Raw genomic sequence first — 115343 nt, forward strand, 5'->3', positions numbered from 1 at the left:
CGGGGGCGCTGCGCTTGCCCGGCCTACAAAACCCTGCACGATCCGTAGGCCGGGTAAGGCGAAGCCGCCACCCGGCTTTTTTATTACTTAAACCCAACTACCGGATGCTCTTTGTACGGCGTCTCCAGCTCGGCAATCTGCTCCGGCGTCAGAGTGATATCCACGGCGTTGATCAGCTCATCCAGCTGCTCTTCGCGCGAGGCGCCGATAATCGGAGCCGCAACCCCCCTTTTGCTCAGCACCCACGCCAGCGCCACCTGGGCGCGCGTCACCCCGAGATCTTCGGCAACTCCCGCTAAACGCTCGGCGATTTGCGCGTTGTTGGCTTCGGTTTCGTCATACAGCGTTTTGCCAAATTCGTCGGACACCGAGCGGGCCGTAGTTTCGCCCCATGGACGGGTCAAACGCCCGCGCGCCAGCGGACTCCACGGGATCACCGCTACGCCGTGCTGGTAGCACAGGGGCAGCATCTCGCGCTCTTCTTCGCGATAGATCAGATTGTAGTGATCCTGCATGGTGACAAACGGCGCCCAGCCGTGTTGTTCCTGCAGCGCCAGCGCTTCAGCAAACTGGGCGGCATGCATCGATGAGGCGCCGATATAGCGCGCTTTGCCTGCTCTGACGACGTCGTTCAGCGCTTCCAGAGTCTCTTCAATCGGGGTGTTGTAATCCCAGCGGTGGATCTGCAGCAGATCGACATAATCCATATTCAGGCGACGCAGGCTGTCGTCAATGGAGCGCAGGATCTGCGCCCGGGAGAGACCTTCCGGCAGATCCCCCGTCTGATGGTAAACCTTGGTGGCGACCACAACGTCCTCGCGGCGGGCAAAGTCGCGCAGCGCCCGGCCGACGATCTCTTCGCTGCTGCCGTCGGAATAGCTGTTAGCGGTATCAAAGAAGTTAATGCCGCCTTCAAGGGCGTGTTTGATAATCGGACGGCTGCTCTCTTCCGGCAGCGTCCAGGCGTGCTTACCCCGGTCCGGTTCGCCAAAGGTCATACAGCCCAGGCAAAGACGGGAAACCTTAAGATCGGTTCTTCCTAATGTATTGTATTGCATGGTTCCACTCCTGCTGATTACTTAAAACGTACCGTTAAGCATAGCAGGAGCGGAAAGGGGAGGGATTATGCCAGCCAGGCGGCGATGCGCGCTTCGATACCAGCAGCATCCAGGCCGATTTCGGCGCGGGCTTCGTCCTGGGTACCCTGCGGGATAAAGTGGTCCGGCAGGCCGAGGTTCAGCACCGGCACGACTTTGCGTTTCGCCATTAGCACTTCGTTCACGCCGCTGCCTGCGCCACCCATAATCGCATTCTCTTCGAGGGTGATCAGCGCTTCATGCTCTGATGCCATCTCCAGAATCAGCGCTTCATCGAGCGGTTTCACAAAACGCATATCCACCAGCGTCGCGTTCAGGGATTCCGCCACTTTTGCCGCTTCCGGCATCAGCGTACCGAAGTTGAGGATCGCCAGCTTTTCGCCGCGACGTTTGACCACGCCTTTGCCAATCGGCAGTTTCGTCAGCGGCTCGAGGGTAACACCCACGGCGTTACCGCGCGGATAACGTACGGCGGTCGGGCCATCCTGATAGTGGTAACCGGTGAACAGCATCTGACGGCATTCGTTTTCGTCGCTCGGGGTCATGACCACCATATCCGGGATACAGCGCAGATAAGAGAGATCGAACGCCCCCTGGTGCGTCTGGCCGTCGGCGCCGACAATGCCCGCACGGTCAATGGCGAACAGCACCGGCAGTTTCTGGATCGCGACGTCGTGGATCACCTGGTCGTAGGCGCGTTGCAGGAAGGTGGAGTAGATCGCCACCACCGGCTTGTAGCCGCCAATCGCCAGGCCCGCAGCAAAGGTCACCGCATGCTGTTCGGCGATAGCGACATCAAAATACTGGGTCGGATACTTTCTGGAAAACTCGACCATACCGGACCCTTCACGCATCGCCGGCGTTACGGCCATCAGCTTGCTGTCTTTGGCGGCGGTTTCACACAGCCAGTCGCCGAAGATTTTTGAGTAGCTCGGCATGCCGCCGCTGCTTTTCGGCAGACAGCCGCTGGTTGGGTCGAACTTCGGTACCGCGTGGAAGGTGATCGGATCTTTTTCTGCCGGTTCGTAGCCACGACCTTTTTTGGTCATGATGTGCAGGAACTGCGGGCCTTTCAGATCGCGCATGTTTTTCAGCGTGCTGACCAGGCCCAGAACGTCGTGGCCATCTACCGGGCCGATGTAGTTAAAGCCCAGCTCTTCAAACAGCGTGCCGGGAACCACCATGCCCTTGATGTGCTCTTCGGTGCGACGCAGCAGCTCTTTGATTGGCGGTACGCCGGAGAGCACTTTTTTGCCGCCTTCGCGCAGGCTGGAGTACAGCTTGCCGGAGAGCAGATTTGCCAGGTGATTGTTCAACGCCCCGACGTTTTCGGAAATCGACATTTCGTTGTCATTGAGGACCACCAGCATATCCGGCTTGATATCGCCCGCGTGGTTCATCGCCTCAAAGGCCATCCCGGCGGTGATTGCGCCATCGCCAATCACGCAGACGGTGCGGCGCTGTTTGCCCTCTTTGGCAGCCGCGACGGCTACCCCGATCCCGGCGGAAATCGAGGTGGAGGAGTGCCCAACGCTCAGCACGTCGTACTCGCTTTCGCCCCGCCACGGGAACGGATGCAGGCCGCCTTTCTGGCGAATCGTGCCAATTTTATCGCGACGACCGGTGAGAATTTTGTGTGGATAAGCCTGATGACCCACGTCCCAGATCAGCTGATCGAACGGGGTGTTGTAGACATAATGCAGCGCCACGGTGAGCTCCACCGTGCCAAGCCCGGAGGCGAAATGGCCGCTGGAGCGGCTTACGCTGTCGAGCAGATAGCGACGCAGTTCGTCGCACAGCTTCGGCAGGCTCTCTTTCGGCAACAGACGTAACTCCTGGGTGGAGTCAACCAACGCCAGTGTCGGGTATTTGGCAATATCAAAACTCATCAGAGACTCATCGTGGTGTTTTCGTTATTTATCACGCTGGATTATATAGTCCGCTAGCGCTTCCAGTGCCGAGGTGTCCAGTGACTGCGCGGCCAGTTGTTCGAGCGACTGGCGGGCTTCAGCAATCAGGTCCCGGGCTTTTTGTTGGGCTTGCTCAAGGCCCAGAAGGGCGGGATAGGTACTTTTGCCAAGCTGCTGATCGGCACCCTGACGTTTACCCAATGTTGCAGTATCGCCCACGACATCCAGAATGTCATCCTGAACCTGGAAGGCTAAACCGATACTTTCGGCATAACGATCCAGAACGGGCAGGGCTTTACGTCCTCGCTCACCTGCGCTCAGCGCCCCCAGACGAACGGCTGCGCGGATCAGCGCCCCGGTCTTGTGACGGTGAATACGCTCCAGCTGTTCCAGATTAACCTGACGACCTTCCGCCTCCAGATCCAGCGCCTGACCGCCGCACATGCCCGCGACGCCGCTGGCCATCGCCAGTTCGGAAACCATCGCCAGACGGTCGCGATCCGCCACTTCAACCATCGGTGCATCGCTCAGAATTGAAAACGCCAGGGTTTGCAGGGCGTCGCCTGCCAGAATAGCGTTCGCTTCACCAAACTTAATATGGCAGGTCGGCTGGCCGCGGCGCAGGTCGTCGTCGTCCATGGCCGGCAGATCGTCATGGATCAGCGAATAGGCGTGGATACATTCGACCGCAGCGGCCGGAGCATCCAGCGTATCGGCGCTGATACCGAACATCCCGCCGGTGGCATACACCAGAAAAGGACGCAGGCGTTTACCGCCTAACAGTGCGCCATAGTGCATGGCCTCAACCAGTGGAGTGTTCTGAAAAGGCTGGGGTTCTATAAAACGGCGCAGTGCGTCGTTAGCACGCTCGACGCACGCCTGAAGCTGGTTCGAAAAATCCATCTACTCGGCATCCGGGGTGAAGGGGGTTGTGGCAGCGTCTTCGTTATCGGAAAGCAGGATCTGCACGCGCTGTTCCGCCTGTTGCAGCTTAACCTGGCCCTGGCGCGCCAGCTGTACGCCGCGTTCGAATTCATTAAGCGCCTCTTCTAACGGCAGATCGCCGCTTTCCAGACGGGTAACGATTTGCTCCAGTTCACTCAGCGCAGTTTCGAAACTGGCAGGTGCATCGTTTTTCTTCGGCATAGTGAATATCTGACTCTCTGTTTTTTATCCCTGATATGGTATCGGACTCAGGGTAATTATCAAATAACGCGCAATGTGCACAGGAGGCGCATGATGGTGGTATACTTGCGCGCCTGGATGCAGCCGCGGATGTGGGCTGCTTACTTTTCCATTACAAGCTTAAATGCTTGCCAAAGAAACATTGCCGCCATGAAGTTTATCATTAAATTGTTCCCTGAAATCACCATCAAAAGCCAATCTGTGCGTTTGCGCTTTATTAAAATTTTAACCGGGAACATTCGTAACGTTCTGAAGCATTACGACGAGACCCTCGCCGTCGTGCGTCACTGGGATCACGTCGAAGTCCGCGCTAAAGATGAAAACAAGCGCCTGGACATTCGTGATGCTTTAACCCGAATCCCCGGGATCCATCATATTCTGGAAGTGGAAGATGTCCCGTTCACTTCCCTGCACGACATTTTTGAACAGGCGCTGGCCCAGTATCGCGACCAGATCGAGGGCAAAACCTTCTGCGTGCGCGCCAAGCGTCGCGGTAAACATGAGTTTAGCTCCATTGAAGTAGAACGTTACGTCGGCGGCGGGCTGAACCAGCACGTTGAGTCCGCGCGCGTGCGTCTGACCAACCCGGAAGTGACCGTTAATCTGGAGATCGAAAACGACCGTCTGCTGCTGGTGAAGGGCCGCTACGAAGGGATCGGTGGTTTCCCGATTGGCACCCAGGAAGACGTGCTGTCGCTCATTTCCGGCGGTTTCGACTCCGGCGTTTCCAGCTATATGCTGATGCGTCGCGGCTGCCGCGTGCATTACTGCTTCTTTAACCTCGGCGGCGCTGCGCATGAAATTGGCGTGCGTCAGGTTGCGCATTATCTCTGGAACCGCTTCGGCAGCTCCCACCGCGTGCGTTTTGTTGCCATTAACTTCGAACCGGTGGTTGGCGAAATCCTCGAAAAAGTGGACGACGGCCAGATGGGCGTGGTGCTGAAGCGCATGATGGTGCGCGCGGCGTCGAAAGTGGCTGAGCGTTATGGCGTACAGGCGCTGGTTACCGGCGAAGCGTTGGGCCAGGTATCCAGCCAGACCCTGACCAACCTGCGTCTTATCGACAACGTATCCGACACGCTGATCCTGCGTCCGCTGATCTCTCACGATAAAGAGCACATCATCGATCTGGCGCGTGAGATCGGCACCGAAGACTTTGCCCGCACCATGCCGGAATACTGCGGCGTGATCTCTAAAAGCCCGACGGTTAAAGCGGTGAAGGCGAAGATCGAAGCGGAAGAGGAGAACTTCGATTTCTCCATCCTGGATAAAGTGGTGGAGGAAGCCTCTAACATTGATATCCGCGAAATCGCCCAGCAGACCGAGCAGGAAGTGGTCGAAGTGGAGACCGTTAACGGTTTCGGCCCGAATGACGTGCTGCTGGATATTCGCTCCGTCGATGAGCAGGACGCGAAGCCGTTTGAGCCGGAGGGTGTGGAAGTGGCCTCGCTGCCGTTCTACAAGCTGAGCACCAAATTTGGCGATCTCGACAAGAGCAAAACCTATCTGCTGTGGTGTGAGCGCGGGGTGATGAGCCGCCTGCAGGCGCTCTATCTACGCGAGCAGGGCTTCACCAATGTGAAGGTGTATCGTCCGTAGTTGTTAAGCCGGGTGGCGGCTACGCCTTACCCGGCCTACATAAATCGCGTAGGCCCGGCAAGCGTAGCGCCGCCGGGCAATTCCTACGCTTCGTAATAGTTATAAATCCCCGCCGCCATCACCAGGGACGACGCGACTTCATACGCTTTTTCTCGCCCAACCAGCAGTTCGATAATCTTCAGCGCAAAATCAATCGACGTGCCCGGCCCCTGGCTGGTTAACAGGTTCACTCGCGGATCCCAGACCATACGTTTGTCCACCCACTGCTCTTCAGGGATTTTATCCTTGAGGGTCGGGAAACCGGTCATATTGCCGATAGGGAAGATGTTATGCGGCACCAGCACCGTGGCTGCTGCCGCACAGATTGCCGCAACGATTCGCCCGGAATGGTGGAACTGCCTGACCGTCTCGACCAGCAGCGGGCTGTCGCGGAAACACTCCGCGCCTTTCAGGCCACCCGGCAGGACGATCGCGTCGTAATCCCCGTCGGCGACCTCCACCAGCGGCGCATCTGCCACGATCTTCACCCCACGCGAGCAGGTAATAACCAGATTGCCATCGCTGGCGACGCTCGCCGTCGTGACGCTAATCCCGGCGCGAACCAGCAGATCGATGGTGGTAACCGCTTCGGTCTCTTCGCTACCAGGGGCGAGGCATACCAGTGCCGACGCGCTCATACTCACTCTCCTTACGTTTAACCTGTTCATACAGATGGACATTTTCCGGCACGCTAATACCGTGCGCCCGGGCGCGTTTTAGCAGGTAGCCGGTGATATAGTCAATTTCGGTATGGCGCAGCGCGCGGATGTCCTGCAGCATTGAGGAGATATTCTGCGCGGTGCTCTCAATGACCTCTTCAACGTAATAGCGGATATCCTCTTCCGACGTGTGAATGCCTTCCCGTTCTACCACCGCAGCCACTTCGGCGCACAGCGTCGCCACTTCCTCTGGATGATTTTTCAGCTCGCCGTTCGGGCAGTTCAGCAGGGCGGTGAGCGGGTTGATCACACAATTTACCGCCAGCTTGCGCCACATCTGCGGACGAATGTTATCGTGCCAGGCGACATCCGGCAGCACCTGCTGGAAGCGATCCGCCAGATAACTGTAGTCGCCCTCCTGGGCTCTGGCAGGGCCGATGTGGGTCATACCGCTGGCGACATGAACAATCACGTTGCCATCACGGCGGGCAGCGTGGGTGGTGATCGCCATCAGTAGCGGCTGGGGTATGTGTCTGAGCTCTTCAATGGTGCCCATGCCGTTGTGCAGTAACATAATCGGTGAGGTGCGGGGGAGGATGGTTGCCAGCGCCCGGACGGCATCGGAAACCTGCCAGGCTTTCAGGGTGACCAGCAGCAGATCGCTTTTCGCGAGAAAATCAGGATCGTTAGCGGTAAGAGATTCGTTAAAGATACTCCCGTCTTCTTCAATCAGGTTTACACTGCAATAGGGCTGTGGCACGCGCAGCCAGCCCTGTACTTCATGCCCATGTTTGCAAAGTGCGGTGAGCCAAAGTTGTCCCAATGCTCCGCATCCGAGCACGGTAATTTTCATCGTTCCTCCTCACCTGCAACTGCGCCAGGTGTTACAGCATTTAGTATAGCGTCGACAACTAAGCTTCTGTTGAGTTATGCCCCGTAGCGGGTATTATGCAACGCAACAAAAGTGAAGGGAGAAGAAAAGATGCCATCTTTCGATATTGTTTCCGAAGTTGATATCCAGGAAGTACGTAACGGCGTGGACAACGCCAGCCGCGAGGTTGAATCTCGCTTCGATTTTCGTGGCGTTGAGGCCTCATTTGAGCTGAACGACGCGAATAAGACCATTAAGGTACTGAGCGAGTCTGATTTCCAGGTAACGCAGCTGCTGGACATTCTGCGTGCCAAGCTGCTGAAGCGTGGTATCGAAGGGACCTCCCTTGACGTGCCGGAAACCTTCGTTCACAGCGGGAAAACCTGGTTTGTTGAAGCCAAACTGAAGCAGGGTATTGAGAGCGCGACGCAGAAGAAAATCGTTAAGCTCATCAAAGACAGCAAGCTGAAGGTACAGGCGCAAATCCAGGGCGAAGAGATCCGCGTTACCGGGAAATCCCGCGACGATCTGCAGGGCGTGATGGCGCTGGTGCGTGGCGGCAATCTCGGCCAGCCGTTCCAGTTCAAAAACTTCCGCGATTAAGAAAAAGCCCGGCAGAGCCGGGCTTTTTTTCAGGCTTTCAGCGCCTGCTCAACTTCGAAGCGGTTAGTTATTTTACTGTCGATTTTGACATACAAACTGCGCTCTTCCGGCACCAATAATACCTCACTGACACCCTCTTTTGCTTCAAGACGCTGTTTTAACCGATCGTCCACCTCAATGTCCTGCGGAATTTCCACCCGCAGACTGCTGACGTACCGCGGCTCTTTCATGGTACTGGCGACCAGTAACCAAAGCGTTGACAGCAGCGCACCCGCCAGGAAAACGGTCTGAGAATCAAACACTCCATCGACCCAGCCGCCCAGCGCTCCGCCGATAGCCACGCCGATAAACTGGCTGGTGGAGTAGATCCCCATTGCCGTGCCTTTATAGCCTGCCGGCGACTCTTTGCTGATCAGCGACGGCAGCAGGGCTTCCATCAGGTTGAAGGCCAGGAAGAAGAGTTGTACGCCGGCAACCAGCTCCCAGAAGTGCGGGCCTGAGCCCCACAATACGATTTCCGCAATCAACAACAGGGCGACGCAGGAAATGAAGACGCGCTTCATCCGGCGCTTCACTTCGGCATAGATAATAAATGGCACCACGGAGACAAACGAGATGAGCATGGTGACCAGGTAGATTTTCCAGTGCTCGGCCGCCGGGAAACCGGCCGCGGCGAGCTGGCCGGGCAGGGCGACAAAGGTGGACATCAGCAGAATATGCAGACACATGATGCCAAAGTTGAGCTTGAGCAGGCGCGGCTCAACCAGCACTTTGCTGAAGCAGCCTTTAACCATCCCCGACTCACGGTTCAGCACATGGTTTTTGCTGTCCGGCACCACCCAGATCGTCAGGGCGATACCGACGGTCGCCAGCACGGCGATCATCCAGAACAACGCATGGAGCCCAAGTGCATGGGTAACGATCGGCCCCAGAACCATCGCGATGGCAAAGGTCACGCCGAAGCTGACGCCAATAAAGGCCATCGCCTTGGTGCGGTTCTGTTCGCGGGTCAGATCGGAGAGCAGCGCCATCACGGCGGCGGCAATGGCGCCGGAGCCCTGCAACGCACGGCCGAGAATAATTCCCCAGATGGAGTGGGAGAGGGCGGCTATTACGCTACCGGCGACGAAGACCAGCAGCCCGCCGACGATTAACGGTTTGCGACCCACGCGATCGGAGAGCAGGCCGAAGGGGATCTGGAATATTGCCTGCGCCAGGCCGTAAATACCGATGGCAAGACCAATCAGCGCCTCGCTTGCTCCCTGTAACGCCATGCCGTATGTCGTCAGTACCGGCAGGACCATAAACATGCCGAGCATACGCAGCGAAAAAACCGTCCCCAAACCCCAGGTGGCACGAAGCTCGCCTGGCGTCATTTTATAATCGTTCATTACCACCTCTGTCTGAAAAGCGCGTCCAGTGTAGTCTGAGAGCGGTGTGGGGTAAACAGAGTGATGATAAACAATTATTTCTATAGTTAATGATTTGTGCGATTAAACATATAGTAGCGTTATGGTTGCTATCTAAGGCAGGTGAAAGTGCGGAATCTAATTATTCAGCAGAGATTTTATAATAGAAATTGGATATATGAGTGAGAATTAATAAAACTACCAGTAATTATATAAGCCATTTGCAGGGTCAGGATAATTATAGAACTATCCCGACCCTGAACTTATTACGGTTTACGCGCTAGCGCTGACAAGGAAACTATTCCAGTCTGATGCCGCGTTATTTACGAAAGATGACCAGCTGTTACCTGCCGTTTGAACAAAAGCGCCCCAGTTATTTGAACCGCTATCTACGAAGGTTTGCCAGTTAGATTCGCCTGCGACGAACTTACCAAACGAAACAGTGCTGTCAATCACGAAGTTAGCAAAAGCCTCGCCTGAAGTCAGGGCGAAGGAGCCAAAGCCAAAGCCGGAGTTAACGGTAAAATTCAGGAAACCGCTTGCGGCGCCGATCAGATTAAAACCACCGGAGATATAATGCATTTCATTCATTGATAATTCTTTCATTCATATTTCCTTATTAAATGAAAATGGGTAAGTGAGAAAATTACTCACGGCCCAAGGTTACCATTCTGAAATACAAACAAGACAGGGAAATTTACATTAAGTGGTTTACATGCTCTTTTTTTAACTTGATTAATATTTAATGGTTATTTTTGGTGGGATATTAATTTATTTTCAATATAAAATAAAAAAAACAGCCCGCGACCATAAGGTGGCGGGCTGTTGAGCCACTCAGTCTGACGATGTTACCAGACGTAAGTCAGCAGATTACCAGAGTCAGGCACCATAAAATCGACGGACATCATTACCGAGAGGGAAGTGATAGCGACAATCGAGAACACAAACAGTTTGCGCGCCCAGACTTTATCGTCTTCCACTTTATAACCCCGCAGCGCCATACCGAGCCACCAGACGCTCACCGCGGCAGCAACCACCAGATATTTATATCCAGCGTAACCGCCCAGCGACAGCATCAGGGTAGCAACCGCAAACGCAATGATGTAGAGCGTGATATGGTTCTTGGCGACTGAGATGCCTTTCACCACCGGCAGAACCGGAATGTTCGCTGCCTGATAATCCTTGAAGCGGAAAATCGCAATGGCGTAGGAGTGCGGCATCTGCCACAGGCTAAAGATAGCCAGCAGGATGAGCGCACCGCTGTCGAACTCGTTGGTGACCGCGCAGTAGCCAATCACCGGCGGCGCAGCGCCGGAGAGAGAACCAATCAGCGTACCGTAGACGGAGTGACGCTTCATATACAGGCTGTAGACGCCCACATACACCACGAAACCCATAACCCCCAGCCAGCAGGCCAGAGGGTTGGCGCCGAACCACAGCAGCATAAAGCCAGCAATACCCAGCAAGGTGGCGTACACCAGCGAGACGGCAGGGGACATCAGGCCTTTTACCAGCACCCGATTCTTGGTCCTTTCCATCTTCCTGTCGATATCCATGTCGATGTAGTTGTTAAATACACAACCGGACGCAACAACCAGTGACACCCCAATCAGCGTGTAGATAAAGAGGGTGTAGTCGATGCTGCCTTTAGAAGCCAGCAGGAACCCTCCGATCACCGAGATCAGGTTGCCAAAGATGATGCCTGGTTTTGTTACTTGCAGGTATTGCTTAAACATACTCGCCGCTCTTAGTGAACCATCATGTTGTAGTTGAGGTTCCACATAATCCAGATGGATCCGACTACCAGGATTGCGATGATAATCACGGTAAAGATGAATGCTGTCATATTCCAGCCTTCATCAGACTTGGTGTTCATGTGCAGGAAGCAAACCAGATGCACCAGAATCTGCACTACCGCAGTAACCAGGACAGTGCCCAGGATCGCCGCGTGAGAAGCAGTACCGCTCATCACCATCCAGAACGGGATGACCGTCAGGATGATCGACAGGATAAAACCTGTCATGTAGGTTTTTACGCTGCCGTGGGAAGCGCCATGATCGTTAGAATGACTCATTACATCGCCCCCATCAGATACACAACAGAGAACACACAGATCCAGACCACATCCAGGAAGTGCCAGAACAGGCTCAGGCACATGATACGGGTGCGGTTAGTGCTGGTCAGGCCGCGACGGGATACCTGGAACATCAGTACCGCCATCCAGATCAGACCGGACGTTACGTGCAGACCGTGAGTGCCTACCAGCGCGAAGAACGCGGACAGGAAGCCACTGCGATCCGGGCCGAAGCCTTCTGCGATCAGGTGATGGAATTCATAGATTTCCATCCCGATAAATCCAGCACCGAACAACCAGGTCAACGCCAGCCAGGAAACAACCTGGCTCTTGTTGTTTTTGTACATGGCGATAGCCGCCATGCCGTAGGTGATGGAGCTGAACAGCAGCAGTGCGGTTTCAACCAGAACGAACGGCAGCTCGAAAATGTCCTTGCCGGTCGGGCCGCCCGCTGTGCCGTTCACCAGAACGGCATAGGTCGCGAACAGACAGCAGAACAGGATGCAGTCGCTCATCAGGTAGATCCAGAAGCCGAAGACTTTCATCGGCCCTGTATCGTGGTGCCCGTGATCATGCGCATGGGCGGTCGCGTGGGTTAAAGTATCAGTTGCCATTTTTCAGCCCCGCTTTAGCAATCTCGTCGAAATGCTGTTTTTCCAGAATTTCAACTTCACGGACTGGTACGTAGTAGTCCACGTCCTCATCAAAGCTCTTCACAATCCAGCTGATTACGATGCCAGCAAAACCGACGATCGCAAGCCACCAGATGTGCCAGATCATTGCGAAACCAAATACCGTAGCGAAGGCGGCGATAACAATGCCCGCACCGCTGTTTTTCGGCATGTGGATCTCTTCGTAATGCGCAGGCTGCTTGTACGCTTCGCCTTTCTCTTTCATTTCCCAGAATGCATCACGCTCATGAATGTGCGGCACAACGGCAAAGTTATAGAACGGCGGTGGAGAAGAAGTTGCCCACTCCAGCGTACGGCCACCCCATGGGTCACCGGTCAGGTCACGGTTCTGATCGCGGTCGCGAATAGAGACGTAGAACTGAATCAGCTGAGACGCGATACCACAGGCAATCAGAACGGCGCCGCCCGCTGCAATCATCAGCATTGGGTGGAACTGCGGATCGATCTGCTGGCTCAGACGACGGGTCATACCCATGAAGCCCAGCACGTACAGCGGCATAAATGCCACGAAGAAGCCGATGATCCAGAACCAGAACGCGCGTTTACCCCAGGTTTCGTTCAGCGTGAAGCCGAACGCTTTTGGCCACCAGTAGGTTACGCCAGCGAAGCAGCCGAAGACGACGCCGCCGATGATAACGTTATGGAAGTGCGCAATCAGGAACAGGCTGTTGTGCAGAACGAAGTCAGCACCTGGAACAGCCAACAGTACGCCGGTCATCCCGCCTACGGAGAAGGTCACGATGAAGCCGATGGTCCACAGCATTGCTGAGTGGAACACAATACGGCCCTGGTACATGGTGAACAGCCAGTTGAAGATCTTAACCCCGGTCGGGATTGCGATAATCATGGTGGTGATACCGAAGAAGGCGTTTACGTTCGCGCCCGCACCCATGGTGAAGAAGTGGTGCAGCCAAACGATGAACGACAGGACGGTAATACACACGGTTGCCCACACCAGCGAGGTGTAACCAAACAGACGTTTACGCGAGAAGGTTGCTGCGATTTCGGAGAACACGCCGAAGACCGGCAGAACCAGGATGTACACTTCCGGGTGACCCCATGCCCAAATCAGGTTGATGTACATCATCATGTTGCCACCCATATCATTCGTGAAGAAATGGGTGCCCAGGTAACGATCCAGGGTCAGCAGCGCGATGGTGACGGTCAGAATTGGGAATGACGCGATAATCAGGATGTTGGCGCACAGAGATGCCCAGGTAAATACCGGCATCTTGAACATGGTCATGCCAGGGGCACGCATCTTGATAATGGTCACGAAGAAGTTAATACCGGTCAGGGTAGTACCGACACCGGAGAGCTGCAGCGCCCAAATCCAGTAATCAACACCTACGCCAGGACTGTATTCAATTCCAGAAAGCGGCGGATAGGCCAGCCAACCGGTCTGTGCGAACTCACCGACGCCCAGAGACAGGTTAACCAGAATCACACCGACAACCGTGAACCAGAAGCTCAGGTTGTTCAGGAACGGGAACGCAACGTCACGCGCGCCGATCTGCAGCGGCACAACAACGTTCATCAGACCGATAACCAGCGGCATCGCTACGAAGAAGATCATAATCACGCCGTGCGCGGTAAAGATCTGGTCGTAGTGGTGCGGCGGCAGGAAGCCTGCTTCGCCAGCGGAGGCAAGCGCCTGCTGGCTACGCATCATGATCGCATCCGCAAAGCCACGAATTAACATGACGATACCGACGATGCAGTACATGATACCGAGTTTTTTGTGGTCGACCGAAGTCAGCCACTCATTCCACAGGTAGCTCCACTTACCGAAGTAAGTGATCAGGCCAACTAAGGCCGCGCCACCAATGATAATTGCAGCAATCGTAACCATGATAATGGGTTCATGGTACGGCACTGAATCCAGTGTCAATTTTCCGAACATTTTCTTCCTCGGCCCCTTAGTGAGCGGTTTCCGCGTGGCTCATGTCCATGCCTTCCATACCTTCGTGCGCGCTGTGCTCGCCTTCAGGCTGGGTCACGTCCATGCTCATGCCATGTCCCATAAATTTGCCAATAACATCTTTGAACAAATTCGGTTTCACGTTAGAGAAGTACTCCACTTTGTTGTATTCGCTAGGCGTTGCCACTTTGTCGAACGCGGCCATGTCAGACATGGTGTTCGGGGACTGTTTCGCTTTAGCAACCCACTGGTCGAAAGCGGCACGGTCAGGCGTGGCAATGGCTTTGAACTTCATACCTGAGAAGCCCGGGCCACTGTAGCTGGCGGAGATACCGTCATAGGTGCCTGCTTCATTCGCGATCAGGTGCAGGTTAGTCTGCATACCGGCCATCGCGTAAATCTGGCTGCCCAGACGCGGGATAAAGAAGGAGTTCATCACGGAGTTAGAGGTGACTTTGAACTCTACCGGAGTGTTCGCCGGGAAGGCGATTTCATTCACGGTAGCAATGCCCTGTTCCGGATAGATGAAGAACCATTTCCAGTCCATGGAGACCACTTCGATGGTGATAGGTTTCTCATCGTGAACCAGCGGTTTGCTCGGCTCAAGCGCGTGAGTGGTTTTCCATGTCAGTACGGCCAGGAACAGGATGATCAGGATAGGCACCGTCCAGACCACAGCTTCCACTTTATTGGAGTGTGACCAGTTAGGGCTATACTTCGCATCTTTATTGCTCGCACGGTACTTCCACGCAAAACCAACAGCCATCAAAATGGCAGGAATAACGACGATCATCATCAGGCCGAAAGCCGTCAGAATCAGGGAACGTTGTTCCAGTCCAATCTGTCCTTTGGGGTCCAGAAGCGCAGAATCACAGCCACTGAGTAAAACAGTGCCTGCAATTAACGACAACCAGCCCAAACCTTTATTGTATTTCCTAAGTGTCATTTAACGACCTCAATTCCACGGGGACCTTGGTGGCGTTTAAAGTGTGGGGGCATTTTACGGGAAGGTTACATTACTGTAAACATGATTAGGCCTGTGTCAGGAACGTGTTACCGGGTTCTGCCGGATAAGTCACACATGTTGCAAAATATGACCATTTCCAGATGGGAGTCCCGTCGCACGCGGCTTATAACGAATCCAGCCCTGTCTGGGGGGCAAAAAGGGTAATTGGTATAACCATTGTGAAAAAGATACAAATAATTAACAATTAATTATCAATAAAAAGACAAACAAAAAACGGAAAATTAATCTTTCGTTTGCTGAATCGGTTAACGAAATTAGTGTTTATTACAGCTTCCAATAATTTCCGGAATTCTAAGACGCACAAAACAACAAATATTTTTTTAATAGGACAGGTTTATTTGCCGTTATAATTTCGCAGGGTGATTACAACGGCAAATAACGTTTTTTTATTTTAAGCCGCCTGGGTTTTTCGCATTGCCAGATAGTCGAGCAGTGCCCCGGTCACGATGCCGACCAGCGCCAGCAACGCCCCAACATCAAGCAGCAGCAGGGCAAAAGGCAGATCGAGTGCGGTGGTGGCATTGATAATCAGCACAACCAGCCACAGCGCCAGCATCAGACAGCCCGCCAGCAATACGCGTAAGGCGAAGCGATAGGCCGACGGGTAGAGCGTCCTTTCCATAAAGTGTTCGGTCTGCTGGGTATATTCCAGCGAACGCCGGCATATTAATAACAGGAGCAGCCCTGGAATAGCCGCAAACACAGAAAACAGATAGAACTCCGCCCAGCCATGCGCTTCAACAAACCAGCCCGCGATAGGGCCGACGTAGACCCGACCCACCGCAGAGAGCGCAGAGAGCAGGGCGAACTGCGTGGCAGAGAAGGATTTATTGCACAGGGTCATCAGCAGTGCGACAAAGGCGGCTGTCCCCATCCCGCCACACAGGTTTTCGAAGAACACCGCCGCCGCCATGCTGAGCATATGCTTATCGGTGATGGAGAGCAGCCAGTAACCTGCGTTGGATACTCCCTGAAGAATGCCGAATATCAGCAGGGCGCGGAACAGGCTTAAGCGCTGCATTAGTACGCCGCCGTACAGCGCGCCGATAATCGTGGCAATCAGCCCCAGGGTTTTGTTCACGACCCCCACCTCGCCGGCATCAAAGCCCACGCCGCGGATCAGGAAGGTCGTTGTCAGACTCATCGCAAACGCATCGCCAAGTTTATACAACACAATCAGCAGCAGAATGAGCCAGGCGTTGTTGCGGCCAAAGAAGTCGCGCAGCGGTTCAGCGACAGCCTGTTCCAGGGAGCGCGGAACGGGGATCACATCGCTCGGCTCCGGGGCAAGGAACGTGGCGATCATGCAGGGAATAAGCAGGGCGGCCATCAGCCAGTACATTCCCTGCCAGCCGAGGTATCTGTCTGCCAGCCACAGAGCCAGTCCGCCCGAGACCAGCATGCCCAGACGGTAGCCGAGCACGCTGATAGCGGCACCGGCTCCACGCTCTTCGGCTGAGAGCACGTCTGTTTTCCAGGCATCAAACACGATATCCTGCGATGCGGAACAGAAGGCGATTACCACCGCCAGCGCGGCCATCCAGCGAAGCTGTGACGCCGGTTCAAGGAAGCCCATGGCGGCAACCGCCAGCAGCAGCATCGCCTGGGTCATCAGCAGCCAGCCACGACGCCTGCCGAGGAAAGGCGGCGTGTAGCGGTCCATCATGGGTGACCACAGGAACTTAAACACATAGGCCTGGCCGACCAGAGAGAAAAAGCCGATGGTTTTAAGATCGATATTTTCGACGGTCATCCACGCCTGTAGCGTGCCGGAGGTCAGGGCAAGAGGTAAACCGGAGGCGAAACCAAGGATCAGCAGGATAGCTGATTTAGGCTGCTGGAAAATGCGTAAATATTGACTGGACATGGGTTAAAACTGACCCGACCGGGAGTCGGGTCAGCGGGCAGACTTAACGTGCGTTCTGCTTGATGAACTCGTGAATGCTGGTGTCCTGCGCCATGTCGGCGATGGTGTCGGTCAGCACGCTGTTAACCGCGTTAGCAATGTTCTGGTTGGAAGCCTGGAAGGCACCTTCAACGGAGTAACTTGCACGGTAGTTTTTGTTCATCTTATTGCCGTTCTTCGCGGTAGCGATGATGGCGATATCGGCTTTGGTGGCGATGTTATAGCGCACGTTGCCCTGAGAGACGTCTGCATACAGGTTGTTCACGATGATCTGCAGATCGACCGCGCCGCTTGGGCCAATCATATAACCGCGGGAGGTCATCTGCTTCTCAAGCACTTCCTGCAGCAGGAAACGCAGGTCGCGGGAAGCGGTCAGGGTGACCACCTGGTTGTCGCGGGTGACTTTCGCCAGCGCCTGATCGCGACGCTGATCCGCACCGTTGATGCTCACGGTCACGCCCATCAGGCTTGGATCCTGCTGCGGCAGAGTGATTTTTGGTGAAACATCAATGGTGGTTGGTGGAGTTGCGCAGCCCGCCAGCATAAACAGGGCGACTAAAGGGAAAAAGAGTTTTTTTAACATGTTCAGGCTCTCAAGGAATCGTAAGCATATATAGAAAAAAATTGCCGCCATCATAACATCGCCAACGGCAAGGGGAAGTGGTCAACGCATGTAAATTCATCGCCTTGTCTGAAAACTGACCACCTGAAACGCTTTTCCGTTATTCTGGCGACAAATCGACGCTTCCCTTATATGACTTCATACGGTTGAATGAGAAAATCAGACGAAAGCTAAATTTTTGTTGTCTTGTTGTTATGCAAGCGGTAAAAGCGGCTAACATTTAAAGGGATGGGTGACATCTCAGCGTTGTCGGAGGAGTAATTTCATGATGATACGTGAACAGATTGAAGATAAGTTAAGGGCGGCGTTTGAACCTGTGTTCCTTGAAGTCGTCGACGAAAGCTATCGTCATAACGTACCGGCAGGCTCTGAAAGCCACTTTAAGGTGGTGCTGGTCAGCGACCGTTTCGCTGGCGAGCGTTTTCTCAATCGTCACCGTATGATTTACGGCACCCTGACGGAGGAGCTCTCGACCACGGTCCACGCGCTGGCGTTACACACATATACGATCAAAGAGTGGAAGGGGTTACAGGATACGATTTTCGCGTCGCCGCCGTGCCGGGGAGCCGGGACGATCGCGTAATAAATCCTGTTTGCAACAACGGGAACTTTTCCAGTATGTTGCATAAAGAATACGTCAAAGCGGCCTGCGGGCCGTTTTGTTTTGTCCGGGTTTTGAGCCGGTGGCGCGATTTTAAGGCTAAAAATAGCCTTAAATTGTGAAAAAAGCCGCAGCAACATGCGCCAACCGTTCTCGACTCACTAAAGTGATGCCGCTATAATGCCGCGTCTTAATGAATGTCTTCGGGATGATTCTGGCGACAGGGAATGTGAATCTGCTACAAGAGAGCATCCCGGTATTGCGAGGCAAATTCAGAGTTGACCGAGCACTGTGATTTTTTTGAGGTAACAAGATGCAAGTTTCAGTTGAAACCACTCAAGGCCTTGGCCGCCGTGTAACGATTACAATCGCTGCTGACAGCATCGAAAACGCTGTAAAAAGCGAGCTGGTCAACGTAGCGAAGAAAGTCCGTATTGACGGCTTCCGCAAGGGCAAAGTACCGATGAATGTCGTTGCTCAGCGTTATGGCGCTTCTGTTCGCCAGGACGTGCTGGGTGACCTGATGAGCCGCAACTTCGTTGACGCGATCATCAAAGAAAAAATCAACCCAGCCGGTTCCCCGACCTATGTTCCGGGCGAATACAAACTGGGCGAAGACTTCACCTACTCCGTAGAGTTCGAAGTTTATCCAGAAGTTGAGCTGAAAGGTCTGGACGCGATTGAAGTTGAAAAACCAATCGTTGAAGTGACTGAAGCTGACGTTGACGGCATGCTGGACACCCTGCGTAAGCAGCAGGCAACCTGGAAAGACAAAGACGGCGCTGCTGATGCAGAAGACCGTGTCACCATCGACTTCTCCGGCTCTGTAGACGGTGAAGAGTTCGAAGGCGGCAAAGCGTCTGACTTCGTACTGGCAATGGGCCAGGGTCGTATGATCCCAGGCTTTGAAGACGGTATCAAAGGCCACAGCGCTGGCGAAGAGTTCACCATCGACGTGACCTTCCCGGAAGAGTACCACGCTGAAAACCTGAAAGGTAAAGCGGCTAAGTTCGCGATTACCCTGAAGAAAGTTGAAGACCGCGAACTGCCAGAACTGACTGCAGATTTCATCAAACGTTTCGGTGTTGAAGATGGTTCTGTTGAAGGTCTGCGTGCGGAAGTGCGTAAAAACATGGAACGCGAGCTGAAAGGCGCCGTGCGTAACCGCGTTAAGTCTCAGGCGATCGAAGGTCTGGTTAAAGCTAACGAAATCGAGATCCCGTCTGCCCTGATCGACAGCGAAATCGACGTTCTGCGCCGTCAGGCTGCACAGCGTTTCGGTGGCAACGAGAAACAAGCTCTGGAACTGCCACGTGAGCTGTTCGAAGAGCAGGCTAAACGCCGCGTAGTTGTTGGCCTGCTGCTGGGCGAAGTGATTCGTACCCACGAGCTGAAAGCTGACGAAGAGCGCGTTAAAGGTCTGATCGAAGAGATGGCTTCTGCCTACGAAGATCCGTCAGAAGTTGTTGCTTTCTACGGCAGCAACAAAGAGCTGATGGAAAACATGCGTAACGTCGCACTGGAAGAGCAGGCTGTTGAAGCCGTTCTGGCCAAAGCGAAAGTGTCCGAAAAAGCCACTTCCTTCAACGAACTGATGAACCAGCAGGCGTAATTCTGCCCGCTTCGTTTAAAGTTTGAGCGAAAAACCCGTTGCCGTCTGGCGACGGGTTTTTTTTATCACAGTTATAAATCACGAAGCGTGATAAAACGCTTTTTCAGTGTTAGCGTTACACCAAAAGATTGTTATGCTTGAAATAGGGCTGAGCCGCCCCCATTAGTGGGGAAGTAGTATTAAAGAGACTGGCTGATAATCCGTCCGCAAGGTTACAATCAGTACAGCAGGTATTTTCATTTTTTATCCAGGAGACGGAAATGTCATACAGTGGCGAACGAGATAACTTTGCACCCCATATGGCGCTGGTGCCAATGGTCATTGAACAGACCTCTCGCGGTGAACGTTCTTTTGATATCTACTCCCGTCTGCTTAAAGAACGCGTTATCTTCATGACCGGCCAGGTGGAAGACCACATGGCGAACCTGATCGTAGCGCAGATGCTGTTTCTGGAAGCGGAAAACCCGGAAAAAGACATTTACCTGTACATCAACTCCCCGGGTGGCGTGATCACCGCCGGGATGTCCATTTACGACACCATGCAGTTCATCAAGCCTGATGTGAGCACCATTTGTATGGGCCAGGCAGCATCGATGGGCGCATTCCTGCTGACTGCAGGGGCGAAAGGCAAGCGTTTCTGCCTGCCGAACTCGCGCGTAATGATTCACCAGCCGCTGGGCGGGTACCAGGGCCAGGCCACAGATATTGAAATTCATGCCCGTGAAATTCTGAAAGTAAAAGGGCGCATGAATGAACTTATGGCTCACCACACGGGTCAATCACTTGAGCAGATCGAGCGCGATACCGAGCGCGATCGCTTCCTGTCCGCACCAGAGGCAGTTGAGTACGGCTTAGTCGACTCCATTTTGACCCATCGTAATTGATGCCCACGACGCGGGTGTGCCGCTATACTATGGTAGGGCGGCACTTTGCTTACGAGCAGCTTGCGTCTGAGAATGGCATTTGCGTCGTCATGTGCGGCACAAAGAACTTAAAAAGAGGTTTTGACTCATGACAGATAAACGCAAAGATGGATCGGGCAAACTGCTTTACTGCTCTTTTTGCGGCAAAAGCCAGCATGAAGTGCGCAAACTGATTGCCGGGCCATCCGTGTATATCTGCGACGAATGTGTCGACTTATGTAACGACATCATCCGCGAAGAGATTAAAGAAGTTGCACCGCACCGCGAGCGCAGCGCGTTACCGACCCCGCACGAGATCCGTCATCACCTTGACGACTACGTCATCGGTCAGGAACAGGCGAAAAAAGTGCTGGCAGTGGCGGTGTACAACCACTACAAACGTCTGCGTAACGGGGATAACAGCAACGGCGTTGAGCTGGGCAAAAGTAACATTTTGCTGATCGGCCCAACCGGTTCCGGTAAAACCCTGCTGGCAGAAACGCTGGCACGCCTGCTGGATGTTCCCTTCACCATGGCTGATGCCACCACCCTGACCGAAGCCGGTTACGTGGGTGAAGATGTGGAAAACATCATCCAGAAACTGCTGCAGAAGTGTGATTACGATGTGCAGAAGGCACAGCGCGGTATCGTGTATATCGATGAGATCGATAAAATCTCGCGTAAATCCGATAACCCGTCGATCACCCGTGACGTTTCCGGTGAAGGTGTGCAGCAGGCATTGCTGAAGCTGATCGAAGGGACGGTTGCCGCTGTTCCGCCACAGGGTGGTCGTAAGCATCCTCAGCAGGAGTTCCTGCAGGTTGATACCTCCAAAATCCTGTTTATCTGTGGCGGCGCGTTTGCCGGTCTGGATAAAGTCATCGCTAACCGTGTTGAAACCGGCTCGGGTATTGGCTTTGGCGCTACGGTGAAAGCCAAGTCTGAAAAAGCAAAAGAAGGCGAACTGCTGATGCAGGTTGAGCCAGAAGATCTGATCAAGTTTGGTCTGATCCCTGAGTTCATCGGTCGTCTGCCGGTTGTGGCCACGCTGACTGAACTGAGCGAAGATGCGCTGATTCAGATCCTGAAAGAGCCGAAAAACGCCCTGACCAAACAGTACCAGGCGTTGTTCAATCTGGAAGGCGTGGAGCTGGAGTTCCGTGATGAAGCACTGGATGCGATTGCCAAGAAAGCAATGGCACGTAAAACCGGTGCGCGTGGCCTGCGTTCTATCGTTGAAGCAGCCCTGCTCGATACCATGTACGACCTTCCATCAATGGAAGAGGTCGAAAAAGTGGTTATCGATGAGTCCGTCATTGCCGGCCAAACCAAGCCGCTGCTGATTTACGGCACGCCGGAAGCGCAGCAGGCATCTGGCGAATAATTCACCAGACCATACAAGCAGTTAATCAAAAAGGGGGGATTTAATCCCCCCTTTTATTTTTCCGTAAACATGGCGTTGAATGTGTGGGAAACATCCCCATATACTGGATTACATGTTAATGGTTATGTGAAGCACAGTCTCATGACCAGCTTACCTGGCGGACACTAAACTAAGAGAGAGCTCTATGAATCCTGAGCGTTCTGAACGCATTGAAATCCCCGTATTGCCGTTGCGCGATGTGGTGGTTTATCCGCACATGGTCATACCCTTATTTGTAGGGCGGGAAAAATCTATCCGTTGCCTTGAAGCCGCCATGGATCATGATAAAAAAATCATGCTGGTTGCGCAGAAAGAAGCATCAACGGATGAGCCGGGTGTAAACGATCTTTTCACCGTCGGGACCGTGGCCTCTATTTTACAAATGCTGAAGCTGCCTGACGGCACCGTGAAGGTGCTGGTTGAGGGGCTGCAGCGTGCGCGTATTACCACGCTGTCGGATGATGGCGAACACTTTGCAGCAAAAGCGGAATACCTCGACTCACCTCAGCTTGATGAGCGTGAGCAGGAGGTGCTGGTACGCACCGCGATCAGTCAGTTTGAAGGCTACATCAAGCTGAACAAAAAATCCCACCAGAAGTGCTGACGTCGCTGAACAGCATCGACGATCCTGCGCGTCTGGCAGACACCATCGCAGCGCACATGCCGCTGAAGCTGGCTGACAAACAGTCCGTGCTGGAGATGTCCGACGTTAACGAGCGTCTGGAATATCTGATGGCGATGATGGAGTCTGAAATCGATCTGCTGCAGGTTGAGAAACGCATTCGCAACCGCGTTAAAAAGCAGATGGAAAAATCTCAGCGCGAGTACTATCTGAACGAGCAGATGAAGGCCATTCAGAAAGAGCTCGGCGAGATGGACGACGCGCCGGACGAAAACGAAGCGCTGAAGCGTAAGATCGACGCGGCAAAAATGCCGAAAGAGGCGAAAGAGAAAGCGGAAGCCGAGCTGCAGAAGCTGAAAATGATGTCTCCGATGTCGGCTGAAGCGACCGTCGTGCGCGGCTATATCGAGTGGATGGTTCAGGTTCCGTGGAACGCCCGCAGCAAGGTCAAAAAAGATCTGCGTCAGGCTCAGGAGATCCTGGATACCGACCACTACGGTCTGGAACGTGTGAAAGACCGCATCCTTGAGTATCTCGCGGTTCAGAGCCGTGTTAATAAGCTCAAGGGCCCAATTCTGTGCCTGGTAGGGCCGCCGGGGGTGGGTAAAACCTCTCTGGGGCAGTCCATTGCCAAAGCCACCGGACGTAAATATATCCGTATGGCGCTGGGCGGCGTGCGTGACGAAGCGGAAATCCGCGGTCACCGTCGGACCTACATCGGTTCAATGCCGGGCAAACTGATCCAGAAAATGGCGAAAGTGGGCGTTAAAAACCCGCTGTTCCTGCTGGATGAGATCGACAAAATGTCGTCCGATATGCGCGGCGATCCGGCTTCAGCCCTGCTTGAAGTGCTGGATCCAGAGCAGAACGTGGCGTTCAGCGATCACTACCTTGAAGTGGACTACGATCTGAGCGATGTGATGTTCGTGGCGACCTCTAACTCCATGAACATCCCGGCACCGCTGCTGGATCGTATGGAAGTGATCCGTCTTTCTGGCTATACCGAAGACGAAAAACTGAACATCGCCCGTCGTCACCTGCTGTCGAAGCAGATTGAACGTAACGCACTGAAAGAGAGCGAACTGACCGTCGATGACAGCGCGATTATCGGCATCATTCGTTACTACACCCGTGAAGCGGGCGTGCGTAGCCTGGAGCGTGAAATCTCCAAGCTGTGTCGTAAAGCGGTGAAACAGCTGCTGCTCGACAAGACGTTGAAGCATATTGTGATCAATGGCGACAACCTGCACGAGTACCTCGGTGTTCAGCGCTACGACTATGGTCGTGCGGACAGCGAAAACCGCGTAGGCCAGGTGACCGGTCTGGCGTGGACGGAAGTGGGCGGCGATCTGCTGACCATTGAAACCGCCTGCGTACCGGGTAAAGGCAAGCTGACCTACACCGGCTCGCTGGGTGAAGTGATGCAGGAGTCCATTCAGGCTGCGCTGACCGTGGTGCGCGCGCGTGCGGAAAAACTGGGTATTAATCCGGACTTTTACGAAAAACGCGACATTCACGTTCACGTGCCAGAAGGGGCGACGCCGAAAGATGGCCCAAGCGCGGGTATTGCGATGTGTACCGCCCTGGTGTCTTGCCTGACCGGTAACCCGGTGCGTGCAGATGTAGCCATGACCGGTGAAATCACCCTGCGTGGTCAGGTATTGCCGATTGGCGGCTTGAAAGAAAAACTGCTGGCAGCCCACCGCGGTGGCATTAAAACGGTCCTCATCCCGCATGAGAACAAGCGCGATCTGGAAGAGATTCCGGACAACGTTATCGCCGATCTGGAGATCCATCCGGTGAAACGTATTGAGGAAGTTCTGACACTTGCACTGCAGAATGAGCCTTCAGGAATGCAGGTTGTGACCGCAAAATAGTGACCTCGCGCAAAGAGCGTCAATAAAAACAAGGCTGGTGAGCTATTTCGGGCTTGCCAGCCTTTTTTTGTATAGCTAATTTAGATTGCTGATTGGGCCAGCCATCAACAACGGGTGTTGTAAGGTCATGGCAGGCCTGATATAACTGCTGCGCGGTCGCGTTGTGAAGGATTCAGACGCGATATAAATTATAAAGAGAGGAAGAGAAGAGTGAATAAATCTCAACTGATTGACAAAATTGCTGCGGGTGCTGATATCTCCAAAGCTGCGGCTGGACGTGCGTTAGATGCTTTGATTGCTTCTGTTACCGAATCTCTGCAGGCTGGGGACGACGTAGCGCTGGTAGGTTTTGGTACTTTTGCTGTTAAAGAGCGTGCTGCCCGTACTGGCCGCAACCCTCAGACCGGTAAAGAGATCACCATCGCTGCTGCTAAAGTTCCGGGCTTCCGTGCCGGCAAAGCGCTGAAAGACGCGGTAAACTGATCGCTTTCTTACTTCAGGGAAGTTGAAAAGTACAAGGGCGCATCATTTGATGTGCCTTTTTTGTTTGTCCAGACCTGATTTATGTGAGTTTATGCGAGTTGTGGGCTGACAATAGCCCCGGTTTCTTGTCACAATACGCCTTTACGCGCTGCGGTCAGGATTCCCGCCAGCGTCAGGTCACCAGTCACCTACAGCGGAGTGTGGTTACACCATGATGGACAGCTTACGCACGGCTGCTAACAGTCTCGTGCTCAAGATTATTTTCGGTATCATTATCGTGTCGTTCATTTTGACCGGCGTGAGCGGATACCTGATTGGCGGTAGTGCAAACTACGCCGCAAAAGTGAACGACCAGGAAATCAGCCGTGGGCAGTTTGAGAATGCATTTGCCGGTGAACGTAACCGCATGCAACAACAGCTGGGCGACCAGTTCTCTGAACTGGCGGCGAATGAAGGGTATATGAAGAACCTGCGTCAGCAGACGCTGAACCGTCTTATCGACGAGGCGCTGCTGGATCAGTATGCCCGTGAACTCGGTCTGAGCATCAGCGATGACCAGGTTAAGAAAGCGATTTTCGTCACCCCTGCTTTCCAGAATAACGGCAAATTCGATAACTCCCGTTATACCGCCATCGTTAATCAGATGGGGATGACGCCGGATCAATACGCTCAGGCGCTGCGCAATCAGCTCACCACTCAGCAGCTTATCAACGCTGTCGTGGGCACCGACTTCATGCTCAAAGGCGAAGCGGATGAGCTGGCGACGCTGGTTTCTCAGCAGCGCGTCGTGCGCGAAGCCACTTTCGACGTCAATGCTCTGGCTGCTAAACAGCTGGCGAGCGATGAAGAGGTCAAAAGCTACTACGAGCAGAACAAAAACAACTTCACCGCGCCGGAGCAGTTCCGCGTGAGCTACATCAAGCTGGATGCGGCTGCGATGCAGGAAAACGCCACCGATGCCGAGATCCAGTCTTACTACGATCAGCATCAGGATCAGTTCACTCAGCCACAGCGTAATCGTTACAGCGTGATTCAGACCAAAACCGAAGCCGACGCTAAAGCGGCGCTGGATGAGCTGAACAAAGGCACCGATTTCGCCACCGTCGCAAAAGAGAAATCCACGGATATCATCTCTGCGAAAAACGGCGGTGATATGGGCTGGCTGGAAGACGCGACCACCCCGGACGAGCTGAAAAATGCGGGTCTGAAAGAGAAAGGTCAGCTTTCTGGCGTCATCAAATCCTCCGTTGGCTTCCTGGTTGCGCGTCTGGATGATGTTACCCCTGCGACCACCAAACCGCTGGCGGATGTCCACGATGAGATCGCCGCGAAAGTGAAGCAGGAGAAAGCGCTGGATGGCTTCTATGCCTTACAGCAGAAAGTGAGCGACGCGGCCAGCAATGACAACGAATCGCTGGCGGGCGCAGAGCAGGCTGCAGGCGCGAAAGCGGTGACCACCGGTTGGTTTGGTCATGACAACCTGCCGGAAGAGCTGAACTTCAAGCCGGTAGCAGATGCCATCTTCAATGGCGGTCTGGTAGGCGAAAATGGCACCCCGGGCAGCAACTCCGATATCATCTCTGTTGACGGCGATCGCGCTTTCGTACTGCGCGTGAGCGAGCACAAGCCAGAAGCGATCAAGCCGCTGGACGAGGTGAAGGATCAGATTACGGCGCTGGTGAAACACAACAAAGCCGTGCAGCAGGCGAAGCTGGATGCTGAAAAGCTGCTGGCTGACCTGAAAGCCGGTAAAGGTGATGAGGCGCTGAAAGCGGCTGGCCTGAGCTTTGGTGAGGCGAAAACCCTGAGCCGTACCGGTCAGGATCCGATTAGCCAGGCGGCATTCGGCCTGAGCCAGCCGGCGAAAGACAAGCCGAGCTTCGGTATCGCCAACGATATGCAGGGCAACGTGGTCATTCTGGCGCTGGACGAAGTGAAAGCGGGCACCATGCCGGAAGCACAGAAGAAAGCGATGGTTCAGGGTATTACCCAGAACAATGCGCAAATTGCTTTCGAGGCGCTGATGAGCAACCTGCGCAAAGAAGCCAAAATTAAGCTGGGCGATATCATGACTCAGCAGTAATTACGGCGCTGCTCGCAAGTTTAAGCAACGTACTGCAATACCAAAAGGCCGCTTTCGCGGCCTTTTCCATTTCTGCAATCTGCTGTTTGTTCCTGAAATGCGGTCCGACTAAGGTGAGGGGGCTGTCAACAAACAAGGAGAAAACAGCATGAAACATGGAATCAAAGCCCTTTTCGTCACGCTTGCTATCGTCACGGCGGGGATGAGCCACAGCGCGCTGGCGGCGACACCGGCGGCCAAAACGCAGATGGCGCAGAGTAAGGCCGATGCGCCACCCGTAGCCACGCCCTCTCAGCAATCTAAGGTGGCGGAAAAGGATAAGACGCGGGTTAGCATCAATACCGCATCGGCGGAAGATCTGGCAAAGGTGATGAATGGCGTAGGAATGAAGAAAGCGCAGGCGATTGTTAGCTATCGCGAAGAGTACGGCCCGTTTAAAACGCTGGACGATCTCAGGCAGGTACCGGGTATGGGTGGGGCGCTGGTGGAGCGTAATCTTGCGCATCTGACGCTGTAATAACTTGCACAGTGGCAAAAATTTGCCAGGATAAAGAGGTCATACCAGTTATGACCTCTGAATCTTATAATTAACTACCCTGAAGGCTATTGCGCTATGCAGACCCAAATCAAAGTACGCGGCTACCATCTTGATGTTTACCAGCACGTGAATAACGCCCGCTACCTGGAGTTCCTCGAAGAGGCGCGCTGGGACGGTCTGGAAAACAGCGACAGTTTCCAGTGGATGACCGCACACCGCATCGCTTTTGTGGTGGCGAACATCAATATCAACTATCGCCGTCCCGCAGTGCTCAGCGATTTACTGACCGTGACCAGCCAGTTGCAGCAACTGAACGGTAAAAGTGGCGTGCTGAGTCAGGTGATAACCCTGGAGCCGGAAGGGCAGGTGGTGGCAGATGCGTTAATTACCTTTGTCTGCATCGATCTGAAAACGCAGAAAGCGTTGCCGCTGGAAGGGGAGTTACGTGAGAAACTGGAACTATTAATCAAATAACCCGCCGTGTGATGCCGGGCGAAGCAACGCTTTCACCCGGCAGACTGGCGCAGATTATTTCAGGCCGGTTTTCTTTTTCAGGGCCGCCATCACCCCGGCTTTATCCGCCAGATAGTGATTCAGGCCGTTGGCGCGCAGGTTACACGCCGCACACTGTCCACAGCCATCGCCTTTGATACCGTTGTAGCAGGTCAGGGTTTCGTTACGCACCAGATCCAGCTTGCCCCAGTAGTCGGCCAGGGCCCAGGTTTCGGCTTTATCCAGCCACATCAGCGGCGTTTCAAAGCGGATATCTTTAGCCATACCGAGGTTCACGGCGTGGTTGAGGGCTTTCACAAACTCATCGCGACAGTCAGGATAGCCCGAGAAGTCAGTTTCACACACGCCGGTGATCACCGCTTCGGCTTTCACCTGGTACGCGTAGATTGCCGTCAGGGTCAGGAACAGGATGTTACGCCCCGGCACGAAGGTATTGGGAATACCCTCTGCGTCCGGCTCATAGTCGGGTACCGGGATACTGTCGCGGGTAAGACTGCTCACCGCCAGTTCGTTAAGCAGGGTAACATCAAGAACTTTATGCGCCCGCGCGCCGAGCTTAACGGCCAGTTTCTGCGCCACCTCGATCTCTTCGCTATGGCGCTGGCCATAGTCAAAGGTGACACAATGGACTTCATCATATTGCTGCAGAGCCTGCACCAGACAGGTGGTGGAATCCTGGCCTCCACTGAACACGACAACAGCACGTTTCATAAGACTTCCCAACGTTGAAGATTAAAGACATATGGTAACGTCTGCCCGTGGTGGCGACCAGCTTCTTCACGTTTTCGGTGCGGGTAGCCAGGCCTCGGTAAAATCAAACCAGCCGCGCGGATTGAGCCGGATACCGTTTACCCCCGGCGGGGCGCTGATCTGGTACTGATAGTTGAACAGCGGGGTCAGCACGGCCTGCTCCATCAGGCGGGAATAAACCTCCTTCAGCGCCAGATGGCGGGCAGAGGCGTCTGGCTGCGTCTGCACCGCATCCAGAGTCGCCATCAGGTGGGCAAACTGCGGCGCGCTGAGCAACCAGGACCACAGCGTGTCGCAGCGCAACCACTGCTCAAGGGTGTACTCTGGCGCCTCGCCAATTAATCTGTCCCCCATCATGATATCGGCGTCCGCGAGCGCGGTGCAGCCATCCCAGGTTTTCGCGTCGTGAAAAATCACCCTGAGCTCGCACCCTTCCTGGGCCAGATAGCGTTTAAGCTGCTCCGCCATGGTATGCAGTTCCACCGGCAGGTGATAAAGCAGGGTAAGCGTCTTCGGCAGAACGGTTTCCTGTTCCCGGGTCCACTGGGGGATCGACCAGCCAGGCAGTAACTCCTGGGTCGGGGTGATGAGATTCTCGTCCAGCGGCAGGGTATGCAGAAGCGATGTGTGATGAATAATATCAATCACCCTGCGGGCCTGCGCTTCGCTTAGTCGGTCACTCTGCTTCAGGGTGAGGTAGCAAAAACCGAGGCTAATACTGTTACTGACCAGCCGCAGGCTGGCAAGCTCCTCCGGCTCGCCAATGGCGATCTGCACCGGATGACGACAGCTGGTGCCTAAATCCTGGTCAAAAAGCTGAGGGGTGATCCAGAATTCGATCGCTTTCAGCAGCGGATGGCCGAGATGATACTGCTCGTGGCTCTCCAGCCGGACAAGGTCGGGATCGAAGATCGCCAGGCGAAACGGTCCGCTGCCGATTAAAGGCTGTTCAGGATGGGCAAGATGGCTGCAATAGCTTGCCAGACGGTGCGCCAGCCAGTAGTCGGGGTGATGTAACACAATGGTCAGGCACTGGGGATGCGTGACCTCTATCTGCTTCACGCTGTTAAACAGTTTGCGCAGGGCGGGAAGGGTCAGCAGCTTCGCCAGCTGGCTCTGGAGCTGGGCGGCCTCGATTTTATCGCCGTTATGCCAGTGCAGGGTTGAGCGGAGGTAGAAGTGCCAGCGTAATCCGTCAGATGCGATCTCCCAGTGATGCGCCAGATCGCCCGCAGGCTCGCTGCGGGTGTCGTTGAAGCGCGTCAGACCGGAAAAGATCTGCCCCACCAGATGCTGTTCAGCGCGGCCCGGTAAAAAGCCCGGCCGGAGCGGATCGAGCGGGCGATAATATGGAATACGCAGCGTCGGGGTATCGTTCTGCCACTGTCCGCCCAAAAAAGGATGCAGCAGGGCACGCAGAGCCTGGGGGGCCAGCTGGGCCAGCGCGAGCGCGTTGTGCTGCTGTCCGCTCTTCAGCGCCTCTTCCATCATCGCGTTACGTAATGACTCCGGCGTGACGTGGAATCGCAGCTCGCCGCGTTTTCCGCGTCCGGATTGCGCGTGCCAGCTCAGCCAGCCAGCCTCCTGCGCCTGTCGCAGCAGCGTGCGCACATGCCGTTCACTGCAAAAACAGCGGCTGGCCAGTTCGGCCACGCTCACCTGCTGAGGCGCACCGGCAGAGGGCTGCCACAGGCGCTGGAACTGATTAAGTCGATTAAGCTGGCGCATCGTAAACCCGGAACAATAATTTCCATCTATTCAGTATTACTTCCGTATATAACAGGCAATACTGATGCACAAGTTAATCCCCTTCACATTTTCGGAGTTCCCATGGCGCGGCTGGCTGCATTTGATATGGACGGCACCTTATTAATGCCGGATCACCGTTTAGGTGACAAAACGCTGAGCGTCCTTAAGCGTCTGCACGAACGTGACGTTACGCTCACCTTCGCCACGGGCCGACATGTGCTGGAGATGCGCCATTTAATGGGCGCGCTCTCCCTCGACGCCTTTTTGATTACCGGCAACGGAACGCGTATTCACTCCGTGGAGGGTGATGTGCTTTATCGTCAGGATCTCGCTCCGGATGTGGCTGAACAAGTGCTGCACAGCACCTGGGATACCCAGGCCAGTATCCATGTTTTTAACGATACCGGGTGGCTGACAGGAAAAGACATCCCGGCGATGCTCGAAGCGCACGTCTACAGTGGCTTTCAGTATCAGCTGACCGACCTGCGCCGTATTCCGGCCCATGCGGTAACCAAAATTTGTTTCTGCGGCGATCATGACGATCTGTGCCGCCTGCGCATTCAGCTCAACGAGGCGCTGGGCAACCGCGCGCATCTCACCTTCTCGGCGATCGATTGCCTGGAGGTGCTGCCGGTCGGATGCAACAAAGGTTCCGCTCTGGCGGTACTGAGCGAGCATCTGGGGCTGAGCATGCAGGAGTGTATGGCGTTTGGCGATGCGATGAACGATCGCGAGATGCTGGGCAGCGTAGGGCGCGGCCTGATTATGGGCAATGCGATGCCGCAACTGATCGCCGAGCTCTCGCATTTACCCGTTATTGGACACTGCCGCAACGAGGCCGTGTCCCATTTCTTAACCCATTGGCTGGATACACCCGATCTTCCTTATTCCCCCGAATAGTGAGACCCTTCCAGCAAGCCAGACGAAAGTCTGGCTTTTTTTATTTCACCAGCCGGGCAATTTCTGCCAGCCACGGCGCCACATCGCCAATATTCGCTTTTACCCATTCGGCGTTGTAGTAGGTGTCCAGGTAGCGCTCGCCGCTGTCGCACAGCAGGGTGACGATAGAGCCGGTTTGTCCCGCGTCACGCATCCGCGCCGCCAGCTGCAGCGCGCCCCACATATTGGTCCCGGTGGAGGCACCCACCTTGCGACCGAGCTGGGTTTCCAGCCAGTGAGCGGTGGCAACGCTGGCGGCATCGGGCACGCGGAGCATCTCGTCCACTACATCCGGGATAAACGAAGGCTCGACGCGCGGGCGGCCAATCCCTTCAATTCTGCTGCCCACCGGGCTGCGCAGGGCCGGATCGCGCTGCTGCCAGTAATCGAGGAACACCGAGTTCTGTGGGTCCACTACCATCAGGCGAGTATCATAACCCTGGCAGCGAATATAGCGGCCAATGGTGGCCGAAGTGCCGCCGGTTCCGGCGCTCATCACGATATGCGTCGGCACCGGATGGGGTTCATTTTGCATCTGCCGGAAGATACTGTCGGCAATGTTGTTGTTACCGCGCCAGTCGGTTGCCCGCTCCGCGAAGGTAAACTGGTCCATATAATGACCGTTCAGCTCCCGGGCCAGCATCTCTGACGCGGCATAAATTTCACAGGCGCTTTCCACAAAGTGGCAGCGTCCGCCATAAAATTCGATCTGTTCGATTTTGCGTTTTGCCGTGCAGGAGGGCATAACGGCGATAAACGGCAGTCCAAGCAGGCGGGCAAAATAGGCCTCAGAGACGGCGGTTGAGCCGGAAGAGGATTCAATAATGGTGGTGCCCTCATTGATCCAGCCGTTACACAGCCCGTACAGGAACAGCGAGCGCGCCAGACGGTGCTTCAGGCTGCCGGTCGGGTGGGTGCTTTCGTCCTTCAGATAGAGCTGGATACCCGGAAAGCCGGGCAGGGCGAGGCGAATAAGGTGTGTATCCGCCGAGCGCTGATAATCGGCGTTAATTTCACTGATGGCGTTTTTAACCCAGGTGCTATTCATCGAAGTAATCCGTTTGTCATTTTGTGCCCAGCATAGCGAAAAGCACAGAAAAAATTGTTGCTATCTGGCCTTTAAAATAGAATGAGAAGAGAAAATTTTTCTCTGTGGGGGTGGGTATGCTAGATAAAATTGACCGTAAGCTGCTGTCCTTACTGCAAAGCGACTGCACCCTCTCTTTGCAGGCGCTGGCGGATGCCGTTAATCTGACCACCACGCCCTGCTGGAAACGCCTTAAGCGACTCGAAGACGAAGGCATTTTGCTGGGACGCGTGGCGCTGCTCGATCCTGAAAAACTGGGGCTTGGCCTGACCGCGTTTGTGCTGATAAAAACGCAGCACCACAGCAGCGACTGGTACTGCGGATTCGTCAGCGTGGTATCACAGATGCCGGAAGTGCTGGGCTTCTGGCGCATGGCGGGCGAATACGACTACCTGATGCGCGTTCAGGTGGCGGACATGAAGCGCTATGATGATTTCTATAAACGGCTGGTCAACAGCGTGCCAGGTCTGTCGAATGTCACCTCCAGCTTCGCGATGGAACAGATAAAATACACCACCGCCTTACCCATTGAATAACTTCCCGGCGCTGCCGGAATACGATCCTCAGGAAAAGACCGCGTGCGATTATTTGCTCAGTTAAGCTGGTACTTTCGCCGGGAGTGGCAACGCTATCTCGGTGCAGTGGCCCTGCTTATTATCATTGCCATTCTGCAGCTCATCCCGCCGAAAGTGGTGGGCTACGTCGTGGACGGCGTTACCCAACAGCATTACACCACCGCACGGGTGATGATGTGGATCGGCACGCTGGTGCTGACGGCGGTGGTGGTCTATCTGCTGCGCTATGTCTGGCGCGTGCTGCTGTTCGGCGCGTCATACCAGCTCGCCGTGGAGCTGCGGGAAGATTTTTACCGCCAGCTCAGCCGCCAGCATCCGGAATTTTACCTGCGTCACCGCACCGGGGACCTGATCGCCCGCGCCACTAACGATGTCGATCGCGTGGTCTTTGCCGCCGGGGAAGGGGTGCTGACCCTGGTCGACTCGCTGGTGATGGGGTGTGCGGTGCTGATCGTCATGTCAACGCAAATCAGCTGGCAGCTCACGCTGCTGGCGCTGCTGCCGATGCCGATTATGGCGCTGGCGATCAAGCGCTACGGCGACCAGCTGCACCAGCGCTTCAAGCTGGCGCAGGCGGCGTTTTCTACCCTTAACGACCGCACCCAGGAGAGCCTGACCAGCATCCGGATGATCAAAGCCTTCGGCCTGGAAGACCGCCAGTCGTCCCTGTTTGCCGCCGATGCGGCGGATACCGGGGCCAAAAACCTGCGCGTCGCCCGGATCGACGCCCGTTTTGATCCCACGATTTACATCGCCATTGGCACCGCTAACCTGCTGGCCATCGGCGGCGGAAGCTGGATGGTGATTAACGGCTCGCTGACGCTTGGGCAACTGACCAGCTTTGCCATGTATCTGGGGCTGATGATCTGGCCAATGCTGGCTCTCGCCTGGATGTTCAACATTGTCGAGCGCGGCAGTGCGGCCTACAGCCGGATCCGCGCCATGCTCGCCGAAGCGCCGGTGGTTAACGATGGCAGCGAGACAGTGCCGGATGGGCGCGGCGAGCTAAAATTCTCAGTACGGGCCTTTGCCTACCCGCATACGGAAAAAACGACGCTCGAAAATGTCCATTTCACGCTGCAGCCGGGGCAAATGCTGGGCATCTGCGGCCCGACCGGCGCCGGGAAAAGTACCGTGCTCTCGCTGATCCAGCGCCACTTCGATATTGACCAGGGCGAGATCCGCTTCCACGACATCCCGCTGACGCAACTGCAGCTGGATAGCTGGCGCAGCCGCCTGGCGGTCGTCAGCCAGACGCCGTTCCTCTTCTCCGACAGCGTCGCCAACAATATCGCCCTCGGTTGCCCGCATGCGACCCAGGAAGAGATTGAGCACGTCGCCCGCCTTGCCAGCGTCCATGACGACATCCTGCGCCTGCCGCAGGGGTACGAAACCGAAGTGGGCGAACGCGGCGTAATGCTCTCGGGAGGGCAAAAACAGCGCATTTCCATCGCCCGCGCGCTGCTGCTGAATGCCGAGGTTCTGATCCTCGACGATGCCCTTTCTGCCGTCGATGGCCGCACCGAACACCAGATCCTGCACAACCTGCGCCAGTGGGGAGAAGGGCGCACGGTGATCATCAGCGCCCATCGTCTGTCGGCTCTGACCGAGGCGAGCGAAATTCTGGTGATGCAGCACGGGCATATTGCCCAGCGCGGCCAGCATGAACAGCTGGCGGAACAGCCGGGCTGGTATCGCGATATGTATCGTTATCAACAACTGGAAGCGGCACTGGATGACGTGCCGGAAACCGACGAGGAGGCCGCCGATGCGTAGTTTTTCCCAGCTGTGGCCCACCCTTAAGCGCCTGCTGGCGTATGGTTCGCCGTGGCGCAAGCCGCTGTCGCTGGCTGTCGTGCTGCTGTGGATTGCGGCGATTGCCGAAGTAACCGGCCCGCTGCTGATCAGCTATTTCATCGACAACATGGTAGCAAAAAATTATCTCCCGCTCGGTTTAGTCACCGGGCTGGCGGTGGCCTACGTTGGCCTGCAGCTGCTGGCGGCCGGGCTGCACTATGCCCAGTCGCTGCTGTTTAACCAGGCCGCCGTCGGCGTGGTGCAGCAGCTGCGTACCGACGTGATGGATGCCGCCCTGCGCCAGCCCCTGAGTGCGTTTGATACCCAGCCAGTCGGGCAGATCATCTCCCGCGTCACCAACGATACGGAAGTTATCCGCGACCTGTATGTCACCGTGGTGGCTACGGTACTGCGCAGCGCCGCCCTGGTGGGCGCTATGCTGGTGGCGATGTTCAGCCTCGAATGGCGCATGGCGCTGGTGGCGATGGCGATTTTCCCGGCGGTAATGATTGTGATGATCATCTACCAGCGCTACAGCACGCCGATTGTGCGTCGCGTGCGGGCCTATCTGGCGGATATCAACGATGGCTTTAACGAGGTCATCAACGGCATGAGCGTTATCCAGCAGTTCCGCCAGCAGGCGCGTTTCGGCGAGCGGATGGGCGAAGCCAGCCGTTCCCACTATATGGCCCGCATGCAGACCCTGCGTCTGGACGGTTTCCTGCTGCGCCCGCTGTTAAGCCTGTTCTCGGCGCTGGTGCTGTGCGGGCTGCTGATGCAGTTTGGCTTTGCCGCCGGTGGCACCATCGAAGTCGGGGTGCTGTATGCCTTTATCAGCTATCTCGGGCGTCTTAACGAGCCGCTGATCGAGCTCACCACCCAGCAGTCGATGCTGCAACAGGCGGTGGTGGCCGGTGAGCGCGTCTTTGAGCTGATGGATCGCCCGCGCCAGGCGTATGGCGATGACGAGCGCGAACTGCAAAGCGGGGCGATTGATTTTGACAACGTCTCCTTTGCCTATCGCGACGATCGGTTGGTGCTGCAGGATATCAACCTGACGGTGCCGTCCCGCAGCTTTGTGGCGCTGGTGGGGCATACCGGCAGCGGTAAAAGCACCCTCGCCAGCCTGCTGATGGGCTACTACCCGCTCACCGAAGGGGAGATCCGCCTTGACGGACGTCCGCTGTCGAGCCTGAACCACAGCGTACTGCGTAAAGGGGTAGCGATGGTGCAGCAGGATCCGGTGGTGCTGGCCGATACCTTCTTCGCCAACGTGACGCTGGGCCGACCGTTCAGCGAGGAGCAGGTGTGGGACGTACTGGAGAAAGTGCAACTGGCGGAGCTGGCGCGCGGTCTGCACGACGGCATTCATACCCGGCTCGGCGAGCAGGGGAATAACCTGTCTGTCGGGCAAAAGCAGCTGCTGGCGCTGGCCCGGGTGCTGATTGATACCCCGCAGGTGTTGATTCTGGATGAAGCTACCGCCAGCATCGATTCCGGTACCGAGCAGGCTATCCAGCAGGCGCTGGCCGCGGTACGCGAACACACCACCCTGGTGGTGATTGCCCACCGTCTTTCGACCATCGTAGAGGCGGATACCATTCTGGTGCTTCATCGCGGTCAGGCGGTTGAACGCGGTACCCATAAGCAACTGCTTGAGGCAAAAGGGCGTTACTGGCAAATGTATCAGCTGCAGCTGGCCGGGGAAGAGCTGGCCGCCAGCGCCCGTGAGGAATCTCTCAGCGCCTGATGCACTAAAATTAAGCAACCAGCCAGCCGCTGAATCGGTTGGTGCAAAATGAAACGCACCCTGCACTGTCATGGTGCTGTTTTTTCGTCATGCCTTCTCCGTGCCTCGTATTTCCTCTCTTTTCACTTTTGGCACACCCCTTGCAATACCTCTTTCGTTGGCTCGCCAAAACCGAATTCTGACTGGAGGGATATATGAAGCTGGTTACCGTGGTAATCAAACCATTCAAACTCGAAGACGTGCGCGAAGCACTCTCTTCAATGGGTATTCAGGGGCTGACCGTTACCGAAGTGAAAGGCTTCGGTCGTCAGAAGGGGCATGCAGAGCTTTACCGTGGTGCGGAATACAGCGTCAACTTCCTGCCAAAAGTGAAGATTGACGTGGCAATTGCCGACGATCAGCTGGATGAAGTCATCGACGTAATTAGCAAAGCAGCCTACACCGGCAAAATTGGCGACGGCAAAATTTTCGTTGCTGAGCTGCAACGCGTTATTCGCATTCGTACAGGCGAAGCCGACGAAGCGGCACTGTAAAACAGCAGGCACACAGTGATAGGGATCGAGAAAATGAACACAACAACACTTAAAGCAGGTCTGGGGTCTCTGGCGCTGTTGCCGGGCCTGGCAATGGCTGCACCCGCGGTAGCAGACAAAGCCGATAACGCCTTTATGATGATTTGCACCGCGCTGGTGCTCTTTATGACCATTCCGGGGATCGCGCTGTTTTACGGCGGCCTGATCCGCGGCAAAAACGTCCTCTCCATGCTCACTCAGGTAACGGTGACCTTTGCGCTGGTTTGCGTGCTGTGGGTGGTCTACGGCTACTCGCTGGCCTTCGGGGAGGGCAACGCCTTCTTCGGCAGCTTTAACTGGGCAATGCTGAAAAATATCGAGCTGACCGCGGTGATGGGCAGCTTCTATCAGTACATCCACGTGGCGTTCCAGGGTTCGTTCGCCTGTATCACCGTGGGGCTGATTGTCGGGGCGCTGGCGGAACGTATCCGCTTCTCCGCCGTATTAATCTTCGTGGTGGTGTGGCTGACCCTTTCCTACGTGCCGGTGGCGCATATGGTCTGGGGCGGCGGTCTGCTGGCTTCTCATGGCGCGCTGGACTTTGCGGGCGGTACCGTTGTGCATATCAACGCCGCAGTAGCTGGGCTTGTCGGTGCTTACCTGATTGGCAAACGCGTCGGTTTTGGCAAAGAAGCGTTCAAACCGCACAACCTGCCGATGGTCTTTACTGGTACGGCGATCCTCTACTTTGGCTGGTTTGGCTTCAACGCCGGTTCAGCCAGTGCGGCAAACGAAATCGCGGCCCTGGCCTTCGTGAACACCGTTGTCGCGACGGCGGGAGCCATCCTCTCCTGGATCTTTGGCGAGTGGGCGGTACGCGGTAAGCCTTCTCTGCTGGGCGCCTGTTCCGGTGCGATTGCCGGTCTGGTGGGTATTACCCCTGCCTGTGGTTTTGTCGGTGTCGGTGGCGCGCTGATCGTCGGTATCGTGGCGGGTCTGGCCGGTCTGTGGGGCGTGACGGCGCTGAAACGTGTTCTGCGTGTGGATGACCCTTGTGACGTGTTTGGCGTCCACGGCGTGTGCGGTATCGTCGGCTGCATCATGACCGGCATCTTCGCTTCAACCTCTCTGGGCGGCGTAGGCTATGCGGAAGGCGTGACCATGGGCCATCAGGTTCTGGTGCAGCTGGAAAGTATCGCCATCACGGTAGTCTGGTCGGGCGTGGTTGCCTTTATCGGCTACAAGCTGGCGGACATGACGGTTGGGCTGCGCGTACCGGAAGAGCAGGAGCGCGAAGGTCTGGACGTCAACAGCCACGGCGAGAATGCGTATAACGCGTAAATAAAAGCAAACGGCAACCTCGGTTGCCGTTTTAGTGTTTGCACCCTCTCCCGGTGGGAGAGGGCCGGGGTGAGGGCACCAGGCCGCACGTAACATTATCCCCGATTACGCATCACCCCTTCCTGCACGGTGGATGCCACCAGCACGCCATCCTGGGTATAGAACTCACCGCGCACAAACCCGCGAGCGCTGGACGCCGAGGTGCTCTCCACGCTGTAGAGCAGCCACTCATTCATATTGAACGGACGGTGGAACCACATCGAATGGTCGATCGTCGCAACCTGCATCCCTTTCTCAAGGAAGCCCACGCCGTGCGGCTGCAGGGCAACCGGCAGGAAGTTAAAATCCGAGGCATAACCCAGCAGATACTGATGCACGCGGAAATCTTCCGGCATGGTGCCGTTGGCGCGGATCCACACCTGACGGGCAGGCTCTGCGACGTGGCCTTTCATCGGGTTATGAAACTCGACCGGGCGGATCTCCAGCGGCTTGTCGCAGAGAAACTTCTCTTTAACCTGCGGGGGCAGCAGATGCGCCAGCGCGCGGGCAATGTCGGTCTCAGAACGCAACGCGTCAGGCGCAGGGGCTGGCGGCATCGTCTTCTGATGCTCATAGCCCGGTTCAGGGGCCTGGAACGACGCCGTCATATAGAAAATCGGCTTGCCGTTCTGCACCGCCGCCACGCGACGGGCGCTGAAGCTGTTGCCATCGCGCAGGACTTCAACGTCATATACGATGGGTTTCTGGCTGTCGCCCGGGCGCAAAAAGTAGCTGTGAAAAGAGTGCACAAAGCGCTCCGCAGGTACGGTCTCTTTAGCAGCGTAGAGGGCTTGTCCCACAACCTGGCCGCCGAAAACCTGGCGTAAACCCAGATCTTCGCTTTGTCCCCGAAAGAGTCCTTCTTCTATTTTTTCCAGGTTTAATAATGTCAGCAGATTGCTTAGTGCCTGACTCATAGTCGTCCTCAATTAATACGCCGTGGCGAAAGATACGCAGAGTATAACGCAGAAATGAAAGTGGTCCGATGGGTGCAATAATCTGAATAACAGGGGGATTCCAGGCATAAATAATTGATATGTGCCACACTTAGTCTCGTTATCTTTATGTTAACCACTCATCTGGCGGTATCGATCCCGCTGGTGCATTGATGATAAGGAGAACTCAATGAAACTCGTGCACGTGTTAAGTGGTTTAGCGGTAGCGGTCGCTCTTTCTGCCTGCGCAGACAAAAGCGCAGACATTCAGACGCCAGCGCCGAACCCTAATACTGCTGGCGTAGCCGCTCAGCCGACTATTCAGCAGCCAAATGTCTCTGGTACGATCTGGATCCGCCAGAAAGTTGCTTTACCGCCGGATGCGGTGTTAACCGTTACCCTGTCTGATGCCTCGCTGGCCGATTCGCCATCGAAAGTACTGGCGCAGCAGGCGACGCGTACCGAGGGTAAACAGGCGCCATTCAAATTTGAACTGCCGTTTAACCCGGCGGATGTTCAGCCCAATGCCCGTATTCTGCTGAGTGCGGCGATCACCATTAACGATCAGGTTGTTCTGATGACCGACATCGTGAAGCCGGTGATCAACCAGGGCGGTACGAAAGCCGATCTGGTGTTGGTCCCGGTGCAGCAGACCTCGCTGCCGCTGCAGCCTGGCGGCGGTGCGCCGACCACGGTGCCGTCAACGTCACCAACCCAGGTTAGTCCGTCTACGGCGACCCCGGCGCCAACCCAGCTTTAATGTTCCCTGCCCCTCTCGCCTGAGAGGGGCATTTAGTACCGCCAGCGGTATCGCTGCATATCTATCTCTCCACTGCCTGACACCTGCACCCCTTCACTGAGCAATGCCTGACGCTGACGCTGCAAATCCGGCCCCGTTAAGGAGATCGCTCCGTGGCGGTTGACGACCCGGTGCCAGGGCAGGGTACTGCCTTCCGGCAGCCGTTTGAGGACACCGCCTACCTGCCGGGCTGCGCGGGGAGAGCCCGCCAGTCGTGCCACTTCGCCATAGGTGATGACCGTGCCTTCGGGAATCAAAGCAACTATCTGCCATACCCGCTGGGGAAAAGAGTCGTGCTCGTCCATTTTTTTCTCCTGTGTTGCGGGCATGATAGAGATTAACGGGTAATAGAGGAAGAAAGCGCCCACTCTGTAAACGCTTTGCGCAATAAAACATCACCCGGACGCGGTTAACTTGCAATTGCCATCTGGTACAGTGATAATGCGCCAGCGCGTTGGTTAACAACGCTCTCAATGGGGGCTCTGTTGGTTCTCCCGCAACGCTACTCTGTTCACCAGGTCAGGTCCGGAAGGAAGCAGCCAGGGCAGACGACGTGTGTGCCGGGATGTAGCTGGCAGGGCCCCCACCCATTTCTGATAACGCTATGTTTTCTATAGCTAAAACCCTGTTGTCTTTGCATTGATTTGCTGGTGGTACAACTTTTGTGTATCACTTAGAAGGCTAATCAATGTCACATCTGATGCTTTCCCGTCACGGGATCTGGTACTACCGCAGAGTTTATTCAACACCTCGGAGACGGCGCGAGATTCGTATTTCTCTGCGTACACGTTCAAAGCGTGAAGCTATGAAACGTGCAGAACAATACATTACCTCACAGCCTTTCGCCTGTGTTCCCAAGGCCATCCCGGCACACTCATCTTCTGCCCTGGCTGCATCTGTACTGGTGAACGAGAAGAAATCATTATTTCCGAACCTGAAAAGTGAGCTTGAGAAGTACGCCAATGCGAAAACGGGGTCTGTGGGTGAGCGCGAGATTTTGACGATCAACAGGTGCGTGAATGCGTATTTGGCTGCGACCAAAGAGCCATTTAGCAAGAGAAGCGCAGCGGCGTTTGTTGATAGTTTGGAAGGATCTGCATCTACCAGAAACCGTTACATCAAGAAGAACTCTGCGTTTTTCAAATGGCTTGCCACTCGTACAGATGAAGATATTCGAAACACATTTGAGGGGATGGGTGTTAAGGAAACAACAGCACCGATGGATCGCCGTCCTGCCTACTCGCTCAACGATCTGAAACGATTGCACATTGCTTTGCATGGCGTGAAGGACTGGAAGCGGTGGATCATTCTGATTGGTAGCTATTCGGGGATGAGGCAGAATGAGATTTGCCAGCTTTACCACAATGACGTGATGAGAGTTGAGGGGGGTTGGTGCTTCCGTGTTGATAACTTGAACCCAAATCAGACGATAAAAACGGATAGTTCGCGGCGGTTCGTTCCGATCCATTCGCAGCTTCTTACGCTTGGCCTGCTTGATTTCATCACTGACAGAAAAGGGCATTTGTTCCCTGAGCTTACCTTGCATCTCGGCAGTTATGGGCACTATTTTAGCCGTTGGTTTACGAGATTCAGGGGTAAGCATGATTTGCCTGAGTACCATTCGTTGCGCCACTACGGCGCCACAACATTTAAACAGAATGGTTTCCCTGAGCAGTTCGCTTCCCAAGTTCTCGGTCACTCGAATGCGACGATAACTTATAACCGATACGGGAAGGGCGTTGATGTCTCGCGGTTGGTGCAAGTGATAGAGGCTCTTTGAGCTATGTATCAAGGGAGCCAGCAGTTATGCTGGCGTTAATATAATGAAAAGAGTGTGCATGTTATTTATTGATGCTCTATGATTTGAAAATCAATAGATCGAATATCAAAAAGGAAATAAAGAAAATGATGGCAATGAAAAGTAATAAGAACTTCACTTTCAACCATTTTATCATTTCATTAGGCAAATCTTTAATAAAGTCATAATGTTCTGATTCCATATCTCTAACAATAAAGCTGCCCTTTCTAACAATGAGAGGAAAGAAAAAGAATAAATCTTTTTGGAATGTTAAAAATATACCGCCAGCCTGAGCAATAGTTATACCTCCTGGCAGAAAACCAAACTTTTCACGAAATGCATCACAAAGCTGTAGGTGTTGTTTGTTCTTTAGCGTTGAATAACCAAACGCAGCAATAGTAGTAAAGACGAATAAGATAAATAAAATAGCGGTTACGCTTTTCATCTTATTGTCCTACACTGTTATAGATAAACTCACCAACGGCCTCACCACCAGATGATGAAAGTTCACCACCTACATATCCAGCAGAGGTTCCAAGTATTACGCCACAAGCTAATGCACCAGCACCACCTGCTGCCATTGTAGCACTGCCCAAGACTAACGAGCATATGCCCATGCCTATCGCACCACCAGCTAAACCACCAGCAAGGCCACCAGAGAAACTACCGATCTCAGTATATTTTTTCTTAGTACATTCAGCCTCTCGACCAGTTGAACAAGCCTCATTTATCTCATTGATTGAGTGAACCGCACTAAATGCTATTCCAACGTAACCAGCATAACGCATCGCCTTAGTATATTTAGCCGCTCGCTCGATATGCGTTGCGTAGCCTTCAATATCGCTGATCCCTGTCTCATTCCATTTATACGTGATTGAACTAGTGGACAAGCCAAGCGCATTTTTTATTTTTGTATACTCGCCAAACTTCATGGCCTTATTCAGGAAGCCAACTTTAAGCACACGATCAAGTTCAGTGAAGAGTTGCGCACGTCTAACATAAAACTGTTCGCCGATTAATGCGCCTCGCGTCATATAGGTATTTTTATAAGTTTCCTGGATTTCTTTAAGAATCTTTTCGATATTCTCAAAATATTTCCCAACTGGATCAGCTGCAAGTCCAATGCCTTTATCCGCAATATTAGAGAAGTTGGCAATGGTAGCGTAATGTTTATGCAGGAAGTTAGCTTCCTCGTGCGTTAGCGGTTCCAGTACTGTATCAATGCGCTGTTTCGCTGCTTTCATGTGGGCGATCTGTTCGCTGTCCTGTTTGTCAGGATCAACCACGAGCATGATAGACCCGGCTTTGTACTCCTTACCTGAACCGTTAAGTGAGCGGTAAAGTTCGCGTGTTCCTTCTGGCTGACCACCAGCGAACAGGATGCTTTCAAAAGATTCGGTTGTAGATGTTTGAGGGACTACGCAAAAACCAGCATCAACACCAATACGTTTCTTTTTAGCCGCTTGTGCGTGTTGTTCCGGTTCAGTTGATGAATTGATCCAAGCGGGTTCTGGCCTTGGAGTGTTCCCTATCCATTGACCTGCTGGGGAGATAAGAATGTTAGACCCAATCGGACAGCCGCAAATAACTTCGGCACCATTTCCTGCTGCGATTTTTCCTTCAAGGTTCATTGTTGGGATGTTACCGATTATTTCCCCAACCTCTCCGCATTTAGGGCAGGGCGTAGTTTTATCGCCGTGTCTCAATGCTCCCAGGTGCGCATTTGAAAAGTTTGGAAGACTACTAAGCCCTTGCGCCCCCGTAGTCGTTTCATCGCCGTGAAGTCCTTCGGGGATTCCATCCCATGTTGAACGGTTACTCATACTGTAGTCTCGTCAGCCAGAAAATCCTTGGCTGATGGCAATCCTTCACGATCTACGCACATTGCCCCAGATTGCGGGGTACTGATGATTTCATCGCCGTTATCAAGTTTGCTGCCTACAACTGCAATACCGACGCCGCCGTAGGTTTTACTTTTTCCGGTGCTGGTGGCAATACGTGCGGTAGTTCCGTCGGGATAAACAACTTCATCACCTTTTAGTGCAATGCTCATCATTTCGCCATTTTCAGCCTGCATCTTAGCTTTGTGATGAGTCTCGCGAACAATACCGCCCTGGCGTGTGAGGCTCCCGACCGTGGCAAAGCGGTAGATTTTGTTTACGGGGTGCCGCCGATTTATCTCTTTTTGTTCAGCAATGATGGCGCGTGCGCTATCTGCCATACCTGCGATTTGTTCTGGGGTGAAGGTCGGTTCGTTAAAAGATGCCAGGATTTCAGCGCTAAGATCGTTGTTATACTGTTTCATAAGTCCCTCTACTTGTTATAGAAATAATCACAGAGGTCATTTTACAAACAATAACCACAGGCGCAACAAGTATTAGATCTAAGTGAAACTACGTTTCGTAACAGAAGGTTAGGGGATAGGACGATGCTTTGCGGCATTGCTTGAACTATTAAGTGCGAACTTTGAGGCACTCCCGGTTGTTACCCCGGAAATCCCCAAGTATCAGGGGCTGGTAGGGCACTGGTGGTCCCGTAACGGATGAGGCTTACGCCGCCAGCACTTTGTTAATGGTGGTTCTTGCTGCACCTGTGAGGCGATGGATCTCGCTCTTCATCTTACCTGCTCCATGCAATACGCGAATCTGTTCGTGCAGTTTCTTGTCCACTGGACGGCCCTTGTAAGCGCCCTCAGCTTTCGCCTTGCTGATTCCCTCAGCCTGACGGCGGCGGCGGTCTGTGTAGTCTTTACGGGCTATTACTGCCAGCATTTCTAACATCATGCCGTTGATAGCTTTCATCATCGACTGCATAAACTCACCCTGTGCGGCTAACACTACGTGGCTGGTAGGCAGGTCGAGAGCTACCACCCGTAAACCTTTACTATCGATCTGAGCTTTAAGTGTCTCCCAATCCTCAGCGCTGAGACGGCTCAGGCGGTCTACTTGTTCGACTAACAGAATGTCTCCGGGCGCGGCTATGTCTATCAGGCGCATAAGCTCCGGGCGCTGTAAGCTGGCTCCGCTTACGTTCTCAATGAAGTATGTGACGTGACCCAAATCATGAGCGGCGGCGAACTCAGCCAATGCTGCTTTGGCGCGTGTAGCATCCTGCTCTTTAGTGGAGGCGCGAATATAGGCATAAACTCGGCTGGTGGTCATCAGGGTAGTCTTTATGTAGCTTTTGGGTTGTAGTATAATTGCATGTGGCGTTTAAGTGGACAAGCGCTATTTAAGCTACGCCTTTTAGGCCACTTTCATCACGTAGTGTTAATGTATACTCAAAAGCTACGTTTGTGTGATGGCGTAAGGATTCACGCCACTTAAGTCTGTCGTATCCCCCTTTCTACTATTATCCACATCAATAGTGCGCATATTTTATATTTTCATATCTGCCTGTCTATTTCGCAAATTGTCATCATACTGAAACGTGACTGTCATTATTCTGTCATAAATTTTCGGCAGGGTAAGTGTGACATTTTTATTATCTATAAGCAGGAAATATATATCTGGATAATAATGTTAACTTCGTGTATTAATTTAAGAAAATAGTGCCAGGGATGTTAAAACCATGACGACTGCTGTCCTGAATGTGAAAATTGACGAAGCGCTGAAAGAGAAGCTTCGTCATTATGCCGAAGTGAATAATGAGAATCTCAGCGTTACCACAGAGAAGCTGCTGCAGATGGCGTTTGCTGTAGCAGATGAGGCGGGAGTAACGGAAGAGGATATCGACAATCAGCATACGGAAGAAGAGAGTGTAGCTCCATTTACTCCTAAAGAAATCAAAGCATTAAGAAAAATTCTGAAGAAGAAAAAATGAAACAACATCAACAATCAACCGCCAGCAGCTACTCAGAGGCCTGCTCGCTTCTGCGCTCTGGCTATGTCAAACATGTCCGCCTGGGCTGGGACGTTGGCAGTGATGAGTTCTTTCGAATTGCGTCTGACTGGTGTGATACCGGCGCAAAAATAAAGAAAGAAGGCGATAGTTTTGTTATTTCCCTGAAAGGTTTCCCTATCCCGGCTCAGCACTGATCTCCCCATGCTGAAAATGTCTGACTGTAACCATTACAGTCAGACATTTTTAAATCTCGTCTTATTAGCGACTATTTGTGCGCCCGCTCACTCTTTTCCCGTAATAAATATTACTGTTGCATTCGTTCATTGAGTCAAAGCGATTATACCAGCGTGCGTTTTACACTGTGGCCGCTGTTACTCAGCGCCATCCACAGCGGCTTGATCCGCACCAGCGCGTTTTCCAGCTCAGCAGGCGCCAAAGAAAAAGGCATGCGCAGGTAGCGGTCAAAGGCCCCGGAGAGGCCAAAGCGCGTCCCGGTACCCAGATGAATGCCCGCCGCTTCGGCGCGCGAGGCCAGCTGGGTGGCCAGCATATCCGGCAGCTCAACCCAGTAAGAGAGACCCCCTTCCGGCATCCGGAAACGCCAGTCCGGGAAATGTTCCTGCAGCAGCGCCGCACAAGCATCCCGCCGCTCACGCAGCATCTGCCGTCGGGCAGATAAAAATGTTTCGCCATTCTCAATCAGCCACTGGGTTGCCAGCTGTTCCAGCAGCGGCGAGCCAAGATCGAGCGTATCGCGGGTCTGGACAAGCGTGGCGATGGTGCGTGCCGGGGCGCGAACCCAGCCCAGACGCAGACCTCCCCAGAAACTTTTTCCCGCCGAGCCCAGCGTAATGACATTGCCGTTCGGGCAGAAGGAGGCCAGCGGCCGCGGGGGAGGGGCATCGAACCACAGATCCACCATGGTTTCATCCACTACCAGCGTGGTGCGGGCCCGGGCAGCCACGGCGGCGATGGCCTCCCGACTCTTCTCGTCCATGCAGCGGCCAGTAGGATTGTGAAAATCGGGCATCAGGTACGCCAGGCGCGGCGCGGTCTGGGCGAGGGTGGCGGCAAAACCGTCGATATCCCAGCCGGTATGCGGCAGCGACACGCCTACCGGCCGACAGGATGCACCCTGAATCGCCGCGATAGCCAGCGGGTAGGTGGGGTGATCCACCACCACCCGATCGCCCGGGCCGGTGAACATGCGCAGCACCAGCGCCAGCCCGCTGACGGCACCGTTAACTACCATCACCTCTTCAGCCCGGGTAGGTAAACCGCGGCCGGTATAGCGTGCCGCAATGGCTTCGCGCAGCGCCAGCAATCCCAGCTGATCGTAGCCGGTTTGCGTCAGATGCGGGGTAATGGCGGTCAGGGCATGCGTATAGGCCTGATGGATCTCCGGCCCGGCACCCAGCGCGGCGGTAGAGAGATCCAGCGCCGCGCTGGCGTTGGCGCGGGTAGGGGGCGTGCGGCTGTCGGGCAGGATCACCCGCGAGCCACTGCCGTGCCGGCTTTCGAGATAACCTTCGTCCCGCAGATGGGCCAGGGCGCTGCTGACGGTGGTCCGGCTGACCTCGAGGGTTAAGGCCAGTTCCCGTTCCCCGGGCAGGCGCGTATCCAGCGCCAGCCTGCCGTCGAGGATCAGCAGGCGCAGGGCATCGGCCAGCTGCCGCCACAGCGGGGTACGGGAGGCACTCTCCTGCCAGTGACCCAGCAGGCGAACCAATGACTGACTTCCAAAACGACGTGATGACACGGGCAGTCCACTTTTTGAAAACTGGACATTAATCATAGGGCCATTTCAGGCAATGATTAAAGCAGAAACCACCGGAGAAAGATCATGTTGCGTCGATTACTTCAGCTTTACGTCGGATTAAGCCTGTACGGCCTGTCAACGGCGATGTTTGTCCGTGCGGATCTGGGAGCCGATCCGTGGAATGTCTTTCACCTGGGGGTGGCAAAACTGCTGGCAATGGATATTGGCACCGTCATGATCCTCACCGGGGCGCTGGTCCTGCTGGTCTGGATCCCGCTGCGCCAGCGTCCCGGTCTCGGCACGATCAGTAACGTGATTGTGATTGGCCTGGCCGCCGATGCCGCATTGGCAGTTATTCCGGCCATTGATTCGCTGATGGCTCGCAGCCTGCTGCTGGCAAGCGCGGTGATTGTCAATGCGCTGGCGACGGGCATGTATATCGGGGCCGGATTTGGCGCCGGGCCGCGCGACGGCCTGATGACCGGGATCAACGCCCGCACCGGCTGGTCGGTTCGCAGCGTACGCACGGCGATTGAAATTACGGTCCTGCTGATTGGCTGCGTGCTGGGCGGCACCTTTGGGGTGGGAACCATACTCTATGCGTTGAGCATCGGACCGCTGATCCAGATCTGCCTGCCGTGGTTTCGGCAGAAGCCGCGGATCGTTGCCCCAGAGCCGGGCCGCGTTGTCTGATTTTGCGAAGCGCTCACATGCTTTACGCCAGGCGTTATGACAGAATAGACACATCCGTCACTGCCCCCTGAAGCATATGAAAGCCATAACCCTCTACGATGTCGCCCGCCTGGCGGGCGTCTCCTACCAAACCGTCTCGCGGGTCATTAATGATGCGGCCCACGTCTCCGCCCGTACCCGGGAGAAAGTGCTGCAGGCGATGGCCGAGCTGCACTATGTACCCAATCGCGGCGCCCAGCAGCTGGCAGGCAAACGCACCCGTACGCTGGGGCTTATCACTACCGATCTGGCGCTGCATGCCCCCTCGCAGATCGCGTCGGCGGTAAAAACGCGGGCCGGGGAGCGTGGGGCGAGCGTGCTGATCTCGATGGTCGAGGATCCACAGCAGTGCCTGGCGGCGGTGCAGGAGCTGCTGGCCCAGCGCGTGGAAGGATTGCTGGTCAACGTCCCGCTGGAAGATGCGCTGGCCGAAAGCCTGCAGGCGCAGGCCGTTCCGGTGCCGGTGTTATTTCTTGATGTCACCCCCAACGCCCGGGTACACAGCCTGGTGTTCGATGCAGAGCAAGGAGCAAACCTGGGGGCGGAACACCTGCTGGCGCTGGGCCATCAGCGAATTGCCCTGCTCGGCGGGCCGCAAAGTTCCGTCTCTGCCCGGGCACGGCTTGCAGGCTGGTTATCAGCCTTAGGTCAGGCGGGTCTCGAACCTTGCTCCGTCGTTCAGGGTGACTGGAGCGCGGCCTCAGGTTATGAAAAAGGCCATCAGCTGCTGGCCGGGGCGATTCTCCCGCAGGCGATCCTGGTGGCGAACGATCAGATGGCCCTGGGCGTGATGCGCGCCTGCGCCGAAAAAGGGATTGCGGTGCCGGGCCAGATATCGGTGGTGGGTTTTGACGATACCACCGACAGCGCATGGTTTACCCCGCCGCTGACCACGGTTCGTCAGGCGTTTCGTGAGGCCGGCCTGCGCAGCGTGGAGTGGCTGCTGGCGCAGCAGGATAGCGCCAAAGAGGCGCCCTCACAAACCCGGCTGCCGGTAACGCTGATCGAGCGCCATTCCACCGCCCGGGAAGGGATCCCGCAGGGGAGCGACGATCTTGCCCGGCAGCTAAAATCGCTGGCGCTGCTGGCGGAACAGCTGGCGCGCCGATAACGCTTTTGTGATCGCCCTCGCTTCATGACGCTCTCCCGCTTTACCCTGTCTCCCTGGCAGGGCATTGTATCTAAAATTGTGAGCGCTTCGCAAAGAGGTAAACATGTCCCATCCTGCTCCGCTGACCCTCAGCACCCTGATCACTCGCCGCGACTGGGAAAACCCCGGCGTCACCCAATGGAATCGACTCCCTGCCCACGTGCCCTTGAGCAGCTGGCGCGACGAACACGCCGCGCGGGATGAGGGTAAGACGCCCAGCGTCCGCTCGCTTAACGGCGACTGGCAGTTCAGCTTTTTTACGGCTCCGGAGCAGGTTCCCGACAGCTGGACGCAACAGGATTGCGCGGATGCGGTGGTGATGCCCGTCCCCTCCAACTGGCAGATGCAGGGCTTTGATACCCCGATCTACACTAACGTTACCTATCCGATTGCGGTGAACCCGCCGTTTGTTCCGGCAGAGAACCCGACCGGTTGTTACTCGCTCACATTCGAGATGGAAGAGAGCTGGCTGGCGAGCGGCCAGACCCGGCTGGTCTTCGAGGGCGTCAACTCGGCCTTTTACCTGTGGTGCAACGGCCAGTGGGTAGGCTACTCCCAGGACAGCCGCCTGCCTGCGGAGTTTGATGTTTCTGCGTTCCTGCGCGCAGGCAGCAATCGCCTGGCGGTAATGGTGCTGCGCTGGTGCGACGGCAGCTATCTCGAAGATCAGGATATGTGGCGGATGAGCGGCATCTTCCGCGACGTCACTCTGCTGCACAAACCGGCTACCCATATCGCCGATTATCACGTCGAGACCGAACTGAATGCCGATTATGACCGTGCCCGGCTTAAGCTGGGGCTGACCCTCGGCGGGAGTGATTACGCCGATTGCGAGGTGAGCGTCAACCTGTGGCGGGAAGGGGAGCTTATCGCCAGCGCCGTCGGCCTGCCGGGCTCGGACATTGTCGATGAGCGGGGTCACTGGCAGGAGAGGGTCAATGTTTCACTGAAGGTGGAACAACCGGCGCTGTGGAGCGCGGAAATCCCCGCCCTGTACCGGCTGACCCTTGCGCTGCGCGACGCTCAGGGCCAGGTTCTGGACATTGAAGCCTGCGACGTCGGCTTCCGCCACGTTGAGATAGCCAACGGGCTGCTGAAGCTCAACGGCAAGCCGCTGCTGATCCGCGGGGTGAACCGTCACGAGCATCACCCCGAGCGCGGGCAGGTGATGGACGAAGCCACCATGCGCCGCGACATTGAGCTGATGAAGCAGCACAACTTTAACGCCGTACGCTGCTCGCACTATCCTAACCATCCGCTGTGGTACCGCCTGTGCGATCGCTACGGGCTCTACGTGGTGGATGAGGCCAATATTGAAACCCACGGTATGGTGCCGATGAGTCGACTGGCCGACGATCCGCGCTGGCTGCCCGCCATGAGCGAACGCGTCACCCGGATGGTGCAGCGCGACAGAAATCACCCGTCGATTATTATCTGGTCCCTGGGCAATGAGTCCGGTCATGGCGCGAACCACGACGCCCTTTACCGCTGGGTGAAGGCCACCGATCCGACCCGTCCGGTACAGTACGAGGGCGGCGGCGCCAATACCGCGGCGACCGACATTGTGTGTCCGATGTACGCCCGCGTCGATCAGGATCAGCCTTTCCCGGCAGTACCAAAATGGTCACTTAAAAAGTGGATCGGCATGCCGGATGAGACCCGCCCGTTGATCCTCTGCGAATACGCCCACGCGATGGGCAACAGCTTCGGCGGGTTCGCGAAATACTGGGAGGCCTTCCGCAAACATCCTCGCCTGCAGGGCGGTTTCGTCTGGGACTGGGTTGACCAGGCGCTGACGAAATACGACGAGCAGGGCAATCCCTTCTGGGCTTACGGCGGCGATTTTGGCGATAAGCCTAACGACCGACAGTTTTGTCTCAACGGGCTGGTGTTCCCGGATCGCACCCCGCATCCGGCCCTGTACGAAGCCCAGCGCGCCCAGCAGTTCTTCACCTTTACTCTGCACAGCCACTCTCCGCTGGTGGTGGAGGTGCAGAGCGATTATCTCTTCCGCACCACGGACAACGAGCAGCTGCGCTGGTCGGTGATGCGCGATGGCGAAGTGCTGGCCACTGATGTTGTCGCTCTGAACATCCCGGCGCAAGGGAAGCAACGGCTGGAGATCGCCCTGCCGCAGTGGACAGCTGCGCCGGGGGATGTCTGGCTGAACGTGGAAGTGTTCCAGCCTGCGGCCACGCCGTGGTCCGGCGAAAATCACCTCTGCGCCTGGGATCAGTGGCCGCTGCCCGCGCCGTTATTCGTCGCAACACCAAAAGCTGCCGGGGAAACACCGCTGCTGACCGCGCGGATGACGCCCTGGTGGTAACGCATCAGCAGCAGCGCTGGCAGTTTGACCGCGCCAGCGGCGACCTGACCCAGTGGTGGCGCGAGGGAGAGCCAACCCTGTTTTCACCGCTGACCGATAACTTCACCCGCGCCCCGCTGGATAACGATATCGGCGTCAGCGAAGCGACCCGCATCGATCCCAACGCCTGGGTGGAGCGCTGGAAGGCGGCGGGGATGTACAACCTGACGCCGCGTCTGCTGCAGTGCGACGGCGAGCAGCTGGAGCAAGCGGTGACTCTCACCACGCTGCATGCCTGGGAGCATGGCAACCAGGTCCTGTTCCTGAGCCGTAAATACTGGCGTATCGACAGCCAGGGCGTGCTGCATGGCGATATTGAAGTCCAGGTGGCGAGCGATATACCCGAACCTGCGCGTATTGGGCTCTGCTGTCAGCTGGCCCTGACGCCGCAGACTGTAAGCTGGCAGGGACTCGGGCCCTATGAGAACTACCCGGATCGCAAGCTCGCCGCCCGTCAGGGGCGCTGGGAACTGCCGCTGGCTGAGCTGCATACGCCTTACATTTTCCCCACCGACAACGGCCTGCGCTGCGATACGCGTCAGTTGAACCTGGGACAGCATCAGCTGGATGGAGACTTCCACTTCTCGGTAAGCCGCTACAGCCAGACGCAGCTGCGTGAGACGTCGCACCACCACCTGTTACGAGAGGAGTCCGGCTGCTGGCTGAACCTTGATGCCTTCCATATGGGCGTCGGCGGGGATGACTCCTGGAGCCCAAGCGTCTCACCGGAATTTATTCTGCAGGGGAAAAAGGTGCGTTACGCCTTTAGCTGGCAACAGAACTAAACTTAATCGCTGATGCGGCCACAACGCGTGGCCGCACGTTCACTTCGGAGGTTTATCTGATGAAGTATGTCGATGGTTTTGTGGTTGCCGTTCCCGCGGGTAATAAGGAGGCTTATCGCGAGATGGCGGCGAAAGCCGCGCCTTTGTTTAAAGAGTTTGGCGCGCTTCGCATCGTAGAGTGTTGGGCAGATGACGTGCCTGACGGCAAATTAACCGACTTTCGCATGGCGGTGAAGGCGGAAGAGAACGAAGAAGTGGTTTTCAGCTGGATCGAATATCCTTCCAAAGCGGTTCGCGACGAGGCGAATCAGAAGATGATGAACGATCCCAGGATGAAAGAATTTGGCGAAGCCATGCCCTTTGACGGTAAACGGATGATTTATGGAGGCTTCTCGCCTCTGCTGGACGAATAAACCTGCCGCCCGGCGGCGCTCTCCGTCGGGCGCTAAGCGCGACTCTCCGGCTCGAGGTTAGTTTCCGCCCACTGAATAAATGCCTCTTTCGGCAGCGCTTTGCTGTAAAACCACCCCTGACCGTACTGCACGCCGTGGCTCCGTAACCATGCCAGCTGACCTTCGGTTTCAATTCCTTCTGCCACCATATCCAGGTTGAGCGATTTGGCCATCTCGATGATGTGCGAGGTGACGTTTTTGTACTCCAGCGCGTCGACAAAGGACTTATCTATTTTCAGCGTATCGACGTCCAGATCCTGGAGATAGCTGAGGCTGGAATAGCCCGTTCCGAAATCATCAATATAGACCGAGTGGCCTGCACGCCTGAACGCGGCAATGGCCGGAGCGCTGACGGCGGGATCGGCGAACCCGCGCTCGGTGAGCTCCAGCGCAATCTGTGAGGGGGGAAGTTGCCACTGATTCAGCAGGCGGCTCAGCAGCGGAAGCACCTTACCGGAGATCAAATCCTCCGGGGCAAGGTTAATCGAAATATGGTGGCCCGGATGCTGGCGCAGCCACTCGCCCATCTCCTCAAAAACTTTTTCGATGATAAGCGTGGTCAGCTGATTCGTCAGTCCCGTCTGCTCGGCCAGGGAGACAAAAATATCCGGCGACAGGTAGCTGCCGTCCGGTTGCGGCCAGCGTGCAAGCGCTTCCGCGCCGGTCAGCCTGCCGCTGTTTAACACCACAATCGGCTGGAAATGAACCTTAAACTCCCGGGCATTAATGGCATCCAGTAAACGGTACCGGGGCGACTGCAGGCGGCGCAACACGCGCAGGATAAACCAGGCCGTCAGCAGACTGATCAGGACGCCAAAAGGCAGCCAGAAAATAAGCTGGTGGTGCCAGCTCTCTTTTAGAGGTTTGAGGGAGGACCAGGTGACGATGGAAAACCCCAGGTCGGACACGTTATGGACGTTGTACATCGCGCCGTCATGCTGAAAATGGGTGCTGCCGCTGCGCCGCATCTCATTGAATACCTGAATATCCAGGTTATTACTGCTGGCAAAGATCACATTGCGCAGGGTGCCGATCAGGGCCACGTCGATCGGCCAGGAGCCTAAGGGGATCACATCGATCAGCGAGGCCGGGTCAACCAGCACGATATAGTGGTCATTGCCAATTGCAGCCATATAGCGATCGACGGCGAGGTCGTTGTGCGAGGTGATCCAGGCCCGATAGCCATCAGGCGTTACCCGCATTGCAGGCGGAAAGGGGGCGGCATGGCTCTCCTGTTCCAGTGAGGAGCAGCGCGGCTTGAGATCCTCAATGTAGATGACCTCCTGAATATATCGCCAGGAAAAAGAGGTGCGGCGCATGGCCAACGTGTGTTCGTAGCTGCAGGGGATCCCTTTAAACGACGCCATCTCAGTAAGCGCTGACTTTGCCTGGGTAATGACTTTGTCGGTTCGGATCTGCACCCGGGAAGAGTAGTTATTCAGATCGTCAACAAACCGCTGCTCCGCATTGCTATGCGCCAGCCATACGCTCAGACAAACAGGAACAAGCACTGAAATAATTAGCACGCAGGTAACCATGCTCACCAGCTGTCGGGTTGTCATGCTCCTGTTTCCTTTTTATAACGCGGGCCCGGGGCGTGCAAAACGATGACGTTAAAACGAAAAGTACTGTTGAAGTGTAGCGTTATAGCATGCGGCTGGCATTGATTTCATTCTGCAATTTAGGGGGCCAGGAAAACTCCGGCGGCCTGGCTTCCGGCGTGGGTTGTTTTCCGCTCGCCACTCGGATATGCTAATTGTTATGTTATAACAATTCATATTTGAGGTAAGCATGCAGGTTCTGAATTCATTGCGCAGTGCCAAACAACGTCATCCCGATTGTCAGATCGTCAAACGTAAAGGGCGGCTGTATGTGATATGCAAATCCAATCCGCGCTTTAAGGCGGTGCAGGGGCGGAAGAAGAGACGTTAAGCGGGTAAGGTGCCTGCCGCTGAAAGGTAAACTGTCGGCGGCAGGTCTAAACGGGATCAGGCAGGTGTGCGGGAGAGGGTAAAGACGTCGTAGAAAGAGAGCTCGCCCTTGGTGGCGATCATCTTCTGCAGTTTCTCTTTTTGCTGTAACTCGACGTTGGGCGAGTGCAGAATGTTTTCGATCAGCTGTCCAGGCACAAAGCGTGTGTTGTACCACTCCCCGTTGTAGCAAACGCGAAAATCCAGTACATCAATATCTTCATAGCGATAGCGTGGATTAACGTCGAAGAAGAAGAAGGCGTTAAAGACGATGAACAACACCACCAGCAACCAGACGGAACCGATCAGGGTTTCCGATTGCAGCATCACCACCAGCGTCGCCAGCCACGCCGCATACATGGCGACAAACAGACCAGGATGTTTGCGAATAAAGCTGATGCTGAAACGCGGTTTGTTGTCACGCTTTTCGCGAACATTGAGATCGTCAATGGTTTCGGTAAGCAGGCGTTGTATCTCGGTCATCTTCTGCCCTTTGTGAATTCAACTCAATACGAAGGATCCGTATATTTTAAGTGACCACAATGTTTGTGGAAAGTAACAGTTAGACTAAGAAAAATCATAACAGTTACCTGAAAAGGGCGGGTGAGATGAAGTGACCAGTCTGTTCCCTACAACGCAAAATTCCCTGGACGATAGCATGAGCCTAACCGGATGAAGAGCTGCCAGTAACGCAAATTTGAAGCGCCGGAGAGTCGCGCAACACCTCTGGCATCTGTAAACAGAATCAGCGTACAAACTTCCATACTGCGGTAGGAATTTTATCATACAGCTTATTCATCGTCAGTTCGGCCAGGCGATGGTCGGCCGCAGAATAGAATACTGCCAGTTCATTATCAGAAAGCTCGTATTTATTTTTTTCAATCACGCGCTCAAGGGTGTCAATTGACTGACAACGTCGCAGACGCATCAAATAATCAGTCTTGGTTAATGGTTTATCAGACATAAATTCACCTAATTGTTTGTAATAGTTTTAACCGGAGAAGCTAACGGATTAGCTCTGCTTGCCGTAACAAAACAACGAAAAAGCCGATTGCCCGATTTACGCCATTTTTGCAAATCCTGTGCGTTAATGCCGTAGCTGCTGAATAACATAAAAGTGTCATCCAGGTATTCGTCAATTTGCTCAATCAACTTATTATCTTCGTTATACTTAATTTTATAATTAAGGGCGAAGGTAGCAATATGTTCAATCAACTCGTTTAACTGCAAATTAATGGCAGAAGTAGGGTCATTTACCCAGCCATGATTGCTCTCATCGAGATTGGTCAGGCAGTCATGGTACAGGGATTCACAAAGGAATTTCAACTGTGCAATATCTTGCCTTTTGGGCGAGTATTCGTCCATAGCGCATCCCCTTTTTGAGTGATTCTTTACTCACCGAACATCGCTGTCGGGAAGGGTACAACTGGCTTAGCGTCAACGGCTACTGTTATGCCTCTTGCTTTAACTATAATCTACTCTAATCAGGATTTCACCGCGCTATTACGAAAAATTACAATTACGCAGCGCTTTACCGTCTTTGACCTTCACTATGTTATATATTTTTTTCTCCTGACACCGAACTTTACTTATCACCACATGTGATTTCTCAAGCCCGTTTAAAATCAAAAAACACCAGGAATACTCTTAATACCTAAGAAGCAACGCATGAAATTGAGAATTTCTGTAAAAGAACCAGGCTAAATATGATATGTGGTTTAAGCGTTACATTAAATATATAAACCCTCAATAAGCTAATTTTATGATTTTCAATTGCTAAAAAAAAGGCCGCATATGCGGCCTTTTTAACGGTTAAACCCGAATCTGTGTCATCACACCGGGTGATTGTGTTCCACATCATCGCTCTTACGGCTAAAACGACGACGTACAACCACGAAGAACACCGGAACGAAGAAGATCGCCAGGACGGTCGCGGTCACCATCCCACCCATTACGCCGGTACCTACGGCGTTCTGCGCACCGGAACCTGCACCCGAGCTAATAACCAGCGGCATAACGCCGAGGATAAAGGCGAGGGAGGTCATCAGAATCGGACGCAGACGCATACGGACTGCTTCCAGCGTTGCTTCAATCAGGCCTTTGCCTTCTTTATCCATCAGATCTTTGGCGAATTCGACGATTAATATCGCGTTCTTCGCCGACAAGCCAATGGTTGTCAGCAGGCCCACCTGGAAGTACACGTCATTACCCAGCCCGCGGAACGTCGCTGCCAGCAGGGCACCAATGACCCCCAGCGGTACAACCAGCATAACCGAGAACGGAATCGACCAGCTCTCGTACAGCGCCGCCAGACACAGGAACACCACAATCAGCGAGATGGCATACAGGGCAGGGGCCTGGTTACCGGACAGACGTTCCTGATAGGACATCCCCGTCCAGTCGTAGCCAATACCCGCAGGCAGTTTACCCGCCAGCTCTTCCATCAGGTTCATGGCTTCACCGGTACTTCTGCCCGGTGCCGCCTGGCCCAGGATCTCCATGGATGGCAGACCGTTGTAACGTTCCAGACGCGGTGAACCGTATTCCCAGCGAGAAGTAGAGAAGGCTGAGAACGGCACCATCTGCCCGTTGCTGCCGCGCACATACCAGTTATTGATATCGCTTGGCAACATACGGTATTGCGCTTCAGACATTACGTACACCTTCTTCACACGACCACGGTCGATGAAGTCGTTGACGTAGCTCCCGCCCCAGGCTGCGCCCAGTGTGGTGTTGATGTCGCTGATAGAGACGCCCAGCGCCTGTGCTTTTTCCTGATCGATATCCACTTTGAACTGCGGGGTATCTTCCAGGCCGTTTGGACGAACGCCAACCAGCAGGTCAGGGTGCTTGGCCACTTCGCCGAACAGCTGGTTACGCGCCTGAGTCAGTTTTTCATGGCCCAAACCACCCTGGTCGATAAGCTGGAAGTCAAAGCCGGTCGCCGTACCCAACTCAACAATCGCTGGCAGGTTAAAGGCGAAGACCATCGCATCTTTAATCTGCGAGAAGGTGCCCATGGCGCGACCGGTAATGGCTTCTACCTTATTCTCGTCACCCGGACGATCAGCCCAGTCTTTCAATGAGACGAAGGCAATACCGGTGTTCTGACCACGACCTGCAAAGCCAAAGCCGTTAACCGCAAACACCGATTCAACGTTGGCTTTCTCTTTATTGAGGTAATAATCAGTGACTTCATCCAGCACTTTCTGGGTACGCTCTTGCGATGCACCCGCCGGGAGCTGGGCCATCGTCAGGAACACGCCCTGGTCTTCATCCGGCAGGAAGGAGCTTGGCAGACGAACGAACAGGTAGGCCATGCCGACCACGATGATGATATAGAGCAGCAGGTAACGACCGGTGCTGCGCAGGATATTGCCTATGCTGTCGGTGTAGTGGTGCGTGCTCTTATCGAACATGCGGTTAAACCAGCCGAAGAAGCCTTTTTTGTTTTCTCCGTGATCGCCTTTAGCCACCGGTTTCAGCATGGTGGCGCACAGCGCAGGGGTCAGGATCAGAGCGACCAGTACCGACAGGGCCATCGCGGAAACGATGGTGATCGAGAACTGGCGATAAATCGCACCGGTAGAACCACCGAAGAAGGCCATCGGGATAAATACCGCCGACAGAACCATAGCGATACCGACCAGCGCGCCCTGAATCTGACCCATGGATTTACGGGTCGCTTCTTTCGGCGGCAGTCCCTCTTCGGACATCACACGCTCGACGTTTTCGACCACCACGATGGCGTCATCCACGAGCAGGCCGATGGCCAGCACCATCCCGAACATCGTCAGGGTGTTTATCGAGAAGCCGAAGGCCGCCAGGATAGCAAAGGTCCCGAGCAGAACCACCGGTACGGCGATGGTTGGAATCAGCGTCGCACGGAAGTTTTGCAGGAACAGATACATCACCAGGAATACCAGGATGATCGCTTCTACCAGCGTTTTCACTACTTCGTGGATAGAGATTTTAACGAACGGCGTGGTGTCATACGGGTAAACGATCTTCAGGCCTGACGGGAAGAAAGGTTCCATTTTCTTCAGTTCAGCACGGATCGCGGTCGCCGTATCAAGGGCGTTAGCACCGGTCGCCAGTTTAATACCCAGACCGGATGCCGGCTGGCCGTTAAACTTGGCGATAACGTCGTAGTTCTCACCACCCAGTTCCACCTTCGCAACGTCGCGCAGGCGAACCTGTGAACCGTCCGGATTCACCTTCAGCAGAATCTTACTGAACTCATCTGCGGAGGTCAGTCGGGTCTGTGCGATGATAGAGGCGTTCAGCTGCTGGCCTTTCACCGGCGGCGTACCGCCTAACTGACCGGCTGCAACCTGGGCGTTCTGCGCTTTAATGGCGGTGATCACGTCCACTGGCGTCAGCTGGAAGTTGTTCAGCTTGTTCGGGTCCATCCAGATACGCATCGCGTACTGAGAACCGAACAGCTGTACGTCACCCACACCAGAAGTACGGCTGATGGCGTCCTTCATGTTGGCGCCCACGTAGTCGGAAATATCCTCCTGCGTCATGGTGCCGTTGGTGTTGATAACGCCGACAACCATCAGGAAGCTACTGGAGGATTTCTCCACGCTCACACCCTGCTGTTGTACTTCCTGCGGCAGTAACGGCATCGCCAGCTGCAGTTTGTTCTGCACCTGTACCTGGGCGATGTCCGCATCCGTACCGGATTCGAAGGTCAGCGTGATCTGCACCGTACCGGTGGAGTCACTGTTGGAGGACATGTACATCAGGTTATCGATACCGTTCATGTTCTGTTCGATAACCTGCGTCACGGTGTCCTGCACCGTTTTCGCATCAGCCCCTGGGTAGGTTGCGGCGATTGAAATTGCTGGCGGCGCAATGGTTGGATATTGCGCGACAGGCAGCTTCAGGATCGCGAGTCCCCCGGCTAGCATGATGATTATGGCGATCACCCACGCGAAAATGGGGCGATCGATAAAGAAATTAGGCATGTCTTAACGGCTCCTGTTTAAGTTAAGACTTAGGTTGTTCTGACTGACCGCCTGCTGAGGCTTGTTGTTGATTGTCAGACGTGACCTCTTGCGCTTTTACCTTGGCGCCTGGGCGAACTTTTTGTAATCCGGTAATAATGACGCGATCGCCATCTTTCAGACCGTCGGTCACCAGCCATTTATCACCAATGGCCTGGGTTGCCGTGATCTGACGAACTTCGACTTTGTCTTCAGCGCCAATCACCATCGCACTGGCATCGCCGCGCGGTGTGCGGGTCACGCCCTGCTGTGGAACCAGCAGTGCGGTTGGGTTGGTCCCTTCTTCCAGGCTGGCGCGGACGAACATGCCCGGTAACAGCGTATGGTTCGGGTTCGGGAAAATTGCGCGCAGGGTGATGGAACCGGTGGTCTGATCGACCGTGACGTCAGAGAACTCAAGGCTGCCGGCCTCAGGGAACTTAATGCCGTCACTGGTAACCAGTTCAACTTTCGCTTTGCCGTTTTCCTGCTTCAGCGTGCCGTTCTCCAGCTCCTGTTTCAGGCGCAGGAAATCATTGCTCGACTGGGTAACATCGACATAGATCGGGTCGAGCTGCTGCACGGTTGCCAGCGCGTTAGTCTGGCCGTTCTGCACCAGCGCACCTTCAGTCACGGACGATTTACCAATGCGGCCGCTGATAGGCGAGGTCACTTTGGTATAGGCCAGGTTAATGCGTGCGGTTTCAACTGCGGCTTTTGCCGCGATGACGGCAGCGTTAGCCTGCTGTGCGTCAGCCTGGGCGCTATCGTATTCCTGTTGGCTGATGTACTGAGTACCCAGCAGTTTCTGATAACGGCTGACCGTCAATTGGGCAATTTTTGCTGCAGCCTGCGCTTTGGCCAGATCGCCTTTCGCGCTTTCGTAATTAGCCTGGTAGGTCGCGGGATCAATCTGATACAGAGAATCACCCGCTTTAACATCACCCCCTTCCGTAAAATTACGTTTCAGGATGATGCCACTCACCTGTGGACGCACTTCCGCAATGCGGTAAGCACTGGTACGGCCGGGTAATTCAGTTTTGATCTGGAGAGGTTCGGTTTTGAGCGTCACGACGCCAACTTCTGGCACCTGCTGAGCTCCTTGTTGAGCCTGTTTCTCGTCACATCCTGTAAGCGCTAAGCTGCCTGAGAGCATCAGAACGATCGCCAGAGGCGTTAACCCTCTGTTTTTGTTCATATGTAAACCTCGAGTTTCCGATTTCAAATTGATCAATGGATCACGCGTCCACAAACCCATTGCTGCGTTTATATTATCGTCGTGCTATGGTACATACATTCATAAATGTATGTAAATCTGACTCCTGTAAATTCACCTGCGCATGGCACGAAAAACCAAACAACAAGCACTTGCAACACGCCAACACATCCTTGATGTCGCTTTACGCTTGTTTTCGCAACAGGGGGTTTCATCTACCTCTCTGGCACAGATAGCTCAGGCGGCTGGGGTAACCCGGGGAGCGATTTACTGGCATTTCAAAAATAAGTCAGATTTATTTGGTGAAATTTGGGAGTTGTCAGAGTCCAGTATTGGGGATCTCGAGACTGAGTATCGGGCAAAATTCCCTGACGATCCACTCTCAGTTTTAAGAGAGATTCTGGTTTATATTCTTGAGGCGACAGTTATTGAAGAGCGACGCCGTCTTATGATGGAGATCATCTTCCATAAATGTGAATTCGTTGGGGAAATGGCGATCGTGCAACAGGCGCAGCGCAGCCTCTGCCTGGCCAGTTACGACCGTATTGAACAGACGCTGACTCACTGTATCAAAGCGAAAATGCTACCCGCCAATCTGCTGACCCGTCGCGCCGCTATTCTGATGCGCAGCTATATTTCCGGACTGATGGAAAACTGGCTCTTTGCGCCGCAGTCTTTTGATCTGCAACGTGAAGCCCGTGATTACGTCGCCATTCTGCTGGAAATGTACCAGCTCTGCCCTACGCTCCGCGCCCAGCCTGAGCCCCTGCAGGCCTGACTCCCAGGAATTATCCGGGAGCCAACAGTTCACGCTATTTTGCTTTCAACCGCCGTGATATTCTTCACGCCGGTCAATTGGGTCATTCATCACACAAATTACACACTACTATGTCGCACTACACACGCAAACAGCATCCTGTTTTTGCCTTTATTCTGGTTTTCTTTCTCGCCTTTCTGGCTTCGCCGGTTGCATTTGCGCGTGGTGATAACACCAGCGACATGCCAACCCGCGCCGATGTCCAGAGTCAGCTCGATGCCCTGAGCAAACAAAAAGAGCTTACTCCGCAGGATAAGCTGGTGCAGAAGGATCTGACGGAAACTCTGGAAACCATCGATAAGATCGAGCGGGTCAAGGCCGAAACCACACAATTACGTCAGAAGGTGGCGCAGGCGCCAGAAGCGATGCGCAAGGCGACAGAGAGCCTGAACGCGCTGGGCGATATCGATAATGATGACGAAACCCGCAAGACGCTGGCGACTCTGTCATTGCGCCAGCTGGAACTGCGCGTGTCGCAGCTGCTGGACGACTTACAAACTGCCCAGAGCGATCTCGCCACCTACAACAGCCAGCTGGTCTCCCTGCAAACTCAGCCGGAGCGCGTGCAGAATGCGATGTATACCGCGTCTCAGGAGCTGCAGCAGATCCGCAATCGCCTGAATGGCACCTCCGCGGGAGAGGCTGCGTTACGCCCCACCCAGCAGACGCTACTCCTGACGCAGCAGCTTTTGCTGAATGCCCAGATCGAGCAGCAGCGTAAGAGCCTGGAAGGCAACACCGTGCTGCAGGATACCCTGCAAAAACAGCGCGACTATGTCACCGCCAACATCAACCGTCTGGAGCACCAGCTGCAGCTGCTGCAGGAGGCGGTGAACAGCAAACGGCTGACCCTGACCGAGAAAACTGCCCAGGAAGCTGTCAACCCGGACGAAACCGCCCGTATCCAGGAAAATCCGCTGGTAAAGCAGGAGCTGGATATCAACCATCAGCTCAGCCAGCGTTTGATCAAAGCGACCGAAAACGGCAACTCGCTGGTTCAGCAGAATATCAAAGTGAAAAACTGGCTGGATCGCGCCCTGCAGTCGGAACGCAATATTAAAGAGCAGATTGCCGTCCTGAAAGGCAGCCTGCTGCTGTCGCGTATTCTTTATCAGCAACAGCAGACCTTGCCTTCCGCCGATGAGCTGGAAGACATGACCAACCGCATTGCGGATCTGCGTCTGGAGCAGTTTGAGGTCAACCAGCAGCGCGACGCCCTGTTCCAGAGCGATGCCTTCGTCGCCAAACTGGAAGAAGGCCACAGCAGCGACGTCAATGACGAAGTTCATGATGCCCTGCTGCAGGTGGTGGATATGCGCCGCGAACTGCTGGATCAGATGAACAAACAGCTGGGCAATCAGCTGATGATGGCCATTAACCTGCAGATCAACCAGCAGCAGCTGGTGAGCGTCTCTAAAAGCCTGCAGGAGATCCTTACCCAGCAAATCTTCTGGGTAAACAGCAACAAACCGATGGACTGGGACTGGATCAAATCCTTCCCGGGCATGCTTAAAGATCAGATTAAGGCGATGAAAATCACCGTTAACTGGGAAAAAGCAGGCCCTGCGGTGGCCTTTGCTTTCCTGGCGGGCCTGCCGCTATTACTGATTGCCGGTTTAATTCGCTGGCGTCTCGGCTGGCTGAAAAAATACCAGGCGAAGCTGGCACAGGAAGTGGGGCAGCTGCGTAATGACAGCCAGCTTCACACCCCGAAAGCGATTCTTATCGATCTGATCCGCGCTCTGCCGGTCTGTCTGCTGATCCTCGCCGCCGGACTGATCCTGCTGACCATGCAGCTCAATATCAGCGATCTGCTGTGGGCTTTCAGCAAAAAGCTGGCCCTCTTCTGGCTGGTCTTTGGCCTGTGCTGGAAGGTGCTGGAGAAAGACGGCGTGGCGGTGAGTCACTTTAATATGCCTGCGCAGCTGACCAGCCACTGGCGCCGCCAGATTGTGCGCGTCAGTCTGGCGCTGTTGCCGCTGCACTTCTGGTCCGTGGTGGCGGAACTCTCCCCGCTGCATCTGATGGATGATGTGCTGGGGCAGTTTGTTATCCTGCTTAACCTGCTGCTGATCAGCGTGCTGATGTGGCCGATGTGCCGTGACAGCTGGCGCGACAAAGAGTCGCACACAATCCGTCTGGTGACGGTCACCGTGCTCTCTATTATTCCCGTCGCGCTGATGGTGCTGACGGCAACCGGCTACTTCTATACCACCCTGCGTCTGTCAGGGCGCTGGATTGAAACCGTCTATCTGGTGATCTTCTGGAACCTGCTCTACCAGACCGTGCTGCGCGGGCTGAGCGTTGCAGCTCGTCGAATTGCCTATCGCCGTGCCCTGGCGCGTCGACAGAATATGGTGAAAGAGGGGGCCGAAGGCGCCGAGCCGCAGGAAGAGCCGACCATCGCTCTGGAGCAGGTAAACCAGCAGACGCTGCGTATCACCATGCTGGTGATGATTGCCCTGTTCGGCGTGATGTTCTGGGCGATCTGGTCTGATTTAATCACCGTCTTTGCTTATCTCGACAGCATTACGCTGTGGCACTACAACGGCACCGAAGCGGGTGCGGCGGTGGTGAAAAACGTCACCATGGGCAGCCTGCTGTTTGCGCTGGTCTCGTCGGTGGTGGCCTGGGCCTTGATCCGCAACTTGCCAGGCCTGCTGGAAGTGCTGGTGCTCTCGCGCCTGAACATGCGCCAGGGTGCCTCCTACGCCATTACCACCATCCTGAACTACGTGATTCTGGTGGCGGGTGCCATGACGGTCTTCGGGTCGCTCGGGGTGTCGTGGGATAAACTGCAGTGGCTGGCGGCGGCGCTGTCGGTCGGTCTTGGTTTTGGTTTGCAGGAGATCTTCGGTAACTTCGTCTCGGGTCTGATCATCCTGTTCGAACGTCCGGTGCGTATCGGCGATACCGTCACCATCGGCACCTTCTCGGGTACCGTCAGCAAGATCCGTATTCGTGCCACCACCATCACCGACTTCGATCGCAAAGAGGTGATCATCCCGAACAAAGCGTTCGTGACTGAGCGACTGATCAACTGGTCGCTCTCGGACACCATCACCCGCGTGGTGATCCGCCTCGGTGTGGCCTACGGCTCCGATCTGGACGCGGTGAAAAAAGTACTGCTGAAAGCGGCGATGGATCATCCGAAAGTGATGCACGATCCGGAGCCATCAGTATTCTTCACCACCTTCGGACCAAGCACTCTGGATCATGAACTGCGTCTGTACGTACGTGAACTGCGTGACCGCAGCTACACCGTAGATGAGCTGAACCGCACCATCGAACGCCTGTGCCGCGAGAACAACATCAATATTGCGTTCAACCAGCTTGAAGTGCATCTGCGCAATGAGAAGGGCGACGAGCATACTGAAGTGAAACGTGACATTAAGGGTGACGATCCGACTCCAGCGTAACGTTACCCCTCACCCTAACCCTCTCCCCAAAGGGGCGAGGGAATGGTTTGCTCCCTCTCCCTTTCAGGGAGAGGGCAGGGGTGAGGGTCTTTTTCCTTCGAAATCCCGCTTCACAATTTCCAGCGCCTTCAGCACCGTCTCGGTCGGGATGGCGCTATCCTCCAGCAACATAATCAGGTCGACGGCCAGCTTGACTTCATCGGGGGCGTTTTCCAGTGACACACACTACTCCTGTTAACGGGTCAGACGCGCGATAACGCGTTCAATATCATCCAGTGCCTTGCGGCAGCGTTCAAGCCGCCCCTCCAGCGCGGTAATTTCGCGCATCAGCATCTGCTGCTCTTCCAGCGTTTCGGCCTGGTTCAGCCGGGACTCGCGTTCATTTTTCATCTCGCATAGCCGACGTTCAAACTCCTGGTGCTCCAGGCGTTTGCGCTGCCATTTTGTGGTGCCCGCAGAGGCACCGTCCCAGAGGCGTAGCGGCCAGGCGGCTATCTCCCGGTGCAGGGCGGCGATCTGTTCCGCCAGATGAGCGGCCAGCCAGGCGACCTGCTCAGCCTGCGCGTTATCCACGGCGTGACGCAGCTCGTCCAGATGGTGCTGGGCTTCATCGAGATAATCTTTCATTACGGTGCTGCGGGTGCGGAACAGCTGCCGGTCAAAACGCGGCTTCAGGGTGGCGTGCTGCATCAACGGGGCGGCCTGCTCGCGCAGGGTCGTCAGTTGATTTTGCAACGTCTGTAAAAGCAAGGCTGTTTTCAATCCGCACTCCAGTGGTACAGTAGCCGTTCAGTTTGATAACGATTCGCATTATGCAGCGTACTATTCTAATCATCATTGGCTGGCTTGCGGTAGTGCTCGGCACGCTGGGCGTTGTTTTACCTCTTTTACCCACCACGCCCTTTATATTGCTGGCGGCGTGGTGCTTTGCCCGTTCTTCGCCGCGTTTTCACCACTGGCTGCTCTACCGCTCCTGGTTTGGCGGCTACCTGCGCCACTGGCAACAGCACCGTGCCATGCCGCCCGGCGCTAAGCCACGGGCCGTTGCGGTGATCCTTGTGACCTTCGCCTTTTCATTATGGATGGTAAAAATGATGTGGGTGCGGATCCTGCTGCTGGCAATCCTCGCCTGCCTGCTGATTTTCATGTGGCGGATCCCCGTCGTTGATGAAAAGCAACAAAAGCAATAATCATGAGTATGGCTGTTGCAATTCTTGCGCGCAGCCAGTAAATTCGACCGTTTTCGAGCACGGGCAGAGCTGGTCAAAGGTTAAACAATTGTTACTTTGACCGACCATTCATCCGCTCCGTGAGTAACACCGTTTTCATCAGGCATCCATTTATGACCGCAACTGCGCAGCAGCTTGAATTTCTTAAAAACAGCATCAAAAGCATCCAGGATTATCCGAAGCCTGGCATTCTTTTCCGTGATGTCACCAGCTTGCTGGAAGACCCGAAAGCGTATGCTCTCAGCATTGAACTGCTGGTTGAGCGCTATAAAAACGCCGGGATCACCAAAGTTGTAGGCACCGAAGCCCGTGGCTTCCTGTTTGGCGCGCCGGTTGCGCTGGCAATGGGCGTGGGTTTTGTGCCGGTACGTAAACCGCGCAAACTGCCTCGCGAAACCATCGCTGAGAGCTACGATCTGGAATACGGCACCGACCAGCTTGAAATCCACGTTGATGCGATCAAGCCTGGCGATAAAGTGCTGGTGGTTGACGATCTGCTGGCAACCGGCGGCACCATTGAAGCCACCGTGAAGCTGATCCGTCGTCTGGGTGGTGAAGTGACCGATGCGGCCTTCATCATCAACCTGTTCGATCTGGGCGGCGAACAGCGCCTCGAAAAACAGGGCATCACCAGCTACAGCCTCGTGCCTTTCCCGGGACATTAATCCTCCCGCCCGCAACCTCGCCCAACGGGTGAGGTTGTGTTAGCATTACCCCCCTGAATATCCACCTTCCAGCGTTGCAGAGCCTGCCCATGAGTTATCAGGTGTTAGCCCGAAAATGGCGACCCCAAACCTTTGCTGACGTTGTCGGCCAGGAACATGTGCTGACCGCCCTGGCGAACAGCTTATCGCTAGGACGTATCCATCACGCCTGGCTTTTTTCCGGTACCCGTGGCGTCGGTAAAACCTCTATTGCCCGTTTGCTGGCGAAAGGTCTTAACTGCGAAAGCGGCATCACCGCCACGCCGTGTGGCGTCTGCGATAACTGCCGTGAAATCGAGCAGGGGCGCTTTGTCGATCTGATTGAGATCGATGCCGCCTCGCGCACCAAAGTCGAAGATACCCGCGATCTGCTGGATAACGTCCAGTACGCTCCGGCGCGTGGCCGCTTCAAGGTCTATCTGATCGATGAAGTGCACATGCTCTCGCGCCACAGCTTTAACGCCCTGCTGAAAACGCTGGAAGAGCCGCCCGCACACGTTAAGTTCCTGCTGGCGACCACCGATCCGCAAAAGCTGCCGGTCACTATCTTATCCCGCTGCCTGCAGTTCCACCTGAAGGCGCTGGACGTTACGCAGATCCGCGATCGGCTCGAATACATTCTCAACGAAGAGCAGGTTGCGCATGAGCCGCGTGCGCTGCAGCTGCTGGCGCGTGCTGCCGATGGCAGCCTGCGCGATGCCCTCAGCCTCACCGATCAGGCGATTGCCAGCGGTGAAGGCAAGCTGACGACCCAGGCGGTGAGCACCATGCTCGGCACGCTGGATGACGATCAGGCCTTGTCGCTGATTGAAGCGGTGGTTGAGGCCAACGGCGAGCGGGTGATGGAGCTGGTGAACGCCTCTGCGTCACGCGGCGTCGAGTGGGAAGCCCTGCTGGTTGAAATGCTCAGCCTGCTGCACCGCATTGCGATGGTGCAACTCTCCCCGGCGGCGCTGGGCCCGGATATGGCGGCCATTGAACAGCGGATGCGCGAGCTGGCGCGTACCATTCCGCCAACGGACGTACAGCTCTACTATCAAACCCTGTTAATTGGCCGTAAGGAACTGCCGTTCGCGCCCGACAGACGTATGGGGGTTGAGATGACCCTGCTGCGCGCGCTGGCGTTCCATCCGCGCATGCCGCTGCCAGAACCTGAGGTGCAGCCGCAGTCGTTCGCTCCGGTGGCGCCTACGGCAGTGCTCACGCCGCCGCAGGTGCCCACGCAGCAGAGTGCGCCACCGCCGCGACAGGACGTGCCGCTGTCGGATGCCACCAGTTCGGTGCTTGCTGCCCGTAGCCAGCTACAGCGTGCTCAGGGAGCAACCAAACCAAAAAAGAGTGAACCGGCAGCGCCTGCAAGAGCGCGGCCGGTAAATAACGCCGCGCTTGAACGTCTGGCTTCGGTCACGGATCGCGTCCAGTCGCGTTCGGCAACGGTCACCTCTGAGCCAAAGGCGCCGGTTAAGCAAGAGGCGTATCGCTGGAAAGCGACCACCGTCACCGAAGAGGTGAAGGTGGAGGTTGCCACGCCGAAGGCGCTGAAAAAGGCGCTGGAGCACGAGAAAACGCCGGAGCTCTCCGCCAAACTCGCCGAGGAGTCGCTTGAGCGCGATCCCTGGGCGGCAGAGGTCAGCAAACTCAAGCTGCCGAAACTGGTGGAGCAGGTCGCGCTCAACGCCTGGCGCGAGCAGGAGGGCAACCGTATCTGTCTGCATCTGCGTCCGGGCCAGCGTCACCTGAATTCGGCGAGCGCGCAGCAGGTGCTGACTGAGGCGCTCTCCACATTACAGGGTGCGCCGGTTGAATTGACCATCATTGAAGATGATAATCCGGCGGTGCGAACGCCGCTGGAGTGGCGTCAGGCCATTTATGAAGAGAAACTCGCGCAGGCGCGTGAGTCGATTATCGCGGATAATAACATTCAGACCCTGCAGCGTTACTTCGATGCAGACCTGGATGAAGAGAGTATTCGACCCATTTGATCGTGAGTCTGACTTACGGTTGTTATCTTTAACGTGAAAGAAGAGAGAAGCCTATGTTTGGTGGTAAAGGCGGTCTGGGTGGTCTGATGAAGCAGGCCCAGCAGATGCAGGAAAAAATGCAGAAGATGCAGGAAGAGATCGCGCAGATGGAAGTCACTGGCGAATCTGGCGCAGGTCTGGTCAAAGTGACCATCAACGGCGCACATAACTGCCGTCGCGTGGAGATCGACCCAAGCCTGCTCGAAGACGACAAAGATATGCTGGAAGATCTGGTCGCCGCTGCATTTAACGATGCTGCGCGCCGTATCGACGAAACTCAGAAAGAAAAAATGGCCTCTGTATCCTCCGGAATGCAGCTGCCACCGGGCTTTAAGATGCCGTTCTGATGCAAACCAGTCCGCTGCTTACGCAGTTAATGGAAGCGCTGCGCTGCCTGCCGGGCGTCGGCCCGAAGTCGGCGCAGCGTATGGCGTTTACCCTGCTGCAACGCGATCGCAGCGGCGGAATGCGCCTGGCGCAGGCTCTGACCCGCGCCATGTCGGAAATTGGTCACTGTGCCGATTGCCGCACCTTTACCGAGCAGGACGTGTGTAACATCTGCGCCAACCCGCGTCGTCAGGAAAACGGTCAGATTTGCGTGGTGGAGAGTCCTGCGGACATTTACGCCATCGAACAGACCGGGCAATTTTCTGGCCGCTACTTTGTGCTGATGGGCCACCTTTCACCCCTGGACGGTATTGGTCCGGATGATATCGGCCTGGACCGCCTGGAACAGCGCCTGAAATCGGAAACGATCTCTGAGGTGATCCTCGCCACCAACCCAACGGTGGAAGGGGAGGCGACAGCCAACTATATCGCCGAGCTGTGTGCGGAGTCGGGCGTCGACGCCAGCCGTATCGCCCACGGTGTACCGGTTGGTGGTGAGCTGGAGATGGTGGACGGCACCACGCTCTCGCACTCTCTGGCAGGTCGTCACAAGATTATTTTCTGACCAAACGGAGGCTGCAGCCGTGGCCTCCGCTTGAAAACATATCCGCTTATCCCCATCTCTCCCTCAACGCTTTTAAACCCCATTAAATGGCATTGTTGAGGTCGACTTAGTATGAAAGGACAAGAAACCCGTGGTTTCCAGTCAGAAGTAAAACAACTTCTGCACCTGATGATCCATTCTCTTTATTCCAATAAAGAAATTTTCCTGCGCGAGCTTATCTCTAACGCCTCTGATGCGGCAGACAAGCTGCGTTTTCGTGCGCTCTCGAAGCCAGAGCTGTATGAAGGTGACGGCGAGCTGCGCGTGCGCGTCTCGTTTGATAAAGAGAACCGCACCCTGACTATCGCGGATAACGGCATCGGCATGACCCGCGATGAAGCCATCGACCATCTTGGCACCATCGCCAAATCCGGCACCAAAGCCTTCCTGCAGTCGATGGGCTCCGATCAGGCGAAAGACAGCCAGCTGATTGGCCAGTTCGGCGTGGGCTTCTACTCCGCCTTCATCGTGGCGGATAAAGTCACCGTGCGTACCCGTGCGGCAGGCGAAAGCGCTGAAAGCGGCGTGTTCTGGGAATCACACGGCGAAGGTGAATACACCGTTGCCGACATCACCAAAGCCGATCGCGGGACCGAAATCACCCTGCACCTGCGCGAAGGGGAAGATGATTTCCTCAACGACTGGCGCGTACGCTCCATCATCAGCAAATATTCCGACCATATCGCGCTGCCGGTAGAGATCGAAAAACAGGAAGAGCAGGACGGCGAAACCGTTATCTCCTGGGAGAAGATCAACAAGGCGCAGGCGCTGTGGACGCGCAACAAGTCTGAAATCAAAGACGAAGAGTACACCGAGTTCTACAAGCACATCGCCCACGACTTTACCGATCCGCTGACCTGGAGCCACAACCGCGTGGAAGGTAAGCAGGAGTACACCAGCCTGCTGTACATCCCGGCGCAGGCCCCGTGGGATATGTGGAACCGCGATCACAAGCACGGCCTGAAGCTGTACGTGCAGCGCGTGTTCATCATGGACGAAGCCGAGCAGTTCATGCCGAACTACCTGCGCTTTGTGCGTGGCCTGATTGACTCAAACGATCTGCCGCTGAACGTCTCCCGTGAGATCCTTCAGGACAGCACCGTGACCCGCAATCTGCGCACCGCGCTGAGCAAGCGTGCGCTGCAGATGCTGGACAAGCTGGCGAAAGATGACGCGGAAAAATACCAGACCTTCTGGAAACAGTTCGGCCTGGTGCTGAAAGAGGGCCCGGCGGAAGACACCTCCAACGTCGAAGCCATTGCTAAGCTGCTGCGCTTCGCCTCTACTCATACCGACTCTTCCGAACAGACCGTGTCGCTGGAAGAGTACATCTCCCGCATGAAAGAAGGGCAGGAGAAGATCTACTACATCACCGCCGACAGCTATGCCGCGGCGAAGAGCAGCCCGCACCTGGAGCTGCTGCGTAAGAAAGGCATCGAAGTGCTGCTGCTTTCCGATCGCATCGATGAGTGGATGATGAACTACCTGACCGAGTTCAGCGGCAAAGCGTTCCAGTCCGTTGCCAAAGCCGATGAGTCTATCGACAAGCTGGCGGATGAGGTGGACGAAACCGCGAAAGAGGCGGAGAAGGCGCTGGAGCCGTTCGTTGAGCGCGTGAAAACCCATCTGGGCGATCGCGTGAAAGAGGTGCGTTTCACCCACCGTCTGACCGATACCCCGGCCATCGTCACCACCGAAGCCGACGAGATGAGCACTCAAATGGCGAAGCTGTTCGCCGCTGCGGGCCAGAGCGTACCGGAAGTGAAGTACATCTTTGAACTGAACCCGGATCACGCCCTGGTGAAACGTGCGGCCGAGACCCAGGACGAAGCGCGCTTCGCCGAGTGGGTTGAACTGCTGCTGGATCAGTCCCTGCTGGCCGAACGCGGCACGCTGGAAGATCCAAACCAGTTCATCAAGCGCGTGAATGCGTTGCTGCTGAGCTAATACAACTACCCCTCACCCCAGCCCTCTCCCCAAAGGGGAGAGGGTGTAATAGTTCCCTCTCCCCTCTGGGGAGAGGGTCAGGGTGAGGGGAGCCGTTACCGCACCCTCTAATAAATTCCCCTCATTAACCGTTTCAGCCGCCCCGCCTTCCTTGAGCGATACCCGTTCTGATGGTATTGTTTAGCGCTTTTTGAAAAATTGAATCGACTTTTGAGGGGATTTTCGCAATGCGTATTATTCTGCTTGGCGCTCCGGGCGCGGGTAAAGGAACTCAGGCTCAGTTCATCATGGAGAAATACGGTATTCCGCAAATCTCTACGGGTGACATGCTGCGTGCCGCTGTTAAATCTGGCTCCGAGCTGGGTAAACAGGCGAAAGACATTATGGACGCCGGCAAGCTGGTGACCGACGAGCTGGTTATCGCTCTGGTTAAAGAACGCATTTCCCAGGAAGACTGCCGTAACGGTTTCCTGCTGGACGGCTTCCCGCGCACCATTCCTCAGGCTGATGCTATGAAAGAAGCGGGCATCAACGTGGACTACGTGCTGGAGTTCGACGTACCTGACGAGCTGATCGTTGACCGTATCATCGGTCGTCGCGTACACGCCGCTTCCGGCCGCGTTTACCACGTTAAGTTCAACCCACCGCAGGTGGAAGGTAAAGACGACGTGACCGGCGAAGAGCTGACCACCCGTAAAGACGATCAGGAAGAGACCGTGCGTAAGCGCCTGGTGGAATACCATCAGATGACCGCGCCGCTGATCGGCTACTACACCAAAGAAGCGCAGGCGGGTAACACCAAATACGCGAAAGTTGACGGCACCAAAGCCGTTGCTGATGTTCGTGCAGAGCTGGAAAAGATCCTCGGCTAATCGCGCGTCTCTCACCCGGGTCCTCCGGGTGAGAAAATTTCTCATTTCGTCTATCGCAGCAATGGGTTCCGTTTACGCGCTTTTCAGATACACTTATCAGCCAGTTAAATGGTTATGAGGCGTGAATGAGTCAGGCGAAAACCGGCATCCTGCTTGCCAATCTAGGTACCCCCGAAGCCCCAACACCCGCAGCGGTCAGCCGTTATCTGCGCCAGTTTCTGAGCGATACACGCGTTGTGGATACCCCGCGCGTGCTGTGGTGGCCGCTACTGCGCGGCGTGATTTTACCGATCCGTTCTCCGCGCGTGTCAAAACTCTATCAGTCCGTCTGGATGGAGGAGGGCTCGCCGCTGATGGTCTACAGCCGTCGCCAGGAGAAAGCGCTGGCCGCCCGTCTGCCGGATATGCCGGTGGCGCTGGGCATGAGCTACGGTAAACCGTCCCTGAAAAGCGCCGTCGATGACCTGCTGGCGCAGGGCGTTGACCACATCAAAGTGCTGACGCTCTATCCGCAATACTCCTGCTCCACCGTGGCCGCGGTCTGGGATGAACTGGCCCGCATTCTGGCAACACGCCGCCGTATTCCAGGCGTAACCTTTATTCGCGACTACGCGGATAACGAGCTGTACATCAAGGCCCTCGCCAGCAGCGCCCGCGCGTCCTTTGAGAAACACGGCGAGCCGGATCTGCTGCTGCTCTCCTACCACGGTATTCCGCAGCGATTCGCCGACGAAGGGGATGATTACCCGCAACGCTGTCGCGACACCACCCGGGAGCTGGTTTCCGCCCTCGGCCTGCCGCCGGAGAAGGTGATGATGACCTTCCAGTCGCGCTTTGGCCGCGAGCCGTGGCTGACCCCCTATACCGATGAAACCCTCAAAATGCTGGGCGAGAAGGGAGTGAAGCATATTCAGGTGATGTCGCCGGGCTTTGCGGCGGACTGCCTGGAAACCCTGGAAGAGATCGCGGTGCAAAACCGTGAGTTTTTCCTCGAAGCGGGCGGCACAAAGTATGAGTATATTCCGGCGCTTAACGACGACCCGGAGCATATCGATATGATGGTCTCTCTGCTGACCAACAGCCGCTGATCGCACTCTGAGCCGGGTTTGTGCTACCATTCCCGGCCCATCCGTCACTCATAGCCCAGAACATGAAATTTCCCGGTAAACGTAAATCTAAACACTACTTTCCCGTTAACGCCCGCGATCCGCTGCTGCAGCAAATTCAGCCGGAAAATGAGACCAGTGCCGCCTGGGTGGTAGGCATCGATCAGACGCTGGTGGATATTGAAGCTAAAGTGGACGATGCGTTTGTCGCGCGTTACGGCCTGAGCGCCGGGCACTCTCTGGTTATTGAAGACGATGTGGCGGAAGCGCTGTATCAGGAGCTGGTGAGGGAGAACCTCATCACCCATCAGTTTGCCGGTGGCACCATCGGCAACACCATGCACAACTACTCCGTGCTGGCGGACGACCGCTCCGTCCTGCTGGGCGTGATGTGCAGCAATATCGAAATTGGCAGCTACGCCTACCGCTATCTCTGCAATACCTCCAGCCGTACCGATCTGAATTACCTGCAGGGCGTGGACGGGGCAATTGGCCGCTGTTTCACGCTGATCGGGGAATCCGGCGAACGTACCTTTGCCATCAGCCCGGGGCACATGAACAAACTACGCGCCGAGAGCATTCCGGAAGAGGTGATTGCCGGGGCATCAGCGCTGGTGCTGACCTCCTACCTGGTGCGCTGCAAGCCGGGCGAGCCGATGCCGGAAGCGACCATGAAGGCCGTTGAGTATGCGAAGAAATACAACGTACCGGTGGTTCTGACCCTGGGCACTAAATTTGTCATCGCCGACAACCCGGAGTGGTGGCAGGCGTTCCTGAAAGAGCACGTCTCGATTCTGGCGATGAACGAAGAAGAGGCCGAAGCCCTGACCGGGGAGAGCGATCCGCTGCTGGCCTCTGACAAGGCGCTGGACTGGGTCGACCTGGTGCTCTGCACCGCCGGACCGGTAGGCTTGTATATGGCCGGTTTCACCGAAGAAGAGGCGAAGCGTAAAACCCAGCATCCGCTGCTGCCGGGGGCGATTGCCGAGTTCAACCAGTTTGAGTTCAGCCGCGCCATGCGCCATAAAGACTGCGTCACTCCCCTGCGTATCTTCTCCCATATCGCCCCGTACATGGGCGGCCCGGAGAAGATCATGAACACCAACGGCGCAGGCGACGGCGCGCTGGCCGCCCTGCTGCACGATATCACCGCTAACGCCTTCCACCGCACCAACGTGCCGAACTCCAGCAAGCACAAGTTTAACTGGCTGACCTACTCGTCGCTGGCGCAGGTGTGTAAGTACGCGAACCGCGTGAGCTATCAGGTGCTGAACCAGCATTCACCGCGCTTAACGCGCGGCCTGCCGGAGCGGGAAGATAGCCTGGAAGAGTCATACTGGGATCGGTAAAAGAAAACCCCTCACCCTAACCCTCTCCCCATAGGGGAGAGGGAACTCAAACACCCTCTCCCCTATGGGGAGAGGGCCGGGGTGAGGGGCCCAGGCCGCACAAGTTTTACCCCGTCACCGTCGCTTCAACCGGCGGTTTCTCCAGCAGCGACAGCATGGTATTGGCAATCTCGCGTTCGCCCATCACCACCTGATTCGCGCCGCGCTCCATAATGTAATCCACTTCGTCGTCGTAATGCGCCCGGGCGATAATCTCCAGGTGCGGGTATTTTTCACGGGCGGAGACCACGATCTCACCGGCCTCGTAACCGTTAGGGATAGTCAACAGCAGCCAGCGGGCGCAATCCAGATGCGCCAGATTCATAATCTCTTCGTTAGCCGCGTTCCCCAGCACCGCGCGGATCCCGCGCTCGCGCAGCTCATCCACGCGGGTGCGGGAGGTTTCAATCACCACCAGCGGAATGCCCTGGGCCATCAGCTTCTCGCCCAGCAGGCTCCCGACGCGGCCAAAACCGACCAGCAGGGCGTGGTTGCAGATATCCACCGGGATCTGCTTCTCTTCTTCGATCGCCTCTTCCAGGGTCTGCTCTTCGAGGGTTTCGGTTTTATCGAGGTATTTTTCCAGCAGCGCGAACAGCACCGGGTTCAGCATAATGGAGAGGATAGCCCCTGCCAGCACCAGGTTTTGCCCGGCCTGCGGCAGCAGATCCAGCGCCATGCCCAGTCCGGCGAGGATAAAGGCAAACTCACCAATCTGAGCAAGGCTGGCGGCGATGGTCAGCGCGGTACGCGGCGAGTGACCAAACATGCGCACCAGGAAGAAAGCCGCCACCGACTTACCAAAGATAATGATCGCCAGGGTGCCCAGCACCGCCAGCGGCTGCTCAATCAGCACCAGCGGATTGAACAGCATCCCGACCGAGACAAAGAACAGCACCGCAAAGGCATCGCGCAGGGGCAGGGTATCGTGGGCAGCACGGTGGCTCAGTTCCGATTCGTTCAGCACCATCCCGGCAAAGAAGGCGCCCAGCGCGAAGGAGACGTCGAAGAGTTCCACGGCGCCAAAGGCAATCCCCAGCGCCAGCGCCAGTACCGCGAGGGTAAACAGCTCGCGCGAGCCGGTCGCCGCGCTGCGGGAGAGGATCCACGGCACCAGGCGGCGGCCCACCAGCATCATAATGGCGATAAAGGCCACCACTTTGCCGATGGTGATACTCATATCCAGCGCCAGGGAGGCGAACCCGACGTTTTCTTTTTCGAGCATTCCGGCGACAGCAGGCAGCAACACCAGGGTTAAGACCATCACCAGATCTTCAACAATCAGCCAGCCAATGGCGATCTGCCCCCGCTGGCTGTCAATCAGCTGTCTCTCTTCAAGCGCGCGCAGCAGCACCACGGTACTGGCGGTGGAAAGACACAGGCCGAACACGATGCCGGTCATTAGCGGCCAGCCCAGCATCGCTGAAAGCGCCATACCCAGCAACGTCGCCACGGCTATCTGGGCGATCGCGCCGGGAATGGCGATGGACTTTACCGCCATCAAATCCTTCAGGGAGAAATGCAAACCCACACCGAACATCAGCAGGATCACCCCAAGCTCCGCCAGCTCGGGGGCAAGTTTCGTATCAGCAACAAAACCAGGGGTAAACGGACCAGCTAACACGCCCGCCACTAAATAGCCCACCAGAGGGGAAATACGCAGTTTGTTGGCAATCATGCCGAGTATAAAAGCGAGTACAAGTCCACCAACAATGGTGGTGATAAGCGGTGTGGCGTGGTGCATTCCGTCTCCTTTCGTTGCTGTATGACTCCATTTTTGGTTCGTAAACCAAAAAGCCGTGTAATAGTTTATGACAAAATTAATGATTACGTTTATGAATAATTATTGAATTTTAATGAAAACAGCAATAAGGGTTAAACGGACGTACATCCGGACGATTTATCAGAGGTGTGGTGAAGAAAGGCTGATGGCAGAAGGGAAGGGCGCGGCCAAAGCTGTAGTTTGGCCGCAGATAAATCAGGATTTATGCCGGTTATCAGGCAGGAATATAGTCAACATCCCAAGAAGTGGCAGGAAAGCGCAGATTTTGTAGACCAGGAAGATGCTGGTATGGTCTGCAATCAGCCCTAATACCGCCGCGCCAAGGCCGCCCATCCCGAAGGCAAAACCAAAAAACAGCCCGGAAACCATGCCGATACGCCCCGGAAGCAGCTCCTGAGCGTACACCAGAATGGCAGAAAAAGCGGATGCGAGGATAAAACCAATGATCACGGTTAAAACGCCCGTCCACCACAGGGTTGCGTAGGGTAAAATAAGCGTGAAGGGCGCAACACCGAGGATAGAGCCCCAAATCACATATTTACGTCCGATTTTGTCCCCCAGCGGCCCACCAATAAAGGTTCCGGCTGCGACGGCAAACAGGAACGCGAACAGGTGAAACTGGGCGTTTTGTACCGATAGTCCGAATTTTTCCATCAGATAAAAGGTGTAATAGCTGCTGATACTCGCCATATAGAAGTATTTGGAGAAAATCAGCATCAGCAGGATGCTGACGGCCAGAATCACCTTGTTGCGTGGCAGGGGATTTATCACCGGCGCTTTTGGTTTGCCTTTATTGACCCGGTGCTGAGCCGCATACCAGCGGCTGATTTGCGCCAGCACCACAATCGCTAACAGCGCCGCCAGCACAAACCAGGCCACGTTGCCTTTGCCGTACGGGGCGATAATCACCGCCGCCAGCAGCGGACCGAGGGAGCTGCCGAAGTTGCCGCCCACCTGGAACAGCGACTGTGCCAGACCGTGACGGCCACCGGAGGCCATTCGCGCCACGCGGGACGACTCCGGATGGAAGACCGACGAGCCGGTGCCCACCAGGGCGGCTGCCACCAGCACCCCTTCAAAGCTGCCCGCCATCGCCAGCAGGATCAGGCCGCTCAGGGTAAAGCACATGCCAATCGGCAGCGACCACGGCATCGGATATTTATCCGTCCAGTAGCCCACCACCGGTTGCAGCAGCGACGACGCCAGCTGGAAGGTGAGGGTGATCATGCCGATCTGCACGAAGGTGAGAGAGAACTCGGACTGCAGTAACGGGTAGATCGCCAGAATAAGCGACTGGATCATATCGTTAAGCAGATGCGAAAGACTGATTGCGCCGAGAATACCGAATGAGGTGCGGGCCTTAGCCGCCGACACCGGAGGAGTAGATTCGCTGATTGCCATAAATACCACGTCGATTGTTATTGGAAGTGCAGGGAGTAATTATTATCTGACTAACATACCTGTCCCTGACATTTGAGGAAAGTCGCAATTCTGAAAACATATTTGTCTATTCTGATGACTCATTGTAATTTTTGCGTTTGTCTAAGATCAGGGAGTGAAGAAATGAAGTTAATGAAGCGAGGCGTCGCGCTGGCAATTATAGCGGCGTGCGGTCTGCTCAGCCTGCCAGCCCAGGCCTGGGAAAAAGATAAAACCTATAACATCACCATCCTGCATACTAACGATCATCACGGCCACTTCTGGCGCAGCGAATACGGTGAATATGGCCTCTCGGCGCAGAAATCGCTGGTGGACGGGATCCGTAAAGAGGTGGCGGCAAAAGGCGGCAGCGTGCTGCTGCTCTCCGGCGGCGATATTAATACCGGCGTGCCGGAATCCGATCTACAGGACGCAGAACCCGACTTTCGCGGCATGAATCTGATTGGCTACGATGCGATGGCCGTCGGCAACCATGAGTTTGATAATCCCATCGAAGTATTACGCCAGCAGGAGAAGTGGGCCAAATTCCCGTTCCTCTCCGCCAATATTTACCAGAAAAGCACCGGCGAGCGCTTATTTAAGCCCTGGGCCATTTTCAAACGCCAGGATATTAAAATTGCGGTGGTGGGGCTGACCACCGACGACACGGCGAAAATCGGCAACCCGGAATATTTTACCGACATCGAATTCCGTAAACCGGCCGACGAAGCGAAGCTGGTGATCCAGGAGCTGCAGCAGAACGAAAAACCGGACGTGATTATCGCCACCACCCACATGGGGCACTACGATAACGGCGAGCACGGCTCGAACGCGCCGGGTGATGTTGAGATGGCGCGCAGCCTGCCGGCGGGCTCGCTGGCGATGATTGTGGGCGGTCACTCCCAGGATCCGGTCTGCATGGCGTCGGAAAATAAAAAGCAGGTGGATTACGTGCCAGGCACGCCGTGCGCGCCGGACAAGCAGAACGGGATCTGGATTGTGCAGGCCCACGAGTGGGGCAAATATGTGGGCCGCGCGGACTTCGAATTCCGCAACGGCGAGATGAAGCTGGTGCACTACCAGCTGATCCCGGTCAACCTGAAGAAGAAGGTCACTTACGATAACGGCCAGAGCGAGCGCGTGCTCTATACTCCGGAAATTGCGGAAAACCCACAGATGCTCTCTCTGCTGACGCCGTTCCAGAATAAAGGCAAGGCGCAGCTGGACGTGAAGATTGGCACGCTCAACGGCCGACTGGAAGGCGATCGCAGCAAGGTGCGCTTCGTGCAGACCAACATGGGGCATCTGATCCTGGCCGCGCAGATGGCGCGCACCGGTGCCGATTTTGCGGTGATGAGCGGCGGCGGGATCCGCGACTCCATCGAAGGCGGGGACATCACCTATAAAGATGTGCTGAAGGTGCAGCCGTTCGGCAACGTGCTGGTGTATGTCGATATGAGCGGCAAAGAGGTGACAGACTATCTGACGGCGGTGGCGCAGATGAAACCGGACTCCGGAGCCTATCCACAGTTTGCCAACGTGAGCTTTGTGGCGAAGGGCGGGGTGCTGAGCGACCTGAAGATCAAGGGCGAACCGGTCGATCCGGCCAAAACCTACCGGATGGCGACGTTAAGCTTTAACGCCACCGGCGGCGATGGTTATCCGCATATCGATAATAAACCGGGCTATGTGAATACCGGCTTTATCGACGCCGAGGTGCTCAAGCAGTACATCCAGCAGAACTCACCGCTGGATGTGAATGCCTATGAACCGCAGGGTGAGGTGAGCTGGCAGTAACCGCCGTAAGTGCCGGGTGGCGGCTTCGCCTTACCCGGCCTACGAGGTAAAAGCAAAACGGTAACGCCCGTTACCGTTTTTGATGTTTGCGCCCTCTCCCGGTGGGAGAGGGACGGGGTGAGGGCACCAGGCCGCACAGCCCCTGCCCGGCAATGCCTTAATCCCGGCGCGCAATATCCGCAAACTGCGCATCCAGCATTTTCGCCAGATCGCTCGCCGAAAGTTCAATGTCCAGCCCGCGCTTGCCGCCGGAAATGTAGATTGTGTCAAACCCCTGTGAGGGCGCATCAATCAGCGTCGGCAGACGCTTCTTCTGCCCCAGCGGGCTGATCCCACCTACCAGGTACCCCGTGGTGCGTTGCGCAACCATCGGGTCCGCCATATCCACTTTTTTCGCGCCCAGCGCTTTGGCGACCTTCTTGAGATCCAGCTGGCTGGCAACCGGCGTCACCGCCACGGCGAGGTGTTTCATGTCGCCATTCACCGCGACCAGCAACGTTTTATAAACCTGGTCCGCATTCAGACCCAGTTTACGCACCACTTCATCACCAAAATTGGTTTCAGCCGGATCGTGGTCGTAGCTGTGGATCCGAAACGCAATCTTGTTTTTTTCGAGTAATTTAACGGCGGGAGTCATAGCAATCCTTCTTAGCCCGGACAATAAACGCCTTAAGAATACGCCTCAAAAGAGGCTAAAAAATAGCACCATCTTGCGCATATAGTGTTGGCAGTGATGGTCACTTTGAGCGACAATCTTCTGAACCGGAGGTCTCCTCCGGCATAATAACAATGATGAAATTCCTCTTTGACGGGCCAATAGAAATATTGGCCACTTTTTTATCTCAGCAACGACGGCAAATTTCCCTCGCCGTACAGATGCAATGCCCCAACCGCCACCACATACCGTCCGGCAGGCAGCGCGTGCAGCTTTTCGCACCACGCCTGATTGCGCTCGTGCATCAGCACGTCATACAGCGATTCGCTGAACGTGGCCGGAAGCGCCAGCCGGTCAACGGCAGGGGGCGAATCCAGCCACCAGCTCACCATGGTTTGCAGCAGCCGGGCATTGGTGTGCCAGTGGGTTAGCGTATCTTCCAGCAGCAGCAAACCGTCGTTTGGCATCTGGCGCAGCAGCGCAATCTGGCTGGCGGCACCCTCCAGTTCGATAACCGGCAACTGCTGCGCGCGTGCGGCATTCAGCAATTGATAGTCGATGCCGTAATCGCCCCGTAATCCCAGCCGCTGCGCCTGGGTGGCCTGCAACACCATCGCGATCTGCCATAGCGGCTGGCTCTCGAGCATCGAGACAGATAAGCCAAGCTCGTCGGCAACCTGCTGCAGTTCAGCCAGTTGCGTAGCGCTGAGACGCTCCTCCAGCGGAGGTGGTATCGCAAGCCCGGCGAAAGGCGACTCGTCCCCGGAGATATCCGCTTCGACGATCAGCGCGTCGGCCTGACGCAGTCGGCTAATCAGCCCCTCGGGCAACGGAGACATATCTCGCGTCCCCATATGGATGCTGCCGACCAGATGCAGATGCTGTCCGCCGGGAAGGGTGATATCGAGTCCAGGCCAGCGATAGCGGCGGGGAAAAAGGGCGCGAAACGATGCTTTCAGACGTTGAAACAGACCCATACGCGCTCCCTGAATGAAAAATTCATGCTAGCGCGTGGGGCAGGGCGGCGCAAGACGTCCTTGTCCTGCAACAGCCTCAGGCTTTAGGTTTAAAGCGCAACAGGCGGTTAGCGTTGCTCACCACGGTAATAGAGGAGAGGGCCATGGCGGCACCGGCCACTACCGGGTTCAGCAGCGTGCCGGTCAGCGGCCATAAGATCCCGGCGGCGATGGGAATACCAAAGGCGTTATAGATAAAGGCCCCCAGCAGATTTTGCTTCATGTTGCGCAACGTCGCTTTCGAGATGGCAAGCGCGTCGGCCACTCCGGTCAGGCTGTGGCGCATCAGGGTGATGGCTGCCGTTTCGATGGCGACATCGCTCCCGCCGCCCATGGCGATGCCCACATCCGCCTGCGCCAGCGCCGGGGCGTCGTTGATGCCGTCGCCAATCATCGCCACGCGGCGTCCCTGGCCCTGCAGTTTGATAATCGCATCCGCTTTGCCATCCGGCAGCACGCCGGCGATCACCTCATCGATACCCGCTTCCCGGGCGATAGCCTGGGCGGTGGTGGCGTTATCGCCGGTGAGCATCACCAGACGATAGCCTTCCCGGTGCAGGCGTTGCAGGGCAGCCACGCTGTCAGCGCGTAATGGATCGCGAATGGCAAACAGCGCCGCAGCCTGTCCGTCGACCGCCAGAAGCACCGGGGTTGCCCCCTGTGAAGCCCAGGTTTGCAGCTGCTCGTCCAGCGCACGGGTATCAATGCCGTTTTCTGCGAGCAGCGCCTGGTTACCCAGCAGCAGGGTGCGATTATCCACCTCACCGCTGACCCCAAGCCCGCGCAGGGTGCGGAAGTTATTCATCTGCGGTAATGCGTTGCCCGCTTTCTCCAGAATCGCCCGGGCCAGCGGATGGCTGGAGCCCTGCTCCAGTGCGCCCGCCAGACTCAGGGCCTCGGCTTCGCTCATCCCCCCCAGGGTATGGACGGCAACCACCTGGGGTTTACCCTCGGTGAGGGTGCCGGTTTTATCAAACACCAGGGTGTCTAAGGTGCTGGCGCGCTGCAGGGCGTCGGCATCACGTACCAGCACGCCCGATTCTGCGGCACGCCCGACACCGGAGATTATCGACATCGGCGTGGCCAGTCCCAGGGCACAAGGGCAGGCGATGATCAGCACCGTGGTGGCGATCACCAGGGTATAGACAATCTGCGGCGCGGGGCCGAAGAAGTACCAGATAGCGGCGCTGAACAGGGCGATACCCACCACCACCGGCACGAAGATGGCAGAGATTTTATCGGCCAGCTTGCCGATCTCCGGCTTGCTGCTCTGGGCCTGGCGCACCATACGAATAATGCGCGACAGCGTGGTGTGGCTGCCGACGGCACTGGCGCGGAACAGCACGCTGCCATCCTGCACGACGGTACCGGCATGAACGCTCTCCCCGTCGCTTTTCTGCTGCGGCACCGGCTCGCCGGTGAGCATCGCTTCGTCAAACCAGGCTTCGCCCTGGGTGATCTCCCCATCCACCGGCACGCGATCTCCGGTGGTCAGGCGCAGGATCATGCCTTCCTGAACCTCTGCCAGCGGCACGCTCTGTTCGCCGTTTTCGGTCACAACCCGGGCGGTAGGCGGCGTTAAGTCGAGTAATCTTTCCAGCGCTTTCGACGAGCGCTGACGGGCCCGGGCTTCCAGCATATGGCCCAGGTTAATCAGGCCGATAATCATCGCGCTGGCTTCATAATAAAGATGGCGCGCTTCCATCGGGAACCACTGCGGCCAGACGTTGACGCTCATTGAGTAGAGCCACGCCGCGCCGGTACCCAGCGCCACCAGCGTGTCCATGGTGGCGGTGCGGTTTTTCAGGCTCTTCCATGCGCTGGTGTAAAAGTGGCCGCCCGCGAAAATCATCACCCCAAGCGTGAGCAGGCCTATTGCCAGCCATAGCGTGCGGTTGTCGTCGGTGACCATCATGTTATCGCCGAGCATTCCCCAGCCCATCACCGGGATGCCCACCAGCAGGGCGACAATCGCCTGCCAGCGAAAACGTTTCATGGTGGCGATGGCGGTCTCCTGCTGGCGCGCCCGGCGTTCGATGTCATCTTCAATCGCCTCGGCGCCATAGCCTGCTTTTTCAACCGCCTGCACTAAATCAGCGGCGGAGGCGCTGCCCATGATCAGCGCAGTGCGCTCCGCCAGATTGACCCGTGCCTGTGCCACACCCGGAACCGCCTGCAGGGCATCCTGAACGCGGGTGACGCAGCTGGCGCAGCTCATGCCATTGATCAACAGCTGCTGGCTGTCATCGCTATCGTGAGCTGCCGGAAGCTCAGAGGGGGCCGCTGTCAGTGCTTCCGACGGAGTTGTTGACGCTGTCAGCGGATCAGCCTTTGGGTGGCTTAACGCCGCACCGTAACCGGCCTGTTTGATGGTGTCGATCAGGGCATCGGCGCTTGCGCTGCCGGTGACAACCGCGTGCTCGATGGTCACATCTGCACTTTCAACGTCCGGGCGTTGCTCCAGACTCTCTTTAACGCGTTTGACACAGTGGCCGCAGGAGAGGCCATCCAGTGTCAGGTCGATGGTTTGAGACATAGGTAAACTCCTTCTAAATCTCCAGCCAGATATTGACCGGAGAGACACTTTCATCTAACTGTTATGAAGGTTAAACCTTCCATCAAGGGGAAGGTCAAGGGGGAAACGTGAATATCAGTGATGTTGCCAAAAAAACCGGCTTAACCAGCAAAGCGATTCGGTTTTACGAAGAGAAAGGGCTGGTGACGCCGCCGCTGCGCAGTGAGAACGGCTACCGGAGCTATACCCAGAAGCACCTCGATGAACTGACGCTGCTGCGCCAGGCGCGACAGGTGGGTTTCAATCTGGAAGAGTGCGGCGACCTGGTGAACCTGTTCAACGATCCCGCGCGCCATAGCGCCGACGTTAAAAGCCGGACGCTGGAGAAGGTGGCGGAGATTGAACGTCATATTGTGGAACTACAGGTGATGCGCGATCAATTGCTGGCCCTGGCGGAGAGCTGTCCGGGGGATGACGGCGCCGACTGTCCGATCATTGATAATCTGTCCGGCTGCTGTCATCGCAAGGCGAAGGCCTAACCGCGGGCCGGGTTGAGCATAAACACCACCGTACCGCGATACCACGGGGATTGTTGCAGCTGCGCTTCGGCCTGCCGATCCCGCTGGCCGTTCTGGACCAGCCCGAGCTTGAATGGAATGCGCAGCCGGGCAAGCGCGGGCAGATAGGCCTGATAGTTGGCCACCGTATGGCGGCCCTGATAGCTCTGGATCACCAGTTCATCCACCGCCAGCGCGTTCAGCGTGGCGACATCCCCGGTTTTTGCCCAGTCCAGCAGCCCGGTGACCCCCAGCGAAAATTCGGCCGGCAGCTGCTGGCGCAACGCCTGCAAAAAGCGGGCGTAGTCCGCCAGCTGGTGGGTGGCCGCATCAAAATCAACCTGCAAACCCACCACCTGATTACCGGCCGCCTGCCAGCGCTGCATCAGGCGGACTATTCTCGGGAAGATCTCAGGCGGTACGTCGAGGGTGGTAAAGCGCACGGTCAGCCAGATTGAGGGAAAGGTCAGGCGGCTGACGGGCAGTCCGAGGCGCTGGAACACCACCTCATTCGGGCGGGCCAGCACCTCTCCCTGATGCAGATAGACCGTTTGCGCCTCCTTCAGCGCATCGCTGGCCTTAACCCCCGACCAGAGCCAGAAGGCCGGGTGCTCGTGCGCGGTAACGATCTCCTGCGCCTGCGCCTGACCGGCCAGCAGCGCGGCTACCAGTAGTATTTGAGTTTTTGTGCCCACGGACTGCCCGGATACTGCGTTTTTAACTGCGTGAACCAGCCTTTGCGCTGGGCTTTGTCCACCTCTGCTCCGCCACATTCGTTATAGCCGGACGGGGCATAGCACATGATGGCCCGATAGAGGGCGTAGCTTTTATCTTCATGCTCCGCCTTTGGCGAGGTGATGACCTGCTGATAGTAACCCTGCCTGTCGAACTGGCCGTAAGGTTCCTTGCGTTGGATCACCGCGCCAAGCAGGCCGTTGCCCGCGCTGTCTTTCCACAGATCGATATGGGTACTGGTCGTGCGGAAGAACTCGCCCAGACAGTTCAGGGCATGGGCATCATTGGCGTTCTGGCTGAGTACCTGCACCGTGTTGTCCAGACTTCGACAGACGTAACCGGCTTCGGCGGCATCGCCGTTCCAGTCGAAAACGCTCAGGTTAACATCGTCAAACGCTTTGCCCACGACCGGAGGCGCTATGGCGCTGGCGAGCTTCCTGTCGGTTAACCAGTCGCTGAAGCGGTTTTCGGTTAAATCACGCACCAACAGCGTGTGCAGCGCAATGGTGCGCTCCTCGTTGTTCGGCCCCTGGCTGGCCTGCTGGCGTAACCGCTCAGGCGAGGCCACCGCTTTCAGCACCTGTGAGCGAAGCCGCAGGTTGGTGACGGCGCTGTCAGGAGCAAAAATTGCTTCTGCGTTGCCGCTAAACACCAGCGTGGCGGCCAGCCTGGCCTGCACATACTGCTGCTGTTCGACATCCTTGCTCAGCTTCAGCAACGTCAGCCAGAAATCACCTGCCGCCAGCCACTGCTTTTGCGCCATCAGCGCGTCGCCGTACAGCACCTGTTCGCTAAAGGCGAGAATGTCGTGCGCCGGGAGTTTTTCCGCTGGCTTAACGGCCTGCAAAATGGCGGCATCGTTGTTTGTCGCCCGCCACAGGTTCAACTGCAGATTACGCCACAGCGCCAGCTTGCCGCTTTTTTCAAACACCGGTTTGCTGCTGTCGAGCACCTGCTGCGTCAGGGTCGGTTTCTCGTCGCTGTTCAGGCGAAGGGCGCGCAGCATTTCGGTATAGCTGACCAGCGGCGCGTCGGGGAATGCCTCCTGCACGGCGCTTACATAGAACTGCATGCCAAAGACATTATCGTATTCGATCACCAGCCCGCGCAGCGCCCCGGCGTCACTGGCCTGCTGGAACCGCTGCTCATACAGCCCCGCCAGCTGCGGCCAGGCCTGCAGATACCAGTTGATACGGCGCAACATGCCGCGCGCGGAATCGGCATAACGCCCCTCCGGCCAGCGCTGAAGATAGACCTGGGCAGCTTTCTGCGCCTGTTCGGCTGCAGAGCGATCGATGCGATCGAGAGTGAAATCGCCGTACTCCCCCGTGCTGTTCTGGCTGCTTTTGTTCAGCGCCGTACGCATCAGCATATAGTGCGCGGTTTCCGCCAGCCACGGGCGATTGCTGTCGATCAATGCGCTAAATGCGCGATCCGCCCCGGCGTAATCCCCGGCATAAAAAAGGGCTGCCCCTGACAGATAGGTTTTGTACTGCACGGCTGTCGATTGTGCCGGAAGAGTCTCCAGAGATGCCGCCAGCTGCTCGTCGGTCGCGCCGGAATAGAGCCCTGAACGCGCCCGGGCCAGGGCATGGCGCTGTTCGGCCGTGAGCGTGTCATCGGCCAGCAGGACGGCAAAAAACTGGCTCACGCTGTCGGCACTGTTCGAGACGAAGCGGTTTTCCAGCTCACCGTCGTTGCGGATCTCAACGGGGTCAAGCTGCAGAGCGGCGAGCTGTTTGCTGAGCGAACTCTCTTCAACCGGTGCTTCCCCTGCGGCGGTGGCAGGTGTCGTTGCGGCATCCCACTCCGGATGATAAGCAAAATAGAAGTCTCGGGAGCGGGTGATATCCGCAGGCGTGGCCTGCACGGGCAGGGCAAAGGATTTTGCTTCGCTCAGCAGGCGCAGCAGGTTGTCGCGGGAATCATTGCCGGGTGTCAGCACCGGGTCGCCTTTCAGCAGGCAATGGTCATCGCTCCATTTACAGTCTTCAATATCAAACGAGGCGTATGCCGGTACGGCACTTGCCAGTAATGCGCTAACGCTCATTGCCAGCGTTGTCTTCCTGACCATTCTGTTAATCCTGTTCTTATCGGGAGAGGGCGCGGATGCGAAGGGTGATCCCCTCGACGGCCACCACTTCAACTTTTGTACCGGCGACAAGGTCGGCATCGGCAATCACCGGCCATGAGCTGTCGCCGACGCGCATATGGCCGCGCCCGTTCACCAGGGCGGTATCCAGCGTAAACTGCATCCCCACCAGCTGTTGTCCACGCTGGTTGAGCCGGGCATCGGCGGGTTTCTGGGCGCGCACCTGGCGTGAGAGCCAGCGCCACCAGAGCCAGGCGGCAATCAGGGTGAGTACCGCGAAAAGCACCCCCTGCCAGGCCCAGTCGAAGGGTAAGATCCACACCAGCAGGCCGGTGATAACGGCCGCCACGCCGCTCCACAGCAGATAGCCGTTGCCGCCGAGCATCTCTGCCGCCAGCAGCAGGCCGCCGAGACTCAGCCAGAAGACGTGCGGATGTGCAGCAATTAACGCGATCATAATTTGCGCTCGTTGCCGCTGTTTTTAATCAGCTCCGCGATCCCGCCGATCGAGCCCATCAGGCTGCTGGCATCCAGCGGCATCATTACCACCTTGCTGTTATCCGCCGAGCCGATGGCCTGCAGCGCTTCGGTGTACTTCTGCGCCACAAAGTAGTTCACCGCCTGGATATCCCCGGCAGCAATCGCCTCCGAAACCATTTTGGTGGCGCGGGCTTCTGCTTCCGCCGAACGTTCACGGGCTTCGGCCTGCAGGAAGGCAGACTGGCGTTCGCCTTCGGCTTTAAGGATCTGCGACTGTTTTTCCCCTTCGGCTTTGAGGATCTCCGCCTGGCGCACCCCTTCGGCCTCCAGAATGTAGGCGCGCTTGGTTCGCTCGGCCTTCATCTGGGCGTTCATCGAGGTGATCAACTCTGCTGGCGGGCGCACATCACGGATCTCAATACGCGTGACTTTAATGCCCCACGGGTTGGTGGCTTCGTCGACGATGTGCAGCAGGCGGGTATTGATGCTGTCGCGCTGGGAGAGCATTTCGTCCAGCTCCATCGAGCCCAGCACGGTTCGGATATTGGTCATCGTGAGGTTGATGATGGCTAACTCAAGGTTGCTCACCTCGTAGGCGGCTTTCGGGGCGTCAATCACCTGAATAAAGCACACCGCGTCGATGGTCACGTTGGCGTTATCCCGGGAGATGACCTCCTGCGACGGGATATCGAGCACCTGTTCCATCATATTGATCTTGCGGCCAATGCGGTCCATAAACGGCACGACCAGGCTTAACCCCGGCTGCAGCGTATTGGTGTAACGACCAAAACGCTCAACCGTCCACTGGTAGCCCTGCGGAACAATTTTGACGCCAGCGGCGACGATCACCAGCGCCACGAAGATGAGAATAGGGATGACGATGAACATGTAAAACCTCCTGTTTTGTATTCCATGTTGCGATAACAATTGTTCGTTTGTTGCCCATTAGTATATCGGCAAACAGGGGGAAATTCGCCTTGAATCAACGAGCCGGGCAGGGTCCAGACGTAAAAAAGCCCCGCTAAAAATAGCAGGGCGACGGGGTTTTTAGTCGGCAGCGGCAGGTCAGGCGTCGGGATGGGTGTAAGCGAAGTCAGAGATGTACTGCTCGCCCGCTTCGTTGATTGCCCGTGACAGCCCGGCATAGTATTTTTCCAGGCCAATGGCTTCAATCTGCTGCAGCTGTTCGCGCACCGGGGCGCAGAACAGACCGGCATTACCGGCTTCGACGCGCTTATTGTTAGGCGGCAGATCGCCGGTGATCGCTTTGAACCAGGTGCGGATCCCCTGTTTGAGGTTATTTGGCGCTTTTGACAGGTTATCGATACCGGTCAGCACCTGCAGGGTCGGGAACTGATCCTCTGCCACGGCGCTTTTCAGGCGGTCAAAGAACTGGCTGAACAGCTCAAAGGAGCCCAGTTCGATGATTTTCGGCTTCGTTGTTTTACCGTTTTTATTGCCGATTTTGCTCGCGGCAGGAGTCGTGGACGGCACGATACCTGTCTTATGCAAGTCTAATCCGAAGAGCAGATTGCAGTGGGCACGACGCTCTTTCAGCGGGTAAGACATCAGCACTTCGATAAACTTCGTCGCCATCACATCCGACAGCTTATGGTTGATCAGCCACTGCGAGCGGGAAAAGTCTGCCGGGGAGACAAACCATTCCGGAACCTCGTCGTAGCGCTTCGATTTACCTTTCCCATCAAATTCAATGAAGTGCGTGCCGTTGTCGAAAGCGAATTTGCAATTTTTAAAGCTGCCAATAGTGGTATTAACGATCAACGCTTTTTTTACGAAATCAACGACTTCAGGGCCAATAACAAAACTGGTTTCTGCCGAGGAGTGGATGACTTGCATTAATGTTTCTACATTAGGAACACCCGGCTTAAGGGAGGTGAACTCATAAAAGATATGTGTCATGCCGCATACTTCCTATAGTTAAAAGCGAGCCATTTTTATCGCGAAAAAGTTTAACATCTCCCGCAAGATGAGGCTATTAGCACCGCGTGCGGGAGTTTTGCGCCGATCACAAATGGAAAATAAAGGTTACTGCAGGCGGGCTATCCGTTCAGAAGCGTGGACATGCTAAAGACTATATTTTACATCGTTAAAGACTCATTAACTTTTTTCAAAATAAAGCATTAGAAAGACTTAACGAACGCTAGCGGCAGATATAAAAAAGCCGCCATAACGGCGGCTCCAGTATTTTCTCAACGATCAGTACAGCAGAGCGTAAAGCTTACGGCGATAGGAGGAGGCCAGGGAGTCACCCGTGCCGAGTGCCGCCAGAATGTCCTGGAACGTTTTACGCGCCTGGCCGTCAGCCGCAGCCAGATCGGTTTTGAGATGGCTGAACAGCAGTTCCAGCGCTTCTTCGTTACGACCTACCTGATGCAGCTGCAGTGCAAGCTGGCTGGCCAGCGCCGCGTCGCCAGGGTTGTTGGCCACCTGCTGTTGCAGTTGCTGAATTTCCGGCGTATCCGCGGCTTTCTTCAGCAGTTCAATCTGCGCCATCAGCCCCTGGTAGCGGGTATCCTGATCCTGAAGTGGGATAGTTTTCAGCACCACTTCGGCGTCTTCAGAACGCTTTAAGACAATCAGCGTTTCCGCCAGCAGCAGGCCGGTTTCGCTGTTCTGACCGGAAAGCTGCCACGCCTCTTTCAGCAGCGGCAGGGCGTCGTCATGCTTGCCTTCGGCCATCAGTGCCGCCGCCTGCTGCGCTTTCAGCTCATCTTCGCGCGGTAGCACTTTATCCAGCAGGGCGCGGATCGCCTCTTCCGGCTGCGGGCCCTGGAAGCCATCCACCGGCTGACCGTTCTGGAACAGATAGACCGTCGGAATGGCGCGCAGGCCAAACTGCGAGGCGATCATCTGCTCGGCGTCGCAGTCGAGCTTCGCCAGAATAAACTGACCATTGTACTGGGCGGCCAGCTTCTCAAGGACCGGGGTCAGTTCCAGACAGTGCTGACTCCGCTCAGACCAGAAGTAGAACAGCACCGGTTTGGTCATCGACTGTTCAAGGGTCTGGTGCAGGTTTGCTTCGGTAATGTTGACAATATTCTGTACGGACATGCGGCATTCTCGATTATGAGTTTCTGTTTACATGGGGGCGTGACGCGTGGCTTCAACTCAGCCCTGTAAAATTTTGTCCATCATCCGGCCCGGCAGCAGGCGCTTCAGCAGGCCGACGGCGTGGGTCACCAGCGTGACCGGATAACGCATTTTGGGGTTTTTGCTCTCAAAAGCATGGCGCACTTTGGCGACCACCGCCTCCGGCCCCAGCGTAAAACGTGCGGCAATGCCGGGATTTTCCACCGGCTTGTCGGCCTGGGTTTGATTGACGTTGTCGGTAAAGCGGGTGCGGATAGGGCCCGGTTCAATCAGGCTCACCTTGATTCCGCTGTGGCGCAGCTCCATGCGCAGTGCATCCGACCAGGCTTCCAGCGCATATTTGCTGGCGGCGTATGCCCCGCGACCCGGCGTGGAGATGAGCCCCATCACCGAGGAGGTCATCACAATCCGGCCCTCGCCGTGCGGCAACATGGCGGGCAGCAGGCGCATGGTAAGCTGATGGACGCCAAAAAAATTGGCCGAAAACTGCTGTTCAAGCTGCTGGCGCGTAATAGTCTGCAGCGGGCCGTAAACGCCAAATCCGGCGTTGTTAAACAGCCCATACAGGCGATTACCGGTCAGGGCGATCACTTCATCGGCGGCGCGTTCAATGCTTTCTGCACAATCCAGATCCAGCAGCACGCCGGCAAAACCCATGTTGTTCATCCGTTCAACGTCTTCGGGTTTGCGGCAGGCGGCCAGCACCCAGAATCCCTGACGCTTCAGTTCAAGGGCGCTTTCAAAGCCAATTCCGCTGGAACATCCTGTTATTAAGACCGATTTTTGCATAACTTTACCTGTCAGGATCTCCGCTGAATTACGAGTCATGTTTAACTAAAGGAGCCAGCCGGGTTGCCATCCAGTCTGCGATAAACGGCTGGGCGTCCCGATTGGGGTGAATACCGTCGTCCTGCATCCACTGCGGTTTCAGGTAGACCTCTTCCATAAAAAAGGGCAGCAGCGGAACATCGAACTCTTTGGCGAGCTTCGGATATATCGCGCTGAAGGCTTCATTATACCGACGACCATAGTTAGCAGGCAGGCGAATTTGCATCAGCATCGGCTGGGCGTTGGCGGCGCGGATATCCTGCAAAATTTTGCGCAGGGTCTGCTCCGTCTGCTGCGGCTGGAAACCGCGCAGGCCGTCATTGCCGCCAAGCTCCACCAGCACCCAGCGCGGCTGATGCTGTTTCAACAGGGCAGGCAGACGGGAAAGTCCCTGCTGGGAGGTGTCGCCGCTGATGCTGCCGTTGACGACCGTCGTTTTGCTCTGCCATTTATCGTTCAGCAGCGCAGGCCAGGCGGCACTGGCCGCCATCCGGTAGCCAGCGCTCAGGCTGTCACCCAGAATTAATAGCGTGTCCGCCGCCGCGGCGCGAAATGAGAACAGAATCAAAAACAGGAAGGGCAAATGCCAGCGGAAAACATTGTTGAAGTTCATCATCTTAAGAAGTCCGTGGGTCAGGGGGAGCACGAGCTTTCCATCCTTACCGGAGTTGAACTCATTGTCAAACGCGGGCAGAGCATCGCCCTGATTGGTGAATCGGGTTCGGGCAAATCCACGCTGCTGGCGATCCTCGCCGGTCTGGATGACGGCAGCAGCGGTGAGGTCAACCTGGTCGGCCAGCCCCTGCATGCGTTGGATGAAGAGGCGCGCGCCGCCCTGCGGGCAAAGCACATTGGTTTTGTTTTTCAGTCGTTTATGCTGATCCCGACCCTTAACGCGCTGGAGAACGTTGAGCTGCCGGGGCTGCTGCGCGGCGAGAATACCGCCCACAGCCGGGAGAGCGCCAGGGCGCTGCTGGAACAGCTGGGGCTGGGTAAACGCCTCGATCACCTTCCGGCGCAGCTCTCCGGCGGCGAGCAGCAGCGCGTGGCGCTGGCCCGTGCGTTCAATGGCCGCCCGGATGTGCTGTTTGCCGACGAACCCACCGGTAACCTCGATCGCCAGACCGGGGACAAAATTGCCGATCTGCTGTTCTCGCTTAACCGCGAGCACGGCACCACGCTGATCCTCGTCACCCACGATCCGCAACTGGCTGCCCGCTGCGATCGCCGCCTGCGCCTGGTGAATGGCGAATTGCAGGAGGAAGCATGATTACCCGCTGGTTCTGGCGCGAATGGCGCTCCCCCTCGCTGCTGATCGTCTGGCTGGCGTTAAGCCTGGCGGTGGCCTGCGTGCTGGCGCTCGGCAGCGTCAGCGATCGCATGGAAAAGGGGCTCAGCCAGCAAAGCCGTGAGTTTATGGCCGGAGATCGCACGCTGCGCAGCTCCCGCGAGGTACCCCAGGCGTGGCTTGAGGAGGCGAGAAAAGAGGGGCTGAAGGTCAGCGAGCAGTTGAGCTTCCAGACCATGACCTTTGCCGCCGATACGCCGCAGCTGGCAAGCGTAAAGGCCGTCGATGATATTTACCCGATGTACGGCGAGCTACAAACCAACCCGCCGGGCCTCAAGCCCGCGCCGGGGACGGTGTTGCTGGCCTCGCGCCTGATGGCGCTGCTGAATCTGAAAACCGGCGACAGCATTGACGTCGGGGATGCCACACTGAAAATCGCCGGAGAGGTGATTCAGGAGCCGGATTCCGGCTTCAACCCCTTCCAGATGGCGCCGCGCCTGCTGATGAACACCGCAGATGTCGCCAAAACCGCGGCGGTACAGCCCGGGAGTCGCGTCACCTGGCGCATTAAGTTTGGCGGTACGCCCGCCCAGTTGAGCACCTATGAAAAATGGCTGCTGCCGCAGCTGAAGGCGGAGCACCGCTGGTCCGGAATGGAGCAGGAGGATGGCGCGCTCGGCAAGTCGCTGGAGCGTTCCCAGCAGTTCCTGCTGCTGTCGGCGCTGTTAACGCTGCTGCTGGCGGTCGCGGCGGTGGCGGTGGCCATGGGCCACTACTGCCGCAGTCGCTACGACCTGGTGGCGATCCTCAAAACCCTCGGCGCGGGCAGGGCACAGCTGCGCAAACTGATTGTCGGCCAGTGGCTGATGGTGCTTACCCTTTCTGCTGTCACCGGCGGGGCGATGGGGCTGCTGTTCGAGAAGGTGCTGATGGTGCTGCTCAGGCCGGTGCTGCCCGCCGCGCTGCCGCCTGCCAGCCTGTGGCCGTGGCTGTGGGCGATTGGGGCCATGACCGTTATCTCCCTGCTGGTGGGGCTGCGCCCTTATCGCCTGCTGCTGGCGACGCAGCCGCTGCGCGTCCTGCGCCGCGACGTGGTGGCCAGCGTCTGGCCGCTGAAATATTATATTCCGGCGATTGTGGTGCTGGTGGTGGTGCTCCTCGCCTGGCTGATGGGCGGCAGCATGTTGCTGTGGGCGGTGCTGGCCGGGGCCGTGGTGCTGGCGCTGCTCTGCGGCGTGCTGGGCTGGATGCTGCTCAGCGTGCTTAAGGGGCTGACGGTAAAATCCCTGCCGGTGCGTCTGGCGGTGAATCGCCTGCTGCGCCAGCCGTGGTCAACCCTCAGCCAGCTGTCGGCCTTCTCGCTGTCGTTTATGCTGCTGGCTTTGCTGCTGGTGCTGCGCGGCGACCTGCTGGATCGCTGGCAACAGCAGCTCCCGCCCGAAAGCCCGAACTACTTCCTGATTAACATCGCCCCGGAGCAGGTGACGCCGCTGAAGACGTTCCTCTCGGAGCATCAGATTATCCCCGAGTCCTACTATCCCATCGTGCGGGCGCGTCTGACCCGGATTAACGGCCAGTCTACCGAGGGTAATAAAGATGAATCCCTTAACCGCGAGCTGAACCTGACCTGGCAGGATAAACGCCCGGATCATAACCCCATCACCGCCGGAACCTGGCCGCCAGGCGCGGGGGAAGTGTCAATGGAAGAGGGGCTGGCAAAACGCCTGAACGTCGCCCTGGGAGATACGGTGACCTTTACCGGCGATACCCAGGACTTCAGCGCTAAAGTCACCAGCCTGCGCAAGGTTGACTGGGAGAGCCTGCGGCCAAACTTCTTCTTCATCTTCCCTTCCGGGGCGCTGGACGGACAGCCCCAGAGCTGGCTGACCAGCTTCCGCTGGGAGAACGGCAACGGCATGCTCACCCAGCTTAACCGCGAGTTCCCGACCATCAGCCTGCTGGATATCGGCGCGATCCTCAAGCAGGTCGGGCAGGTGCTGGAGCAGGTAAGTCGGGCGCTGGAGGTGATGGTGGTTCTGGTGACGATCTGCGGCGTGCTGCTTTTGCTGGCGCAGGTGCAGGTCGGGATGCGTCAGCGCCATCAGGAGCTGGTGGTTTATCGCACCCTGGGCGCCGGTAAAAAACTGCTGCGCACCACGCTCTGGAGCGAGTTCGCCCTGCTGGGACTGGTGGCTGGCCTGGTGGCGGCCATCGGGGCCGAAACCGCGCTGGCGGTGCTGCAAACCCGGGTGTTCGACTTCCCGTGGGAGCCTGACTGGCGGCTGTGGGTGATCCTGCCGCTCAGCGGCGCGGTGATGCTCTCGCTGTGCGGCGGCTGGCTGGGGGCCCGGCTACTTAAGGGCAAAGCCCTGTTCCGCCAGTTCTCCGGTTAATCCCTTTCCGTAATCATCGCGCACCGGTTTTTATATCGGTGCGTGATGTCTTAGTAGCATAAAAAGATAAAACACTGAGTATTAGTGGCACAAATCATTAAAAACCGGACAACACGGACAGATAAATCCTGGTTAATATTCACCTGCCAAATAAATGGCAGTGTGTCTATCAAGGAAAAACAGTGACAATAAATAAAAAAGCGCTGGCAGTCGCTATTGGCGCTGCAGTGGCATTGACGTCTTTTGCATCCCGGGCTGAAATCACCGTTCTGAAACAAGATCCGCAGGCGGGCAACCCGCTGAGCCGCCTCAACTTTACCGTTGGCGGCAGTATTCGTCCCCAGTTCCAGAATATGACCGGCGACGACGGCAAAAACAGCTACAAGCGTAACGGCTTTGACGGCGGCACCCGCTTCCGTTTCGCGGCAGATTACTACCTGTTTGATGACATCAGCTGGGTGAGCTACTACGAGCTGGGTGTGAACATTCCGGCCCAGTTCAACTGGGATAACCACCATGCAGACGGCGCGCGTGATACCTCCCGTCGTATGCTCTACACCGGCCTGAAAAGCGATACCTGGGGTACCCTGACCTTCGGTCAGCAGAACAGCGTTTACTACGATGTGGTTGGCGCGAAAACCGATATCTGGGACTACGACATGATCGGCCAGGCGCCGGGTAACGGCATCAACGGCGACTACGACGGCTCTTACCGTTCACGCCAGATGCTGAAGTACAAGAAAACCCTTGGCGATGCGGACATCTACGCCTCTTACCTGTTCGAAGACAGCGAATACCTGCCGGGCAACGGCCTGCGCTACAAGCGTAAAGGCGGCGGTTCACTGGGTCTGGATTATCGCCTGACCACCGACCTGACCTGGGGCGCGGCGTGGAACTACACCCGTGCGGACATGCGTAACCCGGATAACGGCGACAGCAAAACCTGGGATCAGAATATCCTTGGTACCGCGCTGAGCTGGACCCCGGACAACTGGACCTTCTCCGCAGGCGGCGGCTGGTATCAGAACTTCATGACCAGCAAAAAAGTGTCAGTAAACGACTACTTCGCGGGTGACGCGTGGGGTATTGAGTACTTTGCGGGCTATAAATTCCCGATTGGTCAGTATGCGGTGAAATCCATCCAGCCTTACTTCATGGGCGACCGCATCGAGACCATGAATGGCCGCAACTACCAGCGCATCGACAACGGCGTGGGTATCAGCTTCCAGCTGGATTACGGCTTCCGCGTGGATTACGAGCACGTGTTCACCTCCAGCACCGACGATCTGGGCGATATGAACCTGGTGCGTTTGCGTTACGACTTCTAAATCGTCTGTTCCCCGGTGGCGCTGCGCTTACCGGGGTTACGTGGGGTGCGGTCTATTCCCCGGTGGCGCTACGCTTACCGGGGCTACGTGGGGTGCGGTCTGTTCCCCGGTGGCGCTACGCTTACCGGGGCTACGTGGGATGCGGTCTGTTCTCCGGTGGCGGGGTTACAAAAACGCGCCGAACCTGTAGGCCGGGTAAGGCGTAGCCGCCACCCGGCTTTTTTTCAGCGGCTCAGCCACTCTGAAACATCCCCGTACGTCCCGCGATACACAATCTTCTCCGCTTTTTTCTCCAGCTGATAACGGTACATCGGGTCGTAATAGTCATTCAGCAGCGGCGCAAGCCAGCTGAAATGCGCTTCGGTGCTGCCGGTACGCTGCTGATCGTCCAGGGCGCAATCCAGCAGGGCGGTAAATTCTGCATAACGCTGCAACCCCAGACGGCGGCGGATGGCAAACAGTCCGTGGTGCAGATAGTCGCGATACTCCAGCCAGCCCGCTTCTTCTCCCCGCGCCTCGCGAAAGGCCTGCCACATCTGCGCGAAATACTCTTCCCGAAGGCGCTCAAGACGCACTTCAAACGGATCCTCGACCACCACAATCGGCGACTGCGTCATGCGATCGCGCAGGCATTCCGGCAGGTGGTTGGAGCCGATCATCCGGCCTTCGTCTTCCAGTACCCAGCGCGTGGCGTCTTTTTTTAATAGCTCAACCGCCAGATGGTTTTCAAAACTCGCCTGGGAGAGCTGCGGGGCCAGCGTGCGGCCAAAGGAGGAGCCACGATGGTGCGCCAGCCCTTCGAGATCCACGCCCTCAGGATGCGCCTTCACTAACAGCGTTTTGCCGCTCCCGGTGCAGCCGCCAATCAGCACGCTGGGTTTTTGCGCCTGCTCGACGGTCGCCTGCATTGCCGCCTGACGCAGCGCTTTATAGCCGCCCCGGATCAGCGGGTAATCCACGCCTGCCTCTTTCAGCCACGCCTGCACGATATGCGAGCGCTGCCCGCCCCGGGCGCAGCAGATGTAGCCCTGCGGCCGGGCAAAGCAGGCGGCGCGCCAGGCCTCCAGGCGCTGTTCGCGCGTCTCGCCACTCACCAGACGGTGGCCGAGCGCGAGCGCGGCTTCCGGCCCCTGGCGCTTATAGCAGGTGCCCACGGCGGCGCGTTCGTCGTCGTTCATTAAAGGCAGGTTGATTGCCGCAGGCATGGTGCCCTGAGCAAATTCCACGGGCGCACGCACGTCAATCAATGGCGTGTCGGCGGTAAGAATGGCGCGGTAGTCCGTCCCATCGTTCATAAGGATCCCTCAAAACAGCGATGGGCAGGATTTTACGCCGGGGAAGGGGAAGGTCAACTCCCCGGCGGTGAGGCTTAGCTGAGTGCGGACTGCGCCCAGGCAATACCGCTGGCGTACTCTGGCGGCAGCAGCGGCACGATAGCGTCCAGCGCGACGCTCAGGCGCGCGGTGTCGGTATCGTTCAGGTTCAGGTGGCCGACCTTACGACCCGGACGCACCTCTTTGTCGTACCAGTGCAGGTGCACCAGCGGCAGGTTCAGCCAGTCGTAGTTCAGATCGGTGCCGATCAGGTTGATCATCACCGACGGGCTGTTCACCACCGGCTTCGGCAACGGCAGCCCGGTGATGGCGCGCAGATGCAGCTCAAACTGACTGATGGACGCCCCGTTTTGCGTCCAGTGACCGCTGTTGTGCACGCGCGGTGCCAGCTCGTTGATCAGCAGACCTTCCGGCGTAACGAAACACTCCATCGCCATCACACCCACGTAGCCCAGCTCCTGCATGATGGCAGAGAGTATGCTTTCAGCCTGCGCCTGCTGGGCTGCGTCCGCCTGCGGGAAGACCACGCTGGTGCGCAGAATGCCGTCCTGATGCAGGTTGTGGGTCAGGGGATAGAAAACCGTGCTGCCGTCGTGGGCGCGGGCACCGACCAGCGACACTTCGCCGCTGAAATTGATGCCCTGCTCAACGATGCACTCGCCGTAGCACTCGTCCGGCAGCTGGTCGGTTTCACCGGCGCGCAGACGCCACTGGCCGCGGCCGTCGTAGCCGCCCACGCGACGCTTGACGATCGCCAGCTCGCCCAGCGTGTCAAACACGCCCGGCCACTGGCCTTTTTCGGTCAGCAGCTGCCACGGCGCGGTGGCGAGATGCAGATCGTCAAACAGCTGTTTTGCGTCAGGCGGTCGGCGATGATCGGAAAGACGTCGCGGTTGACGAAGGCGTTATGACGCGCCAGCTCGCGGGTTAAGGCGGTTTCAGGCCAGCGCTCAATCTCTGCGGTGATGACGCTTTGCTGAAACGGCACGGCTTCAGGTTCATCGTCCAGCCCAACCGGCCAGACGGTGATCCCCAGCGGTTCACCGGCCTGACGCAGCATACGGCCTAACTGGCCGTTACCAAGGACGCAAACCTGCTTCATGCCGCACCTCGCGGGTCGGGATTGTCCAGCACCTCGTCGGTCTGGGCTTTACGCCAGTCCGCCAGGCGCTGATGGAGTGCTTTATCGTGGGTTGCGAGGATCTGTGCGGCCAGCAGGGCGGCGTTGGCAGCGCCCGCTTTACCGATGGCCAGCGTACCAACAGGAATGCCGCGCGGCATCTGCACGATGGAGTAGAGGCTGTCGACGCCGCTCAGGGCTGCGCTCTGAACCGGGACGCCGAGCACCGGCACCAGGGTTTTGGCAGCAATCATGCCGGGCAGATGCGCGGCACCGCCGGCACCGGCAATAATCACCTGATAGCCGTTCTCTTCTGCGCCTTCGGCGAAGCTGAACAGTTTATCGGGGGTGCGGTGCGCGGAGACCACTTCAACGTGGTGAGGAACGTTCAGGATGTCAAAGATTTCGGCGGCGAACTGCATGGTAGCCCAGTCGCTTTTGGACCCCATTACGATGGCGACACGCGCCGGATTATTGCTGGAAGACATGCGTCTTAAAACTCCTGTGGTGCACAACTCTCGGCTTTTGAGGTGACAGAGAATAGCACGATCTACAGGCAAGGAAAACGGTTGCGCGGCTAAAACTTCCGCCAAAGTCTGTCGCTTTATGCAATAAAAAAACCGCCAAAAGGCGGTCTTTTTACAGTCTGCTTTACGGCTTACAGCAGATTGCCTGCGGTCAGGTTCTCTTTGTCGAAAGCATGGTTCACATCAATATGATTCTGATGCACCGCCGTGTCGATATTCGAACCCGCTTCCGGGGTGGAGAAATGGTGCTCTGCAGCCATCGCGCCAGAGGACAGTGAAGCGGCCAGCAGCAGGGCGCTGACGATACTGATAGTTTTCATTCTCTTTTCCTTTTTCATCGTATTGTCGCTGTCGCTGGGCTCTTATCTGGCGGCACGGCAATCGGGCAAATTATTTAGTCAGTTCAGCGGTCATGTGCACGCGGTTGTCGAACTGGGCGCTGGTGATTTTGTAAGCAGCACCTTCTTTTGCGGCCTGAGCGGCAATTTTCGCTTCTGCACGGTCAAGGGTAGAGGCGGTAGCGCTCACGCTCTGGGCGAAAGAACCGAAAGAGATCAGAGACAGAGCGGCAACTGCAACGAAAGTTTTGATGGATTTCATGGTCATGTTCCTTAAGCTGTTTTGTTTGGAATAGGGCGTTGTTGCCCTGATGTGAGTAATCATAGGCCGACCAGAGTGTGATTAAAATCAAAACAATTTGCTGAGATAGTCCAAAAAATTTGAATGATTTCTGGGCAGGGATTTCAGAACGGGAAGGCGATAAGATCCACATCTTCAGGCGTGACTTTGACCATCGAGCCTTCGGTGTGCCAGGCCCCTAACACCACGCGCTTAGCGGGTTCGCCGTTTACGGTCAGTCTATGGACGTCCGGGCGATGGGTATGGCCGTGGATCAGCCACTGCACATGGTGCTTTTCCATCACGCTGACCACCGCCTGCGGGTTTACGTCCATGATGGTCATTGATTTGCTGCTGTTAGCGGCTTTGCTGCCGGCACGCATTTTTGCGGCGATACGGCTGCGGATAAACAGCGGCAGGGCGAGAAACAGCGTCTGGATCCAGGGGGTGTGCACTTTGGCGCGAAACGCCAGATAGCCGGTATCGTCGGTGCAGAGCGTATCGCCATGCATGATCAGGACTTTACGGCCATACAGGTCGAGGACGGTCTCTTCCGCCAGCAGGGTCATGCCGCAATCACGGGCGAAGCGTTTGCCCAGCAGAAAGTCGCGGTTACCGTGGATAAAGAAGCAGGGGACGCCGGAGTTGACCAGCGCTTTAAGCGCACTCGCTATGTCGCGGTGCAGCGGGTTCGGATCGTCATCGCCAATCCAGGCTTCAAACAGATCGCCCAGGATGTAAAGCGCGTCGGCGTGGCGGGCTTCGCCCTGTAAAAAACGCAGAAAACCGGCGGTGATCGCCGGTTCTTCTGTTTGCAGATGCAGATCTGCAATAAAGAGTGTCGCCACGAATTATTCGCTGACGGTCACGCTTGTGATCACAACGTCTTCTTTTGGAACGTCCTGGTGCATGCCGCTGCGGCCGGTAGAAACGCCTTTGATCTTGTCAACCACGTCCATACCCTCAACCACTTCTGCAAACACACAGTAGCCCCAACCCTGCAGGCTTTCGCCGGAGAAGTTCAGGAAGTCGTTGTCTGCTACGTTGATGAAGAACTGCGCGGTGGCAGAGTGTGGCGCCTGAGTACGGGCCATTGCCAGGGTACCGCGGGTGTTTTTCAGACCGTTGTTCGCTTCGTTTTTGATCGCCGCTTTGGTCTCTTTCTGGTTCATGCCAGGTTCAAAACCGCCGCCCTGGATCATAAAGCCGTTAATAACACGGTGGAAAATAGTGTTGTCGTAGAAACCTTCGCGGCAGTAGTCCAGGAAGTTTTTAACTGTTTCAGGCGCTTTGTCATCAAAGGTTTTGATTACGATATCGCCATGATTAGTGTGGAAAGTAACCATTTTTGCATCCTGTTCCGTTATAGTGGTGCTTCGACCCCGCCAGGGGCCACAATAAGCGCTTGTTATAGCATAACCGCAACGCGCGATCACCTTGCATTACTTGCTGCTTCCGGTTTGAATTACCATTAGAATATGCCGTTTTCACCCACACACGTCTCACATGGAATCTTCGATGTTAAAAATCTTCAACACACTGACGCGCCAAAAAGAGGAATTCAAACCTATTCATGCCGGGGAAGTCGGCATGTACGTGTGTGGTATTACCGTTTACGATCTCTGTCATATCGGCCACGGCCGTACCTTTGTCGCCTTCGACGTGGTTTCACGCTACCTGCGTTTCCTCGGGTACAACCTTAAGTATGTACGCAATATCACCGATATTGACGACAAAATTATTAAGCGCGCTAACGAAAATGGCGAAAACTTCGTCGCCTTAGTCGATCGCATGATCGGCGAAATGCACAAGGATTTTGACGCGCTGAATATCCTGCGCCCGGACCTCGAGCCGCGCGCAACGCACCATATTCCGGAGATCATTGAGATCACCGAACAGCTTATTGCCAAAGGCCATGCCTACGTGGCGGACAACGGCGACGTGATGTTCGACGTGCCGACCGACCCGCACTACGGCCAGCTCTCCCGTCAGGATCTGGATCAGCTCCAGGCCGGGGCGCGCGTGGATGTGGTTGACGTGAAGCGCAACCCGATGGACTTCGTGCTGTGGAAGATGTCCAAAGAGGGCGAGCCAAGCTGGCCATCCCCGTGGGGCGCGGGCCGTCCAGGCTGGCACATTGAATGTTCGGCCATGAACTGCAAACAGCTGGGTAACCACTTCGATATTCACGGCGGCGGTTCTGACCTGATGTTCCCGCACCATGAAAACGAAATCGCCCAGTCCACCTGCGCGCATGACGGCGAATACGTGAACTACTGGATGCACTCCGGCATGGTGATGATTGACCGCGAGAAGATGTCTAAATCGCTGGGCAACTTCTTCACCGTGCGCGACGTGCTGAAGTATTACGATGCCGAAACCATCCGCTACTTCCTGATGTCCGGCCACTATCGCAGCCAGCTGAACTACAGCGAAGAGAACCTCAAGCAGGCGCGTTCTGCCCTGGAGCGTCTGTACACCGCGCTGCGCGGCACCGACACCTCCGTGCCAGCGGCCGGCGGCGAGGCGTTTGAAGCCCGCTTCGTCGAGGCGATGAACGACGACTTCAACACCCCGGAAGCCTACTCTGCACTGTTCGATATGGCCCGTGAAGTGAACCGCCTGAAAGGGGAAGATGCCCACGCCGCCAACGCGCTGGCTTCCCATATGCGTAAACTCTCCGGCGTGCTCGGCCTGCTGGAGCAGGAGCCAGAAGCCTTCCTGCAGAGCGGTGCGCAGTCGGATGACGGCGAAGTGGCGGAGATTGAAGCGTTAATCAAAGCGCGTCTGGAAGCGCGTCAGGCGAAAGACTGGGCCGCTGCCGATGCCGCGCGTAACCGTCTGACCGAGATGGGTATTATCCTGGAAGATGGCCCGCAGGGTACGACCTGGCGCCGTAAGTAACCCCTCACCCTAACCCTCTCCCCATAGGGGAGAGGGAATAGTCCGGTTTTCTCCCTCTCCCTGTGGGGAGGGCCGGGGTGAGGGCATCAGCGCGCACGCCGCCACCACAACATCCCCATCACAACCACCCCCGGCAGCCACACCCACAGCAGCTCCGAGATAATCACCTGATGCCCGTACGGCGTGGTATAGCGTGAGAGGGCAAAGGGCGCGACCTTAATCACCTGCCAGGGCGCGAAGAAGCGTTCATCCGACCACGGCCACAGCCAGCCGACCCCTTTCCCGCCCGTCGTCACCGAATCCAGCAGGCTGTGCGACAGCAGCGACACGGTTAAAAACAGCCAGCAGCGCATCAGCCCCGCCCGGAACCATCGTCGCCCGGCCAGCACGCAGAGTAACGGCACCACAAAGGCAAACAGCAGCGAGTGGGTAAATCCGCGATGACCAAAAATATTGCCGTAGGCGACGCCAAACTTAAATGACAGCACGTCGGCATCCGGCAGCATAGCGAGAACGATCCCGGCGAACAGCAGGCGAGGGGGAATAACCCGGGTGCCCAGCCCCAGACCGAGGCAGATCGGTACGGCGGCGTGGGTAATGATGGTTGGCATAGTGATTATCCATGGCAAATCATGGAAATATAGCAGAGCGCCGCTGAACTCAGGTCCCGGCGGAAATCTGAATTACGCCGATTCCCGCGCGACAAGCTGTCCGGAGAGGGTAATGCGCTGGGTTTGCAGCTCAGGCTCTTTCAGCTGGCGGATCATCAGCCCCGCCGCCTGACGCCCGGTCTCTTCGCTGGCGGAGGAGACATAGGTAAACGACGGGGAGGTGAGATTAACGTGCAGCATATCCTCAAACCCCACCAGCGCTACCTGCTGGGTAAGAAAGACATCTTTCCCCACCGTGCGGCCAACGTGATGAATACCGGAGATAGAGCCGATCATCGCATCCGGGGAGTGGCAGAGCAGGGCGGTGATGGTGTTGTTTTTCTCCAGCAGCTGGCGGGTGGCGAAGCTCACCGCCTGGGTATCGTCGCTGCATGCGGGGGCGGATTCGTCGCGGAACACCAGCCCGTTTTGCGTCATCGCGCTGCGAAAACCCAGCAGGCGCTGCTCGCGGATCAGATCTCCCTCCCTGCCGCCGATATAGGCGATATTGCGATGGCCGCGCTCAATCAGATAGCGGGTAGCCAGATGCGCCGCCTGACGATTATCGCGCATCACCAGATTGCAGGTTTCGTTGAGCAGCGACTGCGACACCGCCACCAGCGGCAGCGGGCACTGGCGGATCAGCGCCGGCAGCGCGGCATGACGCGTATCGGAAGCCAGATAGATTACCCCGGCGACGCCCTGCTGTTTGAAAGAGAGCAGGCAGCGCTCGAGGTGCTCGCCGTCGTTCAGCGGCTGGCCGAGAAAGACCATATAACCCTGCTTTTCCAGCTCCTGGACGATGCTGGCCATCACTTTGATGGAAAAGCTGTCGCTGAAATCGCGCAGGATCAGGCCGATAAGATTGGAGGTGTTGGCGCGAAGATTGGCGGCGGCCACGTTATGCACGTAGCCCAGGGCGGTGATGGCGGCGTGGACTTTTTCAATCGTCGCCTCTGAGATCTTTCCTTTCTGACGCAGAACCAGCGAGACGGTAGAAACAGATACCCCTGCCTCTCTGGCGACATCTATGATGCTGACCTTCTTCACATCTTCTCCCTGAAATGCCTGATAAGACAACGCCTCCCGTAAGAGTACAGGAGACGTGTCGGTCAGGCAGCTTATTATTTACCGATTATGGTCGACATCGTCTGGGCGATAAACTGCGCCCGGGCGCCAAAGATAACCTGAATACCGGAGTCGCCAACAAAGACCACGCCGCGCGCGCCGAGGCCGTTCAGACCGTCCTTATCCACCATGTCGCTCTTCGCCACTTCCAGACGCAGACGGGTGATGCAGGAGCCCACAGAGTCGATGTTCTGCGCCCCGCCCAGCAGGCCGATGATCTCCGTGGCGATTTCGGTGTCGGTTTTATCATCCGCGTTGGCCGTCACGTCGGTGCGGCCCGGCGTTTTCACGTCGAAACGACGGATCACGAAGCGGAAGGTGAAGTAGTAAATCAGCGCCATCGGAATACCGATGATAATGGCGTTCAGGAAGTTGGTCTGATAGCCGTTAAACGACGGCAGGATCCCGAACGACAGGTAGTCGATAAAGCCAGCGGAGAAGGATTTGGCGATGTGCGCATGCAGCAGGTACATGGTCATGTACGCCAGGCCCGCCATGATGGCGTTAAAAACATACAGGATTGGTGCCACGAAGATAAAGGTGAACTCGACCGGCTCGGTGATCCCCGTCAGGAAGCAGGTCAGCGCCGCAGAGAACAGGATACCGGCGGCAATCTTTTTGTTTTTGGTGTGCGCTTCGTGGTACATCGCCAGACAGGCCGCAGGCAGGGCAAACAGCATCAGCGGGAATTCGCCCTGCATGAACTTACCGGCGTTCTGATAGGTGTCGCTGCTGAAGGATTTCACCCCTTCTTCCAGCATCTTGAACCAGATGGTCTGGTCGCCGTGGATCACCTGGCCCGCCTGGGTGGTGTAATCCCCGAACGAGTACCAGAAGGAGGGATACCAGATGTGGTGCAGACCCAGCGGGATCAGCGCGCGTTCCACCAGACCGAAGATAAAGGTCGAGGCTGCCTGGTTATCGCCGTTCACAATCACCGACAGCGCGTCGATACCGGCCTGGATATGCTGCCAGACGTACGGCAGCAGCAGACCCATCACAAACGCCAGGAACGCCGTGGCAATGGCGACAAAACGCTTCCCGGAGAAGAAGCCGAGGAACTCCGGCAGCTGCATGGTGTGGAAGCGGTTATAACACCACGCGGCGAGGATCCCGCACAGCAGGCCGCCAAAGACGCCCATCTGCAGCGTCGGGATGCCCACCACCATGGCGTACTTACCGCCCTGAGAGGCCATCTCCGGCGTGATGCCGAGTACGGTGCCGATGGTGATGTTGGTGACGAACACCGCCACCGCCGCCGACAGCGCCGCGATACCGGATTCAGATGCCAGACCGACGGCCGAGCCGATGGCGAACAGCATCGGCAGGTTATCAAAAATAACGCCGCCCGCGTTCATCATTAGCGGCAGATGGAATTTATCGCCGAAAGCCAACAGCAGGCCTGCAGCGGGAAGCAGCGAGATCGGCAGCATTAACGCGCGACCAATCATCGACAGTTTTGACAACGATTTAACCAACCCTGACATCAGACCCATGCTGATTTCCCCCGAGTACGCTCTGTGAGCGCTATTATAGTGAGTAGAACGTTTTAGTAGAACGTTCTACTTATCGTGAGGAAAGCCTGAAATTCGCGCAACTTAATTTTCACATTTCAACAGATGAAATAGTGATTATTTGAAGTTGATCGATAATTAACCGCGATGGAGGTGGGGGAATGTTGAGGAAAATTGCCGGGTGGCGGCTGGCGCCTTACCCGGCCTACCGACTCATGTAGGCCCGGCAAGCGAAGCGCCGCCGGGCGTGCCAGATCGCTCAGGCAGTAACCGTAACGCTCTGACCTTCAAAACTCACGGTCTGCCCGGCAACGATTTTGCAGCGCTTACGGGTTTCTACCACGCCATCAACCTTGACCAGACCGTTGGCAATAACGATCTTGGCCTGGGCGCCGCTTTCGCTCCAGCCTTCGAGCTTCAGTAGATCGCACAGCTCAACGTGCGGATGTTTACCTAATGAAAATGTCGCCATCTTACGCTTCCTCTACGTCGTGATACTCAACGCATGCCTGCAAAGTATTCTGAATCAGTGTTGCTACGGTCATCGGGCCTACGCCGCCCGGAACCGGAGTGATATAAGAGGCACGTGCGGCGGCATCTTCATACACCACGTCGCCGACCACTTTGCCGCTCTCGAGACGGTTAATCCCCACGTCCACGACAATTGCCCCTTCCTTAATCCACTCACCCGGAATAAAGCCCGGCTTACCGACCGCCACGATCAGCAGGTCGGCATTTTCGACGTGCTGGCGCAGATTCTTGGTAAAGCGGTGGGTGACGGTGGTGGTGCAGCCGGCGAGCAGCAGCTCCATGCTCATCGGGCGACCGACGATATTGGAGGCGCCAATGACCACGGCGTTCAGGCCGTAGGTGTCGATATTATACCGCTCCAGCAGGGTGACGATGCCGCGCGGCGTACACGGACGCAGGCGAGGCGCACGCTGGCACAGGCGGCCCACGTTATACGGGTGGAAACCGTCGACGTCTTTATCCGGCGCGATACGTTCCAGTACCTTCACGTTGTCGATGCCCGCAGGCAGCGGCAGCTGAACCAGAATGCCGTCGATCTCTTTGTCGGCGTTCAGGGTATCAATCAGCTCAAGCAGCTCTGCTTCTGAGGTGGTTTCCGGCAGATCGTAAGAGCGGGAGAGGAAGCCAACCTCTTCGCACGCTTTACGTTTGCTGCCGACATATATTTGTGAAGCCGGATTGCTGCCGACCAGCACAACGGCCAGCCCGGGAGCGCGTTTTCCAGCGGCCCGACGTGCTGCCACTTTTTCCGCAACCTCAGAGCGCACCTGCTGCGCAATCGTTTTACCGTCAATAATCTTTGCTGCCATCAGAGAGAAGATTCCGTCTGTAAGGAGTGAAAGGGGGGATGAGCATATTTTGTCAGAAGCGCGCGCTGCTGTCAGTCACACTTTGCGGATTTTCCTGTTAAGCGGTCCTGTTGCAGGGCATGGGTATGAACTACAAGAGGATTGTACTAAAATGCATTGACTCAACCTGAGTTGACCGTATAATTCCACGCGCTTCACCACTGCGAAGTTTCTTCTTCTCCGTGCGCCCTTAGCTCAGTTGGATAGAGCAACGGCCTTCTAAGCCGTAGGTCAAAGGTTCGAATCCTTTAGGGCGTGCCATTCAAGCACCGTTTTCTCCCCCAGACTTTTCACTTTTATTGATTCTGCGTCATGTGCTTTTTCACATCTCTGCGTTAAACTATCTCAAATATTGGATATTTTGAGATAGTTTAATCATGGCCATTAAACGTCCCCCCGGTCTGATACCTCTGGAATTTCTGACGGGAGCCGATATTGCTGCCCATCAGCAATATGCACGCACCACTGACGACAAAGGCCGGTATCTTCCCTTTGATGCATTCAGACACCGGGTATCCCCGCGCGAGAACGTGGCGCTTGCCTGGACCCTGACGCGTCGCGCCCGCGATGCCGCGCTGCAGCGAATCGATTACCGTAACCAGGCGGGTGATCAGGCCGGATTCGTGCTCACCTCCGCCCTCTTCGCCACCTGCGAAAGGGTAGATAAACAGGCCACCGGTCTGGCGCTGGATAGCCTGATAAACCGCCTGCGTGGCGCGGGAGCGGCGTTGATCCAGCTCCAGCTCGATGAACCGATCACCAGCTCGCAGCTGGAGGGGGCTAATACCACCACGCTGGTGGCCAGAAACATGCTGGGCTCCGGTCGTGCACCGCGTACCGAAGGCGAGCATATGATCGTCGGTAATGCGCGGCTGATGGCAGCAATCCCTGAATGGTTGAATGAGCCCCTTACACCAGAGCTTATCCGCCGTATGCATGCGACAGGGATGGAGGGGATTAACGATGCGAAGTATCAGCCCGGCGAGTTCCGCACGACAAACGATGTTGTGATTGCCGATTACGACGGCAACGTGATCCATCAGCCGCCAGCGGCAGACCAACTCCCGGCCCGCCTGCAGGGCATTTGTGACTGGGTGAACAGCAGCACGGACTATGTACACCCTCTGGTGAAAGCCTGCGTCCTGCATTTCATGATCGCCCACGAGCATCCTTTCCGGGACGGAAACGGGCGCACCAGCCGGGCGCTGTTTTACTGGTTTATGCTGAAATCGGGTTACGAGGCGTTTAAATACATCTCGGTAAGCAGCCTGCTGCATGCCGCCCCGGTGAAATATGCCCAGAGTTACCAGTACACGGAAACGGACGGCATGGATCTGACTTATTTTCTGGAGTACCAGACCGGCATCGTCCGCCGCGCGCTGGACCGGCTTCTGCAGCATGTTGATGGCCTGGTCACCCGGGCGGCAAACATTGAGCGGTTCCTGTTCGAATCGCGGGCCTTATCGCGCCTGACGTCCCGCCAGATCACGCTGCTGAATATCATGCTGGCAACATCGACAACGGCCTATACCGCCGCAGACGTCAGCGAGGCGCTGGGGATATCCGATAATACCGCCCGTAAAGATTTACGCGCCCTGGTGCGTGAAGGGCTGGCTGAGGAAACCGCGGCAAACGATCAGAAAACGGTTTACAAAATCGCGCGAAACCTCGTTTAACCTTCGGTTCCATTCTGCGATATAGTAGGGGCATTCTCGTCTCCTTCTGACAGGTAACACCGGCAATGGCTCTGATCCCCAAAAACTACGCGCGGCTGGAAAGCGGCTACCGTGAAAAAGCCCTTAAAATTTATCCATGGGTATGCGGACGCTGCTCGCGGGAGTTTGTTTACTCAAACCTGCGCGAGCTGACGGTTCACCATATCGATCATGACCATACCAACAACCCGGAAGATGGCAGCAACTGGGAGCTGTTGTGTCTGTTCTGTCACGATCACGAGCATTCGAAGTACACCGAGGCCGACATCTACGGGACAACCGTGGTGGCGGGTGAAGATGCGCAAAAAGATGTAGGTGAAGCCACCTATAACCCCTTTGCCGATCTGAAATCGATGTTGAATAAGAAGAAGTAAATCAAGCCGGGCTGAAAACGGGTAAGTATGTTGAGGGAATGATGTCCGGTATTGCGCATTACTATGTACAGCAGCAGAGCGTGAACACCCAGCAGGTGGCGACGCTATCGGCTCAGGTCTCATCTTCCGGGGCGTCCCAGACCAGCGTCCCGGCCTCCTTTCAGCAGATGTCCAGTGCGTCGCAACCGATCGTAACGCAGCCTGCGATCCCGACGCTGCATGCCGCCGATACCCGCCAGACCGCCGTTGCCGCCACGCCAGCCTCGTTTGGCCAGCTGGATCAGTACGCCCGCATCCAGGGCTGGAGCGAAAATCAACTCGCGCTGATGAACCGCCTGTCGCAGTACAAAAAGGGTCGCTCTGGTCCGTCGTGGACGGCACCGGGCGGAAGCGTTCGCGGTATTCGCAATAACAACCCGGGTAATCTCGAAGCCAGCTGGGCATTCAGCTGGCAGGGTCAGAATGGCACCGACGGGCGCTTTGCCACCTTCGCCACGCCGGAGCACGGCATCCGCGCGCTGGGCGTTAACCTGCTCTCCTACCAGCGACGTGGTCTGGATACCATCAGTAAAATTATCTCGCGCTGGGCGCCCCCGCAGGATAACAACGATACCACCGCCTATATTCAGAATGTCAGCCAGGCCCTCGGCGTCTCGCCCACGACCCGCCTGGATGTGACCTCTCCGCCGGTCCTGCTTGCGCTAAGCAAGGCGATCATTCGTCAGGAAAATGGGAACGTGCCTTTTACGGATGAGGTCATCAACAGCGGTGTCTTCTCCGCGCTGGGGATGGCGGAGCTGTCCGGCGTTGAGCCTTCGGTGCTGAAAAGCGCGCCGGTTGAACAAGAACACGCCCCGTTTGTGCTGCAGGCCCGCCAAAATTAAACCGCCAGTTAACGCGGATTATCCGTATTTGTGAAGCAACACTCTGTTATAAAAGAAACTCCCCGGAAACGTGGCTTTTCCTGCGCTTGTTCACCATGCTGATTAAACCTCACGCTATAGAGTGAGGCGATCGCTGCTCGTTTACTCATCACAAGGGATCAGGTTATGAAAAAGACGATTGCTGTTCTGCTGGGTACCGCCGTGTTGTTCACCTCCAGCGCTTTCGCTGCTGAATTGCTGACGCGGGAAGACTTTAAAAAAGTCGAAACGCAGTACACGAAAATTGGCACTGTTTCGACCTCTAACAAGGTGTCGGTTTCAGATGCCAAAAAGGAGTTGACGGAAAAAGCGGATAAAAAAGGTGCAGACGTACTGGTACTGACGTCGGGGCACACGGAAAACAAAATCCACGGCACCGCGGATATCTACAAGAAAAAATAATTCTGACGCCACCCCGTAGCGGGGTGGCGCAGCGCACACCCCGTATCTGGCGACCGTCCATGCTTTACTGGCTGGCAGGGGCGATTTTTTTACTCTCCTGCGCCGTGCTCTTTCCTGAAATAAAACAGGCTGAACCGGTATTTGTTGGCTATCACCTGACAGGTACGATTGACGGATGTGAGGTCTACCGATAAAAGCCAAAGAGCGTGGGCCTCGCTGTCACAGCGCTTTCCATTAACCTGCAAAAAAGGCAATGTGGCCTATATCACCCTCAATCATGCTCAGCTTGGAATATCGGTGATTATCTGCGATCGCGCGCCGGAAAAACGCGATGCGCGCTGCGAGTCTATTTTTTACAGGCAGCCCTATTATGATAATGAATAACAAAGCAATGCGCTGGAGCATTATTTTTTCTGCTGGCCGTTTCCCCGCTGTTTGTTGCCGGGTATCTGCATTATTAGCGCAATAATTTTAGCTGCGAGACGCATGTGATTATTGTTGAACAGGGTGCGGTAATCGATACGGTAATGAACTTTTCGTTTAATAATGGGGTCGGGAGTTACGACGCATCAGGAGAGTATATCGAAGAGAATGCCCAGCCGGTGGCGATCAGTAATAAGGTAGGGTTCAGTTACTGGCGCGAAGGAGACGAAACGATCATGGTCTCTGACGAAACCAACGTCCTGCCGAAGAAAAAATTAAATTACCTTTCTTATGTCCCGGATTTCTTTCAGCACCGGGAGCGGGGAATAAGACTGAATATCCTGCCTGCGAATGCGGACAGCTATTACTTTATCTACAGTAATTCCCCCGTCATATATTGCACCAAAGGATAATATCCCGCCATTAAGGGGGTAATTTCTTACCCCTTTTTTACTTTGTTGCCCCTATTTACACTTGATCACAGATAGATAATGCGTATAGTTCTCATTCTCTTTAGTGTTTGTGGGCGCGAATGGACTTTCCCGCAGCAACAGTGAATGCACTTTTCACACGGAACACTGAGCGTTACGGGAGACGCTGCACTGGCCTGACGGTCTGAATCCACAAACCTAATCGCAAAACATAAGCGACGCAGGCGTCCTCCTCACATTTTGCACGGTAAAGGATGTTCCTGATGACCAAAAAATTATCCGCTCTGGCGCTGCTCGTGGCCGTCTCACTCAGCGGCTGCGCTGCACAGCACACCGCGACAAGCGCACCCGCCGCTGACGCTCCGAAACCGGCCGCCCCTGCCCAGACCAACGTCGTAAAACGCGATCTGGCTGACGGCCTGTACGAAATGGTCCTGAGCCCGAAAGGGGACGCGCTGTACGTTGCCAGCTCGGAAGGCTTTAAGGATGTGCAGGGCGGGGTGGTGTATAAGCTCGATCCGGCGACCCTTAAAACCATTGGTCGCAGCCATACCGATCTGAAAAACTTCGCCCTCGCTATCTCCCCGGACGGTAAAACCGTTTATGCCACCAACTCGCTGGACGGCGGGATCAGCGCCATCAGCACCGAAGACGGCAAAATCAAAAAGCGCCTGCTGTTTACCGAGCGCAACAAAGAGGGCTACCCGTACGGCGCGCGTCAGGTTCTGCTGCATAACGACGTCCTGTACATCGGCGGCGTAGCCGATCCGGCGGTGATTTGGGTGGTGGATGCCAAAACCCTGACACTGAAAAAAACCATCAAAAACGCGGGGCAGTGGGTCACCGGCCTGATGTGGTCTGAACAAACCCAGCGTATCTATGTGGCAAACGGCGGCGGTGAAATTCTGATTGTTAATCCTGAGCGCAACCGCATCGAAAAACGCTGGAAGCCGCTCGGGGATAAACCGGCCCTGCTGCTGAACCTGGCGGAAGATCCGGCCACCGGCCGCCTGTTCGTCACCGACAACTCAAAAGCCAAAACCACGCTGGTGCTGGATATCCACACCGGGGCGCTCGTTAAACAGCTCGATGTGGGCGATTCGCTGGCGGTGAAATTCAACGCTAAGCGCAACGAGCTGTACATCACCCAGCGCGAAAGCGGCAAGCTGCTGAGCCTGGATGCCACGACCTATGCCGTGAAGCAGAGCTGGGATCTGCCGCCGAATCCGAATAGCCTGCTGCTGTCGGCGGATGGTCAGACGCTGTACGTCACCGTGAAACAGGCGTTCAACAAAGACCACTCTACCAACGGGCCGGACAGCGTTGTCCGTATCGCCCTGAAATAGACGTTTTTATAACAATTAAGGCCCGGCAACGGGCCATTTTGCGCGAACTTTGAACGAGTTAATCATGAACAACACCGGAAAAATGAACAAAACGCTGCTAGCCCTCGCCATCGGCACGATCGCTCATTCCGCCGTCGCGGCGGAGAGCAAAAAAGAAGAGACCATCGTGGTGCAGTCCGCTGCCAGCGACTTCAAACCCGGCGGCGACCAGCTGGTACCGGCCTTCCTGGACGGCCAGGTGGCAAACGGCGGACGCATGGGGATGCTCGGTCAGCAAAATGCGATGGACGTACCGTTTAATATCATCAGCTACACCTCGAAGCTGGTGGAAGATCAGCAGGCCCGCACCATTGCTGACGTGGTCGCAAACGATGCGGGCGTGCAGTCCGTGCAGGGCTACGGCAACAGCGCGGAGAGCTATCGCATTCGCGGCCTGAAGTTCGACGGGGACGACATGACCTT

At 56.2% G+C, this 115343-nt stretch carries 105 protein-coding genes, 1 tRNA gene, 1 other RNA gene, 4 pseudogenes and 1 other annotated feature (1 of these 112 only partly in view); of the genes and pseudogenes, 53 read left to right on the top strand and 58 right to left on the bottom strand.

Annotation, left to right across the window (positions count from 1 at the left end):
* Positions 1-83 precede the first annotated feature (83 nt).
* The 4 genes from K5I40_RS12600 to xseB form a co-directional block, all read right to left on the bottom strand.
* Positions 84-1058: an aldo/keto reductase gene (locus K5I40_RS12600; RefSeq protein ID WP_223074658.1), complete on the bottom strand. Its 975-nt coding sequence runs from the start codon at positions 1056-1058 to the stop codon at positions 84-86.
* A gap of 65 nt (positions 1059-1123) precedes the next feature.
* Positions 1124-2986, bottom strand: a complete 1863-nt coding sequence (gene dxs, locus K5I40_RS12605) for a 1-deoxy-D-xylulose-5-phosphate synthase (protein ID WP_223074659.1) — start codon at positions 2984-2986, stop codon at positions 1124-1126.
* A gap of 24 nt (positions 2987-3010) precedes the next feature.
* Positions 3011-3910, bottom strand: coding sequence for a (2E,6E)-farnesyl diphosphate synthase (gene ispA / locus K5I40_RS12610; RefSeq protein WP_039032366.1), 900 nt, complete (start codon positions 3908-3910; stop codon positions 3011-3013).
* Positions 3911-4153 (bottom strand): exodeoxyribonuclease VII small subunit, encoded by a 243-nt coding sequence (xseB, locus tag K5I40_RS12615; protein ID WP_032616819.1) that lies wholly within the window; start codon positions 4151-4153, stop codon positions 3911-3913.
* A 189-nt stretch (positions 4154-4342) separates the two neighbouring features.
* On the opposite strand from xseB, the gene thiI reads away from it, so the two are divergent.
* Positions 4343-5791 (top strand): tRNA uracil 4-sulfurtransferase ThiI, encoded by a 1449-nt coding sequence (gene thiI / locus K5I40_RS12620; RefSeq protein WP_039032429.1) that lies wholly within the window; start codon positions 4343-4345, stop codon positions 5789-5791.
* 83 nt (positions 5792-5874) lie between these two features.
* Here thiI and yajL read toward each other — a convergent pair whose 3' ends face one another.
* Positions 5875-6468, bottom strand: coding sequence for a protein deglycase YajL (yajL, locus tag K5I40_RS12625; protein ID WP_039032367.1), 594 nt, complete (start codon positions 6466-6468; stop codon positions 5875-5877).
* A complete protein-coding gene (gene panE / locus K5I40_RS12630; protein ID WP_223074660.1) occupies positions 6431-7342 on the bottom strand; it encodes a 2-dehydropantoate 2-reductase in 912 nt (303 codons plus the stop codon). The genes yajL and panE overlap by 38 nt, the downstream gene beginning before the upstream one ends.
* Before the next feature lie 129 nt (positions 7343-7471).
* Between panE and K5I40_RS12635 the strand changes: the two genes are divergently transcribed.
* Positions 7472-7963, top strand: a complete 492-nt coding sequence (locus K5I40_RS12635; RefSeq protein WP_223074661.1) for a YajQ family cyclic di-GMP-binding protein — start codon at positions 7472-7474, stop codon at positions 7961-7963.
* A gap of 29 nt (positions 7964-7992) precedes the next feature.
* On the opposite strand, the gene K5I40_RS12640 is transcribed toward K5I40_RS12635, so the two are convergent.
* From K5I40_RS12640 to K5I40_RS12680, 9 genes are all read right to left on the bottom strand, one after another.
* Positions 7993-9354 carry an MFS transporter gene (locus tag K5I40_RS12640; RefSeq protein WP_139564432.1) on the bottom strand — a complete coding sequence of 454 codons (1362 nt, stop codon included), beginning with the start codon at positions 9352-9354 and terminating at the stop codon, positions 7993-7995.
* 291 nt (positions 9355-9645) lie between these two features.
* The gene (locus K5I40_RS12645) at positions 9646-9978 is read right to left on the bottom strand and encodes a hypothetical protein (protein WP_039032371.1); all 333 of its coding nucleotides are present in this window, start codon (positions 9976-9978) and stop codon (positions 9646-9648) included.
* 242 nt (positions 9979-10220) lie between these two features.
* Positions 10221-11108 carry a heme o synthase gene (cyoE, locus tag K5I40_RS12650; protein ID WP_039032372.1) on the bottom strand — a complete coding sequence of 296 codons (888 nt, stop codon included), beginning with the start codon at positions 11106-11108 and terminating at the stop codon, positions 10221-10223.
* Positions 11109-11119: 11 nt separating this feature from the next.
* Positions 11120-11446 carry a cytochrome o ubiquinol oxidase subunit IV gene (locus K5I40_RS12655; protein WP_032616827.1) on the bottom strand — a complete coding sequence of 109 codons (327 nt, stop codon included), beginning with the start codon at positions 11444-11446 and terminating at the stop codon, positions 11120-11122.
* The gene (locus K5I40_RS12660) at positions 11446-12060 is read right to left on the bottom strand and encodes a cytochrome o ubiquinol oxidase subunit III (protein WP_138370623.1); all 615 of its coding nucleotides are present in this window, start codon (positions 12058-12060) and stop codon (positions 11446-11448) included. The genes K5I40_RS12655 and K5I40_RS12660 overlap by 1 nt, the downstream gene beginning before the upstream one ends.
* On the bottom strand, positions 12050-14041 hold the full coding sequence (cyoB, locus tag K5I40_RS12665) for a cytochrome o ubiquinol oxidase subunit I (RefSeq protein WP_039032374.1): 1992 nt from the start codon (positions 14039-14041) through the stop codon (positions 12050-12052). The genes K5I40_RS12660 and cyoB overlap by 11 nt, the downstream gene beginning before the upstream one ends.
* Before the next feature lie 16 nt (positions 14042-14057).
* Entirely contained in the window at positions 14058-15005 is a 948-nt protein-coding gene (cyoA, locus tag K5I40_RS12670) for a cytochrome o ubiquinol oxidase subunit II (protein WP_039032375.1), read from the bottom strand.
* Positions 15006-15477: 472 nt separating this feature from the next.
* Complete coding sequence (ampG, locus tag K5I40_RS12675; RefSeq protein WP_039032376.1) at positions 15478-16953, bottom strand: muropeptide MFS transporter AmpG; 1476 nt, start codon at positions 16951-16953, stop codon at positions 15478-15480.
* Between the two features lie 43 nt (positions 16954-16996).
* Positions 16997-17575 (bottom strand): lipoprotein, encoded by a 579-nt coding sequence (locus K5I40_RS12680; protein WP_039032377.1) that lies wholly within the window; start codon positions 17573-17575, stop codon positions 16997-16999.
* Between the two features lie 304 nt (positions 17576-17879).
* Here K5I40_RS12680 and bolA point away from each other — a divergent pair, with 304 nt between their 5' ends.
* The 9 genes and pseudogenes from bolA (at position 17880) to K5I40_RS12725 (ending at position 28229) form a co-directional block, all read left to right on the top strand.
* On the top strand, positions 17880-18197 hold the full coding sequence (gene bolA / locus K5I40_RS12685; RefSeq protein ID WP_039032378.1) for a transcriptional regulator BolA: 318 nt from the start codon (positions 17880-17882) through the stop codon (positions 18195-18197).
* Between the two features lie 331 nt (positions 18198-18528).
* On the top strand, positions 18529-19827 hold the full coding sequence (gene tig, locus K5I40_RS12690; RefSeq protein WP_039032379.1) for a trigger factor: 1299 nt from the start codon (positions 18529-18531) through the stop codon (positions 19825-19827).
* Positions 19828-20087: 260 nt separating this feature from the next.
* Positions 20088-20711, top strand: coding sequence for an ATP-dependent Clp endopeptidase proteolytic subunit ClpP (gene clpP / locus K5I40_RS12695; protein ID WP_032616835.1), 624 nt, complete (start codon positions 20088-20090; stop codon positions 20709-20711).
* A gap of 127 nt (positions 20712-20838) precedes the next feature.
* The gene (gene clpX, locus K5I40_RS12700; RefSeq protein ID WP_039032380.1) at positions 20839-22113 is read left to right on the top strand and encodes an ATP-dependent protease ATP-binding subunit ClpX; all 1275 of its coding nucleotides are present in this window, start codon (positions 20839-20841) and stop codon (positions 22111-22113) included.
* A 256-nt stretch (positions 22114-22369) separates the two neighbouring features.
* Positions 22370-24651 (top strand): annotated as a pseudogene (lon, locus tag K5I40_RS12705) (endopeptidase La).
* A gap of 210 nt (positions 24652-24861) precedes the next feature.
* Positions 24862-25134, top strand: coding sequence for a nucleoid-associated protein HU-beta (gene hupB / locus K5I40_RS12710; protein ID WP_002444653.1), 273 nt, complete (start codon positions 24862-24864; stop codon positions 25132-25134).
* A 211-nt stretch (positions 25135-25345) separates the two neighbouring features.
* Complete coding sequence (gene ppiD / locus K5I40_RS12715) at positions 25346-27217, top strand: peptidylprolyl isomerase (RefSeq protein WP_223074662.1); 1872 nt, start codon at positions 25346-25348, stop codon at positions 27215-27217.
* Positions 27218-27365: 148 nt separating this feature from the next.
* Positions 27366-27734: a helix-hairpin-helix domain-containing protein gene (locus K5I40_RS12720; RefSeq protein ID WP_223074663.1), complete on the top strand. Its 369-nt coding sequence runs from the start codon at positions 27366-27368 to the stop codon at positions 27732-27734.
* 96 nt (positions 27735-27830) lie between these two features.
* Entirely contained in the window at positions 27831-28229 is a 399-nt protein-coding gene (locus tag K5I40_RS12725) for a YbgC/FadM family acyl-CoA thioesterase (RefSeq protein WP_039032384.1), read from the top strand.
* Between the two features lie 54 nt (positions 28230-28283).
* Here the strand turns inward: K5I40_RS12725 and queC are convergent, their stop codons facing one another.
* Both queC and K5I40_RS12735 read right to left on the bottom strand, forming a co-directional pair.
* On the bottom strand, positions 28284-28979 hold the full coding sequence (gene queC / locus K5I40_RS12730; protein WP_039032385.1) for a 7-cyano-7-deazaguanine synthase QueC: 696 nt from the start codon (positions 28977-28979) through the stop codon (positions 28284-28286).
* A gap of 66 nt (positions 28980-29045) precedes the next feature.
* Entirely contained in the window at positions 29046-30746 is a 1701-nt protein-coding gene (locus tag K5I40_RS12735; RefSeq protein ID WP_039032386.1) for an SgrR family transcriptional regulator, read from the bottom strand.
* 102 nt (positions 30747-30848) lie between these two features.
* Here K5I40_RS12735 and cof point away from each other — a divergent pair, with 102 nt between their 5' ends.
* A complete protein-coding gene (gene cof, locus K5I40_RS12740) occupies positions 30849-31667 on the top strand; it encodes an HMP-PP phosphatase (RefSeq protein WP_039032387.1) in 819 nt (272 codons plus the stop codon).
* Between the two features lie 40 nt (positions 31668-31707).
* On the opposite strand, the gene K5I40_RS12745 is transcribed toward cof, so the two are convergent.
* Positions 31708-32754, bottom strand: a complete 1047-nt coding sequence (locus K5I40_RS12745; protein ID WP_223074664.1) for a PLP-dependent cysteine synthase family protein — start codon at positions 32752-32754, stop codon at positions 31708-31710.
* A 116-nt stretch (positions 32755-32870) separates the two neighbouring features.
* Here K5I40_RS12745 and K5I40_RS12750 point away from each other — a divergent pair, with 116 nt between their 5' ends.
* The 5 genes from K5I40_RS12750 (at position 32871) to amtB (ending at position 38768) form a co-directional block, all read left to right on the top strand.
* On the top strand, positions 32871-33329 hold the full coding sequence (locus tag K5I40_RS12750; RefSeq protein WP_039032389.1) for an Lrp/AsnC family transcriptional regulator: 459 nt from the start codon (positions 32871-32873) through the stop codon (positions 33327-33329).
* Between the two features lie 42 nt (positions 33330-33371).
* A complete protein-coding gene (locus tag K5I40_RS12755; protein ID WP_223074665.1) occupies positions 33372-35144 on the top strand; it encodes a SmdA family multidrug ABC transporter permease/ATP-binding protein in 1773 nt (590 codons plus the stop codon).
* Complete coding sequence (locus K5I40_RS12760; protein WP_138370616.1) at positions 35137-36915, top strand: SmdB family multidrug efflux ABC transporter permease/ATP-binding protein; 1779 nt, start codon at positions 35137-35139, stop codon at positions 36913-36915. The genes K5I40_RS12755 and K5I40_RS12760 overlap by 8 nt, the downstream gene beginning before the upstream one ends.
* 194 nt (positions 36916-37109) lie before the next feature.
* On the top strand, positions 37110-37448 hold the full coding sequence (glnK, locus tag K5I40_RS12765; protein ID WP_032616849.1) for a P-II family nitrogen regulator: 339 nt from the start codon (positions 37110-37112) through the stop codon (positions 37446-37448).
* Between the two features lie 33 nt (positions 37449-37481).
* Positions 37482-38768 (top strand): ammonium transporter AmtB, encoded by a 1287-nt coding sequence (gene amtB, locus K5I40_RS12770; RefSeq protein ID WP_039032392.1) that lies wholly within the window; start codon positions 37482-37484, stop codon positions 38766-38768.
* A gap of 95 nt (positions 38769-38863) precedes the next feature.
* Here the strand turns inward: amtB and tesB are convergent, their stop codons facing one another.
* The gene (gene tesB / locus K5I40_RS12775) at positions 38864-39724 is read right to left on the bottom strand and encodes an acyl-CoA thioesterase II (RefSeq protein WP_138370614.1); all 861 of its coding nucleotides are present in this window, start codon (positions 39722-39724) and stop codon (positions 38864-38866) included.
* 208 nt (positions 39725-39932) lie between these two features.
* Between tesB and K5I40_RS12780 the strand changes: the two genes are divergently transcribed.
* Entirely contained in the window at positions 39933-40502 is a 570-nt protein-coding gene (locus K5I40_RS12780; protein WP_039032394.1) for a YbaY family lipoprotein, read from the top strand.
* 32 nt (positions 40503-40534) lie between these two features.
* Here K5I40_RS12780 and K5I40_RS12785 read toward each other — a convergent pair.
* Positions 40535-40858 (bottom strand): annotated as a pseudogene (locus K5I40_RS12785) (MGMT family protein); the annotation flags it as partial.
* Positions 40859-41024: 166 nt separating this feature from the next.
* Between K5I40_RS12785 and ffs the strand changes: the two are divergent.
* Positions 41025-41121: signal recognition particle sRNA small type (ffs, locus tag K5I40_RS12790), an RNA gene on the top strand.
* A gap of 225 nt (positions 41122-41346) precedes the next feature.
* Positions 41347-42321 (top strand): site-specific integrase, encoded by a 975-nt coding sequence (locus K5I40_RS12795; protein ID WP_251929818.1) that lies wholly within the window; start codon positions 41347-41349, stop codon positions 42319-42321.
* A 76-nt stretch (positions 42322-42397) separates the two neighbouring features.
* On the opposite strand, the gene K5I40_RS12800 is transcribed toward K5I40_RS12795, so the two are convergent.
* From K5I40_RS12800 to K5I40_RS12815, 4 genes are all read right to left on the bottom strand, one after another.
* The gene (locus K5I40_RS12800; protein WP_223074668.1) at positions 42398-42784 is read right to left on the bottom strand and encodes a hypothetical protein; all 387 of its coding nucleotides are present in this window, start codon (positions 42782-42784) and stop codon (positions 42398-42400) included.
* A gap of 1 nt (position 42785) precedes the next feature.
* Positions 42786-44162, bottom strand: a complete 1377-nt coding sequence (locus tag K5I40_RS12805; protein WP_223074669.1) for a PAAR domain-containing protein — start codon at positions 44160-44162, stop codon at positions 42786-42788.
* Entirely contained in the window at positions 44159-44644 is a 486-nt protein-coding gene (locus tag K5I40_RS12810; RefSeq protein WP_223074670.1) for a hypothetical protein, read from the bottom strand. Before K5I40_RS12810 ends, K5I40_RS12805 begins: the two co-directional genes overlap by 4 nt.
* Positions 44645-44888: 244 nt before the next feature.
* The gene (locus K5I40_RS12815; RefSeq protein ID WP_223074671.1) at positions 44889-45500 is read right to left on the bottom strand and encodes a recombinase family protein; all 612 of its coding nucleotides are present in this window, start codon (positions 45498-45500) and stop codon (positions 44889-44891) included.
* Between the two features lie 409 nt (positions 45501-45909).
* On the opposite strand from K5I40_RS12815, the gene K5I40_RS12820 reads away from it, so the two are divergent.
* Together K5I40_RS12820 and K5I40_RS12825 are read left to right on the top strand one after the other, a co-directional pair.
* Positions 45910-46161: a hypothetical protein gene (locus K5I40_RS12820; RefSeq protein WP_039032396.1), complete on the top strand. Its 252-nt coding sequence runs from the start codon at positions 45910-45912 to the stop codon at positions 46159-46161.
* A complete protein-coding gene (locus tag K5I40_RS12825; protein ID WP_039032397.1) occupies positions 46158-46376 on the top strand; it encodes a hypothetical protein in 219 nt (72 codons plus the stop codon). Before K5I40_RS12820 ends, K5I40_RS12825 begins: the two co-directional genes overlap by 4 nt.
* Positions 46377-46519: 143 nt before the next feature.
* On the opposite strand, the gene K5I40_RS12830 is transcribed toward K5I40_RS12825, so the two are convergent.
* Positions 46520-47941 carry a PLP-dependent aminotransferase family protein gene (locus K5I40_RS12830; RefSeq protein ID WP_223074672.1) on the bottom strand — a complete coding sequence of 474 codons (1422 nt, stop codon included), beginning with the start codon at positions 47939-47941 and terminating at the stop codon, positions 46520-46522.
* Between the two features lie 84 nt (positions 47942-48025).
* Here K5I40_RS12830 and K5I40_RS12835 point away from each other — a divergent pair, with 84 nt between their 5' ends.
* The 4 genes and pseudogenes from K5I40_RS12835 (at position 48026) to K5I40_RS12850 (ending at position 53386) form a co-directional block, all read left to right on the top strand.
* Complete coding sequence (locus tag K5I40_RS12835) at positions 48026-48634, top strand: YitT family protein (RefSeq protein WP_138370611.1); 609 nt, start codon at positions 48026-48028, stop codon at positions 48632-48634.
* A gap of 76 nt (positions 48635-48710) precedes the next feature.
* The gene (locus K5I40_RS12840) at positions 48711-49784 is read left to right on the top strand and encodes a LacI family DNA-binding transcriptional regulator (RefSeq protein WP_223074673.1); all 1074 of its coding nucleotides are present in this window, start codon (positions 48711-48713) and stop codon (positions 49782-49784) included.
* A gap of 103 nt (positions 49785-49887) precedes the next feature.
* Positions 49888-52973 (top strand): annotated as a pseudogene (locus tag K5I40_RS12845) (beta-galactosidase).
* Between the two features lie 59 nt (positions 52974-53032).
* Positions 53033-53386, top strand: a complete 354-nt coding sequence (locus K5I40_RS12850; RefSeq protein ID WP_039032401.1) for a DUF1428 domain-containing protein — start codon at positions 53033-53035, stop codon at positions 53384-53386.
* A 32-nt stretch (positions 53387-53418) separates the two neighbouring features.
* Here the strand turns inward: K5I40_RS12850 and K5I40_RS12855 are convergent, their stop codons facing one another.
* Entirely contained in the window at positions 53419-54987 is a 1569-nt protein-coding gene (locus K5I40_RS12855) for an EAL domain-containing protein (protein WP_223074674.1), read from the bottom strand.
* Positions 54988-55216: 229 nt separating this feature from the next.
* Here K5I40_RS12855 and ykgO point away from each other — a divergent pair, with 229 nt between their 5' ends.
* On the top strand, positions 55217-55357 hold the full coding sequence (gene ykgO, locus K5I40_RS12860; RefSeq protein WP_003859006.1) for a type B 50S ribosomal protein L36: 141 nt from the start codon (positions 55217-55219) through the stop codon (positions 55355-55357).
* Positions 55358-55413: 56 nt separating this feature from the next.
* Here the strand turns inward: ykgO and K5I40_RS12865 are convergent, their stop codons facing one another.
* The 5 genes from K5I40_RS12865 to acrA all read right to left on the bottom strand — a co-directional run bounded on the left by K5I40_RS12865 (position 55414) and on the right by acrA (position 61584).
* A complete protein-coding gene (locus K5I40_RS12865) occupies positions 55414-55878 on the bottom strand; it encodes a YlaC family protein (protein WP_039032403.1) in 465 nt (154 codons plus the stop codon).
* 262 nt (positions 55879-56140) lie between these two features.
* Positions 56141-56359, bottom strand: coding sequence for an HHA domain-containing protein (locus tag K5I40_RS12870; protein ID WP_032616864.1), 219 nt, complete (start codon positions 56357-56359; stop codon positions 56141-56143).
* Between the two features lie 8 nt (positions 56360-56367).
* Positions 56368-56760 carry an Hha toxicity modulator TomB gene (gene tomB / locus K5I40_RS12875; protein WP_039032404.1) on the bottom strand — a complete coding sequence of 131 codons (393 nt, stop codon included), beginning with the start codon at positions 56758-56760 and terminating at the stop codon, positions 56368-56370.
* 467 nt (positions 56761-57227) lie between these two features.
* Entirely contained in the window at positions 57228-60368 is a 3141-nt protein-coding gene (gene acrB / locus K5I40_RS12880; protein ID WP_039032405.1) for a multidrug efflux RND transporter permease subunit AcrB, read from the bottom strand.
* Positions 60369-60390: 22 nt separating this feature from the next.
* Positions 60391-61584, bottom strand: a complete 1194-nt coding sequence (gene acrA, locus K5I40_RS12885) for a multidrug efflux RND transporter periplasmic adaptor subunit AcrA (protein ID WP_039032406.1) — start codon at positions 61582-61584, stop codon at positions 60391-60393.
* Between the two features lie 142 nt (positions 61585-61726).
* On the opposite strand from acrA, the gene acrR reads away from it, so the two are divergent.
* Both acrR and mscK read left to right on the top strand, forming a co-directional pair.
* Positions 61727-62380 (top strand): multidrug efflux transporter transcriptional repressor AcrR, encoded by a 654-nt coding sequence (gene acrR / locus K5I40_RS12890; RefSeq protein ID WP_039032407.1) that lies wholly within the window; start codon positions 61727-61729, stop codon positions 62378-62380.
* A 110-nt stretch (positions 62381-62490) separates the two neighbouring features.
* Positions 62491-65838, top strand: a complete 3348-nt coding sequence (gene mscK, locus K5I40_RS12895) for a mechanosensitive channel MscK (protein ID WP_039032408.1) — start codon at positions 62491-62493, stop codon at positions 65836-65838.
* Between the two features lie 63 nt (positions 65839-65901).
* Here the strand turns inward: mscK and rsmS are convergent, their stop codons facing one another.
* Together rsmS and priC are read right to left on the bottom strand one after the other, a co-directional pair.
* The gene (gene rsmS / locus K5I40_RS12900) at positions 65902-66060 is read right to left on the bottom strand and encodes a pleiotropic regulatory protein RsmS (RefSeq protein WP_223074675.1); all 159 of its coding nucleotides are present in this window, start codon (positions 66058-66060) and stop codon (positions 65902-65904) included.
* A gap of 12 nt (positions 66061-66072) precedes the next feature.
* Positions 66073-66600, bottom strand: coding sequence for a primosomal replication protein N'' (gene priC, locus K5I40_RS12905; RefSeq protein ID WP_223074676.1), 528 nt, complete (start codon positions 66598-66600; stop codon positions 66073-66075).
* Between the two features lie 50 nt (positions 66601-66650).
* Between priC and K5I40_RS12910 the strand changes: the two genes are divergently transcribed.
* The 9 genes from K5I40_RS12910 (at position 66651) to K5I40_RS12950 (ending at position 76057) form a co-directional block, all read left to right on the top strand.
* A complete protein-coding gene (locus K5I40_RS12910) occupies positions 66651-67028 on the top strand; it encodes a DUF454 family protein (RefSeq protein WP_223074677.1) in 378 nt (125 codons plus the stop codon).
* Positions 67029-67180: 152 nt separating this feature from the next.
* A complete protein-coding gene (apt, locus tag K5I40_RS12915) occupies positions 67181-67732 on the top strand; it encodes an adenine phosphoribosyltransferase (protein WP_223074678.1) in 552 nt (183 codons plus the stop codon).
* 89 nt (positions 67733-67821) lie between these two features.
* Entirely contained in the window at positions 67822-69753 is a 1932-nt protein-coding gene (gene dnaX / locus K5I40_RS12920) for a DNA polymerase III subunit gamma/tau (protein ID WP_138369708.1), read from the top strand.
* Positions 69083-69147 (top strand) — a sequence feature (DnaX frameshifting element). Its footprint overlaps the gene before it by 65 nt.
* A gap of 53 nt (positions 69754-69806) precedes the next feature.
* Positions 69807-70139, top strand: a complete 333-nt coding sequence (locus K5I40_RS12925; RefSeq protein ID WP_032616874.1) for a YbaB/EbfC family nucleoid-associated protein — start codon at positions 69807-69809, stop codon at positions 70137-70139.
* Positions 70139-70744: a recombination mediator RecR gene (gene recR, locus K5I40_RS12930; protein ID WP_039032412.1), complete on the top strand. Its 606-nt coding sequence runs from the start codon at positions 70139-70141 to the stop codon at positions 70742-70744. Before K5I40_RS12925 ends, recR begins: the two co-directional genes overlap by 1 nt.
* A gap of 111 nt (positions 70745-70855) precedes the next feature.
* Positions 70856-72730, top strand: coding sequence for a molecular chaperone HtpG (htpG, locus tag K5I40_RS12935; RefSeq protein WP_223074679.1), 1875 nt, complete (start codon positions 70856-70858; stop codon positions 72728-72730).
* A gap of 227 nt (positions 72731-72957) precedes the next feature.
* Complete coding sequence (gene adk / locus K5I40_RS12940; protein WP_039032414.1) at positions 72958-73602, top strand: adenylate kinase; 645 nt, start codon at positions 72958-72960, stop codon at positions 73600-73602.
* Between the two features lie 125 nt (positions 73603-73727).
* Positions 73728-74690 (top strand): ferrochelatase, encoded by a 963-nt coding sequence (hemH, locus tag K5I40_RS12945; RefSeq protein WP_223074680.1) that lies wholly within the window; start codon positions 73728-73730, stop codon positions 74688-74690.
* A 62-nt stretch (positions 74691-74752) separates the two neighbouring features.
* A complete protein-coding gene (locus K5I40_RS12950) occupies positions 74753-76057 on the top strand; it encodes an inosine/guanosine kinase (protein WP_039032416.1) in 1305 nt (434 codons plus the stop codon).
* Between the two features lie 106 nt (positions 76058-76163).
* On the opposite strand, the gene ybaL is transcribed toward K5I40_RS12950, so the two are convergent.
* Positions 76164-77840 (bottom strand): YbaL family putative K(+) efflux transporter, encoded by a 1677-nt coding sequence (gene ybaL, locus K5I40_RS12955; protein WP_039032417.1) that lies wholly within the window; start codon positions 77838-77840, stop codon positions 76164-76166.
* Between the two features lie 234 nt (positions 77841-78074).
* Positions 78075-79280, bottom strand: a complete 1206-nt coding sequence (locus tag K5I40_RS12960) for an MFS transporter (protein WP_039032418.1) — start codon at positions 79278-79280, stop codon at positions 78075-78077.
* A 162-nt stretch (positions 79281-79442) separates the two neighbouring features.
* Here K5I40_RS12960 and ushA point away from each other — a divergent pair, with 162 nt between their 5' ends.
* Positions 79443-81095, top strand: a complete 1653-nt coding sequence (gene ushA, locus K5I40_RS12965; protein ID WP_223074681.1) for a bifunctional UDP-sugar hydrolase/5'-nucleotidase UshA — start codon at positions 79443-79445, stop codon at positions 81093-81095.
* 157 nt (positions 81096-81252) lie between these two features.
* On the opposite strand, the gene ybaK is transcribed toward ushA, so the two are convergent.
* The 3 genes from ybaK to copA form a co-directional block, all read right to left on the bottom strand.
* A complete protein-coding gene (gene ybaK, locus K5I40_RS12970) occupies positions 81253-81732 on the bottom strand; it encodes a Cys-tRNA(Pro)/Cys-tRNA(Cys) deacylase YbaK (protein ID WP_039032420.1) in 480 nt (159 codons plus the stop codon).
* Positions 81733-81932: 200 nt separating this feature from the next.
* Complete coding sequence (locus tag K5I40_RS12975) at positions 81933-82727, bottom strand: TraB/GumN family protein (RefSeq protein WP_223074682.1); 795 nt, start codon at positions 82725-82727, stop codon at positions 81933-81935.
* 76 nt (positions 82728-82803) lie between these two features.
* Complete coding sequence (copA, locus tag K5I40_RS12980) at positions 82804-85302, bottom strand: copper-exporting P-type ATPase CopA (RefSeq protein WP_223074683.1); 2499 nt, start codon at positions 85300-85302, stop codon at positions 82804-82806.
* Between the two features lie 107 nt (positions 85303-85409).
* Between copA and cueR the strand changes: the two genes are divergently transcribed.
* Positions 85410-85820: a Cu(I)-responsive transcriptional regulator gene (gene cueR, locus K5I40_RS12985; protein WP_223074684.1), complete on the top strand. Its 411-nt coding sequence runs from the start codon at positions 85410-85412 to the stop codon at positions 85818-85820.
* On the opposite strand, the gene K5I40_RS12990 is transcribed toward cueR, so the two are convergent.
* From K5I40_RS12990 to tesA, 8 genes are all read right to left on the bottom strand, one after another.
* A complete protein-coding gene (locus tag K5I40_RS12990; protein ID WP_139564458.1) occupies positions 85817-86533 on the bottom strand; it encodes a DUF3142 domain-containing protein in 717 nt (238 codons plus the stop codon). The genes cueR and K5I40_RS12990 overlap by 4 nt on opposite strands.
* The gene (locus tag K5I40_RS12995; RefSeq protein WP_223074685.1) at positions 86503-88647 is read right to left on the bottom strand and encodes a hypothetical protein; all 2145 of its coding nucleotides are present in this window, start codon (positions 88645-88647) and stop codon (positions 86503-86505) included. Before K5I40_RS12995 ends, K5I40_RS12990 begins: the two co-directional genes overlap by 31 nt.
* 16 nt (positions 88648-88663) lie before the next feature.
* Positions 88664-89122 (bottom strand): NfeD family protein, encoded by a 459-nt coding sequence (locus K5I40_RS13000; RefSeq protein WP_223074686.1) that lies wholly within the window; start codon positions 89120-89122, stop codon positions 88664-88666.
* Positions 89119-90033, bottom strand: coding sequence for an SPFH domain-containing protein (locus K5I40_RS13005; RefSeq protein ID WP_039032427.1), 915 nt, complete (start codon positions 90031-90033; stop codon positions 89119-89121). Before K5I40_RS13005 ends, K5I40_RS13000 begins: the two co-directional genes overlap by 4 nt.
* A gap of 177 nt (positions 90034-90210) precedes the next feature.
* Positions 90211-91065, bottom strand: a complete 855-nt coding sequence (locus tag K5I40_RS13010; RefSeq protein WP_223074687.1) for a hypothetical protein — start codon at positions 91063-91065, stop codon at positions 90211-90213.
* A gap of 297 nt (positions 91066-91362) precedes the next feature.
* On the bottom strand, positions 91363-92217 hold the full coding sequence (locus tag K5I40_RS13015; protein WP_223074688.1) for a co-chaperone YbbN: 855 nt from the start codon (positions 92215-92217) through the stop codon (positions 91363-91365).
* Between the two features lie 57 nt (positions 92218-92274).
* Complete coding sequence (locus tag K5I40_RS13020) at positions 92275-93084, bottom strand: SDR family oxidoreductase (RefSeq protein WP_138369695.1); 810 nt, start codon at positions 93082-93084, stop codon at positions 92275-92277.
* Complete coding sequence (gene tesA / locus K5I40_RS13025; RefSeq protein ID WP_176556541.1) at positions 93074-93697, bottom strand: multifunctional acyl-CoA thioesterase I/protease I/lysophospholipase L1; 624 nt, start codon at positions 93695-93697, stop codon at positions 93074-93076. The genes K5I40_RS13020 and tesA overlap by 11 nt, the downstream gene beginning before the upstream one ends.
* On the opposite strand from tesA, the gene ybbA reads away from it, so the two are divergent.
* From ybbA to K5I40_RS13040, 3 genes are all read left to right on the top strand, one after another.
* Entirely contained in the window at positions 93668-94354 is a 687-nt protein-coding gene (gene ybbA / locus K5I40_RS13030; protein ID WP_039032596.1) for a putative ABC transporter ATP-binding protein YbbA, read from the top strand. The two genes, tesA and ybbA, sit on opposite strands and share 30 nt — an antisense overlap.
* Positions 94351-96765 (top strand): putative ABC transporter permease subunit YbbP, encoded by a 2415-nt coding sequence (gene ybbP, locus K5I40_RS13035; protein WP_223074689.1) that lies wholly within the window; start codon positions 94351-94353, stop codon positions 96763-96765. The genes ybbA and ybbP overlap by 4 nt, the downstream gene beginning before the upstream one ends.
* A 182-nt stretch (positions 96766-96947) precedes the next feature.
* Positions 96948-98093 (top strand): porin, encoded by a 1146-nt coding sequence (locus K5I40_RS13040; RefSeq protein ID WP_223074690.1) that lies wholly within the window; start codon positions 96948-96950, stop codon positions 98091-98093.
* A gap of 224 nt (positions 98094-98317) precedes the next feature.
* On the opposite strand, the gene mnmH is transcribed toward K5I40_RS13040, so the two are convergent.
* From mnmH to ppiB, 7 genes and pseudogenes are all read right to left on the bottom strand, one after another.
* Entirely contained in the window at positions 98318-99388 is a 1071-nt protein-coding gene (mnmH, locus tag K5I40_RS13045) for a tRNA 2-selenouridine(34) synthase MnmH (RefSeq protein ID WP_223074691.1), read from the bottom strand.
* 74 nt (positions 99389-99462) lie between these two features.
* Positions 99463-100529: pseudogene (gene purK / locus K5I40_RS13050) on the bottom strand (5-(carboxyamino)imidazole ribonucleotide synthase).
* Complete coding sequence (purE, locus tag K5I40_RS13055; RefSeq protein ID WP_039032586.1) at positions 100526-101035, bottom strand: 5-(carboxyamino)imidazole ribonucleotide mutase; 510 nt, start codon at positions 101033-101035, stop codon at positions 100526-100528. Before purE ends, purK begins: the two are co-directional and overlap by 4 nt.
* A gap of 170 nt (positions 101036-101205) precedes the next feature.
* A complete protein-coding gene (locus K5I40_RS13060; RefSeq protein ID WP_223074693.1) occupies positions 101206-101394 on the bottom strand; it encodes a hypothetical protein in 189 nt (62 codons plus the stop codon).
* Positions 101395-101464: 70 nt separating this feature from the next.
* Entirely contained in the window at positions 101465-101674 is a 210-nt protein-coding gene (locus tag K5I40_RS13065) for a YdgH/BhsA/McbA-like domain containing protein (protein ID WP_039032584.1), read from the bottom strand.
* Positions 101675-101817: 143 nt separating this feature from the next.
* Positions 101818-102540, bottom strand: a complete 723-nt coding sequence (gene lpxH, locus K5I40_RS13070) for a UDP-2,3-diacylglucosamine diphosphatase (RefSeq protein WP_223074694.1) — start codon at positions 102538-102540, stop codon at positions 101818-101820.
* A gap of 3 nt (positions 102541-102543) precedes the next feature.
* Positions 102544-103038, bottom strand: coding sequence for a peptidylprolyl isomerase B (gene ppiB, locus K5I40_RS13075; RefSeq protein ID WP_039032582.1), 495 nt, complete (start codon positions 103036-103038; stop codon positions 102544-102546).
* Positions 103039-103210: 172 nt separating this feature from the next.
* Between ppiB and cysS the strand changes: the two genes are divergently transcribed.
* Positions 103211-104596, top strand: a complete 1386-nt coding sequence (gene cysS / locus K5I40_RS13080) for a cysteine--tRNA ligase (protein ID WP_223074695.1) — start codon at positions 103211-103213, stop codon at positions 104594-104596.
* A gap of 86 nt (positions 104597-104682) precedes the next feature.
* Here cysS and K5I40_RS13085 read toward each other — a convergent pair whose 3' ends face one another.
* The 5 genes from K5I40_RS13085 to folD all read right to left on the bottom strand — a co-directional run bounded on the left by K5I40_RS13085 (position 104683) and on the right by folD (position 109228).
* Positions 104683-105207 (bottom strand): metal-dependent hydrolase, encoded by a 525-nt coding sequence (locus K5I40_RS13085; RefSeq protein ID WP_223074696.1) that lies wholly within the window; start codon positions 105205-105207, stop codon positions 104683-104685.
* Between the two features lie 72 nt (positions 105208-105279).
* Positions 105280-106296 carry a Mal regulon transcriptional regulator MalI gene (gene malI, locus K5I40_RS13090; RefSeq protein WP_039032579.1) on the bottom strand — a complete coding sequence of 339 codons (1017 nt, stop codon included), beginning with the start codon at positions 106294-106296 and terminating at the stop codon, positions 105280-105282.
* Between the two features lie 74 nt (positions 106297-106370).
* Entirely contained in the window at positions 106371-107870 is a 1500-nt protein-coding gene (locus tag K5I40_RS13095) for a PTS transporter subunit EIIC (RefSeq protein ID WP_223074697.1), read from the bottom strand.
* A 277-nt stretch (positions 107871-108147) separates the two neighbouring features.
* Complete coding sequence (gene ybcJ / locus K5I40_RS13100) at positions 108148-108360, bottom strand: ribosome-associated protein YbcJ (protein WP_223074698.1); 213 nt, start codon at positions 108358-108360, stop codon at positions 108148-108150.
* Position 108361: 1 nt separating this feature from the next.
* Positions 108362-109228 (bottom strand): bifunctional methylenetetrahydrofolate dehydrogenase/methenyltetrahydrofolate cyclohydrolase FolD, encoded by an 867-nt coding sequence (gene folD / locus K5I40_RS13105; RefSeq protein WP_039032577.1) that lies wholly within the window; start codon positions 109226-109228, stop codon positions 108362-108364.
* A gap of 223 nt (positions 109229-109451) precedes the next feature.
* On the opposite strand from folD, the gene K5I40_RS13110 reads away from it, so the two are divergent.
* The 9 genes from K5I40_RS13110 to K5I40_RS13145 form a co-directional block, all read left to right on the top strand.
* Positions 109452-109528 (top strand) — tRNA-Arg (locus K5I40_RS13110).
* 116 nt (positions 109529-109644) lie between these two features.
* The gene (locus K5I40_RS13115) at positions 109645-110943 is read left to right on the top strand and encodes a Fic family protein (RefSeq protein ID WP_223074699.1); all 1299 of its coding nucleotides are present in this window, start codon (positions 109645-109647) and stop codon (positions 110941-110943) included.
* A 65-nt stretch (positions 110944-111008) separates the two neighbouring features.
* Positions 111009-111356, top strand: coding sequence for an HNH nuclease YajD (yajD, locus tag K5I40_RS13120; protein WP_039032575.1), 348 nt, complete (start codon positions 111009-111011; stop codon positions 111354-111356).
* Positions 111357-111394: 38 nt separating this feature from the next.
* On the top strand, positions 111395-112240 hold the full coding sequence (locus K5I40_RS13125) for a hypothetical protein (RefSeq protein WP_156126929.1): 846 nt from the start codon (positions 111395-111397) through the stop codon (positions 112238-112240).
* A gap of 165 nt (positions 112241-112405) precedes the next feature.
* Entirely contained in the window at positions 112406-112681 is a 276-nt protein-coding gene (yahO, locus tag K5I40_RS13130; RefSeq protein ID WP_039032574.1) for a DUF1471 family periplasmic protein YahO, read from the top strand.
* A gap of 59 nt (positions 112682-112740) precedes the next feature.
* Positions 112741-112875: a hypothetical protein gene (locus tag K5I40_RS23935; protein WP_255296437.1), complete on the top strand. Its 135-nt coding sequence runs from the start codon at positions 112741-112743 to the stop codon at positions 112873-112875.
* A 294-nt stretch (positions 112876-113169) separates the two neighbouring features.
* The gene (locus K5I40_RS13135) at positions 113170-113517 is read left to right on the top strand and encodes a hypothetical protein (protein ID WP_223074700.1); all 348 of its coding nucleotides are present in this window, start codon (positions 113170-113172) and stop codon (positions 113515-113517) included.
* A 281-nt stretch (positions 113518-113798) separates the two neighbouring features.
* Positions 113799-114881 carry a YncE family protein gene (locus K5I40_RS13140; RefSeq protein ID WP_223074701.1) on the top strand — a complete coding sequence of 361 codons (1083 nt, stop codon included), beginning with the start codon at positions 113799-113801 and terminating at the stop codon, positions 114879-114881.
* A 64-nt stretch (positions 114882-114945) separates the two neighbouring features.
* A protein-coding gene (locus K5I40_RS13145; protein WP_223074702.1) for a TonB-dependent siderophore receptor crosses the window boundary here: on the top strand, positions 114946-115343 show its 5' end (the start). It continues 1789 nt past the right edge of the window; 398 of the gene's 2187 nt are visible here — the first part of the coding sequence; the start codon lies at positions 114946-114948; its stop codon lies beyond the right edge, outside the window.

Origin of the sequence: Leclercia sp. LTM14 (assembly GCF_023736175.1) — a bacterium.
In the GTDB taxonomy this organism is placed as follows: Bacteria; Pseudomonadota; Gammaproteobacteria; order Enterobacterales; family Enterobacteriaceae; genus Enterobacter; species Enterobacter barmai.

Bases quoted from the DNA above. Each gene is read 5' to 3' on its own strand.
- K5I40_RS12840 (WP_223074673.1), top strand. From the start codon at position 48,711: ATGAAAGCCATAACCCTCTACGATGTCGCCCGCCTGGCGGGCGTCTCC.
- K5I40_RS12635 (WP_223074661.1), top strand. From the start codon at position 7,472: ATGCCATCTTTCGATATTGTTTCCGAAGTTGATATCCAGGAAGTACGT.
- K5I40_RS12815 (WP_223074671.1), bottom strand. From the start codon at position 45,500: ATGACCACCAGCCGAGTTTATGCCTATATTCGCGCCTCCACTAAAGAG.
- glnK (WP_032616849.1), top strand. From the start codon at position 37,110: ATGAAGCTGGTTACCGTGGTAATCAAACCATTCAAACTCGAAGACGTG.
- mnmH (WP_223074691.1), bottom strand. From the start codon at position 99,388: ATGAACGATGGGACGGACTACCGCGCCATTCTTACCGCCGACACGCCA.
- K5I40_RS12750 (WP_039032389.1), top strand. From the start codon at position 32,871: ATGCTAGATAAAATTGACCGTAAGCTGCTGTCCTTACTGCAAAGCGAC.
- acrR (WP_039032407.1), top strand. From the start codon at position 61,727: ATGGCACGAAAAACCAAACAACAAGCACTTGCAACACGCCAACACATC.
- clpX (WP_039032380.1), top strand. From the start codon at position 20,839: ATGACAGATAAACGCAAAGATGGATCGGGCAAACTGCTTTACTGCTCT.
- K5I40_RS12870 (WP_032616864.1), bottom strand. From the start codon at position 56,359: ATGTCTGATAAACCATTAACCAAGACTGATTATTTGATGCGTCTGCGA.
- K5I40_RS12655 (WP_032616827.1), bottom strand. From the start codon at position 11,446: ATGAGTCATTCTAACGATCATGGCGCTTCCCACGGCAGCGTAAAAACC.
- K5I40_RS12910 (WP_223074677.1), top strand. From the start codon at position 66,651: ATGCAGCGTACTATTCTAATCATCATTGGCTGGCTTGCGGTAGTGCTC.
- K5I40_RS12795 (WP_251929818.1), top strand. From the start codon at position 41,347: ATGAAACGTGCAGAACAATACATTACCTCACAGCCTTTCGCCTGTGTT.
- K5I40_RS12725 (WP_039032384.1), top strand. From the start codon at position 27,831: ATGCAGACCCAAATCAAAGTACGCGGCTACCATCTTGATGTTTACCAG.
- htpG (WP_223074679.1), top strand. From the start codon at position 70,856: ATGAAAGGACAAGAAACCCGTGGTTTCCAGTCAGAAGTAAAACAACTT.
- folD (WP_039032577.1), bottom strand. From the start codon at position 109,228: ATGGCAGCAAAGATTATTGACGGTAAAACGATTGCGCAGCAGGTGCGC.
- K5I40_RS13095 (WP_223074697.1), bottom strand. From the start codon at position 107,870: ATGGGTCTGATGTCAGGGTTGGTTAAATCGTTGTCAAAACTGTCGATG.
- copA (WP_223074683.1), bottom strand. From the start codon at position 85,302: ATGTCTCAAACCATCGACCTGACACTGGATGGCCTCTCCTGCGGCCAC.
- K5I40_RS12975 (WP_223074682.1), bottom strand. From the start codon at position 82,727: ATGGGTCTGTTTCAACGTCTGAAAGCATCGTTTCGCGCCCTTTTTCCC.
- K5I40_RS12995 (WP_223074685.1), bottom strand. From the start codon at position 88,647: ATGGTCAGGAAGACAACGCTGGCAATGAGCGTTAGCGCATTACTGGCA.
- tomB (WP_039032404.1), bottom strand. From the start codon at position 56,760: ATGGACGAATACTCGCCCAAAAGGCAAGATATTGCACAGTTGAAATTC.
- panE (WP_223074660.1), bottom strand. From the start codon at position 7,342: ATGAAAATTACCGTGCTCGGATGCGGAGCATTGGGACAACTTTGGCTC.
- yahO (WP_039032574.1), top strand. From the start codon at position 112,406: ATGAAAAAGACGATTGCTGTTCTGCTGGGTACCGCCGTGTTGTTCACC.
- K5I40_RS12800 (WP_223074668.1), bottom strand. From the start codon at position 42,784: ATGAAAAGCGTAACCGCTATTTTATTTATCTTATTCGTCTTTACTACT.
- K5I40_RS23935 (WP_255296437.1), top strand. From the start codon at position 112,741: ATGCTTTACTGGCTGGCAGGGGCGATTTTTTTACTCTCCTGCGCCGTG.
- K5I40_RS12950 (WP_039032416.1), top strand. From the start codon at position 74,753: ATGAAATTTCCCGGTAAACGTAAATCTAAACACTACTTTCCCGTTAAC.
- K5I40_RS13115 (WP_223074699.1), top strand. From the start codon at position 109,645: ATGGCCATTAAACGTCCCCCCGGTCTGATACCTCTGGAATTTCTGACG.
- yajL (WP_039032367.1), bottom strand. From the start codon at position 6,468: ATGAGCGCGTCGGCACTGGTATGCCTCGCCCCTGGTAGCGAAGAGACC.
- K5I40_RS12925 (WP_032616874.1), top strand. From the start codon at position 69,807: ATGTTTGGTGGTAAAGGCGGTCTGGGTGGTCTGATGAAGCAGGCCCAG.
- tig (WP_039032379.1), top strand. From the start codon at position 18,529: ATGCAAGTTTCAGTTGAAACCACTCAAGGCCTTGGCCGCCGTGTAACG.
- ybcJ (WP_223074698.1), bottom strand. From the start codon at position 108,360: ATGGCGACATTTTCATTAGGTAAACATCCGCACGTTGAGCTGTGCGAT.
- cyoA (WP_039032375.1), bottom strand. From the start codon at position 15,005: ATGACACTTAGGAAATACAATAAAGGTTTGGGCTGGTTGTCGTTAATT.
- acrA (WP_039032406.1), bottom strand. From the start codon at position 61,584: ATGAACAAAAACAGAGGGTTAACGCCTCTGGCGATCGTTCTGATGCTC.
- K5I40_RS13000 (WP_223074686.1), bottom strand. From the start codon at position 89,122: ATGATCGCGTTAATTGCTGCACATCCGCACGTCTTCTGGCTGAGTCTC.
- ybaK (WP_039032420.1), bottom strand. From the start codon at position 81,732: ATGACTCCCGCCGTTAAATTACTCGAAAAAAACAAGATTGCGTTTCGG.
- K5I40_RS12855 (WP_223074674.1), bottom strand. From the start codon at position 54,987: ATGACAACCCGACAGCTGGTGAGCATGGTTACCTGCGTGCTAATTATT.
- apt (WP_223074678.1), top strand. From the start codon at position 67,181: ATGACCGCAACTGCGCAGCAGCTTGAATTTCTTAAAAACAGCATCAAA.
- ushA (WP_223074681.1), top strand. From the start codon at position 79,443: ATGAAGTTAATGAAGCGAGGCGTCGCGCTGGCAATTATAGCGGCGTGC.
- K5I40_RS12660 (WP_138370623.1), bottom strand. From the start codon at position 12,060: ATGGCAACTGATACTTTAACCCACGCGACCGCCCATGCGCATGATCAC.
- K5I40_RS12720 (WP_223074663.1), top strand. From the start codon at position 27,366: ATGAAACATGGAATCAAAGCCCTTTTCGTCACGCTTGCTATCGTCACG.
- ppiB (WP_039032582.1), bottom strand. From the start codon at position 103,038: ATGGTTACTTTCCACACTAATCATGGCGATATCGTAATCAAAACCTTT.
- K5I40_RS13015 (WP_223074688.1), bottom strand. From the start codon at position 92,217: ATGTCCGTACAGAATATTGTCAACATTACCGAAGCAAACCTGCACCAG.
- K5I40_RS13125 (WP_156126929.1), top strand. From the start codon at position 111,395: ATGATGTCCGGTATTGCGCATTACTATGTACAGCAGCAGAGCGTGAAC.
- K5I40_RS12810 (WP_223074670.1), bottom strand. From the start codon at position 44,644: ATGAAACAGTATAACAACGATCTTAGCGCTGAAATCCTGGCATCTTTT.
- adk (WP_039032414.1), top strand. From the start codon at position 72,958: ATGCGTATTATTCTGCTTGGCGCTCCGGGCGCGGGTAAAGGAACTCAG.
- tesB (WP_138370614.1), bottom strand. From the start codon at position 39,724: ATGAGTCAGGCACTAAGCAATCTGCTGACATTATTAAACCTGGAAAAA.
- K5I40_RS13140 (WP_223074701.1), top strand. From the start codon at position 113,799: ATGACCAAAAAATTATCCGCTCTGGCGCTGCTCGTGGCCGTCTCACTC.
- hemH (WP_223074680.1), top strand. From the start codon at position 73,728: ATGAGTCAGGCGAAAACCGGCATCCTGCTTGCCAATCTAGGTACCCCC.
- clpP (WP_032616835.1), top strand. From the start codon at position 20,088: ATGTCATACAGTGGCGAACGAGATAACTTTGCACCCCATATGGCGCTG.
- cysS (WP_223074695.1), top strand. From the start codon at position 103,211: ATGTTAAAAATCTTCAACACACTGACGCGCCAAAAAGAGGAATTCAAA.
- amtB (WP_039032392.1), top strand. From the start codon at position 37,482: ATGAACACAACAACACTTAAAGCAGGTCTGGGGTCTCTGGCGCTGTTG.
- K5I40_RS12960 (WP_039032418.1), bottom strand. From the start codon at position 79,280: ATGGCAATCAGCGAATCTACTCCTCCGGTGTCGGCGGCTAAGGCCCGC.
- thiI (WP_039032429.1), top strand. From the start codon at position 4,343: ATGAAGTTTATCATTAAATTGTTCCCTGAAATCACCATCAAAAGCCAA.
- K5I40_RS13010 (WP_223074687.1), bottom strand. From the start codon at position 91,065: ATGACACATATCTTTTATGAGTTCACCTCCCTTAAGCCGGGTGTTCCT.
- xseB (WP_032616819.1), bottom strand. From the start codon at position 4,153: ATGCCGAAGAAAAACGATGCACCTGCCAGTTTCGAAACTGCGCTGAGT.
- K5I40_RS12865 (WP_039032403.1), bottom strand. From the start codon at position 55,878: ATGACCGAGATACAACGCCTGCTTACCGAAACCATTGACGATCTCAAT.
- K5I40_RS12850 (WP_039032401.1), top strand. From the start codon at position 53,033: ATGAAGTATGTCGATGGTTTTGTGGTTGCCGTTCCCGCGGGTAATAAG.
- K5I40_RS12745 (WP_223074664.1), bottom strand. From the start codon at position 32,754: ATGAATAGCACCTGGGTTAAAAACGCCATCAGTGAAATTAACGCCGAT.
- K5I40_RS12780 (WP_039032394.1), top strand. From the start codon at position 39,933: ATGAAACTCGTGCACGTGTTAAGTGGTTTAGCGGTAGCGGTCGCTCTT.
- K5I40_RS12760 (WP_138370616.1), top strand. From the start codon at position 35,137: ATGCGTAGTTTTTCCCAGCTGTGGCCCACCCTTAAGCGCCTGCTGGCG.
- K5I40_RS13005 (WP_039032427.1), bottom strand. From the start codon at position 90,033: ATGTTCATCGTCATCCCTATTCTCATCTTCGTGGCGCTGGTGATCGTC.
- K5I40_RS12735 (WP_039032386.1), bottom strand. From the start codon at position 30,746: ATGCGCCAGCTTAATCGACTTAATCAGTTCCAGCGCCTGTGGCAGCCC.
- ppiD (WP_223074662.1), top strand. From the start codon at position 25,346: ATGATGGACAGCTTACGCACGGCTGCTAACAGTCTCGTGCTCAAGATT.
- cyoE (WP_039032372.1), bottom strand. From the start codon at position 11,108: ATGTTTAAGCAATACCTGCAAGTAACAAAACCAGGCATCATCTTTGGC.
- queC (WP_039032385.1), bottom strand. From the start codon at position 28,979: ATGAAACGTGCTGTTGTCGTGTTCAGTGGAGGCCAGGATTCCACCACC.
- recR (WP_039032412.1), top strand. From the start codon at position 70,139: ATGCAAACCAGTCCGCTGCTTACGCAGTTAATGGAAGCGCTGCGCTGC.
- mscK (WP_039032408.1), top strand. From the start codon at position 62,491: ATGTCGCACTACACACGCAAACAGCATCCTGTTTTTGCCTTTATTCTG.
- dnaX (WP_138369708.1), top strand. From the start codon at position 67,822: ATGAGTTATCAGGTGTTAGCCCGAAAATGGCGACCCCAAACCTTTGCT.
- K5I40_RS12835 (WP_138370611.1), top strand. From the start codon at position 48,026: ATGTTGCGTCGATTACTTCAGCTTTACGTCGGATTAAGCCTGTACGGC.
- purE (WP_039032586.1), bottom strand. From the start codon at position 101,035: ATGTCTTCCAGCAATAATCCGGCGCGTGTCGCCATCGTAATGGGGTCC.
- K5I40_RS12640 (WP_139564432.1), bottom strand. From the start codon at position 9,354: ATGAACGATTATAAAATGACGCCAGGCGAGCTTCGTGCCACCTGGGGT.
- K5I40_RS12680 (WP_039032377.1), bottom strand. From the start codon at position 17,575: ATGTTAAAAAAACTCTTTTTCCCTTTAGTCGCCCTGTTTATGCTGGCG.
- yajD (WP_039032575.1), top strand. From the start codon at position 111,009: ATGGCTCTGATCCCCAAAAACTACGCGCGGCTGGAAAGCGGCTACCGT.
- ybbP (WP_223074689.1), top strand. From the start codon at position 94,351: ATGATTACCCGCTGGTTCTGGCGCGAATGGCGCTCCCCCTCGCTGCTG.
- ybaL (WP_039032417.1), bottom strand. From the start codon at position 77,840: ATGCACCACGCCACACCGCTTATCACCACCATTGTTGGTGGACTTGTA.
- K5I40_RS13060 (WP_223074693.1), bottom strand. From the start codon at position 101,394: ATGAAAACTATCAGTATCGTCAGCGCCCTGCTGCTGGCCGCTTCACTG.
- ampG (WP_039032376.1), bottom strand. From the start codon at position 16,953: ATGTCCAGTCAATATTTACGCATTTTCCAGCAGCCTAAATCAGCTATC.
- cyoB (WP_039032374.1), bottom strand. From the start codon at position 14,041: ATGTTCGGAAAATTGACACTGGATTCAGTGCCGTACCATGAACCCATT.
- K5I40_RS13020 (WP_138369695.1), bottom strand. From the start codon at position 93,084: ATGACTCGTAATTCAGCGGAGATCCTGACAGGTAAAGTTATGCAAAAA.
- K5I40_RS12825 (WP_039032397.1), top strand. From the start codon at position 46,158: ATGAAACAACATCAACAATCAACCGCCAGCAGCTACTCAGAGGCCTGC.
- K5I40_RS12805 (WP_223074669.1), bottom strand. From the start codon at position 44,162: ATGAGTAACCGTTCAACATGGGATGGAATCCCCGAAGGACTTCACGGC.
- K5I40_RS13085 (WP_223074696.1), bottom strand. From the start codon at position 105,207: ATGCCAACCATCATTACCCACGCCGCCGTACCGATCTGCCTCGGTCTG.
- tesA (WP_176556541.1), bottom strand. From the start codon at position 93,697: ATGAACTTCAACAATGTTTTCCGCTGGCATTTGCCCTTCCTGTTTTTG.
- acrB (WP_039032405.1), bottom strand. From the start codon at position 60,368: ATGCCTAATTTCTTTATCGATCGCCCCATTTTCGCGTGGGTGATCGCC.
- ykgO (WP_003859006.1), top strand. From the start codon at position 55,217: ATGCAGGTTCTGAATTCATTGCGCAGTGCCAAACAACGTCATCCCGAT.
- dxs (WP_223074659.1), bottom strand. From the start codon at position 2,986: ATGAGTTTTGATATTGCCAAATACCCGACACTGGCGTTGGTTGACTCC.
- K5I40_RS12645 (WP_039032371.1), bottom strand. From the start codon at position 9,978: ATGAAAGAATTATCAATGAATGAAATGCATTATATCTCCGGTGGTTTT.
- bolA (WP_039032378.1), top strand. From the start codon at position 17,880: ATGATGATACGTGAACAGATTGAAGATAAGTTAAGGGCGGCGTTTGAA.
- ybbA (WP_039032596.1), top strand. From the start codon at position 93,668: ATGCCAGCGGAAAACATTGTTGAAGTTCATCATCTTAAGAAGTCCGTG.
- ispA (WP_039032366.1), bottom strand. From the start codon at position 3,910: ATGGATTTTTCGAACCAGCTTCAGGCGTGCGTCGAGCGTGCTAACGAC.
- K5I40_RS12820 (WP_039032396.1), top strand. From the start codon at position 45,910: ATGACGACTGCTGTCCTGAATGTGAAAATTGACGAAGCGCTGAAAGAG.
- K5I40_RS12600 (WP_223074658.1), bottom strand. From the start codon at position 1,058: ATGCAATACAATACATTAGGAAGAACCGATCTTAAGGTTTCCCGTCTT.
- cof (WP_039032387.1), top strand. From the start codon at position 30,849: ATGGCGCGGCTGGCTGCATTTGATATGGACGGCACCTTATTAATGCCG.
- K5I40_RS13065 (WP_039032584.1), bottom strand. From the start codon at position 101,674: ATGAAATCCATCAAAACTTTCGTTGCAGTTGCCGCTCTGTCTCTGATC.